105 protein-coding genes (2 of these 105 only partly in view) are annotated in these 115,343 nt (G+C 31.5%); 63 read left to right on the top strand and 42 right to left on the bottom strand.

Going from position 1 to position 115,343, the window contains the following annotated elements; genetic code table 11:
- The 4 genes in view from HB672_RS06625 to HB672_RS06640 are tightly spaced (at most 43 nt apart) and all read right to left on the bottom strand, a layout consistent with a single transcriptional unit that may run on beyond the window.
- Window positions 1-2,011: the 5' portion of a S41 family peptidase gene (locus tag HB672_RS06625; RefSeq protein WP_167609647.1), read on the bottom strand. The gene continues 1,223 nt to the left of window position 1, outside the view; the window shows 2,011 of its 3,234 coding nt (coding positions 1-2,011); it begins with the start codon at window positions 2,009-2,011; its stop codon lies off the left edge, out of view.
- A 26-nt stretch (window positions 2,012-2,037) separates the two neighbouring features.
- Window positions 2,038-2,349, bottom strand: coding sequence for an EthD family reductase (locus tag HB672_RS06630; RefSeq protein WP_167609650.1), 312 nt, complete (start codon window positions 2,347-2,349; stop codon window positions 2,038-2,040).
- A 43-nt stretch (window positions 2,350-2,392) separates the two neighbouring features.
- Window positions 2,393-5,542 (bottom strand): exo-alpha-sialidase, encoded by a 3,150-nt coding sequence (locus HB672_RS06635; RefSeq protein WP_167609653.1) that lies wholly within the window; start codon window positions 5,540-5,542, stop codon window positions 2,393-2,395.
- Window positions 5,543-5,563: 21 nt separating this feature from the next.
- Window positions 5,564-6,148, bottom strand: coding sequence for a peptidylprolyl isomerase (locus HB672_RS06640; RefSeq protein WP_167609656.1), 585 nt, complete (start codon window positions 6,146-6,148; stop codon window positions 5,564-5,566).
- Between the two features lie 230 nt (window positions 6,149-6,378).
- On the opposite strand from HB672_RS06640, the gene HB672_RS06645 reads away from it, so the two are divergent.
- A complete protein-coding gene (locus HB672_RS06645; protein WP_167609659.1) occupies window positions 6,379-10,086 on the top strand; it encodes a carboxypeptidase-like regulatory domain-containing protein in 3,708 nt (1,235 codons plus the stop codon).
- A gap of 79 nt (window positions 10,087-10,165) precedes the next feature.
- Window positions 10,166-10,594: a hypothetical protein gene (locus tag HB672_RS06650; RefSeq protein ID WP_167609662.1), complete on the top strand. Its 429-nt coding sequence runs from the start codon at window positions 10,166-10,168 to the stop codon at window positions 10,592-10,594.
- A 23-nt stretch (window positions 10,595-10,617) separates the two neighbouring features.
- Here HB672_RS06650 and lysA read toward each other — a convergent pair whose 3' ends face one another.
- Complete coding sequence (gene lysA, locus HB672_RS06655) at window positions 10,618-11,850, bottom strand: diaminopimelate decarboxylase (protein WP_167609665.1); 1,233 nt, start codon at window positions 11,848-11,850, stop codon at window positions 10,618-10,620.
- Window positions 11,851-12,057: 207 nt separating this feature from the next.
- On the opposite strand from lysA, the gene sucC reads away from it, so the two are divergent.
- The 3 genes from sucC to HB672_RS06670 all read left to right on the top strand — a co-directional run bounded on the left by sucC (window position 12,058) and on the right by HB672_RS06670 (window position 14,521).
- Window positions 12,058-13,248 (top strand): ADP-forming succinate--CoA ligase subunit beta, encoded by a 1,191-nt coding sequence (gene sucC, locus HB672_RS06660; RefSeq protein WP_167609668.1) that lies wholly within the window; start codon window positions 12,058-12,060, stop codon window positions 13,246-13,248.
- A 211-nt stretch (window positions 13,249-13,459) separates the two neighbouring features.
- Window positions 13,460-13,807: a hypothetical protein gene (locus HB672_RS06665; protein ID WP_167609671.1), complete on the top strand. Its 348-nt coding sequence runs from the start codon at window positions 13,460-13,462 to the stop codon at window positions 13,805-13,807.
- Between the two features lie 312 nt (window positions 13,808-14,119).
- Complete coding sequence (locus tag HB672_RS06670) at window positions 14,120-14,521, top strand: TerB family tellurite resistance protein (protein WP_136844794.1); 402 nt, start codon at window positions 14,120-14,122, stop codon at window positions 14,519-14,521.
- A 19-nt stretch (window positions 14,522-14,540) separates the two neighbouring features.
- On the opposite strand, the gene uvrB is transcribed toward HB672_RS06670, so the two are convergent.
- The 10 genes from uvrB to HB672_RS06720 form a co-directional block, all read right to left on the bottom strand.
- Window positions 14,541-16,544 carry an excinuclease ABC subunit UvrB gene (gene uvrB, locus HB672_RS06675; protein ID WP_167609674.1) on the bottom strand — a complete coding sequence of 668 codons (2,004 nt, stop codon included), beginning with the start codon at window positions 16,542-16,544 and terminating at the stop codon, window positions 14,541-14,543.
- A gap of 18 nt (window positions 16,545-16,562) precedes the next feature.
- Entirely contained in the window at window positions 16,563-18,881 is a 2,319-nt protein-coding gene (locus tag HB672_RS06680) for a choice-of-anchor L domain-containing protein (RefSeq protein ID WP_167609677.1), read from the bottom strand.
- Window positions 18,882-18,964: 83 nt separating this feature from the next.
- A complete protein-coding gene (locus tag HB672_RS06685; protein WP_167609680.1) occupies window positions 18,965-23,794 on the bottom strand; it encodes a choice-of-anchor L domain-containing protein in 4,830 nt (1,609 codons plus the stop codon).
- Between the two features lie 180 nt (window positions 23,795-23,974).
- Window positions 23,975-26,680, bottom strand: coding sequence for a T9SS type B sorting domain-containing protein (locus HB672_RS06690; RefSeq protein ID WP_167609683.1), 2,706 nt, complete (start codon window positions 26,678-26,680; stop codon window positions 23,975-23,977).
- 25 nt (window positions 26,681-26,705) lie between these two features.
- Window positions 26,706-27,530, bottom strand: coding sequence for an ABC transporter permease subunit (locus HB672_RS06695; RefSeq protein ID WP_167609685.1), 825 nt, complete (start codon window positions 27,528-27,530; stop codon window positions 26,706-26,708).
- Between the two features lie 14 nt (window positions 27,531-27,544).
- The gene (locus HB672_RS06700) at window positions 27,545-28,441 is read right to left on the bottom strand and encodes an ABC transporter ATP-binding protein (protein ID WP_167609688.1); all 897 of its coding nucleotides are present in this window, start codon (window positions 28,439-28,441) and stop codon (window positions 27,545-27,547) included.
- Window positions 28,442-28,532: 91 nt separating this feature from the next.
- On the bottom strand, window positions 28,533-29,039 hold the full coding sequence (locus HB672_RS06705) for a plasmid pRiA4b ORF-3 family protein (protein WP_167609691.1): 507 nt from the start codon (window positions 29,037-29,039) through the stop codon (window positions 28,533-28,535).
- 38 nt (window positions 29,040-29,077) lie between these two features.
- The gene (locus HB672_RS06710) at window positions 29,078-30,100 is read right to left on the bottom strand and encodes a COX15/CtaA family protein (RefSeq protein WP_167609694.1); all 1,023 of its coding nucleotides are present in this window, start codon (window positions 30,098-30,100) and stop codon (window positions 29,078-29,080) included.
- Complete coding sequence (locus HB672_RS06715; RefSeq protein WP_167609697.1) at window positions 30,087-31,511, bottom strand: HD domain-containing protein; 1,425 nt, start codon at window positions 31,509-31,511, stop codon at window positions 30,087-30,089. The genes HB672_RS06710 and HB672_RS06715 overlap by 14 nt, the downstream gene beginning before the upstream one ends.
- Window positions 31,512-31,584: 73 nt before the next feature.
- The gene (locus HB672_RS06720) at window positions 31,585-32,148 is read right to left on the bottom strand and encodes an L-threonylcarbamoyladenylate synthase (protein WP_167609700.1); all 564 of its coding nucleotides are present in this window, start codon (window positions 32,146-32,148) and stop codon (window positions 31,585-31,587) included.
- A 168-nt stretch (window positions 32,149-32,316) separates the two neighbouring features.
- Between HB672_RS06720 and HB672_RS06725 the strand changes: the two genes are divergently transcribed.
- On the top strand, window positions 32,317-33,075 hold the full coding sequence (locus HB672_RS06725; protein ID WP_167609703.1) for a lipopolysaccharide kinase InaA family protein: 759 nt from the start codon (window positions 32,317-32,319) through the stop codon (window positions 33,073-33,075).
- 3 nt (window positions 33,076-33,078) lie between these two features.
- Here HB672_RS06725 and HB672_RS06730 read toward each other — a convergent pair whose 3' ends face one another.
- Entirely contained in the window at window positions 33,079-33,834 is a 756-nt protein-coding gene (locus HB672_RS06730; RefSeq protein WP_167609706.1) for a glycosyltransferase family 2 protein, read from the bottom strand.
- A 54-nt stretch (window positions 33,835-33,888) separates the two neighbouring features.
- Between HB672_RS06730 and HB672_RS06735 the strand changes: the two genes are divergently transcribed.
- Window positions 33,889-34,710 carry a glycosyltransferase family 2 protein gene (locus HB672_RS06735; RefSeq protein WP_167610309.1) on the top strand — a complete coding sequence of 274 codons (822 nt, stop codon included), beginning with the start codon at window positions 33,889-33,891 and terminating at the stop codon, window positions 34,708-34,710.
- A gap of 9 nt (window positions 34,711-34,719) precedes the next feature.
- Here HB672_RS06735 and HB672_RS06740 read toward each other — a convergent pair whose 3' ends face one another.
- The 4 genes from HB672_RS06740 to HB672_RS06755 form a co-directional block, all read right to left on the bottom strand.
- Window positions 34,720-35,652: a hypothetical protein gene (locus HB672_RS06740; protein WP_167609709.1), complete on the bottom strand. Its 933-nt coding sequence runs from the start codon at window positions 35,650-35,652 to the stop codon at window positions 34,720-34,722.
- Window positions 35,653-35,666: 14 nt separating this feature from the next.
- Window positions 35,667-36,593, bottom strand: coding sequence for an ATP-grasp fold amidoligase family protein (locus HB672_RS06745; protein WP_244306581.1), 927 nt, complete (start codon window positions 36,591-36,593; stop codon window positions 35,667-35,669).
- Window positions 36,594-36,660: 67 nt separating this feature from the next.
- Complete coding sequence (locus tag HB672_RS06750) at window positions 36,661-37,341, bottom strand: 7-cyano-7-deazaguanine synthase (protein ID WP_167609712.1); 681 nt, start codon at window positions 37,339-37,341, stop codon at window positions 36,661-36,663.
- Between the two features lie 4 nt (window positions 37,342-37,345).
- On the bottom strand, window positions 37,346-38,161 hold the full coding sequence (locus HB672_RS06755) for a 2,3,4,5-tetrahydropyridine-2,6-dicarboxylate N-succinyltransferase (protein ID WP_167609715.1): 816 nt from the start codon (window positions 38,159-38,161) through the stop codon (window positions 37,346-37,348).
- A 273-nt stretch (window positions 38,162-38,434) separates the two neighbouring features.
- On the opposite strand from HB672_RS06755, the gene ruvX reads away from it, so the two are divergent.
- The 6 genes from ruvX (at window position 38,435) to HB672_RS06785 (ending at window position 42,447) form a co-directional block, all read left to right on the top strand.
- Window positions 38,435-38,845 (top strand): Holliday junction resolvase RuvX, encoded by a 411-nt coding sequence (gene ruvX, locus HB672_RS06760; RefSeq protein WP_167609718.1) that lies wholly within the window; start codon window positions 38,435-38,437, stop codon window positions 38,843-38,845.
- A gap of 77 nt (window positions 38,846-38,922) precedes the next feature.
- On the top strand, window positions 38,923-39,513 hold the full coding sequence (def, locus tag HB672_RS06765) for a peptide deformylase (protein ID WP_167609721.1): 591 nt from the start codon (window positions 38,923-38,925) through the stop codon (window positions 39,511-39,513).
- A gap of 59 nt (window positions 39,514-39,572) precedes the next feature.
- Window positions 39,573-39,989, top strand: coding sequence for a DUF5606 domain-containing protein (locus HB672_RS06770; RefSeq protein ID WP_167609724.1), 417 nt, complete (start codon window positions 39,573-39,575; stop codon window positions 39,987-39,989).
- A 330-nt stretch (window positions 39,990-40,319) separates the two neighbouring features.
- On the top strand, window positions 40,320-41,645 hold the full coding sequence (locus HB672_RS06775) for an MATE family efflux transporter (protein ID WP_167610315.1): 1,326 nt from the start codon (window positions 40,320-40,322) through the stop codon (window positions 41,643-41,645).
- 3 nt (window positions 41,646-41,648) lie between these two features.
- Window positions 41,649-41,876 (top strand): hypothetical protein, encoded by a 228-nt coding sequence (locus HB672_RS06780; RefSeq protein ID WP_167609727.1) that lies wholly within the window; start codon window positions 41,649-41,651, stop codon window positions 41,874-41,876.
- Window positions 41,877-41,880: 4 nt separating this feature from the next.
- Window positions 41,881-42,447, top strand: coding sequence for a phosphatase PAP2 family protein (locus HB672_RS06785; protein WP_167609730.1), 567 nt, complete (start codon window positions 41,881-41,883; stop codon window positions 42,445-42,447).
- Here the strand turns inward: HB672_RS06785 and HB672_RS06790 are convergent.
- From HB672_RS06790 to HB672_RS06800, 3 genes are read right to left on the bottom strand one after another with little or no spacing between them, the layout of a single operon-like run.
- Window positions 42,437-44,068 (bottom strand): glycosyltransferase family 39 protein, encoded by a 1,632-nt coding sequence (locus HB672_RS06790; protein ID WP_167609733.1) that lies wholly within the window; start codon window positions 44,066-44,068, stop codon window positions 42,437-42,439. The genes HB672_RS06785 and HB672_RS06790 overlap by 11 nt on opposite strands.
- A complete protein-coding gene (locus HB672_RS06795) occupies window positions 44,058-44,684 on the bottom strand; it encodes a lipid-A-disaccharide synthase N-terminal domain-containing protein (RefSeq protein WP_167609736.1) in 627 nt (208 codons plus the stop codon). Before HB672_RS06795 ends, HB672_RS06790 begins: the two co-directional genes overlap by 11 nt.
- Window positions 44,684-45,397, bottom strand: coding sequence for a glycosyltransferase family 2 protein (locus tag HB672_RS06800; protein WP_167609739.1), 714 nt, complete (start codon window positions 45,395-45,397; stop codon window positions 44,684-44,686). Before HB672_RS06800 ends, HB672_RS06795 begins: the two co-directional genes overlap by 1 nt.
- Window positions 45,398-45,549: 152 nt before the next feature.
- Here HB672_RS06800 and HB672_RS06805 point away from each other — a divergent pair, with 152 nt between their 5' ends.
- Window positions 45,550-46,488, top strand: a complete 939-nt coding sequence (locus HB672_RS06805; protein WP_167609742.1) for an NAD-dependent epimerase/dehydratase family protein — start codon at window positions 45,550-45,552, stop codon at window positions 46,486-46,488.
- Window positions 46,489-46,494: 6 nt separating this feature from the next.
- Here the strand turns inward: HB672_RS06805 and HB672_RS06810 are convergent, their stop codons facing one another.
- Genes HB672_RS06810 through HB672_RS06825 form a run of 4 tightly spaced genes read right to left on the bottom strand, consistent with a single transcriptional unit; the run spans window position 46,495 to window position 50,356 of the window.
- Window positions 46,495-47,910, bottom strand: a complete 1,416-nt coding sequence (locus HB672_RS06810; protein WP_167609745.1) for a glycosyltransferase family 39 protein — start codon at window positions 47,908-47,910, stop codon at window positions 46,495-46,497.
- A gap of 2 nt (window positions 47,911-47,912) precedes the next feature.
- Window positions 47,913-48,674, bottom strand: a complete 762-nt coding sequence (locus HB672_RS06815) for a glycosyltransferase (protein ID WP_167609747.1) — start codon at window positions 48,672-48,674, stop codon at window positions 47,913-47,915.
- A 43-nt stretch (window positions 48,675-48,717) separates the two neighbouring features.
- Entirely contained in the window at window positions 48,718-49,797 is a 1,080-nt protein-coding gene (gene meaB, locus HB672_RS06820; RefSeq protein WP_167609750.1) for a methylmalonyl Co-A mutase-associated GTPase MeaB, read from the bottom strand.
- Between the two features lies 1 nt (window position 49,798).
- Window positions 49,799-50,356 (bottom strand): DUF2911 domain-containing protein, encoded by a 558-nt coding sequence (locus HB672_RS06825; protein ID WP_167609753.1) that lies wholly within the window; start codon window positions 50,354-50,356, stop codon window positions 49,799-49,801.
- Between the two features lie 203 nt (window positions 50,357-50,559).
- Here HB672_RS06825 and HB672_RS06830 point away from each other — a divergent pair, with 203 nt between their 5' ends.
- The 3 genes from HB672_RS06830 (at window position 50,560) to HB672_RS06840 (ending at window position 53,284) form a co-directional block, all read left to right on the top strand.
- Entirely contained in the window at window positions 50,560-51,117 is a 558-nt protein-coding gene (locus HB672_RS06830) for an RNA polymerase sigma factor (protein ID WP_167609756.1), read from the top strand.
- Complete coding sequence (locus tag HB672_RS06835) at window positions 51,101-51,676, top strand: hypothetical protein (RefSeq protein ID WP_167609759.1); 576 nt, start codon at window positions 51,101-51,103, stop codon at window positions 51,674-51,676. Before HB672_RS06830 ends, HB672_RS06835 begins: the two co-directional genes overlap by 17 nt.
- Window positions 51,677-51,781: 105 nt before the next feature.
- Window positions 51,782-53,284: a hypothetical protein gene (locus HB672_RS06840; protein ID WP_167609762.1), complete on the top strand. Its 1,503-nt coding sequence runs from the start codon at window positions 51,782-51,784 to the stop codon at window positions 53,282-53,284.
- A 56-nt stretch (window positions 53,285-53,340) separates the two neighbouring features.
- Here HB672_RS06840 and secA read toward each other — a convergent pair whose 3' ends face one another.
- From secA to HB672_RS06870, 6 genes are all read right to left on the bottom strand, one after another.
- A complete protein-coding gene (secA, locus tag HB672_RS06845; protein WP_167609765.1) occupies window positions 53,341-56,694 on the bottom strand; it encodes a preprotein translocase subunit SecA in 3,354 nt (1,117 codons plus the stop codon).
- 130 nt (window positions 56,695-56,824) lie between these two features.
- The gene (locus HB672_RS06850) at window positions 56,825-57,046 is read right to left on the bottom strand and encodes a DUF2795 domain-containing protein (protein ID WP_136844726.1); all 222 of its coding nucleotides are present in this window, start codon (window positions 57,044-57,046) and stop codon (window positions 56,825-56,827) included.
- 160 nt (window positions 57,047-57,206) lie between these two features.
- Window positions 57,207-57,782: a cob(I)yrinic acid a,c-diamide adenosyltransferase gene (locus HB672_RS06855; protein WP_167609768.1), complete on the bottom strand. Its 576-nt coding sequence runs from the start codon at window positions 57,780-57,782 to the stop codon at window positions 57,207-57,209.
- Window positions 57,783-57,846: 64 nt separating this feature from the next.
- Window positions 57,847-58,512 (bottom strand): hypothetical protein, encoded by a 666-nt coding sequence (locus HB672_RS06860; protein ID WP_167609771.1) that lies wholly within the window; start codon window positions 58,510-58,512, stop codon window positions 57,847-57,849.
- A 31-nt stretch (window positions 58,513-58,543) separates the two neighbouring features.
- Window positions 58,544-59,317 (bottom strand): class I SAM-dependent methyltransferase, encoded by a 774-nt coding sequence (locus HB672_RS06865; protein ID WP_167609774.1) that lies wholly within the window; start codon window positions 59,315-59,317, stop codon window positions 58,544-58,546.
- A 1-nt stretch (window position 59,318) separates the two neighbouring features.
- The gene (locus HB672_RS06870; RefSeq protein ID WP_167609777.1) at window positions 59,319-61,175 is read right to left on the bottom strand and encodes an ABC-F family ATP-binding cassette domain-containing protein; all 1,857 of its coding nucleotides are present in this window, start codon (window positions 61,173-61,175) and stop codon (window positions 59,319-59,321) included.
- Window positions 61,176-61,279: 104 nt separating this feature from the next.
- On the opposite strand from HB672_RS06870, the gene HB672_RS06875 reads away from it, so the two are divergent.
- From HB672_RS06875 to HB672_RS07055, 37 genes are all read left to right on the top strand, one after another.
- On the top strand, window positions 61,280-62,071 hold the full coding sequence (locus HB672_RS06875) for a polysaccharide biosynthesis/export family protein (RefSeq protein ID WP_167609780.1): 792 nt from the start codon (window positions 61,280-61,282) through the stop codon (window positions 62,069-62,071).
- Window positions 62,072-62,078: 7 nt separating this feature from the next.
- A complete protein-coding gene (locus HB672_RS06880; protein WP_167609783.1) occupies window positions 62,079-64,514 on the top strand; it encodes a tyrosine-protein kinase in 2,436 nt (811 codons plus the stop codon).
- A 6-nt stretch (window positions 64,515-64,520) separates the two neighbouring features.
- Window positions 64,521-65,105: a sugar transferase gene (locus HB672_RS06885; RefSeq protein WP_208864184.1), complete on the top strand. Its 585-nt coding sequence runs from the start codon at window positions 64,521-64,523 to the stop codon at window positions 65,103-65,105.
- A 7-nt stretch (window positions 65,106-65,112) separates the two neighbouring features.
- A complete protein-coding gene (locus HB672_RS06890) occupies window positions 65,113-66,405 on the top strand; it encodes a nucleotide sugar dehydrogenase (RefSeq protein WP_167609786.1) in 1,293 nt (430 codons plus the stop codon).
- A complete protein-coding gene (locus HB672_RS06895) occupies window positions 66,405-67,382 on the top strand; it encodes an SDR family oxidoreductase (RefSeq protein ID WP_167609789.1) in 978 nt (325 codons plus the stop codon). The genes HB672_RS06890 and HB672_RS06895 overlap by 1 nt, the downstream gene beginning before the upstream one ends.
- A 153-nt stretch (window positions 67,383-67,535) precedes the next feature.
- A complete protein-coding gene (locus HB672_RS06900) occupies window positions 67,536-68,375 on the top strand; it encodes an ABC transporter permease (RefSeq protein ID WP_208864185.1) in 840 nt (279 codons plus the stop codon).
- Between the two features lies 1 nt (window position 68,376).
- Window positions 68,377-69,585 carry an ABC transporter ATP-binding protein gene (locus HB672_RS06905; RefSeq protein ID WP_167609793.1) on the top strand — a complete coding sequence of 403 codons (1,209 nt, stop codon included), beginning with the start codon at window positions 68,377-68,379 and terminating at the stop codon, window positions 69,583-69,585.
- Entirely contained in the window at window positions 69,586-70,371 is a 786-nt protein-coding gene (locus tag HB672_RS06910) for an FkbM family methyltransferase (protein WP_167609796.1), read from the top strand. It begins immediately after the preceding gene.
- The gene (locus tag HB672_RS06915) at window positions 70,368-71,441 is read left to right on the top strand and encodes a DegT/DnrJ/EryC1/StrS family aminotransferase (protein ID WP_167609799.1); all 1,074 of its coding nucleotides are present in this window, start codon (window positions 70,368-70,370) and stop codon (window positions 71,439-71,441) included. Before HB672_RS06910 ends, HB672_RS06915 begins: the two co-directional genes overlap by 4 nt.
- Window positions 71,441-72,151, top strand: a complete 711-nt coding sequence (locus HB672_RS06920; RefSeq protein ID WP_167609802.1) for a WbqC family protein — start codon at window positions 71,441-71,443, stop codon at window positions 72,149-72,151. Before HB672_RS06915 ends, HB672_RS06920 begins: the two co-directional genes overlap by 1 nt.
- A gap of 12 nt (window positions 72,152-72,163) precedes the next feature.
- Window positions 72,164-72,853 carry a class I SAM-dependent methyltransferase gene (locus HB672_RS06925; RefSeq protein ID WP_167609805.1) on the top strand — a complete coding sequence of 230 codons (690 nt, stop codon included), beginning with the start codon at window positions 72,164-72,166 and terminating at the stop codon, window positions 72,851-72,853.
- Between the two features lies 1 nt (window position 72,854).
- On the top strand, window positions 72,855-74,045 hold the full coding sequence (locus HB672_RS06930) for an aminotransferase class I/II-fold pyridoxal phosphate-dependent enzyme (RefSeq protein WP_167609808.1): 1,191 nt from the start codon (window positions 72,855-72,857) through the stop codon (window positions 74,043-74,045).
- Window positions 74,046-75,122: an aminotransferase class I/II-fold pyridoxal phosphate-dependent enzyme gene (locus HB672_RS06935; RefSeq protein ID WP_167609811.1), complete on the top strand. Its 1,077-nt coding sequence runs from the start codon at window positions 74,046-74,048 to the stop codon at window positions 75,120-75,122. It begins immediately after the preceding gene.
- Window positions 75,123-75,134: 12 nt separating this feature from the next.
- On the top strand, window positions 75,135-76,004 hold the full coding sequence (locus tag HB672_RS06940; RefSeq protein WP_167609814.1) for a glycosyltransferase: 870 nt from the start codon (window positions 75,135-75,137) through the stop codon (window positions 76,002-76,004).
- Between the two features lie 13 nt (window positions 76,005-76,017).
- A complete protein-coding gene (locus HB672_RS06945) occupies window positions 76,018-76,995 on the top strand; it encodes a glycosyltransferase family A protein (RefSeq protein WP_208864186.1) in 978 nt (325 codons plus the stop codon).
- A gap of 10 nt (window positions 76,996-77,005) precedes the next feature.
- The gene (locus tag HB672_RS06950; RefSeq protein WP_167609817.1) at window positions 77,006-77,860 is read left to right on the top strand and encodes a glycosyltransferase; all 855 of its coding nucleotides are present in this window, start codon (window positions 77,006-77,008) and stop codon (window positions 77,858-77,860) included.
- A complete protein-coding gene (locus HB672_RS06955) occupies window positions 77,830-78,768 on the top strand; it encodes a glycosyltransferase family 2 protein (RefSeq protein WP_244306582.1) in 939 nt (312 codons plus the stop codon). The genes HB672_RS06950 and HB672_RS06955 overlap by 31 nt, the downstream gene beginning before the upstream one ends.
- Window positions 78,758-79,591 carry a glycosyltransferase family A protein gene (locus HB672_RS06960; protein WP_167609820.1) on the top strand — a complete coding sequence of 278 codons (834 nt, stop codon included), beginning with the start codon at window positions 78,758-78,760 and terminating at the stop codon, window positions 79,589-79,591. The genes HB672_RS06955 and HB672_RS06960 overlap by 11 nt, the downstream gene beginning before the upstream one ends.
- Before the next feature lie 14 nt (window positions 79,592-79,605).
- The gene (locus tag HB672_RS06965) at window positions 79,606-80,733 is read left to right on the top strand and encodes a glycoside hydrolase family 99-like domain-containing protein (protein WP_167609823.1); all 1,128 of its coding nucleotides are present in this window, start codon (window positions 79,606-79,608) and stop codon (window positions 80,731-80,733) included.
- Between the two features lie 5 nt (window positions 80,734-80,738).
- Window positions 80,739-81,578, top strand: a complete 840-nt coding sequence (locus HB672_RS06970; protein WP_167609827.1) for a glycosyltransferase — start codon at window positions 80,739-80,741, stop codon at window positions 81,576-81,578.
- Window positions 81,575-82,513 carry a glycosyltransferase family 2 protein gene (locus HB672_RS06975; protein ID WP_167609830.1) on the top strand — a complete coding sequence of 313 codons (939 nt, stop codon included), beginning with the start codon at window positions 81,575-81,577 and terminating at the stop codon, window positions 82,511-82,513. The genes HB672_RS06970 and HB672_RS06975 overlap by 4 nt, the downstream gene beginning before the upstream one ends.
- A gap of 5 nt (window positions 82,514-82,518) precedes the next feature.
- A complete protein-coding gene (locus HB672_RS06980) occupies window positions 82,519-83,724 on the top strand; it encodes a glycosyltransferase family 4 protein (protein WP_167609834.1) in 1,206 nt (401 codons plus the stop codon).
- 5 nt (window positions 83,725-83,729) lie between these two features.
- The gene (locus HB672_RS06985; protein WP_167609837.1) at window positions 83,730-84,638 is read left to right on the top strand and encodes a glycosyltransferase family 2 protein; all 909 of its coding nucleotides are present in this window, start codon (window positions 83,730-83,732) and stop codon (window positions 84,636-84,638) included.
- A gap of 3 nt (window positions 84,639-84,641) precedes the next feature.
- Window positions 84,642-85,643, top strand: a complete 1,002-nt coding sequence (locus HB672_RS06990; protein ID WP_167609840.1) for an N-acetylneuraminate synthase family protein — start codon at window positions 84,642-84,644, stop codon at window positions 85,641-85,643.
- Entirely contained in the window at window positions 85,636-86,796 is a 1,161-nt protein-coding gene (gene neuC, locus HB672_RS06995) for a UDP-N-acetylglucosamine 2-epimerase (protein ID WP_167609843.1), read from the top strand. The genes HB672_RS06990 and neuC overlap by 8 nt, the downstream gene beginning before the upstream one ends.
- On the top strand, window positions 86,796-87,491 hold the full coding sequence (locus HB672_RS07000; RefSeq protein WP_167609846.1) for an acylneuraminate cytidylyltransferase family protein: 696 nt from the start codon (window positions 86,796-86,798) through the stop codon (window positions 87,489-87,491). Before neuC ends, HB672_RS07000 begins: the two co-directional genes overlap by 1 nt.
- 8 nt (window positions 87,492-87,499) lie before the next feature.
- Window positions 87,500-88,444, top strand: a complete 945-nt coding sequence (locus HB672_RS07005; RefSeq protein WP_167609849.1) for an NAD(P)-dependent oxidoreductase — start codon at window positions 87,500-87,502, stop codon at window positions 88,442-88,444.
- Complete coding sequence (locus HB672_RS07010; RefSeq protein WP_167609852.1) at window positions 88,437-89,846, top strand: hypothetical protein; 1,410 nt, start codon at window positions 88,437-88,439, stop codon at window positions 89,844-89,846. The genes HB672_RS07005 and HB672_RS07010 overlap by 8 nt, the downstream gene beginning before the upstream one ends.
- Complete coding sequence (locus HB672_RS07015) at window positions 89,825-90,916, top strand: glycosyltransferase family 4 protein (RefSeq protein ID WP_167609855.1); 1,092 nt, start codon at window positions 89,825-89,827, stop codon at window positions 90,914-90,916. The genes HB672_RS07010 and HB672_RS07015 overlap by 22 nt, the downstream gene beginning before the upstream one ends.
- Window positions 90,916-92,052, top strand: a complete 1,137-nt coding sequence (locus HB672_RS07020; protein WP_167609858.1) for a glycosyltransferase family 4 protein — start codon at window positions 90,916-90,918, stop codon at window positions 92,050-92,052. The genes HB672_RS07015 and HB672_RS07020 overlap by 1 nt, the downstream gene beginning before the upstream one ends.
- Window positions 92,052-93,599 (top strand): glycosyltransferase family A protein, encoded by a 1,548-nt coding sequence (locus HB672_RS07025; RefSeq protein WP_167609861.1) that lies wholly within the window; start codon window positions 92,052-92,054, stop codon window positions 93,597-93,599. Before HB672_RS07020 ends, HB672_RS07025 begins: the two co-directional genes overlap by 1 nt.
- Window positions 93,599-94,594, top strand: coding sequence for a glycosyltransferase (locus HB672_RS07030; protein WP_167609864.1), 996 nt, complete (start codon window positions 93,599-93,601; stop codon window positions 94,592-94,594). Before HB672_RS07025 ends, HB672_RS07030 begins: the two co-directional genes overlap by 1 nt.
- Entirely contained in the window at window positions 94,591-95,715 is a 1,125-nt protein-coding gene (locus HB672_RS07035; protein WP_167609867.1) for a glycosyltransferase family 4 protein, read from the top strand. The genes HB672_RS07030 and HB672_RS07035 overlap by 4 nt, the downstream gene beginning before the upstream one ends.
- A complete protein-coding gene (locus HB672_RS07040) occupies window positions 95,712-96,803 on the top strand; it encodes a glycosyltransferase (protein WP_167609869.1) in 1,092 nt (363 codons plus the stop codon). Before HB672_RS07035 ends, HB672_RS07040 begins: the two co-directional genes overlap by 4 nt.
- Entirely contained in the window at window positions 96,787-98,136 is a 1,350-nt protein-coding gene (locus tag HB672_RS07045) for an O-antigen ligase family protein (protein WP_167609872.1), read from the top strand. The genes HB672_RS07040 and HB672_RS07045 overlap by 17 nt, the downstream gene beginning before the upstream one ends.
- A 9-nt stretch (window positions 98,137-98,145) precedes the next feature.
- Window positions 98,146-99,159 (top strand): glycosyltransferase, encoded by a 1,014-nt coding sequence (locus HB672_RS07050; RefSeq protein ID WP_167609875.1) that lies wholly within the window; start codon window positions 98,146-98,148, stop codon window positions 99,157-99,159.
- Between the two features lie 45 nt (window positions 99,160-99,204).
- Complete coding sequence (locus tag HB672_RS07055; RefSeq protein WP_167609879.1) at window positions 99,205-100,599, top strand: exopolysaccharide biosynthesis polyprenyl glycosylphosphotransferase; 1,395 nt, start codon at window positions 99,205-99,207, stop codon at window positions 100,597-100,599.
- Window position 100,600: 1 nt separating this feature from the next.
- Here the strand turns inward: HB672_RS07055 and HB672_RS07060 are convergent, their stop codons facing one another.
- Both HB672_RS07060 and HB672_RS07065 read right to left on the bottom strand, forming a co-directional pair.
- A complete protein-coding gene (locus HB672_RS07060) occupies window positions 100,601-101,776 on the bottom strand; it encodes a DUF4105 domain-containing protein (protein ID WP_167609882.1) in 1,176 nt (391 codons plus the stop codon).
- Between the two features lie 3 nt (window positions 101,777-101,779).
- Entirely contained in the window at window positions 101,780-102,763 is a 984-nt protein-coding gene (locus tag HB672_RS07065) for a PorV/PorQ family protein (RefSeq protein WP_167610329.1), read from the bottom strand.
- 216 nt (window positions 102,764-102,979) lie between these two features.
- Between HB672_RS07065 and HB672_RS07070 the strand changes: the two genes are divergently transcribed.
- The 3 genes from HB672_RS07070 to HB672_RS07080 are packed head-to-tail and all read left to right on the top strand — an operon-like array spanning window position 102,980 to window position 105,227.
- Window positions 102,980-103,717: a CDP-alcohol phosphatidyltransferase family protein gene (locus HB672_RS07070; protein ID WP_167609885.1), complete on the top strand. Its 738-nt coding sequence runs from the start codon at window positions 102,980-102,982 to the stop codon at window positions 103,715-103,717.
- Between the two features lie 5 nt (window positions 103,718-103,722).
- Window positions 103,723-104,595, top strand: coding sequence for a DUF808 domain-containing protein (locus tag HB672_RS07075; RefSeq protein WP_167609888.1), 873 nt, complete (start codon window positions 103,723-103,725; stop codon window positions 104,593-104,595).
- Window positions 104,596-104,612: 17 nt separating this feature from the next.
- On the top strand, window positions 104,613-105,227 hold the full coding sequence (locus HB672_RS07080; protein WP_167609891.1) for a hypothetical protein: 615 nt from the start codon (window positions 104,613-104,615) through the stop codon (window positions 105,225-105,227).
- Here the strand turns inward: HB672_RS07080 and lptB are convergent.
- The 4 genes from lptB to HB672_RS07100 all read right to left on the bottom strand — a co-directional run bounded on the left by lptB (window position 105,224) and on the right by HB672_RS07100 (window position 108,155).
- Complete coding sequence (gene lptB / locus HB672_RS07085) at window positions 105,224-105,967, bottom strand: LPS export ABC transporter ATP-binding protein (protein ID WP_167609896.1); 744 nt, start codon at window positions 105,965-105,967, stop codon at window positions 105,224-105,226. The genes HB672_RS07080 and lptB overlap by 4 nt on opposite strands.
- 97 nt (window positions 105,968-106,064) lie before the next feature.
- On the bottom strand, window positions 106,065-106,421 hold the full coding sequence (locus HB672_RS07090) for a carboxymuconolactone decarboxylase family protein (RefSeq protein ID WP_167609899.1): 357 nt from the start codon (window positions 106,419-106,421) through the stop codon (window positions 106,065-106,067).
- Complete coding sequence (gene tatC, locus HB672_RS07095; protein ID WP_167609902.1) at window positions 106,405-107,238, bottom strand: twin-arginine translocase subunit TatC; 834 nt, start codon at window positions 107,236-107,238, stop codon at window positions 106,405-106,407. The genes HB672_RS07090 and tatC overlap by 17 nt, the downstream gene beginning before the upstream one ends.
- Entirely contained in the window at window positions 107,238-108,155 is a 918-nt protein-coding gene (locus HB672_RS07100) for a KpsF/GutQ family sugar-phosphate isomerase (RefSeq protein ID WP_167610332.1), read from the bottom strand. Before HB672_RS07100 ends, tatC begins: the two co-directional genes overlap by 1 nt.
- 253 nt (window positions 108,156-108,408) lie before the next feature.
- Here HB672_RS07100 and recQ point away from each other — a divergent pair, with 253 nt between their 5' ends.
- The gene (gene recQ / locus HB672_RS07105) at window positions 108,409-110,610 is read left to right on the top strand and encodes a DNA helicase RecQ (protein ID WP_167609905.1); all 2,202 of its coding nucleotides are present in this window, start codon (window positions 108,409-108,411) and stop codon (window positions 110,608-110,610) included.
- On the opposite strand, the gene HB672_RS07110 is transcribed toward recQ, so the two are convergent.
- Window positions 110,607-111,056: a hypothetical protein gene (locus tag HB672_RS07110; protein WP_167609908.1), complete on the bottom strand. Its 450-nt coding sequence runs from the start codon at window positions 111,054-111,056 to the stop codon at window positions 110,607-110,609. The two genes, recQ and HB672_RS07110, sit on opposite strands and share 4 nt — an antisense overlap.
- Before the next feature lie 121 nt (window positions 111,057-111,177).
- Between HB672_RS07110 and HB672_RS07115 the strand changes: the two genes are divergently transcribed.
- From HB672_RS07115 to HB672_RS07130, 4 genes are all read left to right on the top strand, one after another.
- Window positions 111,178-112,110 (top strand): peptidylprolyl isomerase, encoded by a 933-nt coding sequence (locus tag HB672_RS07115; protein ID WP_167609911.1) that lies wholly within the window; start codon window positions 111,178-111,180, stop codon window positions 112,108-112,110.
- A gap of 145 nt (window positions 112,111-112,255) precedes the next feature.
- Window positions 112,256-112,615: a hypothetical protein gene (locus HB672_RS07120; protein WP_167609914.1), complete on the top strand. Its 360-nt coding sequence runs from the start codon at window positions 112,256-112,258 to the stop codon at window positions 112,613-112,615.
- Window positions 112,616-112,779: 164 nt separating this feature from the next.
- Window positions 112,780-113,157 (top strand): hypothetical protein, encoded by a 378-nt coding sequence (locus HB672_RS07125; RefSeq protein ID WP_167609917.1) that lies wholly within the window; start codon window positions 112,780-112,782, stop codon window positions 113,155-113,157.
- A 23-nt stretch (window positions 113,158-113,180) separates the two neighbouring features.
- The gene (locus tag HB672_RS07130; RefSeq protein WP_167609920.1) at window positions 113,181-113,729 is read left to right on the top strand and encodes a YfiT family bacillithiol transferase; all 549 of its coding nucleotides are present in this window, start codon (window positions 113,181-113,183) and stop codon (window positions 113,727-113,729) included.
- Here the strand turns inward: HB672_RS07130 and HB672_RS07135 are convergent.
- Both HB672_RS07135 and HB672_RS07140 read right to left on the bottom strand, forming a co-directional pair.
- Window positions 113,721-114,173: a GNAT family N-acetyltransferase gene (locus HB672_RS07135; RefSeq protein ID WP_167609923.1), complete on the bottom strand. Its 453-nt coding sequence runs from the start codon at window positions 114,171-114,173 to the stop codon at window positions 113,721-113,723. The two genes, HB672_RS07130 and HB672_RS07135, sit on opposite strands and share 9 nt — an antisense overlap.
- Window positions 114,174-114,191: 18 nt before the next feature.
- On the bottom strand, window positions 114,192-114,749 hold the full coding sequence (locus tag HB672_RS07140) for a thioredoxin family protein (RefSeq protein WP_167609926.1): 558 nt from the start codon (window positions 114,747-114,749) through the stop codon (window positions 114,192-114,194).
- Between the two features lie 129 nt (window positions 114,750-114,878).
- On the opposite strand from HB672_RS07140, the gene HB672_RS07145 reads away from it, so the two are divergent.
- A protein-coding gene (locus HB672_RS07145; protein ID WP_167609929.1) for a hypothetical protein crosses the window boundary here: on the top strand, window positions 114,879-115,343 show its 5' portion. The gene runs 258 nt beyond the window's last position; 465 of the gene's 723 nt are visible here — the first part of the coding sequence; the start codon lies at window positions 114,879-114,881; its stop codon lies beyond the right edge, outside the window.

The raw sequence follows: 115,343 nt of genomic DNA on the forward strand, positions 1-115,343 counted from the left end.
TCATTTGAAGGTCAACTTTCACGTTTTTTCCTTTACCTGCTGATGCAGAAGCGTCAACAATTTGCCATCCTCCCATAACTTGTGCTAAAATCTTTTTCCTATCAGATGACATGGTAAATTGACCTACACCTGACATAAATTCTTCTGCTTTATTGTCATTAAGCTTGTATTTTTGTACAGTTAATCCTCTACTGTTTGCAGCACGTTCCATAATAAAAACAGAGCCTTTTGGTCCGCTAATCATATAGACATAATTTCTGACTTGAATGTCCAAAGCTAAGGTGCGTCTTTCAATATTATCAAAGTCAATTTTTATTGTTGTATCTTCTTTTTTCTCATCAGATTTACCCTTGTCATCTTCTTTTTTCTCTTCTTTCTTTTCGTCTTCTTCTTCATCACTCTTTGGTTTAAAAGGTGAAGCATCATCACTTTGTAAATTAATTACATAAGCAGCATATTCAGGATTCGCAGTCATCGCACTTGTATTTGCCCAACCTGAACCTAGAGCAACATCAGTACTTGCTAAAAAATAAAGATGTTCTTGGTCGGCATCCCAAGCTGGTGCAAATGCATCGGCAAAAGGATTTGTAATGGATTGTGTTTTTCCTGAATCTAACGACCAAAGGATGACTTGTCTAAAATTATTTGTACCTGCTTTTGAATAAGCTAACCATTTTGAATCTGGAGACCAACTTAAGCCTAAGCGACCACGCTCTAGATTATTACCACCAACATCAATGGTTTTTATGGTGCCATCTGAAACGCTAACAACTCTAATTCTAACGTCATCGTCAGTAAAAGCAATATGTGCTCCATCTGGTGACCAAGTAGGTTCCCAACCTAATTTTGATTCGCCAATAGAGATACTTCTCGGTGTTGACATACCATCTTGATTAGCAATTAGTAATTCGTATCCTCTACCACTTTTATCTGAAAACCATGCTACTTCATTGCCCTTTGGAGACCAAATTGGCGTTCTATCTGCAACGCCAGAACTCTCGGTCATATTTCTTGAATCACCATTTTCAATTGGGACTGTAAAAATTTCACCTCTAGATTCCATAATAGCTCTCTTTCCTGTTGGGGATAATGACACAGATCTAGCAGATCTACTAACATCTTCCCATTTGGTTGCAGCCCAAGGAAAATCACCAACAACATTAATGCTAAGTTGTTTAATTGTATTTGAGTTAATATCTAAAGTATGTAAATAACCATCGCGCTCAAACACAAGTGTATTATTATGGCCTGATAGTGATTTAATATCTGATCCTTTAAAAGTTGTAACTTGGTTTAATTGAGAGGTTTTTGTGTTAAATGACCAAATATTAGCCACGAAATCTCTATCTGAAAGGAAGTAGATGTTATCTCCCATCCAGATAGGTTTAATATCTGTTGTTTTGTTATTTGGTAATAGCGTTTCTTTAGAATTACTAAGATTTAAAATAACTAATGGTGTGTTTTGACCACCTCTATAAGCACGCCATTCCTCATCCCAGCGACTCATTCTATCAATAATCATTTGTTTTCCATCTTTTGAATAAGACCCACTTGTACTCCATTGTTTAGTAATTAGTGTTGAGGGACCACCTTTTACAGGAACTGTCCACAAGCGATCGAAGCTACTAGGAGCAACATCGCGACTAGAGGCATATAAAATATGTTTCCCATCATTAGTCCAACCTCTAACTTGGGCGCCGTTTGGATGCCAAGTCAATCTTGTAGCATCTCCCCCTTCTACTGAAACCACATACACAGCATTTGCCCCAAAACGATTTGAAGTAAACGCAATCCATTTTCCATCAGGCGAAAAATATGGATGTTGTTCTACTGCTGAAGTACTTGTTAACCTTTTTGCGTTACTTCCATTGATATTTGCTATCCAAACATCACTTCCGTAGCAGAATGTAATTTGTGAGTCGTTAATATCTGGTTGACGCAATAGTCTAGTGCCTTGTGAAAAACAAGATATGCTAAATAAGAGGATAAAAACCTTAATTAAATGCTTCATGATATTTATTTTAGTTATTTATAATATTATATGTCGTTTTCAATAAATCCGACAATTACACTTACACCACCAGTAGCAAAGTTCGATAGATCATCAACAGTTGCTTGTCCTTCAGGTGAACTCATAGTTTCTTGCATTTGTTCAACGCTTGAAAAATACAATTCTGCCATACGGTAGTAATCTGCCTTTTGACCATCTGGAGTCCCATGTAATTTTGTTATTTCAATTTTGGCTACTCCTTCCATGGTCGCAGCAAGTGGTAAGTGTTTCTCTTTGTAATACTTTTCAAAAGCTTCAGGGTTGGTTGGATGTTTGTATAGAACAGTTAATTTTTGCATTATGTATATTCTTTTAGTTATTCCAATTTGATTATTGATGAAGTTAATTCTTCATTATAATAGCTGGTAAGTTTAGCTCTTTAAATTGCTTATTATATGCTGCCATTTCTGAGTTAATAATGGCATCTCGTTCACTCTTAAAAGTGTTCCATTCATTCAACAAGTCTTGTAGTCTTTCTTTAGAGCCTTGTGTTACTTTAGGTTCGTCAACATCAATAAAGCCTTTAAGATGCATTAATTGAGAATTTAATTTATTGTTGAAATTAATAACATCCTGAAATGTTTTTTGCTTAGGCTGAATTAAGTTTTCTTCCCAAGTTGTAATACGCTCCATAAGAGTTTTACCTTTTTCTAGTAAGTCTTTTGCAGCATCATTATCTTTTAGAAGTTTTGCATACTTTTTAAGTTGAGATTTTGCAGAACGCATATTATTTACAGATTCATGAATATCTCGAATCGTATTTTCAATTTGCAATAAAACAGTTTGTTGCTCTCTAAAATCTGAAGGTGAAGATGCTACATTAGGATTTGGTAAAATAGTCACTTCAGTTTCAGACTGACCTCCATTTTCAAGAGCTAATCTGAGTGTATAATTTCCGGGTGCTACACTGGAACCTGAATAACCACCATGCACAAATACGTTTTCAACTCCTGGTAGTTGTTCTCTTTGAAAATTCCATGTAAAGCGATTATAGCCTTTTTTGGCAGGTAACACTTGAGGAGTTGAAGGACCACCTTCCCAAGATTTAAACTCTTTATCTTTTTTACTGGATATGGTTCTAATTACTTTGCCAGCTTCCAGGACTTCTAGTTTTAATTCTAAAGTATCAATGTCTTTTCCTATAAAATAATCAAACGTGACACCACTTTTGGGGTTTTGACCCACGCCAGGAACAAATCTACTTATGCTTCCTCCAAATATGCGATAAGTGTCTTTTGGTTTATAAATACGAAGATGTTTCTTTTCAATGCTAATATTTTGTAATGCTCCTAAATCATCTAAAATCCAGAAAGAACGTCCAGCTGTTGCTGCTACCAAGTCGTTATCTTGAATGACTAAATCGTTAATCGCAACTACAGGTAAGTTTAATTGGAATTGCTGCCAATGTGCACCATCCGTAAAAGAAATATATAAACCTGTTTCAGTGCCTGCGTAGAGCAATCCTCTTCTTTTTTTGTCCTCTCTAATAACACGAACAAATCCATGAGGATCATTAAAACCATTCACGATTTTTGTCCATGATTGTCCGTAATTATTTGTTTTAAAGACATAAGGTTTTAAGTCCATAGACTTATATCGCATAATAACAATATATGCAGTTGCAGGATCGTGTGGAGATACTTCAATACTGTTTATAATCCCATCAGAAATGTTTTTAGGTGTAATGTTTGTCCAGTTTTGACCTCCATCTTTTGTAATATGTAATAAACCGTCGTCACTTCCAGCGTATAATATACCTTGTTCGTGAGGAGATTCAACCAAAGACATTAAGGTATTATAGTTTTCGCCGCCAGCAGCTTCATTGGTGTATGGTCCACCACCAGGACCTTGTTTGTCTTTTTCGTTTTTAGTTAAATCAGGACTTACAACCTCCCAACTACTGCCTCCATCTTGTGTTTTGAAGACTACATTTCCTGCGTGGTAAATAGTGCTTCTATCATGAGACGAACTAATGATTGGTGCATTCCAATTGTAGCGATATTTAAAATCTTTTGGTTGAATACTTAAGCCTAATTCAGGATATTCTTTTATTGGTTTTGTTGTGTTAGCCGAAGTTACAAAGCGTTCAATAATCCCTTGGTAACAGCCACCATAAACATGTTCAGGATTATCAGGATCAAACGCTAGAAAAGCACTCTCACAACCTGCTACTGAATGCCAATCCTTCCAATCGATTCCACCATCATTAGTACGACTTTTAATAGATATTGCTGAATTGTCCTGTTGTCCACCATATACATTATAAGGCACAAGATTATCTGCAATGACACGATAGAATTGTGCTGTTGGTTGGTTTTGTTGAGTACTCCAACTTTTACCATCATTAAACGAAATATTTGCACCACCATCATTTGAGTTTATCATGTTGGTATTGTCGTTTGGATTTATCCATAAATGATGATTATCACCATGAGGAACAGATACACCACTAAAACTTTTTCCGCCATCAATAGATTTTAACACAGGCGCATTTAATACATACACCACATTTTCATTTTGAGGGTCGGCAAAAATCTCCATATAATACCAAGAACGAGTAATAGTAACTCTATCTGAATTGACTTGCTTCCAAGATTTCCCAGCATTATCTGAACGATAGACACCAGCTTTTTTGCCTTCAGCTTCTATAACTGCAAAAACCTTGTCAGGGTTTGCTCTAGAGACTGAAATTCCAGATTTACCAAAATCTTCTGGTAACCCTGCTTTCATTTGATTCCATGTTGTTCCTCCATCAGTCGACTTATATAATCCAGAATCTTTTCCTCCAGATTCCATGGTCCAAGGATAACGACGATGTTGCCACATGGCAGCATATAAAATTCGTGGATTGGTCATATCCATAGATAGGGAAGAAGCGCCTGTAGTTTCATTAACGTAAAGGATGCGTTCCCAATTGTTGCCACCATCAGTAGTGCGATAGACACCTCTTTCTTTAGAAGGCCCATATTGTGCACCTTGAGCGGTTATGTAAATAATATCTGGATTCGTTGGATGTATAATGACATCGGAAATATGTCTGGAATTATCCAATCCAATATGCGTCCATGTCTTTCCAGCATCAGTAGATTTATAAACGCCATCTCCCATTGAGGTCATGACGCCTCTGGCTGCGTGTTCACCCATTCCAGCTACAACCACATTTGGGTCGCTTTCAGACACAGCAATTGCTCCAACACTTCCTGTTTTTAAAAACCCATCGGAAACGTTTAACCATGTAACGCCACCATCAATGGTTTTCCAAATACCACCTCCAGTACCTCCCATGTAATAGACATTAGGTTGACCTACAACCCCAGTTGAGGTAACGCTTCGTCCACCACGAAAGGGTCCAATGTTTCGCCATTTTAAATGATGAAACTCTTTATCACTTACTAATTCTGTAGGTTCTTTTTCTTTTTTGTTTCTTCTTTGGGCTTCAGTATGTATAGGTAATAGCAAAAAACTCAGGGCAATGAGTTTTAAAGTTTTCATGTGGTTGGTTGGTTTGAAATGTTATATTCTTGTTATATTCTTAATAATTATTGGTTCTAATAGTCGTTGGTTTTTATTTTCTCCTGATTGAATTTTTAAGACAATATCCATGCCTTTGGTAACTTTGCCAAAAGCTGCAAAACCCAATCCGTCGTTATGGCGTTTGCCGCCAAAATCTAATTCAGGTTGGTCATTTATACAAATAAAAAAGCTGCTTGTTGCCGTATTGGCACTAGATCGTGCCATTGAAATTACACCATTTTTATGAAGAAGATTTGTATTATTTGTGGTTTCTAATACGATTGGCTCAAAAGATTTAGAATTATCTATAGAGCCACCTTGAATAACTTCAATTTTAATATCTCTTTCATCTTCATTTTCAGGAGTACAAACTCTAAAAAAAGTAGAGTTTTCGTAGAGGTTGTTGTTAACATACTTCATAAAATTTGTGACAGTAATAGGAGCTTTATCTGGATAAAGCTCAACGACTATATCACCCAATGTTGTTTCAATTTTACATTGAATGTTACTTTGGGAGTTTGCATAAAACGATACTAAAAATAGCAAGTATGCTATTTTAAAGAATCTTAATGGACTATTTTTCATGTTTTTGATTTCTATAAAGATAGAAAAAGCTTGAATGGAAATTCAATTATTGGTTTTAAAATTTTAGCAAAGCGCTTTAATATTTTATGTTTATAATTGAGATTCGACCAATTTTACGTAATTTTAAATGATAACATTTTTACTTCATTATGTGCTATAAATTCTTTCATTTTGTTAAAAAATATTTACTATCATTTTTTTGCTTAAACACTAATTTTATTGTTGTTGCATTGTTTTTTATTGTAACTAGCTCTAATGCGGATAATTTGTTTCAAGAAAGTGATAGCTTTCAAAGTATTGCTTTGTCAAATGATTTAGAAGCTCAGATTCGAGAGAAAATCTTTGGGAGCATAATAAATGCTGAAACTAGCGAAGTGATACCATATTGTAATATTGAAGTTGAAGGAGCACAAGTTGGAACTTCCAGTAACGAACTTGGAGAGTTTGTTTTAGAGGTAGATTCGTTGCCTGTTACCATCGTTTTTTCTCATTTAAACTATGAGAAGAAAGTAGTGGAATTAACAAATACAAGTAATCTAACCATTCAATTAACCCCTTTGGTAAATAGCTTGAATGAAGTTGTTATCTCAACAAAAAGAAAAAGTAATTATCCTTATGAATTAGCTTTAGAGGCATTTTCAAAGACGAGAAAATTAACAGATAAAAGCAGCTATGGTCAAGCGTTTTATAGACAAAAATCTAAAAATGATGATGAATACACAGAGTTTTCAGAGATTATTTATGATACAGAATATACAGTTGATGGTATAAATGATTGGGAAATTTCAGAGGGTAGATATGCCTTAAAACGAGAAAAAATTAATAATAGTAATTTTACACTTTTATCTCGTATTTTAAAGGCGATACAACCAGATACTGACGATATTATTTTTCCATTAAGCTATGATGTTAAAGAGTATTATGATGTAAAAATTGTGGATATATTATCCTCAGGAGATGAAGATATAGCCGTATTGAAATTTAGGCCCTTACCAGAAGTGAAAACACCAGCTTTTGAAGGAGAAGCCTATATAAACACTAAAACATACGAAATATTGAAAATTAGTGGTACAGTAATAAATGATAGACTAGATTTTATAAAGTTTAGAGAAAAAAAAACCTATACTAAAAACTACACATTATCTTATGAAATGGCCTTTAAAAAAGATATAAAAAACAATTTGTTAATTGATTACATAAAAGTAGATCATTCTTTTGATTATTATAGGAATGATAGTCTTTTAACTCATGTTTCTTCAACTTCAAATTTGACGTATTTTGAGTATTATGATACTGATAGCCCTAGACGATTTAGGAAAAACTTCAGGAACTCTAAAAGTGATTGGGAAACACTTAATAAAATTGGGTATAACGAAAAATTTTGGGAAAACAATCCAATAGTAAAACGGACACCAGTTGAAGATGAGGTAATTGCATCATTTGAAAAAGCTAATGCTTTTGAGTCTATATTTCTCAACACAAAAGAACAAATTGCATTTATGCAAAGTAATTTAAGAGGTGATGTGTTTATTAAGAATTTTGATACAATACTTAGAAATTACAATAATTATAATCCAATAGAAAAAGTATTTCTTCATACAGATAAGGAGATTTTTTTTGCAGGTGAAATGATTTGGTATAATGCTACTGTTGTTTTAGGTCCATTTCATCATTTATCAACTGGAAGTATGCAAATACATGTAGACTTAATTGATGAGTATAATAGCATAGTTGCGTCAAAAAACCATAAGTTAATTGAAGGAAAAGGTGAAGGAAATATTATAATTCCTGGCGATTTACCCGAAGGGAAATATCAATTAAGAGCCTACACCAATTGGATGCAAAATTTTGATAATGATTTCTTTTTTACAAAAACAATCCAACTTTTAAGCACCAATAAAAACAATGAAAGCCAATTAAATATAGATAATAAAATTGATTTGCAATTTTTTCCTGAGGGAGGCCATGCAGTTAATGGACTAAACGGAAAAGTTGCGTTTAAAGCAATAGGTAGCAATGGATATTCCAAAGAAGTTAAAGGCATTATAAAAAATTCTAAAGGAGAAATAGTAGTACCTATAAATACCATCTATCAAGGTATGGGTTTTTTTACTTTAAATCCTCAGCCTAATGAAACCTATACAGCCGTATTAGAAGATGGTTCTATGTATAAACTTCCAGAAACACAAAATGAAGGTTACTCAATGTTAATTGACAATTTAGATACCAATAATATTAAGATAAAAGTGCAGGCAAGTAATGCGCTTAGGTCAAAACCTTTCTATATTATTGGTACAATAAATAATGAGAAATATTATCAAGGAAAATTTGCTTTTAATGCTCAATCTGTATTAGATTTTGAAATACCAAAAAATAAGTTTCCAAGCGGTGTGATGACTATTACTCTTTTTGATGAACAAATGCGCCCTTGGGTAGAACGTCCAGTTTTTGTAAATAATAATGAAGAATTAATAATACAGGCAGAATTAGAAGATGCAAGCTTTGAAAGAAGAGAAAAAGTTAAGTTAAAAGTAAATGTGAAGGATGTTTATGGAACACCTTTATCCACAAATTTTTCTATTGCAATTACTGATGCAGAAAGCGTTAACAAAAATAATTTTGGTACAAATATTTTAACGCACCTTTTATTAGAATCTAATATTAAAGGACATATTGAAAACCCGGGATACTTTTTTAGTGATACTAAACGATCTACAAGAGCCAAGCTAGATTTAGTTATGTCAACTCATGGATGGCGAAAATTTAATTGGCAAGAAATGGATAAAACAAGTATTGTTTCACCTAAAGAGTTTTTATTCAAGAAAGGTTATTCGGTTTCAGGCATTGCTACCAATATGCAGGATGTTCCTTTAAAAAATAGAGAGCTGAAAATGATTGCCAAATCTAAATCTGATGAGTTAATGGATTTATATGTTACTAAAACAGATGAAGAAGGTAATTTTATAATTGAAAACGTTACTAATGCTGGAGATGTTGATTTGACCTTTAACGCTTACCAATCTGACGGTAATCCAATACAAACTAAAGTTGCCTTACTAGATAGTGATGATAAAAGTAATTTACCAAAACCAAACTTTAAAAGTAAATATAGAGGTGTACAAGGCGATATTTTAGATAACTACAACAAAAAACGACCAGCTTTTTTTATGTATGATGGTGCTGAAAAACTAGATGAAGTATTAGTAACTGCTGAAAAAAAATCAATTAGCGAACTTACAAAATATTCTGAGTCACTATATGGAGCAAAACCAGACCATACCATAATAAACGAAGATAAAACAGCTGGAAATATATTATATCACTTAGGTAATATTCCGGGAGTTGCTGTCGACTTATCTTTCAATTGGGTTAATTTTAGAGGTAATCAATATGGACCATTATGGATTGTAGATGGTATGAGGCTAGATGGTGAGATAGACCCTAGATTTGGTCGCGTAGAAAGAGATGAAGTAGAAGACTCTAAAACAAAAAGGCTTTATAATGATAAACCTAAGACTGATAATGTGCCATTAATGGTTCAAAACCTTGATTTTTCAAACGTAGAAAGAATTGAAATTTTAAAACGTGGCTCACAAACAGCCGTTTATGGGCCTGTTGGTAGATATGGCGTTATTATTGTTTATACAAAATCTGGAAGACCTAAGACTGACAAGGTATTTTCATCTAAACAAACTATTAAAGGATATTCTAAGTTAAAAGAGTTCTACTCGCCAAAGTATGATGTTGTTTTAGAGGAACATAAAAACCCAGATAATAGAACAACACTTTACTGGAATCCTTCAGTAAAAACAGATAAAAATGGTAATGCTGCCATTATTTTCTATAATTCAGATAGTGCTAAATCTTTTGAAGTAGATATTCAAGCATTATCACAATATGGAACTCCTGGTGTTTATTTGAATACTTTTAAAAATTAAACTTTCATATTAAAGGAGTTTTTTAGCAATTATTTTGATAATAATAATTGTTGTCCAATTACTAGTTTATAAATCTGAATTGAATTTTGTCTTTTCTGATGTTTTTAAAATTACCTTTATAAATTTAGTAGCCTTAATAGGGTTTGTTTTCTGGTATTCTAAAAAATCAAATCATCGAATACTATTGACTCTTGCAATAGTTGGAATCAGTTTTCTAATATTTTTCTTTGAATTTGTTAATGCTTTTTCAGGAACTGAGAAAAGATTTAATTCTTGGAAAATAAATGATTATGAAGTTATTTATGCAACTCAAGAATTCTTCGCTGGCCCTGGAAGTGAACCTTATTTAAAATTAAGAAAAGAATACTCTTTTGGACTATTTTATAAAGATATTGACAAAACCAAGACAAACATTTCTTTTCTTAAGCTTGGAAAGACAGATTGTTTTGTTGAATTTACAAAGTCTAGAACTAAATTTGACCTTTGCAAAAAAAAGCAATTGAAATAATTACTTCTTTTATATCAATTACTTTACTTCTTCACCGCAGATTTTTTCTTACTCAAATCAACTGTTACTTGATTTATTAATAAGTCATCAAACGTTTCATGTTTTCTAATTAAATGTGCTTTATTGTTATACCATAACACTTCCGCAGGTCTAAACCTTGAGTTGTAATTGCTTGCCATAGTAAAACAGTAAGCGCCTGCATTTTTAAACGCTAGTATATCACCTTCATTAATTTCGTTTATACGTCTATTATTTGCAAACGTGTCTGTTTCGCATATATATCCAACAACCGAGTAAAAACGCTCTCTCCCATCTGGATTAGAAATATTAATTATTTCGTGTTGAGAGCCATAAAGCATAGGCCTAATTAAATGGTTAAACCCAGAATCTACTTGTGCAAACACCGTAGAAGTTGTTTGTTTCACCACATTCACTTTTGCTAAAAAGAAACCAGCTTCGCTTACTAGAAATTTTCCAGGTTCAAAGGCAAGCGTTAATTCTTTACCATAACTTTCGCAAAATTCATTAAAACGAGTCGTTAGCTTTTTTCCAAGCTCTTCAATATTGGTTTCTATATCACCTTTTTTATAAGGGACTTTAAATCCTGAGCCAAAATCAATAAACTCTAAGCTTTTAAAGTTTTTAGCAGTTTCAAACAGTATTTCACTTGCATATAAAAACACATCAATATCTAATATATCGCTTCCAGTATGCATGTGGATACCATTAATATGCATATTAGTATTTTCTACAATTCTTAAAATATGTGGAATTTGGTGAATAGAAATCCCAAATTTTGAATCTATATGTCCAACAGAGATATTAGTGTTTCCACCAGCCATCACATGCGGATTAATTCTAATACACACAGGAATATCAGGATGCTTACTTCCAAACTGTTCTAGTATTGAGAGATTATCAATGTTAATCTGAACACCAAGTTTAGCAACTTCTTCAATTTCTTCTAAAGAAACACCGTTTGGAGTGAATATAATATTTTGCGCTTTAAAACCAGCAACCAAACCTAATTGAACTTCTTGAATAGAAACAGTATCTAAACCTGACCCTAAGTTTTTTAGAAATTTCAAAATAGAAATATTTGATAACGCTTTAGCAGCATAATTAATTTTTAAGTTTTTAACGTTACTAAACGCCGAGGTTAATCTTTTATATTGCGATTCTATTTTATGCGCATCATACACATATACTGGGCTTCCAAACTCTTGAGCGATGTTAAGTAGTTGCTCTTTTTTCATGGTATTGTATTTATTTATGCTTCAAATATATTTATTACTTTCAAATTATTACTAGAACTATCAAAAAATACTAACAATTAAACTATTTGTTAATTATTTAACAATGCTAAAAATTTCTTATTCACAATCCTACCATTACTAATTAAAATATTAGTGTAATTAATAGCTATTATTTACATTTGCGCATCTTAAATTATTAAGCAAGTTATGAATTTACACGAATATCAAGGAAAAGAATTATTAAACAGTTTTGGCGTACGTATTCAACGAGGTATTGTTGCCCAAAATGCCGATGAAGCAGTTGCTGCAGCTAAGAAATTAACTGAAGATACTGGAACTGGATGGCACGTTATTAAGGCACAAGTTCACGCAGGTGGTCGTGGAAAAGGTGGTGGTGTGAAATTAGCCAAAAGCCTTGATGATGTTAAAACAATAGCTGGTCAAATTATAGGAATGGATTTGGTAACACCACAAACCTCTGCCGAAGGAAAACGTGTGCACCAAGTTTTAGTGGCTGAAGATGTTTACTATCCTGGAGATTCTGAACCAGAAGAATATTATATGTCAGTATTATTGAATCGTAGTACAGGACGAAACATGATTATGTATTCTACCGAGGGTGGAATGGATATTGAAACTGTCGCTGAAGAAACACCACATTTAATTTTTACTGAAGAAATTGATCCAGCAACTGGAATTTTACCTTTTCAAGCACGTAAAGTAGCTTTTAACTTAGGACTTTCTGGTGCTGCTTTTAAAGACATGACAAAATTTGTTACAGCTTTATATACAGCTTATGTAAAGTCAGATTCGTCATTATTCGAAATAAATCCAGTATTAAAAACTAGTGATGATAAAATCATGGCAGTTGATGCTAAAGTATCTTTAGATGATAATGCTTTATTTAGACATAAAGACTTAGCTGAGTTACGCGACTTACGTGAAGAAAATCCAATAGAAGTTGAAGCAGGCGCATTAGGTCTTAATTATGTTGACCTTGATGGAAATGTTGGTTGTATGGTAAATGGTGCAGGCTTAGCGATGGCAACCATGGATTTAATTAAGCAGGCAGGAGGAGAGCCAGCTAACTTTTTAGATGTAGGTGGAACAGCAGATGCTGCTCGAGTAGAGGCAGCCTTTAGAATTATACTTAAAGACCCTAATGTAAAAGCTATTTTAATAAATATTTTTGGAGGAATTGTTCGTTGCGATCGTGTTGCTCAAGGAGTAATTGATGCTTATACAAACATGGGTAATATTGAAGTGCCAATTATTGTTAGACTACAAGGAACTAATGCTGATATAGCAAAAGAGCTAATTGATAGCTCTGGTTTGGATGTGCATAGTGCTGTGGAATTTCAAGAAGCTGCAGATAAAGTTCAAGCTGTTTTAGCTTAGTTAACATATACATAGTTATTTATTAAGAGTAGTGTAACACACTACTCTTTTTTGTTGCATAATTTTGAAGTGAATTAAACGCAGTATGTTAATTAGTATTAATTATAGTTAAACATAAGTTAATTGATAAATAATCTTGTAACAATTGTGTTTAAAGTATAGTCTATAAGACATCAATCAATTTTATTTAATCAATTTAAAACGAACAATTATGAAACAATTAAAAACATTACTGTTAGCCGTAACGTTAACGTTTAGCAGTGTACTTATGGCAAGTACAAACACAGAAAAACCTTCAACTACTGAATCTTCAAAAATTACAGTTAAAATAGAAAGGTTCCTCAAGAACCCAAGTTTTGACGTAGATTATGAAATGACTGCAAAAGTAACATTGACATTAAATAAGAACAATGAATTAGTTGTTTTGTCAGTAGACTCTGAGGATGATAAAATGGAAAGTTTTATCAAAAGTAGATTGAATTACAGAAAAGTGTCGGGATCTTATGAAACTTTAAACAAAGAGTTTGTTGTTCCCGTTAGAATTACATCTGGAGAATAAGAATCTTCATTTGATTTAGTCTAGAAAACTCCTAAGTAATCCTTAGGAGTTTTTTTATGTTTTATATTGTTTAATGATTAGCTAAAACTTGCAAAAAAGTGAAAACACTCAACGCGTAATAGATTAATTTAGTATATCAATTAAGTTATTTTAATTAATTGAAAAACAATTATTTACAATAATAAAGTATATAAAGTCAAAAAAAACACGATAAAAAGACGTCATTTTTTCGATGAGATACATTATATCCACGATTATAAAAGGGTAATTATACCTAATTTTATCTAATCAATAATTAATTCTCACTCAGCCATGATAAATCGTGTTGAAAAGTTAAGTTTGCTCTCAGAAATGATTGCATTCGCAAGAATTGATAATAGCTTAAAAGAAATAGAATATAATTTTTTACTTGGAGTTGCTAAGCAATTGGAAATTACGAGAGAAGATTTTGATTACCTATTAGATAATCCCGTTACACATATTCATTTAAAATCCCATAGTGAACGTATAGTTCAGTTTCACAGATTGGTGTTGTTAATGAATTTAGATGAAGAAGTTGCAGAGAAAGATCTCATAAGACTTCATAATTTTGGGTTAAGAATGGGATTAGGTCATGAAGCCATTAATAGGGTTTTGGATTTAATGGAAAGTTTTCCTCACAAAATTATTCCTCCAGATTTCTTAATAGACATATTTAAAACTCAGTATAATTAAACGAGACACTATAGAGTAACTATACTTTTAATTGATTCAGCTTGGTTTGATAAGCCTTAATTTCATCCCTTACTTTTGCAGCTAGCATAAAGTCTAATTCTTTTGCTGCCTGTTCCATAAGTTTGCGTTTTTCACGAATCTTTTTTTCTAGTTCCGGTTTTGTTAAGTACTCGCTTTCGGGTTCTGCTGCTTTTTGAGCTTCAAGTTCATAATAGTAAGAACTCACGGAGTTTTTAGTCAATGCATTATTTAAGCTTTTGTTTAAAGCTTTTGGTGTGATATTATGTGCAGTATTATAAGCAATTTGCTTTTCTCTGCGATAATTTGTCTCGTCCATAGTTTTTTGCATGCTCTTGGTAATTTTATCAGCATACATAATAGCTTTTCCATTAAGGTGTCTTGCTGCTCTACCAACAGTTTGCGTTAACGACCTTGCAGAGCGTAAGAACCCTTCTTTGTCAGCATCTAAAATTACAACTAGCGACACTTCTGGTAAATCTAATCCTTCACGTAAAAGATTGACACCAACTAGTACATCAAATAAACCTTTACGTAAATCTTGCATAATCTCGACACGTTCTAAAGTGTCCACATCACTGTGTATATAACGAACACGTATTTGAATTCTAGCTAAATATTTAGTCAATTCTTCTGCCATTCGTTTGGTAAGCGTTGTAACTAAAGTACGTTCGTCTTTTTCAACACGTTGTTGTATTTCTTCTATTAAATCATCTATTTGATTTAAGCTAGGGCGCACTTCAATAATAGGATCTAATAATCCTGTTGGACGAATTACTTGTTCCACATAAATACCATCTGATTTTTGCAATTCATAATCTGCAGGAGTGGCACTCACATATATTACCTGATTTTGTATGGCTTCAAATTCTTCAAATTTCAAAGGCCGATTATCCATAGCAGCAGGTAATCTAAAACCATATTCTACTAAGTTTTCTTTTCGGCTTCTATCTCCTCCATACATCGCATGTACTTGCGAAATGGTTACGTGACTTTCATCTACCACCATTAAGTAATCCTCTGGAAAATAGTCTAATAAGCAAAAAGGGCGTGTTCCTGGTTGTCTTCGATCTAAATAACGAGAATAGTTTTCGATACCAGAACAATAACCTAATTCACGAATCATTTCTAAATCGAATTCTGTACGTTCTTTTAATCGTTTAGCTTCCAGATGTTTGCCAATATCTTTAAAATAATCATACTGCTTAACCAGATCATCTTGAATTTCTTTTATGGCGTTTTGTAATACATCAGGAGAGGTAACAAACATATTTGCAGGATAGATTGTTAGAATATCATAATTTTCTATGATTTCGTTTGTTTGAATATTGAAAGCTTCAATATCTTCAATTTCGTCACCAAAAAAGTGAATTCTAAATGCATCATCGGCATAACTCGGGAAAATATCAACTGTGTCACCTTTAATTCTGAAGTTTCCATGATTAAAATCGGCTTCAGTTCTAGAATATAAACTTTGCACTAATTGGTGCAATAATTTTGTTCTTGAAATAACTTGATCTCTTTTAAGTGTAATAACGTTTTTTTGAAATTCTACAGGATTACCAATACCATAAATACAGGAAACAGACGCTACTACTAATACATCTCGACGACCAGATAATAATGAAGATGTTGCACTTAAGCGCATTTTTTCAATTTCTTCATTAATAGATAGATCTTTCTCTATATAAACTCCAGAAACAGGAATGTAAGCTTCTGGTTGATAATAATCATAATACGACACAAAATACTCGACCGCATTGTTCGGAAAGAATTGTTTAAATTCAGAATACAATTGTGCAGCTAAGGTTTTATTATGCGCTAAAACTAAAGTAGGTCGTTGAACCTCTTGAATGACATTTGCAACTGTAAATGTTTTACCAGACCCTGTTACACCAAGAAGTGTTTGGTATTTTTCGTTAGAATTAATACCATTCGATAATTGTTTTATAGCCTCAGGTTGATCCCCTGTTGGACTAAAATCTGATTCAATTTTAAAGCGCATATTGCAAATCTAAAGTAATTACCTAACAAGGGCAAAATGACCACGATATTCTTTTCCGTTAGTGAGTTTAGCGACAAACCAATAATCATTAGAAGGAAGCGATTTACCATTTAAAGTACCATCCCAACCCATACTATTGTTGTCAAACGAAGTGATAAGCTTGCCATAACGGTCAAAAATAGTAACGACAGTACCTTGATTAAATTGTGAGTTTACGCCATACAATTGCCAAGTATCATTGAAGCCATCATTATTTGGAGTAAAGAACTTAGGAAAACCTAATATTGAAATGACTTGCTCTACAATTCCACAGCCATTTTTATCGCGAACATACACCGTATGAAAACCTGGATTTACATTTTCAAAAAAGTTACTATCCTGATATGTCCCAAGATTAAGCGAATATTCATAATCGCCTTCACCAGAAGCTAACACCGTAATGGTATTGTTGTTTGAAGCCTCTTCAATAATAATATCTTCAATGGTCGCTATATTTGATGGCAATACAGTAATCGTTCTTGAGTTTGAGCAGTTATTTTGGTTAGTAACTGTTACTGTATATATTCCAACAGTATTTATATCAATTGTAGGAGTGGTTTCACCTGTACTCCATAAATAGTTGTAATTACTAAAAGGTGGAGAATTAATGACACCATTTGAAATTGTAATTGTTGCTGGATAATAGTTTAAACAATAATCAACACTTTCGTCTGGTAATAATTCAGGGATATCATATACTCTTAAAGGAATTTCAACAATAGCAGCACAATAATTATTTAGAATTACTTCGGCGTAAATAGTATCGTTATAAGCAGTTGTATTTTGATAATTGTTAGCTAATGGAGTTCCTAAATTAAATATGGCATTTAACGAATCATAAAAAGTAATCACGTCATTAGCTGGAACTAGTGCTTCAATTTGTTGCTGGATTTGTGTAAGACCGAATGTAGCAATACCATCATTAGACATGTCATCGCAAACTTCAATAGGTGTCAACACCATGTTTGAGTTTGATGCTTGTAAGGTGATTTCAGCAATGGTAAAACAGCCATATTGATTTTCAACTCGAGCAAAAATGATTTGGTTAGGAATGGTATTATTAAATGTTGAAGATGTGTTTATTGGATTATTGTTTTGATTGGCATCATTGCTTGACAAAAAGTAATTAGAAACAACTTGCGAGTTGTTGTTATTTGTGATAGCTGAGGTCACATAGTTTTCAGTTAGGTTATAGCTTGTTAATCCGTCAGTGTTTGGGTCACATTCTATAATTGTGGTATTTGAAGCGATGGGATTTGTTGTGTATTCAACAATGACTTTTCCATAAGAAATGCAGTTATTAGATAAAGTTATCTCCACATTATAAGTTCCAGCGTCATCAACCAATAGTGTTGGATTGGTTTCGGTAAATAGCTCAACACCATCCTTAAACCATTTATAATCGTTGTTTCCAGGTTGGGTGGCGTCTAGAGTTGTGGTTTCATTTTCGCAAAGCGGATTATTTGTCGCAATGAGTCTATCAGGACCTAAATTGGTATTGAGTTCAAAACTTCCAGCTTCTAAAAACACAGCCGAATCGTAACGGTAATTTTGTTCATCAGCTATTACCAGTTTTGCATGATAGGTTTCGTTAGGAATAACATCTGCAGTAGCAGTTAAGATGGCAGTTTGACCGTTAAAATTTATTGGAGCAGTAGTGTTGTTCCAACTTCCAAAATAGGTTTCGTTAGTTGCTGGACAACCGTTAGGAATTTCAGGATGTACTGTGGTTACTTTAACAGGCTCTCTGGTGTTTGGTACTACTGCAATGTTGGTGTATTGTTGTTGATTTGTAGGTCTAATTAAAAAGCCAAATAAATCAGAATATTGACAGGTATTAGGGTTGTTTTCTTGATATTCTTCTGAAGCAAAAATGTATCTAAAGCTAATTCTATCAGCTACTGCTGTAAATTCAAATTCTATAACAGTCGCGTTAAGTGTGTTTTGCTCTTGAAGTTCATACTCTAAATCGGCATCACCAATCCAATTGGGTGCATCATCATCGCTTAAAGACGTGTTGGGACCTTGTACATTTGCTAGTCTTCCTGTGCTTAATACCACACCACTTTGAAAAGGGAAACTAGTACCTGTAGCATCAAAATAGCCATAACTTTGGTCAGTATTATTGAAATCGCCACCAATCACATTGGTAACCATCACGTTCTCAATACAATTGCTATTTATTAAAATATCTTCAATGAGTTGTTGAGGAGTATAGGTTGTTGCATCTGTTTGGATATTTTGTCCAAAACAAAAGCTAGATATAATAAAAAAACCAAATACGCTTAAATACTTCATCAAAAAATAATGGGAAGTAAAGATAAACTTTACGACTTAAATTTATGATGAAAGTATATTATATAAGTTTTAAATTATGGAATTTATCGACGTAACGCAAAATGCCCTTTTACTTGAAACTCGACACCATTTTGTTTGACGTTAGCCACAAACCAATAATCGTTAGCTGGCATGTTTAAGCCATTGTAGGTACCATCCCAACCTTCTGTTTCGGAGGTTAAAAATGTCATTTGTTTACCATATCTATCAAAAATACTAATGGTAGTTCCTGAAAGATGTTCTACTCCAGAAATATGCCATGTATCAAAATAGCCATCGCCATTTGGTGTCATAAACTTTGGTGTGTCTATTACTACAACCTCTTTTGAAATAGAAGCACAACCATTTAAATCGATAATAGTTATAATGTGGTAACCAAGCGATACATTTTGAAATACATTAGAATCTTGAGGTTCGCCATCGTCTAATACATACATATAGTTGCCAATACCACTAATGGTTACTGTTATATTATTAGGGTCGCTAAAATCAACCGTTTCAGTTACTTCAATGGTAGCTTGTTCCGATTCTATCACATCAAAAGCAGTAGTTGTTGTACAACCATTTGGTGTGGTTACGGTTACCCAATACTGACCAATTTGATTAATATCGATTTCTGAAGTTGTTTCACCTGTTGACCATAAATATGTGTCTCCAGCTACAATATCACCAGCTATAACTGTTAAAGGGAAATTATCTAAACAGATAGTTTGTTGAGGAATTTCAACCACTGGTTTTCTGTGCACTATTGTAAAAAATGAGGTAGTATCAAAACACCCTGTTGTGTTGTTTTCAAGACGCACATGTATTTCTTGACCATCTACAGCTTCGTAATTAAGGTTCGAAATAGCATATTCTCCATTTTCTGCATCAAGATGTGTCTCGTGGTAGGTAACAGTATAATTTGATGGATTTTGACCTCCCAACACAATTGCTGTTTGTTGAGATAAATCGAAAAGCAATGCGAAATCGTAATCATCATCACAAGCTTGTAAATTAGGTGGCGTGTTTGCTATTGGATTTTGATATACAACTAAATCGAAAGATGAAATTGCAACACAGTTTGTGGCTGTATTTTCAGCTCTTACATATAATGTTTGATTTGCAGAGGTATAGTTATAGGTGTTTCCAATGTGATTTTGATTGCTTTGAGCGTCTGCTAAGTTCAAATGATAGGTTATTTGAGTATTAGTAGTATCAGAAAATAAGGTATGAGTTGCTTCATTTAAATCAAAAGTATCTGCATCATTATCACAAATTTCAATTGTTGGTATCGTATTAATAGTAGGAGGTAGGTTAACTTCCAATTCTAAAGGAATGGCAACATAGCAATTTGATAGTGTGTTTTCAACTTTTACATATACGGTTTGAGGATTACTAATATTACTATATGTTTCTGGATTGGTAATAGTATTTGTATTTGATTCCAAAGTTTCTGAAGATTCAAAATAAGTAATGGTGATACCACTATTTCTAACGTCTAAAATTTCAAATTCTGCCACAGTAAGGTCAAATGTAGAAATACCATCATAATCGATATCACAAGTTGTTAGAGTTGATGGTAAATTAACAGTTGGTACTTGAATTACGTTTAAACCAAATTCTGCAATGGCATGACAGTAAGTTCCGTTTTCAATTCTTGCATATATCTGTTGTGGATTGGTAATATTGGTATAATTGGTGTCTATTTCATTTTGCAGGTTTTCAGCATCTGCTAAAGATGTGTAATACGTAATACTTAAAGTTTCGGGACTACCTTGCGAAATTTCTATTGTTTTTTGGTTTAAGTCGAACGTTTCTAAGCCGTCATTTGAAATATCGTCACATACAATAAAGTTTGTTGGAGGATTGAATAATGGTACCGAGCCAACCTCAATTGTAAACGACGATGTACCATAACAACTTTGGTCTGTATTGTTTTCAACTCTTGCATAAATAGTCTGTGGACTTGAGGTGTTGGTGTAATTTGAGTTCTTGTCAATACTATTTGTTCTATTTATTGCATCTTGTTCAGTTTCAAAATATAATACTTGTTTGCCAGTTTGACCATTTAAAATTTCTGCATCTTTAGTGTTAAAAAGAAAATCAGCCGTTTGGTCACCATCTGTTTCACAGTTTTCATAGTTTGAAATGGCTGTAAAGACTGGAAGTGTATTAATAATGACTGGTATTTCTGCAATCGCATAACATCCAGTTATAGTGCTTTCAACACGAGTGTAAATTGTTTGATTTGTTGCATTGAAAGCCGATGTTGTTATAATTTGATTACTGTTATTATGTAAATCGTTTAAAGTTGTATGGAAACTTATTGTTAAATCGGTGGTACTTGATACGATACTAGGGATAAGAGCATCTAAATTAATAATTGAAAAGGCGTCTTGGTCGTCATCGCAAATAATAATTTCTATTGGACTATTAACTGTTGGTGCTGGTATCACATTAACATCAAATGGAATGGTGTTAAAGCAGCCAGTGATATTATCTGTAACTCTTGCATAAAATGTCTGAAGACTTGTTGTGTTTGTATAAAATGGAGTTAAAGCATTTGAATTATTATCTGCATCTGTTTGTGATAAGTAATATTGAACAGAAACTCCTGAATACCCATTATTTACTAAGCTATCTAAAGAACCTAAATCAATAGACACATAGCCATCATCGTCAGTATCACAATAATCTATTGTTGCAACAGGAACTAAAGTTATTGGTGGGTTTACAATTAAATTTATTTGAGATTGATAATCACAATTGTCGTTTTCAATTTTAATAAAAATTGGATGCGGACTATTGCTCACAATATAAGGAACATTTTGGTCGATAGGATTAACGTTATTATCCATATCGTCTTGAGTTTCATAAAATGCAATGTTTGTATCTGCAAGATTATTTACAATTGTTGAAGCAATATCCAATAAATCGAACGACTCTATACCATCGCCACTACTATCATCACAAGTTTCAAAGTCTTGTATTAAAGTTCCAGTATTAAGTAGATTAGTATGAAGAACTATTTGTACAATAGAAAAACAACCAGTCGTATCATCTTCAATTCTTATGTAAAGATTTTGAGTATTGGCAGTAATATTTTCATAGTTTGAAGCATCTGCTATTGGGTTTGTACCATTAGTAGCATCAGCATTAGTTGTATGAAATGTTACTGTAACACCAGTTAATCCTTGTAATAAATCAGGAATGACTTCAGTTAGATCAAAAAAGGCAAACCCATCATCATCGTTATCACAAGCATTTATAGGTGGTAAGTTGTGGTTTACCACTGGTCTGTCTTGCACAATAATAAAGATGTCTGTTGTGCTTACACATCCTGTATTGGTGTCAATAACTCTTACAAAAAGCTGTTCAGATTGTTGTGTGTTTACGTAAGGTGACGGAATGGCATTTATACCATTATCCGCATCATTCTGTGTAAAATGATAAGTAACATTTAAATTTGGATTTCCTTGGGTAATCTCGTTATCTGCTTGTGTTAAATCTATTTGTGTGGAACCATCGGCTATGGCATCATCACATAACCTAATTGGTGTTGGGTCTACAATATTTGGTAATGGGTTCACCACTAAATTGAAGTTAGTATATGCCATGCATCCACTATTTATGTCTTCAATCCTCACAAAAATTGGTTGTGGGTTTACGGTATTTTGAATTGGAACTAGAATTGCATTTACGTTATTTTGAGCATCAGCATTAGTTAAATGGTAGGATATACTGTAAGTTCCTGGTGCAACTGCATTAGTAATTTCATTATCCTTTGTTGAAAGGTTAAAAATTTCGATACCATCTTCATTTGCATCATCACATAATTCATAATTGGTTATTGGACTTACTGTTTGCTCGGAGCTTAAATTGATTACTACGGTATCTTCAATGACACAATTGGTAGCGTTTAAGGGTATGGTAATTTTAACTCTGTAACTTCCTGAAGTATTAACTGTAAGCGTGCTATTTGTTTCGATTGGTAGTAATACACCATTTGCATACCAAGAATAAGTAGCTAATGGATTTTGAATATCACCATTAATTGTATAATCTTCAGCACATGTACTGATGTCTGGGCCTAGATTTACAGTTGGGTTAAAACTGTTGGCCTCAATAAATACAGCCGAATCATAATTTTCATCATTTTGATCTGCAATGACCAACTTTATTCTATAAAGTACATTAGGGTTAATATTAGCCGTAGCTGTCAATACGGTTGTTCTACCATTAAAATTGGTGTCTCCCATACTGTAGCCATCAAAATATTGTTCGTTTTCAGCAGGACAAAATCCTACTATTTCATCATGAACAGTATTGGTGTTTACTGGTGTATTAGTTTCTGGTACTAAGGCAATGTTTGTATATGGGTTAGTTGTACCTGCTTCTTTAATTAAAAATGCAAAGCCATCAGAATATTCACATGGGAAGTTGCCAAAATATTCTTCGGATGCTAATATGTAATTAAATTGGATTAAATTAGAAATGGACACAAAGTCAAATTCTATAGAAGTGGCATTATGTGTGTCTGTAATACCTAAAGCTGTTTCTAAATCGGTATCTGTTCCCCAAGTTAATTCACCTTCATTTAGAATATTGATATTGGTTGTATTTCCAGCAGAATTTGCATTTCCTGTAGATAGCATAATGCCATTCTCAAAAGGAAAGTTCGTGTTAGCACGTTCAAAATACCCAAAACTTGAGAATCCATTAACACTTCCGTTTACTGATGATGAAATATTGGTTATTTCTACACAGCCTTCGGCTAAATTATTTTCAATTAATGTTTGTACGGATTGAGAATTATCAACTGAGATTTTTTGCGAATATGCAAAATTGCATAATAGCAAACATAGGAGGGAGGTTAAGTAGGTTATTCTCATTTCTAAGGTTTATATCATAGCTTAAAAAGTTTGGGTTTTAAAAGCTATAGATTGTGATTTGGATTTAGGTGGTGAAAATAGGAATTAAATAGATGAAATACCAAAAATAATCGATTAAATGCATTGTTATGATTGAAAAACCCTACAAAATGATTAATCAAGTAAAAAATAGAAATGTTTTTAACGTTTTAAAGTAAAGTGGCTTTTAAAAATGCGCCCATCTTGAAGTTTTACATGAAACCAATAGTCGCTAGAAGGTAGCATTTGACCATTAAAAGTACCATCCCACCCTTTATCTTGCGGACTTAATTCTTTTAAAAACTTACCATAGCGGTCAAAAATATAGATAACACTTTCAGCTTGAGAAGGATCGGTAATTCCATAGATTTGCCAAGTATCATTATAACCATCATTATTAGGTGTAAAGAATTTTGGGAATCCGATTACAGCAACATTATCTTCTACAATTCCACAGTTGTTTTTGTCTCTTATAAAAACTGTATGAAAACCAGGAGCCATATTTTGGAATAAGTTACTATCTTGGTATGGGCCATAAATATTATCAATGGCATATTCATAATCTCCTTCACCAGATACTAAAATAGTAATTGTGTTATTTGACCTAGCATCTTCAACTACAATATTTTCAATAGTCGCAATATTTGAAGGCAATACATTAATTGTTCTAACTTTATTACAGTTATTAGTGTTAGTTACTGTTACTGTATAGACTCCAGGAGCATTAATACTAATTTCTTGAGTGGTTTCGCCAGTAGACCATAGGTATGTAAAATCACTAGGCGAATTGTTTATTAATCCAGCATCTAAAGTTATGAGTTGCGGATAGAAGTTTAAACAATAGATAGTTTCTAATTCTACTTCTATATTTGGTAATTCAAGCACAACTAACTCTATTTCTGAAATTCCGAAACACGCATTATTATTTTCAACCCTTGCATAAATAGTTTGATTATATGGAGTAGTATTAGTAAAGGTATTTCCTAGTTCACTTCGTTCTAGAAGTGAGTCTTCATAAGAACGATAATATTTTACTGTTAAGGTGGGCGGTAATCCATTTAAAATCTCATTGTTTGTTTGAGTTAGATTAAAATTATAATAACCGTCTTCGTTTCCATCATCATCACATTGAATGAGTTTAGCGTTGTTTGCGTCTGTTGCGGTCACATCTAAGTAAAGTTCAGTTAGAGTACTGCATCCTGTGAGATTATCAAACACTTTTACATAAATTGTTTGCGGATTAGCGATGTTGTTATATGCTGCTCCATCAATATCATTTTGTTCATTTTGAGCATCTAATAAAGATTCATAAAATCTAGTAAATCTGTTAGGAACACCTCCAGTTAAATCATCATTTGCTTCATTAAGATTAAATAGTGTAAAACCATCAGGATTTCCATCTTCATCACATTGAAATAAACTCGTTGGGAATGCTTCAGGATTAGGTGAATATATTACGTAAGCCTCACCTTCAATAGCACAATCACCATTGTTTGGATCGATGTATAGCTGGTAATGTCCACCTTGATTAATATCTAGAAAGTAATTGGTATTGGGTAAGACCACACCATCTCTATACCAAGTATATGTTGCTCCTATCAAATCTTCGGCAGTTAATCTGTAATTATCACCTTCACATAAATTAAGATTAGTGGCACTCACATTATTTCTTATAATATCTATTTGTGTATTAAATAATGATTGGATAAAGGGAGGTAGTCCTTGTGACGAATTATTAGGAGCAAGACTCACTGCATTATGTTGATAGTTACAGGCTGCACCTATATTGTTTGGGCTGTTAATAACGCCTAAATATGGTAAACCTTGTGAATAAGTAGCCGATAAAGCTCTGTAGATTTTTCCATTAGGTCCCAATTGAAGCCCACCTCTGTAAAGTGCTCTATCATCTACTGTATATGCACTTGCTTGTATGTCTGGAGCTAGTAAATTAAACTGAGTTAATGTAGAACGATGATTAGCAGGATTATTACCTTCACCTTGATTATCTGGATCAAAAAAATCATTAGATGAATGTACATAAAGTAATTCACTGTTAGGTGAAAACTCTACACCATAAGCTAATGCACTGTTTGAATTTATATATAGTTGTTGTTGGTTACTTACAATTCCTGTTGCAGAATCAAAATCGTATAAATACAATCCGCTTTGCACATTGGCAGAAACCATTGTATTTCCGTCAGGAGATAATTTTAAATAACCTCGTTTATCAAAAACATTTAAATTATTAAAAGTAGAAGTTACTGGTGTTGTATTTACGCCACTGTTATTTACTTCAAAGGCATGATAAGAGTTTATTGGTCCCAAGCCACCATTTTCTGAAGCTAGTGTAATTACCCAAATAGATTTGGTTACACAATCTTTTATTACAGCTGAAATTTTTTCACTACAAAATTCAAGAAGGTTTACGTTCTTATTGGTAACACTTCCAAGGCCTCCTGCTAAAGTCATATCGACAACAGAGTAGTTTAAGCCAAAATCATTACCATCAAGTCTATTATCTACAGTAAACACATAATAAATATTTACATCATCAGGTTTTGGAACAATTAGAGCAGATTGTGTGCTTGATGAATCTCCAAATAATCCAGACCCATTTTGCATTACTTGATGGTTTCTATTATAAACTATAGAGCCATCTGTATAAAAAAGTAAATTACCATCTTCGTCAGAAATAGACGTCGAGCCTTCGTTTGTGCTTAAACTTCCATTATTAACCGAGTTAACGGTACCATTAGCAACATCAAATTTAATCCCAGCACCATAACCAAAATACCAATTTGCAGCTTGGTTTTGAGCCCATAATTGGGCACACAAAGTGAGGGAAAGGATTAAAAATATCTTTTTCATTTATAAGCAATTGCTTATAAAGATATTATAAATCTCGCTTTTTTAATAATCTATACGATAAAAATACAAATAAAGCTGTCCACCCAAGTACAATTACTATCTCGTACCAATGTACAGCGTAGTCATGAAGGAACTCTTCTTTGTCAGGTATTTTAGAGGCTGCAATTCTTAACCCAGGCTGATCTATCAATTTATACATTGATTTTAATGGAAAGAAATTTTGGACTTTAGTAGCAATATCATCATTGGTTTTCCAAAGCACAACCAAATATATAATCCACTCTAATATAAATTCAACAAATAAGAATGCCAAAGCAAAAGCTGATCTTTTGGCAAGTACAGCCAAGAATAGACACAAGGAGAAAAATCCAACCAATTTAATAAAATATGCTAGTAAAAATTCAGTTTCCGAAAGGACAATGCCAATCTCGGTATAGCTAGAATAAATAAAACCTAAGATTAAACCAATTATAAAAATTATTATGGTAGATACTAGAGAGATAAATATTATTGCATAAAATTTTGATAGGATAAATTCCTTTTTGCTTAAGCCATCAATTAAATTTTGCTTGATGGTTTTATTACTGTACTCATTACCTATCATACTCACTACAACAATAGCAAAGAAAAATTTAAAATTGGCAGCAAAATAAGTAGTTAAATGCCAAACAATAGGAAAATTGTAAATGCCTAATTCACCTAATTCTAAAGTGAAAAAGCCAAAGAAATTGATTTTTATTGCGGATAATAATATTACCAAAAGAGGTAAAACAAATGATATAAATATGAGAACCTTACTCGTTCTATTGAGTAATAATTTTTGTAATTCTAGTTGTAATAGACGTACCATGTGATTTTGATTGATTAGTTATTATCAGTTAATTGAAGGAATTGTTCTTCTAGGCTTTGTTTACGTTTCACTAAATGTGACAGTGTGATACCTTTGTCGAACATTAACTTGTTAAAAGCTGATGATTCCATTGGATTGTTTAAAAAAGCTGTGATTAATCCATCCTCTACCTTAATCTTTCCAAAGGACTCATCCTTTTCAAGAATTTTAATCAACTCATCGTGCTTGTCTGTTTTTAATTCAAAGAAACCATGACTTGAAATCATCTCATCAACTCTCCCTGAATAAAGCTTTTCACCTTTACGCAAAACAACCACATGTGTGCATACTTTTTCAACTTCGTCCAATAAGTGAGAAGCTAATAGTATAGTGGTACCATCATTTGCTATATCTTTAATAATTTGCCTAATTTGATGTATACCTTGAGGATCAAGCCCATTTGTTGGTTCGTCCAGAATTAAAATTTCTGGATCATTTAATAAGGCAGAGGCGATTGCTAAACGTTGTTTCATACCTAAAGAATAAGTTTTAAACTTACTCCCTTTACGATCGGTTAAACCAACAATTTCTAACTTTTCATCTATTTTACTAATATCAACTCCCTTTATCTTACATACCAATCTAAGATTATCATAACCAGACATGTATGGATAGAAGTTTGGATTTTCAATGATAGCGCCAACTTTTTTTAGTGCATCGTGAGTTGTTATGCTGCCATCAAACCAATGAAAGTCTCCTGATGTTTTATTTACAACATTTAACACGACTCCTAATGTTGTGGATTTCCCACTTCCGTTAGGACCAAGTATACCATAAACGTTGCCTTTATTAATTGTGAAAGAAAGATCTTTAACTGCAGTTAGGTAACCAAATTTCTTTGTAAGGTTATTAATTGTTAAAATAGATTCCAAAATGTAATGATTGATTAGTTATAAGAGTAAGACGATAAAACCCTAAAGTTGTTACAAAGCTATTTAAACAATAAATATTTTTAGAATAGGATTAATTCCAATTCTCATTAAAATCTAAGTCTTCGTAATCGTCAATATTTAGATGATTATCAAAATCATCCAACTCATCTGTTTCAAAAGATTTTTCTGGCGCTTCGTTTGGTATTTGACCATGAACATACATAAGGTTGGGATAATCCATACCTTCAGCAACTTCTACAATTTCGCCTAGTTCCACCAAAAATGTCCACATACTTAAGAAATCGTAAACATAAATGAGTTTTGTTTTCGTGTCGTCAACTACATCTTCCAACAAAGTTTCATTCATGAGCTTTACGGAGTTTATGCCTTCACTCATGTCAAAAAGTGAGATTTCTTCACCTTGATTCCATTCATCGTCACTTATGTAAAATGAAGCCATTTCGGTACCATCAAATCCAAAAGATTGCGTAATCGTATTATGCAAATCCTCTAAAGTATCTGTCTTTCTAATTTCAATATCTCTAAAAATATCGTCTTCAGTGTCATTGTCAAGTATGATTCTAAATCTATAAATCATGAATTATATTTCTTAATACAAATTTATCTAAAAATTTGTTATTTGCTAAATCGATGTAATACAAATGTCATTGCTGTTAACAGAAAAAATGCACCAATTTGATGGGAAACTCCAAGTAGAACTTTAGCCTTGTTTATTAATAAAATTGTAAGTACACCCAATAAAAATTGTAATCCAACTAGGAATATGAGAGTATTAGTGCCTTTTTGTTGCACATTATCCAATTGTAATTTTCTTGTCTTGTTCCAAACCATGACTACAAGTATTACTACAACATATGCTAACATACGATGTACAAACTGTACACCGCTTTTGCCTTCAATAAAGTTTTTAATAATTGGTGTTTGCTCAATATATACTGTTTTGTGCACGAATTTGCCCTCACTCATCATTGGCCAGTGGTTATGTATAAAACCAGCATCTAATCCTGCAACAAAGGCGCCATAAATAATTTGAAGAAGAAGTACAGCAAGAGTTACTCTAATAAAGTTTCTCAATCGTTTATCAACTTCTTTTTTATTAGGAAAGATTAAGTCAAGAGCTACCCAAAAAGTATAGGCAAAGGTTATGAAAGCAGTTGTTAAATGTGCTGCTAACCTATAATGGCTTACATCTGGCCTATCAACTAATCCGCTTTTTACCATATACCATCCTAAAAATCCTTGGAAACCACCAAGTATTAAGAGAATAATAGCTTTTTTAATTGTGGGTTTTGTAAGTTGTTTTCTTATTAAAAAATATAAAAATGGAATAACAAATACTAATCCAATAAAGCGACCAATTACGCGATGTAACCATTCCCAAAAATAAATATCTTTGAAATCCTGAAGCGTAAAGTGATTGTTGAGTTTTTGATATTCAGGATATTGCTTGTATAGATCAAAAGCTTCTTGCCATTCTACTTCGTTCATTGGCGGGATAGTACCAGAAATAAGCTTATAATTAGAAATGGATAATCCTGAATGAGTTAGCCTAGTAATACCACCAACGACTACCATTATAAAAATTAAAGCACAGCCAGTTAGTAACCAGTAGAATACTTTTTTATTATCTTTTTTCATGTTTTTTTAATCCTAGTTTTTCACCTTTTTCAATCATCAACTTATAAGCAGCATCAAATTCATTTGGAATATCACCTTCCAAAATAGCTTCTTTTATGGCTTCTTTAATAATTCCAATTTCTCTTGAAGGTTTTAAATTAAAAGTTTTCATTATTTCCTCACCTGAAACTGGAGGTTGAAAATTTCTAACGTGATCACGTTCTTCAACTTCAATTATTTTTTTTCTAACAATTTTAAAATTGTTATGGTATTTTTTAAATCTTTTAGGGTTTTTTGTAGTAATATCTGCTTCGCAAAGTGTCATTAAATCATCTACATAATCGCCAGCATCAAAAACCAAGCGTCGTACTGCTGAGTCCGTAATATCATCTTGAGCCAATACAATAGGGCGCGAACTCATAAACACCATTTTTTGAACAAACTTCATTTTGTCATTTAATGGCATTTTCAATCTTTTAAATAAATGGTATACCATTTTTGATCCTTCAAACTCGTGACCATGAAATGTCCAACCAACTTTTTTACTAAATTTTTTAGTAGGTGCTTTTCCAATATCATGTAGTAAGGCAGCCCAACGTAACCAAAGATTATCGGTGTGTTTTGAGATATTATCTACGACTTCTAGGGTGTGATAAAAATTGTCTTTATGACGTTGGCCTTCAACTTCATCAATACCTTTTAGAGCTATTAATTCTGGTAGAATATGCTTTAATAATCCTGTTTTTTCCAATAAGATAAAGCCAACAGATGGTTGCTCGCTTTCAAGTATTTTATTTAGTTCAGTAACAATGCGTTCCTTGGTGATTATTTTTATGCGTTCGTTATTTCGAGTAATAGCATTTAAGGATTCTTTTTCAATTTCAAAACCTAATTGAGTGGCAAATCTTATAGCACGTAACATTCGTAATGGATCATCACTATAGGTTATATCTGGATTTAAAGGTGTTCTAATTATCTTGTTTTTAAGATCAGCTACACCATTAAATGGATCTAATAATTCGCCAAAATCATTTTCACCTAAACTAAGTGCAAGTGCATTAATTGTAAAGTCACGACGGTTTTGGTCATCTTCTAACGAGCCATTTTCAACAATTGGGTTTCTACTATCTTCAGAATAGGATTCTTTCCTGGCTCCTACAAATTCAATCTCTAAATCTTCAAACTTTAGCATTGCTGTACCATAAGTTTTAAATACTTGAACTTTTGGATCGTTTGGAAGGTTTTTGGATACTTGTTTGGCCAGTTTAATGCCACTACCAATAGCCACAATATCAATGTCTTTATGAGTGCCTCTCTTTAAAATATAATCTCTTACAAAGCCACCAATAACATAGGTATCTAGTTGTAATTCTTTTGCAGATTTAGAGATGATTTTAAAGATAGTATGCTGTAAAGCTTCTTTGTAGCTCATGGATTAAATTTCAATAATCAAATTCTAAATTCCAAGATGATGTTTTTAGGAAGTTAGTGTTTGAAATTTGTTTTTATTTTCTAATAACTTTTACCGTTCCATCTCCGCTTAATTTTATTATTGCCGAGGCTTTGATGGATTTTTTTTTGCGATGCAAATTTACAACATAGTCCACACCTTTTAAAATCTCTTGACTTATTTCTGAATAAGATTTTGGTGAAGGTTCGTTACTAATATTGGCTGAGGTAGAAACAATAGGTTTCTTGAACTTTTTTATAAGTTGATTGCAAAAAGCATGATTAACTATCCTGATGGCTAACGTGTTATCATCTGCTACTATATTTTCTGCAACATGTAAGGGTTTGTCATAAATTATGCTTGTAGGTTTATTAGCATATTTCAGAATATCGTAAGCAACTTCTGGTACGTTTTCAACGTATTGATTTAGCATATTGAAATCGCTTACCAAACAAATCATAGATTTAGATTCTTCACGTTGTTTAAGTTCGTAAATGCGCTTAATGGCATCGTGATTTGTGGCATCACAACCAATTCCCCAAATAGTATCCGTTGGATAAACTATAGTGCCTCCTTGCTTTAAAACTTGTAGTGCTTTATTTAATTCTTCTTCAATCATAAACAAATAATCAAAAACTTAGATGGCAAAGTTAGCATTAGTTTTCTACTTTGTTTTAAAACTTTGTATTATTGCTACATGAAATGAGCCATAATAAGAATTTGATACCAATTAGTATGATTCTTGGCGAATTACATCTGACCGATAAAAAGTAATACATTTAAACAGATGAAAAAACATTTTCATAGTAAGTATCTAAACAAACAGGCAAGTATTGATATGTTTATTGATGATTTTTGCTCTTCAGGAATCTTGATGGGTGATGAGATACGTAATTCTATAAAGTTGTTTGAACTAGATGATCAAGTAGTTAATATTAAATCGTTTAAAATCCCTAATGTTTTTAATAAGATTGCCTACAAGTTTTTAAGAAAAAGCAAAGCGCAACGTTCTTTTGAATATGCCAAAAAGTTACTTGATTTTGGAATTGGGACACCACACCCAATTGCGTATTATGAAGATTCTAGTGCTTTGTTTTTTGGTAGAAGTTATTACGTAAGTGAACAAGTTGATTGCGATTTAACCTATCGTGAATTAATTAGAGACTTGAATTATCCTGACCATGAAAAAATTTTAAGAGAGTTTACAAAATTCACCTTTAAATTACATGAAAACAATGTGTATTTTTTAGATCATTCCCCTGGAAATACGCTTATTAAAAAAGAAAATGACACTTATAGATTCTATTTGGTAGATTTAAATAGAATGCAATTTAAGTCATTGTCTTTTGTAGAAAGAATCCGAAATTTTGAACGATTAACCATACACGAATCTATGGTTAAAATAATGAGCGAAGAATACTCAAAACTTATTGACAAACCTTATGAAGAGGTTTTTAATTTAATGTGGAAATCAACCCAAGAATACCAACAAAAATTTTACCGTAAAAGACAACTAAAAAAACGGTTGAAGTTTTGGAAAAAATAATCGTTACTGTCTGTTTCTTCGCAGTAGCCAAAGCTTTACATAACGCATAAATACTACGTAGCCTTGCAAATATCCGATGGTTAGTCCAACCACACCATCTCTAAAACCACTTTGAACAATGTAGTGTTTAAAAAATCCCCAAGAAGGTTTAATTACAAAGTGATAAGGTGTTAATTTGCCTGTTTTTTTATCGTAATCTTTTGCTTGCCATGAAGCATAGCGATTCATTTTTTCAACATAAGCATCAAAGGTTGTATATGTATTGTGATATAGCTTATTTTTAAGTGTACCAACCTTGCCCTTTGCAATGATTTCCGCATGAACTTGTTTGTCTTGATACTTGCATAAATCACGTTTAAAGAGCCTAATAACTTTGTCGTTTCGCCAACCACTAAACCTAACATGTTCGCCCATAAAATGGTTGCTTCTCCCTATCCAATAAGCAACGGTATCATTTTTTGATTCATTAAGAGTTTCTTTTATTTCCTGTTCAAGTTCTGGAGTCACACGTTCATCTGCATCAACCAATAAAATCCATTCGTGAGTTGCTTGTGGGATAGCCCAATTTTTTTGAGATGCGGAATATTGGTATTCACGTCTAATAACTTTAGTAGCTAATTCTTGAGCTTTTTCAAAAGTGCCATCTGTGCTAAAACTATCTACAACCAGTATTTCGTCAGCAAATTTTACTGAAGCAATCACAGCTTCAATATTATGAATTTCGTTTCCAGTAGGAATAATGGCAGTTAGCTTTTGCATAAAAGATAATTGTTGGCAAAAATAACTATTTTTGCATCTATCTTTAATTTTTCAATGGGAAAACCTAGTATTTCTGTAATAATTAGTACTTATAATTCTGAAGCATGGTTAGAAAAAGTGCTTTGGAGCTATGAAGCCCAAACCTTTAAAGACTTTGAAATAGTTATTGCCGATGATGGTTCAAAGCAACCTACTTTCGATTTAATTGAAAAAATGAAGGGTTTAGTGCATTATGATATCATTCATGTGTGGCACGAAGATAATGGATTTCAAAAAACCATCATTTTAAACAAAGCTATTTTAGCTTCTTCCGCTAATTATTTGGTGTTTACTGATGGCGATTGTATAGCCAGAAAGGATTTTCTTGAAACTCATGTTAAATACCGAAAAGCAAATCATTTTTTGTCAGGAGGCTATTTTAAATTACCAATGACTATTTCTAATCTTATTAAAAATGAAGATATTTTGAGTCAGAAATGTTTTAGTTTAAAATGGTTAAAACAGCACGGTATTAAATCATCTTTTAAAAATAACAAGCTCAATTCAGGACCTTTAAAGGCTAAGTTTTTAAACTTTATAACACCAACTAATGCTAGTTGGAATGGGCATAACTCTTCTGGTTGGAAAGAAGATATAGTAGTTGTAAATGGTTTTGATGAACGTATGCAATATGGCGGTGAAGACAGAGAACTTGGTGAGCGCTTAATTAACTATAGTGTTAAACCAATTAGAATTCGTTATAGTGCCATTTGCTTGCATTTAGACCATGCTAGAGGTTATGTAAACCCTGAAATGATTGAAAAAAACAAAAAGATAAGAGCAACCACAAAAAAAGAGAAAGTTACCAGAACGCTCTTTGGTATTGAAAAAATCTAAAAAGATAATTTAATTCACTCGATTTTTAAGCCATGGTAAGATAAACTCTAGAATGTTTGGCGGACAAAAATTTAAGTTTTGTAAACCTAAAAACAGTTTGTTTTTTGACAGAATGTTAAACTTAAATTTATACCAAAATATTGGCTTTTTGTAAGATCTAAAATAAAGCAATTGCAAATCTTTTTGAAGTTTACAAGTTTTGCTTTGTATTTCTAAATGATTGGCAAGTGCAATTGGTAAAAACTGTGTTTTGTTTCTAAATTTATGTTTAATATTCTCGATAAAAACATCTGGATTTTCATTGAAAAAATTAACTAATGTAGATTTTCTTATTGGATGAGGTGTATGTTTAAACCTATAGAGTTTTTTAAATCCAAGTAATTTGGCGGCCTTTTCTTGTGCTTTTTTGTGTTTAGCCTTTTCTGGTTTACTTTTTTTATAAATTTTAGATGTTTCAAGCGGTTGCCACAACCCTCTTAGAATTGGGAAGCCATTTTTAGTAAAAAAGTCTTTAATAGTAGTAGGGTTAATAATAAAAAAATCATCATTGAGATATAAAAAATGCTCAGATAACTCAGGGATTCTATGAATGCAACTTTCTATTGTTCTACTATTAAATGTTGGTAAGTTGGCTTCAAAACCTTTAAATATGACTGAATGATCTATAATTTTTACATTGGTGTATTTATCAGTTTGTTTTAAAAACTGTGGAGTTTGATTATCGGTAACAATAAATATAGTATTAACAAACGAGGCGTGTTTTAGAATAGAATTTACATTGTGCTCAATTTCATTGATTTGTACATACCTGTTTTTGAAATTTTCATTAGAGTTAGTGTCTTCTAAATAAGGAGATATTTTTGATTTATAACCTTCATCATTTCCATCTACCCATAGAATGACGGCATCTACCTTAATTTTTTTTGTTTGTGCAGTAGTCATTATAAAAAGTAAATTTAATACTTTATTGCTTCTAGGTTGGTAATAGTTTCTTTTTTAGAATTGAGCTTTGGTAATTGAAAGTAATCACCAATGATGGTATTATATTCTTCTGGGTAAAACTTATTTCTAGCATCTGATGGATAAAAGGTTAGTTCTCCAAATATAGTTTGTCCATTAACGGAGTAAAAGTCTACCCGAACAAAAGGAAAATTAGCAGCTAAGGTTTCAGAAAGTTGCACCATCTCTTCAAGATTAATGGGCTTTTCTATATCACTGGATATGCTTTTATAAGATTTACTTTTACCAAATGGTAATAAATTAAAATTCAAATCGAAACACCCTTGCTTGTGGTCATCTTCTCTGTCTATATGGACATTTATGAATTTTGCAACACCATTAAAACAATAAAATTTATAATCGGTAAGTGTACTTTTGTTTTCTTCTTTTAAAAACTTTTCGATTACTAATTTTGGTTTTACATCTTTATAAGCCCATTCTTGTCCTCTACGATAGTATTGATTTTTTCTTAACCATTTATTTAATAATTTAATAGACTTTTCCTTATCAAGATTTTTTTTGTCTTTAACAATCAAATTATGACCATTTGTATGATTAGCCTTAATCACGAAACTATTTGGTAAACTATCAAAATCTATGTCTTCGGCATTATCATAAACTGCATATAGTTCATTAAGATATTTTGCGCCAATTTTTTCTTCTACGTATGTTCTTACTTCATGTTTATCTACCAATTGGGTTAAAATGTTTGGACGATAGAAAACTTTATACCATTCTATCTTTGCATTGAAATCTTGTGGATTATTTAAGTCTAATTTTTTACCTGAAAAATATTCGTAATGTATTTTAACATAAACTTTAGGTGGCAAAAATCGCATTTTACGCAAATGCCTTAAAAAAAATCGCCTTATTTTTTTGAGCATGTAATGATATTTAGAAGTAAAGATAGTTGATTAAATTTATAGTATTTGTAAACAAATACTATAAATTTTACTGAGTTTGTTGTTCTAATCGAAAACCAAACCCATCTCTTACATATTGCTTACACGGATTACATTTACCACAAGGTTTATTGTTAGATTTATGGCAAAACCATGTTAGCTCCATTAAATCAATAAAATTGTGTTCCTCAGCAATGTTTTTCATTTCTGGTTTTGTAATAGTTACTAAAGGAAATGTCATGTTGGCAAAGAGATGTTTTCTTGAAAAACCAACTTTTTTTGGGTTTATCTTCCAGTTCAACCCTAATTTTCCATCTTTAAATTCAATGAGTTGGTTTAACATAAAAAATTTATCTAAATCTTCATTGTGTAACGACAATTCCAAATTTTCATATTTATATTTTTTTGCCAAACAAGCTAACCAGTAATATTGCTTACCTATTTTATTTTTGGTCTTAAGAGGCTTGTGTATTAATTTTAGAAATAAGTTGGTAGGAATATCTTGTCTATTAATAATCTTTAATGGAAGTATTTGTCCTTTAGACTTTGAAAATTTTGAAGGTATGCTATTGGAAAGTTCCTCCACAACACTTAGTTCCTTGCTCGAAGATATCCTATTATGATCAATTACATAAATTGGTTGAATTGTCGCTCCTAGACGATACAATTGAATAACTCTAAATGTAGAATCCCAACCTCCAGTCCATAGGACATTATTTGTTTTTACCATTTAATTAAACGGCTACATTATGAGTTCTTAATGCATCATTTAAAGATGTTTTTTTATTGGTGCTTTCTTTGCGTTTGCCAATAATTAATGCACAAGGAACATTATAATTTCCAGCTGGGAATGATTTAGTATAACTACCTGGAATAACCACTGATCTGGCAGGAACGCGACCTTTTAATTCTATTGGTTCATTACCAGTTACATCAATAATTTTGGTTGAACCTGTAAGTACAACATTAGCACCTAAAACTGCTTCTTTTTCTACATGGACACCTTCGACAACAATGCAACGCGACCCAATAAAGGCATTATCTTCAATAATTACTGGTGCAGCTTGTAAAGGCTCCAAAACACCTCCAATGCCAACACCTCCAGATAGATGAACATTTTTGCCAATTTGAGCGCAACTACCAACGGTCGCCCAAGTATCAACCATCGTTCCTTCATCTACATAAGCCCCAATATTAACATAACTAGGCATCAGTATGGTTCCGGCCGAAATATATGCGCCATGCCTTGCTACTGCATGAGGGACTACACGTATTCCTTTCTCGGCATAGCCAGTTTTTAAAGGTATTTTGTCATGAAACTCTAATGGACCAACTTCAATGGTTTCCATTTTTTGTATTGGGAAATATAAAACAACTGCTTTTTTAACCCATTCATTAACTTGCCATCCTTCATTTGTAGGTTCGGCTACACGTAATTTGCCTGAATCCAATAAGCTAATCACTTCTTTAATTGTAGAAATAGTTTTTTCTTGATTTAATAGTTCTCGGTTTTCCCAAGCAGCTTCTATGATTGTTTTGATTTCTTGCATATAGTATAAATTTCGATACAAATATAAAGGTATATATCCATTAAGACCAATAAGTATTGATATTGAACATTAGAATGTGACTTTGTTAAATAGATGGTGTCTTATAGATAGTATTGCAAAAGCATAAACCTAAAGCTAATTAGTTGCATACATTGTTTTGGTTGATATTTCTAGACTTTTTGTCAATTGCAAATCTAGGAAGCCTCAAATGTTTTAAAAACTCTCTAATTTTTTTGGAGAGTTTTTTATTTACCTTTGCAGCATAAATTATTTATGGGAAGAATACTAGCATTAGATTTTGGACAAAAGCGCACTGGAGTTGCCATTACAGATGAATTACAAATTATTGCATCAGGACTTACAACAGTTGCTACATCAGAGTTAATTTCTTTTTTAAAAGAGTATATTTTAAAAGAAAACGTGGAACTTTTTTTGGTTGGAGAACCAAAGCAAATGGATTACTCTGCTTCTCAAAGTGAAGCTTTTATTGTTCCATTTCTAAAAAAACTTGAAAAGAAATTTCCAAATATTCCAATAAAAAGAGTAGATGAACGCTTTACTTCAAAAATGGCTTTTCAAACCATGATTGATAGTGGATTGAAAAAAGGAAAACGTAAAAACAAAGCTTTGGTTGATGAAATAAGTGCAACTATAATTTTGCAAAGCTATTTGTATTCAAAATAAAGTATTAAAGTTTTTTAAATATTATAATTGATAAATTATAAGTATTGTATTTTTGCAAAACCTTATAAAAAGAGAAAATGATTTTACCCATTGTTGCTTATGGCGACCCTGTATTGAGAAAAAAAGCAAAAGCAATTTCGGCTGATTATCCTAACTTAGATGCGCTTATTGCAAATATGTATGAGACAATGTACAATGCTCTAGGTGTTGGTTTGGCAGCTCCTCAAATAGGATTACCTATTCGTGTTTTTTTAGTAGATGCCTCTCCTTTTGCCGAAGATGAGGATCTAAGTGACGATGAACGCAAACAATTAAAAGATTTTAAGCAAACCTTTATTAATGCAAAAATTTTAGAAGAAGAGGGCGATGAATGGGCTTTTAACGAAGGTTGTTTAAGTATTCCGCATATTAGAGAAGATGTTTTTAGAAAACCTAAAGTTAAAATAGAATTTCAAGATGAAAACTTTGAAACTCATATAAAAGAATTTGATGGACTTTTAGCAAGAGTGATTCAGCATGAGTACGACCATATTGAAGGGATTTTATTTACCGACAAAATATCTACTTTAAAGAAACGATTAATAAAAGGGAAACTTTCAAATATTTCCAAGGGAAAAATAAGCATTGATTATAAAATGCGTTTCCCAGACATGAAAAAAAAGCGATAATAATTCAATAAATATTTAAAACGAATGATATATTTGTCGCCTTTAAAAAACAATACATTATGGGTTTAGAAACTATTTTATCAATTGCGCAAAAACCAGGACTCTATAAACTAGTGACGCAAACAAGAGGAGGCTTTATTGCAGAATCTTTAGTGGATGGTAAAAGAATATCTGCTAACCTTAGAAGCAATGTGAGTTTACTAAGTGAAATAGCAGTATATACCTTAACAGAAGAAGTACCATTGAGAGAGGTTTTTAAAAAGATAAAAGAAAAAGAAAATGCTGCTCAGACGAGTGTATCACATAAAGACAGCAAAGATGCTTTAGAAGAATATTTTTTCAATGTATTACCAGATTATGATGAGGATAGAGTATACGTAAGCGATATTAAAAAAATAATCAAGTGGTATAACTTATTGCAGAAAAATGATTTGTTAAATAATCTGGAAGAAGAAACTACAGACGAAGAAGAATAAAAAAAGGGAAATGAAAATTTCCCTTTTTTGTTGAAACCTTTTAACGTAAGTATTAAAAATCCCTCTAAAATATATAGCTAAAAGTTTCTTATACTATTAAGTACTTTCATACTAAATAGTTAATAGCAGGGTAAATTTAAATTAAATTGCCTTTTATTACTAATTGATTAGTGATTTTTATTAACAATTTTTTTTATCCTCTTTAAAACTTTTTAGTCAACCTTAGAAAATCCGAAACCAAAAGTTACCTTTGTGCTTCTTAAAAATCACTAAGTGCTTTCAATTTATACCAAAGAATTTAAATACAATTTAAAGCTAGCAACTCCTGTTATGCTTGGTATGTTGGGACACACTTTTGTGAGTTTGGTTGATAATATCATGGTTGGTCAATTAGGTTCCGCCGAACTTGCTGCAGTATCGCTTGGTAATAGTTTTATATTTATAGCTATGTCTTTGGGTATTGGTTTTTCTACAGCCATTACGCCATTAATTGCTGAAGCAGATTCTGAAAAAAACTTCAAAAAAGGTAAATCGTCTTTTAAGCATGGTCTCTTTTTATGTACTGTTTTAAGTTTAGCGCTTTTTGGGTTGATACTTTTGGCTAAACCACTTATGTATTTAATGAAACAACCGGAAGAAGTGGTTGTTTTGGCAATGCCTTATTTAGATTTGGTGGCATTTTCACTAATTCCTTTAATTATTTTTCAAGGATTTAAGCAATTTAGTGATGGATTGTCGTTGACAAAATACCCAATGTATGCAACCATTTTAGCGAATGTTGTAAATGTAGCTTTGAATTATGTTTTGATTTTTGGAAAACTTGGATTTCCACAAATGGGAATTGTTGGTGCAGCCATTGGGACGTTGGTTTCAAGAATTATCATGCTTTTCTTTTTATGGTATTTACTTAAAAATAAGGAGAAATCTAAAGCCTATGTCACCAATATTAAATTATTCGTACTAAACAATAGCATGATTAAAAAAATTCTTAACCTAGGATTTCCAAGTGCTATGCAAATGTTTTTTGAGGTGGCTATTTTCACAGCTGCTATTTGGCTAAGTGGACTTTTAGGTAAAAATCCTCAAGCTGCGAATCAAATTGCACTTAATTTATCTTCTATGACTTTTATGGTTGCTATGGGATTAAGTGTGGCAGCAATGGTAAGGGTTGGTAACCAAAAAGGATTAAGAGACTTTAAGGAGCTTAGAAGAATTGCATTTTCCATTTTCTTATTAGGAATGGGATTGGCTTTTATTTTTGCAATTCTATTCTTGCTATTCCATAAAATGTTACCAACAATATATGTAGATTTAAACGATGCTTCTAATTTTATTGATAATACCGAAGTGGTCTCAATTGCCGCAAAATTATTGATAGCTTCAGCAATTTTTCAATTAAGCGATAGTGCTCAAGTGATTATTTTAGGTGCATTAAGAGGTCTTCAAGATGTAAAAATACCAACACTTATTACCTTTGTGTCTTATTGGGTTATTGGTTTTCCAATTAGTTACTTTTTGGGTAAGGAAGATACCTATGGAAGTTTTGGAATTTGGCTTGGTCTTTTGGTAGGTTTAACATCAGCTGCAATTTTATTGTATCTTAGGTTTAATTATCTAACAAAACGTTTAATTTCGCAAGAAGAAAACAATATGTAATATATGGAACTTCCTAAATTTATTCTTGGAGATAACACAGATTTGCCAAACGCTATTTTTGTAATTCATACCGAATTCCCGCGGTTTATAATTAATCTTGAAAATGATGACGTAGAGTGGTTGGAAGATTTTGACCAACACGATGAAAAAGAATTACTAACTGAAATGGAAAATTTAATTGAAGAAGCGTCTCAGTTTTACGATAGGGAAGTGAGTAGATATGATGATTAATTAGATGATTGACCAGTTATTACAATACGATACCGAACTTTTTATATTTCTTAATAGCTTAGGCAGTTCAACCTGGGATGGACTTTGGTTAGTGATAACCAATAAACTAACATTTATTCCGCTGTATACTATTTTACTCTATTTGATTTATAAGCGTTTAGGTTGGAAAACATTTTTGCTTTTGGTATTTGTAATAGCTGCAATGATTACGTTTACAGATCAAATAACTAATTTATTTAAAGATGGTTTTCAGCGCCCAAGACCTTGTAGAGAAAGTGAGCTTGAAGGATTAATTAGGTATGTAGCACCAAGATGCGGTAAATATGGTTTCTTTTCTGGTCATTCATCAAACTCAATGGCAGCAGCAGTTTTTGCAGGATTATTGTTGAAACCGTATTATAAAAATCTTATTTTTATACTCTTATTCTGGAGTGCGATTGTTGCCTACAGTAGAATCTATGTTGGTGTCCATTATCCATTAGATATTGTTTGCGGACTCGCTTTTGGAGCTATTGCTGGCTTTATTTTTTATAAACTACAAGTTAATCTTAGAAAGCGTTTTATTTCTTAGTAAAAATGTAAAGATGGCTTACCAATCTTTTTTTGTGGCCTCTTTCCCCATCAGCTTTTCTGTTAAGGTCAAAGACTTCTTTTTTTTCAATGTTGAAAGACTTTTGAAAGAATTCTAACTCCTCACTTTGTAATTCGTTAGATAAAATAGCAAATTTAGATTCCTTTGGAAGATTGTATGTTGAACCAGATTTTATTTGAGGAATTTTAGCACCATATTGCCAAATCATTTCTGGTGCAACCCCATTAAGTGAGTAAATTGATAGGTTTTCTTTGTCTAGTTCCAATTGTAAATTCGATATTGGGTTAAAATCTGTTTGATTCTGAATTTTAGATAAAGGCAATACTGAAATTAGGGCAGTGACCATAAAAGCAATACTTAAATAGAAAACATTTTTTATTCGTTTCCTTTTTAAGTTTACAATCATAAGGATACCAATAGAAGCTAGAAGCACAGAAGCTAACAAAAACCACCATAATATGGTTCCAGTTAAAAATGTACCAATTGCAAACCCAATAAGCGGAAATAGAATACCAATACATGCAATCAATCCGAAATTAAAATAAACTGGAACCGTTTCTTTTTTGTCTTTTAAGTCCTTGAAATGTTTGATAAGATATTCAATATAAAAACCTGTATTAATAGCCATTGGAATTAAAACAGGCATTAAATATCTAGACTTTTTTTCAGGAATTATTGATAAAAGAATTACTGCAAAAATGGTCCAGTAAAAGCTAAACCTGTAGGCTTTTAAATTACTTACTCTAGATTTCATATAAGGGTATAGTAAAGCAATAAACGCAGGAATTGTCCACAAGCCACTTTGTGTAAAGAAACTCCAATAGTAATAAAATGGGCGTACATTATAACTTCCCCAATTTCCTGTCTCTTTAGAGGTTATTTCAGTAAATGTGATTGGGTCTTCCAATCGCACGTATAAATACCAACAACCACCAATAATTAAAGCTATAATTATAAACGAGAAAATAGAAAATGTCTTTGCTTTTAAATTTTTGAATTTATAACTGAATCCATACCCTAATAGAAAAGGCAGTAATAAAGCGTACAATGAAATAGGTCCTTTGCTTAAAATGGATAAGCCAAAAAAGACACCAGCTATAATTGTATGCTTCCAATAGTTTGTCTTTTTTTCGAATAGTTGAAACAAATGTAAAATGGCAACAAGCATAAATCCGTGGGTGAATATATCCCATGGAGCTTCAATAACTATTCCTATAACGTAAAATGAAGTAATGGTTATAAATGCATTTATTAATGCATGTGTTTTGTTGTTTAATAGTTTTAAGCTCAATAAATAAGATGCAATTCCTGTAACCCCTACCATGAGTATTCCAGGAAGTCTTAAAGCAAAAATATTTTTTATTCCAAAAAGCAAACCAGATAAAGCAGCTAACCAACTTGGTAGTGGTGGCTTTTGGTAACGTGGTTCACCATTCATAGTGGTTAATAACCAATTACCATCATCAATCATTTCACGAGCTGTAATAAAATTACGAGCTTCCATGATGGTTACATCAATCACATCGATATTAATGCAAAGCATCAATAAAACGATTACTATAATTGAAATAATTGGATGTTGCTCAATTTTATTTAGCATCTTGTTTATGTAAAAGAATTAAGTTTCTAACGTAAATAATAGAGCCTAATAAATGACCTATAAACAGTACAGGGTCTTCTCGGATAATAGCATAGGTCAAAATTAATATAGAGCCTACTAAGCTTAATAGCCAAAACCCTAAAGGTAGCGAAGACGATTTTTTATATTCGGAATACAACCATTGATAGACAAAGCGCAATGTAAAAACAACTTGCGAAATAATTCCAAGCCAAAGTAACCATAATGGAATAGCTTCATTTCTAAAAAGTACATCTCTATCAATTACATTGTTATTAAAATAATAAATGGCAATTAGTATGGGGAAACCATATAAAAACCACCGTAGTGACCAATGAAATTTTTGCCACTCGTTCTGTAATTGTAAGTTTCGTATATATATAAAATAAGTAAGGGTTTGACCAAGCATAATGGCAAAATCATCTCTTAGATATCCGTAAAGAAATAATAAAAATGACGCAATTAAACTCAAGGTCCAAAACAGAGTTGGTGTAATTACTTTTCGTTGCTTTTCCGAAGCAATCCACTGCACTACTAATCTAGAAGAAAATAAGATTTGGGCAATAAACCCAATAGTATATATTAGCCAATCACTCATTAACCTTTTTTGTTAACATCATAGTTAATGTACTTTCGTTTCATCCATAAATAAGCAAAACAATCGCTTAAAGGTCCTAATAGTCTGTTCCATAAACCAAATTTTGCTTCTCCAGCAATACGCGGAAAATGCTGCACTGGAATTTGAATTATTTTCCCATTCTGCAACAAAATCATTGCAGGTAAAAAACGATGCAAGCCTTTAAACATTGGGATGCGTTTAGCATAAGTAGTTTTAATCACTTTTAAAGGACAACCAGTGTCATCCATCCCATCATGTGTAAATGCACGCCTAATACCATTGGCAATTTTAGACGACATATTTTTCACGAAAGAATCTTTGCGATTTGCTCTAACGCCTGTCACTAAATCGTATTCTCCAATATGTTCTAGTAGTAAATTAAAGTCTTCTGGAGCCGTTTGTAAATCGGAATCTATATAACCTACCAATTCCGTTTCTGTATAGTCAAAACCAGCTTTAATCGCAGAGCTTAAACCTCTATTCTCTTTAAAACTTATGTAGTTGAAATTAGGATTTCTATTGCAAATGGCTTCAATAAGTTCTTGACTCTTGTCCTTAGAACCATCATTAACAAACAAAATACATGTTGCAACTGATGCTTTCTTAGAATATTCAAGTAGTTCACTTTCTACACGCTCTAGATTATCTTCTTCATTATAAACAGGAACAACGATAGTAAATTTGTAATCCATTCAAATTAGTTTTCTGCTACAAAAGTATTCTTTTTTTAAGGGATTACAACATATCGATTATGTGTAATATTACGTATAGATTCTAAAACAAATTAAAACTATCGTTATCAAAAATTAAAAAAGGTAGTAAATTGCAGCATCAAAATGTATTAATGAAAATTCTTGTTACTGGAGCAGCAGGTTTTATAGGCTCTCACACAGCCGAAAGGTTGAGTGAATTAGGACACGACGTAGTTGGTGTGGATAATTTTAACGATTATTATGACCTTGAATTGAAGCAAATGAATGCAAATTCAATCAAGGAAAAAGGCGTTGAAATAATCAATTTAGATTTAAGAGACGAAAATCTTTCTGATACTATGCCTTTAGATATAGACTATATTTTTCATTTTGCTGCGCAACCTGGAATTTCTGCAACTTCTACTTTTGAAGATTACTTTACCAACAATATTATTGCTACAAAGCATTTAATAGATTATGCACAACAGTGTGAAAATTTTAAAATGTTTGTAAATATTGGCACCTCTTCAATTTATGGTTTGGAAGCCACTTTTACCGAAGATGTTGCGCCAAAACCAGCATCTCATTATGGTGTTACAAAATTAGCAGCTGAACAATTGGTACTTCAAAAGAGTAGAGAAAACATATTTAAAGCATGTTCATTAAGGTTGTACTCTGTCATTGGGCCAAGAGAAAGACCTGAAAAAATGTACACCAAATTGATTGCTTGTGGAATTAATAATCAAGCATTTACTTTATATGAAGGTAGCGACAAACATTTGCGAAGCTTTACATATGTAGGCGATATTGTGGATGGTGTTGTTAGTGTAATAGGTAACGAAGTCATAGTAAATGGTGAGATTATTAATTTAGGAACCGAGGTAGAACACACCACACAAGAAGGTATTGAAGCTGTAGAAAAAGTTCTTGAAAAATCCATTCAAATTGAAATTGTTAAGAAAAGGGCAGGAGACCAATCTCGCACAAAAGCTAATATTGATAAGGCTAGAAAGCTGCTAAACTATAATCCGCAAACGACATTATTGGAAAGTGTGACACATCAAGTTAATTGGTATAAAGCTAATTTTTAGAACGCTTTATTTTTCAAACTTAAATGCCGAAGTCCTTTTAATAGAATCTATTCTTACCATTTTTTCTAGAAACTCCTCAGGGACGTTTTTAATTTTATTATGCCTAATAAGCATAATAAAATTATCATTAGAGTTTGAGATAGAATCTATTGATGCTTCCTTTATTATTTTTATATCACCACTTGAATAAAACCTACTGGAATAAGATTTTTTCCCCCAATAATAAATAGGTGTGTTCGGTTCGTTTTCTATTAATTTTTCAACAATATATTTGTCGGTGTTTAAATCTTCTAACAATTTGTCATCACCAAACGCCACAACACAAGTCGCTATTATCACTAAAAACGGAAAAATTGAACCTAGAATAAATAGCAACTTTTTGTTTTTAAACTCATGCCAATAATGCACCATTAATAAGGCAACTGGTATGGTAACAGGTAAAGTGTAAGTATGTAGTATGTTTTTTGAAATAGTAAAGAATATTGGTGTCCATAACAACCATAAAACCAAAAAGGAAACCCATTTGTTTTTCAAAATAGTTTTACGCTCTTTCCATAATCTAATAAGGACAAATTGTATCCAAGGAAAAGAAAAAACCAATAAAAACACCCAAATCATTCCTAAAGGTTGCTTATGACCACTGCCATATAAATCTCCTTCCCAGCCAGATACTACAAAGCGTTTAAAATGTTCGCCTACAATAAAGTAATCTAAAAACCCAGGAGACCTATTTTCAGCAAGTAAGTACCAAGGCAAAGCAATAGCAATTGTAATTAGTATTCCAGTTAACCAAGGTATTTTGTTCCAAACGTCTTTGATAGATATTTTTTGAATAATGAGCCAAATAAAAAGAGGAGGCGCTGTTAATACTAAAACTATAGGCCCTTTAGATAATAATCCTAAAGCTATCGCAATAAAGAATAAATAATTCCAAAAGCTACGCTTTTCGTTTTCGATAGATTTCCAAAACGAAATCATTATTAGGGTGATAGAAAGGCATAATACTGCATCTGTAGAAACAACACCTGCATGTAATAAAAACTCAGGTGTGGTTAACAGGATAAATGCAGGCAGATAAAAGCTTTTTCCAGCTTGCTTTACAAATTTCCCTAGTATGAAGACCAATATTAAACAAACTAAAAAATAGGGTAATCTTGCAGCAATTTCATTCACTCCAAACATACTAAAACTATTCGCCGATAACCAAGTTGACAAAGGTGGTTTCGCCCAGAATGGTACACCATAATCTATTTGTAATACTACCCAATCTTGAGTCTCGTACATTAGGCGAGCTATTTCAGAATATCTTGATTCGGTTTTATCTAACAGCGGAATAAGTCCAGTTAAGATAAATCGTAATACGATAATAACGATTATCGAATAAAAAATATAGGCTGTTTGTTGTTTTGTATTATTGAGCATTATTATTTTCTTGAAGCTTTACATACTTTGTTAATCTTGTATAAATCTATCCAAAGTTTAAAAAAATAGGTGAATTTAACTTTAGAATCTCCTTGATCTATCCATCTTTTTAAAGGAACTTCCAGCATGTGGTTAGTGGCTTGGTCAACTCCAAAATGCACCATTAATCTATTAAAAATTTCAACATCAAATAACCATTTTGAAATAAAAGGGTCTTTAAAAGCGACTTCAGAAAGTTTTTTAGTAAACAGTTTACAACCACATTGCGTATCGTAAACTTTCAAATCTAAAATATTGGAGATGGCAGTAGCAATAATTCTACCAATTAAAAATCGTGATTGACTACGTTTAATAGTTGAACCAACTTTCATAATTCTTGAACCAAAAACAAAATGGATGGAGTCGTTAAAATATGAAGTTAAGGACACGCATTCTTCCAGTGATGTGGCCAAATCTGCATCTAAGTAGGCAATGTATTTATAATTATATTTGTTGTTACATTCAGCAAAAGCAGCTCTAATTGCTTCGGCTTTTCCAACATTTGTTTTGCAGTTTAATACAGCAATATTTTCTGGATAAGTTTCTTTGAAATTTGCTAGAATATTTGCTGTATCATCAGTTGAGCCATCATTTACAAAGCATAGTAAAACGTTAGAGTGATTATTTATAAAATTGAAATAGGCTTTTCTGTCGAGCCCTTTTTCTTCATTATAACAAGGGATTACAATGCAAGTTTCAAATGAAGTATCAGCCAAATTGCTCATAAATAATAGCAAAAATTTAAAGGCGCAAGGTAATCAAAAAACGTTAGATTAATTTTAATAAATATTCAGCAGCAGCAAAAGGAGTTGTTTTATTATCCTCTATAAGTTTAAGCTGTTTTTGTAATTCTGGTTTAATTATTTTGTTGTTAAAAAAATCAAACTTCAATTGTCCTTCAATAGTTTGAAGTAGCCAAAACTTATTTTGTTCTTGTCGTTTTTTAGTGAAAAAATTATTATTCTTAGTCATAATAAGGTACTCCATTATCATATGCCACACATCTTCAATTCCTTCATTATTTAAAGCACTGCAAAGTGAAACTGGAGGCGACCACGACGATTCTTTTTCTGGATATAAGTGCAATGCTCTTGCAAACTCAACTTTGGCTAGTTTTGCACGCTTTACATTATCACCATCTGCTTTATTTATAACAATGGCATCAGCCATTTCAATAATACCACGTTTAATGCCTTGAAGTTCGTCACCAGCACCTGAGAGTTTTAAAAGCAAAAAGAAATCGACCATACTATGTACAGTAGTTTCACTTTGACCAACACCAACAGTTTCAATGATAATTGTATCAAACCCAGCAGCTTCACAAAGTATAATAGTCTCTCTAGTTTTTCTAGCAACACCTCCAAGTGAGTCACCAGAAGCCGAAGGTCTTATATAGGCGTTAGGCTCTTTTACAAGATCAGCCATTCGTGTTTTGTCTCCCAAAATACTGCCTTTGGTAATTGAGCTACTTGGGTCTACAGCAAGTACTGCAATTTTTTTATTTAATGAAATCAGGTGTTTTCCTAAAGCTTCAATAAACGTACTTTTGCCAACTCCTGGAACACCAGTAACTCCTATTCTAACAGAGTTATTGGCATAAGGCAAACACCCTTTAATAATAGTGTTAGCTTTTTCAAGATGTTTTGGGTTTTTGCTCTCAACCAAAGTAATGGCTCTACTTAAAGAAGTAATATTACCATCTAAAATACCTTTGATTAAGTCTCGTGCACTTGGTTGCTTTTTTCGTTTAGAAACAACTTTAGAAATAGCACTGTCATCAGTAATTTCTGGTGAAGGAATGCCTTTTTTTTCCTCTAGTGCTGAGTTGTATTTTTGTTTTTTTTGCAAACTATTGATTTAACGGAACTGCAATTTTTACATCGTCCCAAGCCATAGTTAAAGATAGGTTATCTGTAGAATTATCAAAAGCAATTGTGAATTGTTCTACAAAGCTTGGTATTTTTTGTACTGGAACATCAATACTAACGGCGTCAAAATTTGGATCACGCATAGGTTCCATGGAATCATTAACTCCCCAAGGATATTGCTTCGCATTAAAAATAACTTTCCAAGTTGTTTCATCTGGAATTGTCCAAAGTGTGTATTTTCCAGCTGCCAAATAATCTTTTCCAATTTTTAATGGTTGATTCGTTTCAAAAGTGGTTGCTTCGTTGGCTCCTGTACGCCAAACCTTATTAAACGCTACCAATCCGCCAAAAATATTACGATCTCTTTTGGAGGGTCTGTTATAAAATACTTCTAATTCTAAATCGTTAAGCTTAAACTCAACTGTATCTTTGGGACTTAAAGGTTTCTTCAAAATATCACCATTTATATAGGCATATAAAAATATACCTACAGCAATTAGAAGTAACACAAAAATAAGACCCTTTAAAAATTTATTCATTTTGAAATAATATTTGAAATTAGTTAGAAGTAGTTTTAACTTGAACGCTAAGTTATTACACTTTGTTTTAATTTCTAAAAAATAATCGGCTTTTTGCAACATCTATAATTTTATGTCGTCTTTAAGTTGAATTCGAATTTATTTAATCAAAAAATAATACCTAATATTAGTATTATGAAACGACCTAACCAAAACATCAATTAGTGAATACATTAACAATAGATATTATTGAGCGATGTATGCACAACGACCGTAAAGCGCAATTAAAACTGTACAATCAGTATTGCGATGGTATGTATATAGTGGCTAAAAGATTTTTAAAAGATTCTTTTGAAGCCGAAGATGTAGTACAAGAAGCGTTTATAAAAGCATTTACAAAACTACATCAGTACAAAGCTGAAGTCACTTTTGGTGCTTGGTTAAAACGAATCGTCATTAATAAGAGTATCGACTTAATAAAATCTAAAAAGCAACAAATGTTGGAATTAGATGAGGTGCACCTAAAAGTAGTCGACTCTGGTTATGAAGACGAATGGTTGGTAGACGATACCATTACTTTAGATGAGGTAAAAGAAGCAATAAACCAATTACCCGATAAGTATAAATATGTAGTGATGCTGTTTTTAATTGAAGGTTATGACCACCAAGAAATATCAGAAATTTTAAACATTACCGAAGTAGCATCACGAACACAATTATCAAGAGGTAAGGCAAAATTAAGGGAATTATTAAAAGTAACACAAAATGGCACAAGACATTAGAAAATTGTTCGAGAACGAACAAAAAATAAGCAAGGATAAAATGCCAAAAGGTCACGAAGCAAGGTTTTTAGAAAGACTTGATAATGAACTTCCTTCGTCACAAAAGCAAAGCATATTTACATTTTTAAATATTGCTGCAAGTGTGGTAATTTTAATAGGATTAAGTTTTGGAGCATTTAAAGCTTTTAACTCAAATCCAGATAATCCAAAAGGAACAGAAATTGTAGAAACCGAAAAAGAATCGCCTTTAGGAAAATTATCGCCACAGTTAAAAAAAGTCGAGGACTATTATTTAGCAAACATCAATTTAGAGTTATCTAAGATGAAAGTGACTCCAGAAAATCAAGAGTTATTTAATGGTTATTTAGAGCGATTAGAAGAGCTTAATAACGAATACGCTAAACTAGCCGATGAGTTAACACATTCTGGCCCTACTGAGCGAACTGTTAATGCGCTAATAGATAATTTAAAGTTGCGATTAAATCTATTGTATCGTCTTAAGGAAAAATTAAACGAATTAAACAACGACACTAATCAGCTTGAACAAGTTCAAGCTTAATAAAACATATCAAAAAATGAAATCGACTGTATTAAAGTAATTTTTAAAATTAATTTGATACCCTAAGATTACATTTGACTGATGTAACAATTAAAAAACGAACAAATGAAACAGTATAAATTTATAGCACTAGTAATAGTTTTTTTAAGTGTATTTAGCTTAAATGCACAACAAAAGCTAGAAAAGTTGTCTAAAACAGTAAAAGCTAACAAAGATGTTATTTTGCGTTTAGACACTAATCAAACCAATATTGAAATAGATACTTGGGATAAGAATGAAATTCAAGTAGAAGCCTTTATTGAAAGTGATGAATTGTCTAAAGAGGATTTGAAAGAAGTATTAGAATCATGGGATATGCAAGTAGAGGGATCTGGAGCTAATGTATCAATTGAATCTAGAGGTGGTTATGGAGGTTCTTGGGATTTTAACTTTAGTGGTTTAGAAGCATTAGATGTATTAAAAGATATTGACATCATTATTCCTCAGATACCAGAAATGCCTGAGTTGCCTAAAATGCCAGAGATGCCAGAAATGAATATTGAGCTTCCAGAAATGCCAGAGATTCCTGAGTTGCCAGAATTACCAGAGGGTGTTCATAATGTTCAATTTGATGTCGAAAAATATAAAAAAGAAGGAGAACCTTATTTAGATAGATGGAGCCAAGAGTTTGAAGATAAATATGGCAAAGGTTACAAAGAAGCCATGAAAAAATGGGCAAGAGAATTTTCAAAAGTCGACTGGGATTCCTATTCTGTACGAATGGAAAAATGGGGCGAGAAATTTGGCGAGAAATTTGGAGACAAATTTGGTAAAAGCATGGAAAAATGGGGAGAAGAGTTTAGTAAAAAATTTGATGGAAAATGGGCAGAAGACATGGAAAAATGGGGAGAGGAGTTTGGCGAAAAATTTGGTAAAGAATGGGAAGAAAAAGGTAAAGAGATTGAAGAGCGTATGAAAGAATTCGAAGAAGAGTGGGAGGTGAAAGGTGAGGCTATGGAAAAACGCTTTGAAGATTTAGAAAAGAAGAACAATAAAGTTAAAATAACGATTAGGATAAAAATGCCTAAGGATACGAAGCTAAAGGTAAATGTACGTCATGGAGAGCTTAAATTTGCCTCAGTGATTCATAACCTAAAAGCAGATTTATCTCACTCAAGTTTATTAGCTGAACGCATTGATGGAAGTACTACTTCCATCAATGCATCTTATTCTCCAATATTAGTTAATAATTGGGATGAAGGAGAATTAACACTCAAATACGTTGATGATGTTTTGTTAAAAAACGTAAAAACCTTAGTGTTGTTTTCTAATTCATCAAATATTAATATTGATTACTTATCCGGAAACTCTATTATTGATGGTAGCTTTGGAGAATTAACTATACATAACATTTTAGATTCATTTAGCAACTTAAATGTGGTTTTAGAAAATAGCGATGCACATATTAAATTACCAAAATCTGACTTTGATTTAGTGTTTAAGGGAGATCGCTCAAAATTTAATGGTGAACGTACCGATAAAAAAGTGATTAAAAACTACCCAAATAATATAACCTCGAACAAAACCATTCTTGTAAATGCTAAATACAGCAACATCGTTATGCAATAAAAAAATCTGAACTCATTGAAGTCCAGATTTTCTTGTAAATATATTTGTCTTAATATTTAATCTTCAGTCAAAACCCAATCACCTTTTGAAATTAAAGGTTCAGCTTGTTTATATTTAAGGGTTTTACTTTCGCCACTCATTACATTTTTAATCGTTACACGATCGTTACGTCCAATTTTTGGTCGTTCTCGTACAATAGTTTCAACTACTTGTTGTTGACGTTGCGTGTTTCCAGCAGCTCTAGATTCAGCTGAACGTTCGTCTAAGTTTTGTATCTCTTCTTTAGTTGTTTGTGTTTTTTCTCGTTTTCTTGCTTTAGCTTCTTGAATTGTATTAGCAGTTTCTTGAGGTATTTCACCTTTAAACAAGAAAGAAATTACATCTTTATTTACTTGATCTATCATTGCTTTAAACAGCTCAAACGACTCAAATTTATAAATCAATAAAGGGTCTTTTTGTTCGTGAACCGCTAACTGTACAGATTGCTTTAACTCATCCATTTTACGAAGATGTGTTTTCCAGGCATCATCAATAATAGCCAACGAAATGTTCTTTTCAAAATCGGTAATTAGTTGTTTACCGTTAGTATTATATGCCTTTTCAAGGTCTGTAATTACTTGTAAATTCTTAATACCATCAGTAAAAGGAACTACAATTCGCTTAAATCTATCGCGTTGGGTTTTATATACATTTTCTATAACTGGAAATGCCAAATCTGCATTACGTTCCATTTTCTCTTTATAATGAGCAAAAGCTGCTTTATAAATAGTCGATGAAATTTCTTGGGTAGAAAGTTTCTCAAATTCTTCTTTTGAAATAGGAGAACTCATAGAGAAATAACGAATTAATTCAAATTCAAAATTCTTATAATCGTTAGCTTCCTTATTAGTTTCGGCAATAATTTCAGAGGTGTCAAAAATCATATTTGCTAAATCCACACGTAAACGCTCACCAAATAAGGCATGGAAACGACGTTTGTAAACCACTTCACGTTGTGCATTCATTACATCATCATACTCTAATAATCGCTTACGAACACCAAATTGATTTTCCTCTACTTTTTTCTGTGCACGCTCTATAGATTTTGAAATCATAGAATGTTGAATTACTTCACCTTCTTGTAATCCCATTCTATCCATCATTTTGGCTATACGTTCACTACCAAAAAGACGCATTAAGTTATCTTCTAGCGATACATAAAATTGTGAACTACCTGGATCTCCTTGTCGTCCAGCACGACCACGTAACTGTCTGTCTACACGACGCGAATCATGACGCTCTGTACCAACAATGGCTAAACCTCCAGCTTTTTTAACTTCATCGCTAAGTTTAATATCTGTACCACGACCAGCCATGTTAGTTGCAATAGTTACTTGTCCTGCATTTCCAGCTTCGGCAACAATTTCTGCTTCTTTTTTATGCTGTTTTGCATTAAGTACATTGTGAGGTATTTTTCTAATACTTAACATTTTACCAAGCAACTCACTAATTTCAACCGATGTTGTACCAATTAGCACAGGACGACCAGCTTGAGATAGTTTGGTAACTTCTTCAATTACTGCGTTGTATTTTTCTCGTTTTGTTTTATAGACTAAATCCTCTTTATCATCACGAGCAATTGGACGATTGGTTGGAATTTCAACAACATCCAATTTGTAAATCTCCCAAAATTCACCAGCTTCTGTCACTGCAGTACCTGTCATACCAGATAGTTTGCGATACATACGGAAATAATTCTGTAACGTAACAGTCGCAAATGTTTGTGTGGCAGCTTCAATTTTTACATTTTCCTTAGCTTCAATCGCTTGGTGTAGGCCATCACTATAACGACGACCATCCATTATACGACCAGTTTGTTCATCGACAATCATTACTTTATTCTCCATGACAACATATTGTGTGTCTTTTTCAAATAAAGCGTATGCTTTTAAAAGTTGATTTAGTGTATGAATTCGTTCAGATTTTACACCAAAATCTCTGAATAACTCTTCTTTTAAATTAGCTTCTTCTTCAGATGAAAGACCTTGAGATTCAATTTTAGCAATTTCAGTACCCATTTCAGGCATTACGAAAAAATCTGGATCATCCTTACCTGAAAGATACTCTACACCTTTATCAGACAGCTCAATTTGGTTATTCTTTTCATCAATTACATAGTACAATTCGGCATCTACCTTTGGCATTTCACGGTTATTGTCCTGCATGTAAAAGTTCTCAGTTTTTTGAAGTAATTGTTTTACACCTTCTTCACTTAAAAACTTTATAAGCGCTTTATTTTTTGGAATACCTCTATACACTCGAAGTAACTGAAAACCACCTTCTTTAGTGTCTCCAGCAGCAATTAATTTTTTAGCTTCAGCTAGAACTCCTGTTAAATATTTGCGTTGTACGCTAACAATATCGTCTACTTTTGGCTTTAATTCGTTGAATTCATGTCTGTCTCCTTGTGGAATAGGACCAGATATAATTAAAGGTGTTCTTGCATCATCTACTAATACCGAATCTACCTCATCGACAATGGCGTAATGATGTGGACGCTGTACTAAATCGTCAGGCGAATGGGCCATATTATCACGCAAATAATCGAAACCAAATTCGTTATTAGTTCCGTATGTGATATCGGCATTGTAAGCTTTTTTACGAGAGGCAGAATTTGGCTGATGATAATCTATACAGTCAATGCTTAAACCATGAAATTGAAAAATTGGTGCCATCCACGCACTATCACGTTTTGCTAAGTAATCATTTACAGTTACTAAGTGAACTCCTTTTCCAGTTAAGGCATTTAAGTAAACAGGAAGCGTTGCTACAAGAGTTTTACCTTCACCAGTTTGCATTTCGGCAATTTTACCTTGATGCATAGCAATACCACCAATTAATTGAACATCGTAATGCACCATATCCCAAGTAATTGGTTTTCCAGCAGCGTCCCAAGAGTTAGACCAAATGGCATGTTCACCATCAAGGTTTACATAGTCATTTTCACCAGATACTTCTCTATCAAAAGCATTAGCAGTAACCTTGATTTCGGTATTGTTTACAAAACGTTTCGCTGTTTCTTTTACTACTGCAAAGGCTTCAGGGAGAATCTCGTTTAGGGTTTCTTCAGTAATATTATAAGAGTCGTCTTTAAGTTTATCTATTTCTTGGTAGATGTCTTCTTTTCTATCAATGTCTTCGGCTGTGTCTGCTTCTTCTTGAAGTTTTATTATTTCATCTTCAATGCTTTTTCGAGCATCTGCTATTTTAGATTTAAACTCTAAAGTTTTTGCTCTTAGCTCATCATGCGATAAACTTTCTAGTTGTGACTCAAAGGATTTAATTTGATTGACAATAGGCATAATTGCCTTGACATCTTGTTTGGATTTGTCTCCAACAAATACTTTAAGTACTGAATTTAAAATACTCATTTATATAGGTTTGTTTTTAGTCTTTGATTAATAGGTAGTCAAAGATACTACTTGTTGTTATGTTTAATGAAAAAATAGTGTACAAAAAAAGCCTCCAGAGAGACTTTTTAACTATTTTTTATGGTTTGGTTTAATATTCATCCTCATTCCAAAGATAATCTTCGTCTGTTGGATAATCTGGCCAAATTTCTTGAATAGAATCATAAGAATCACCTTCGTCCTCAATAGATTGCAAGTTCTCAACTACTTCTAGTGGAGCTCCTGTTCTAATAGAGTAATCGATTAATTCATCTTTTGTTGCTGGCCAAGGTGCATCACTTAAATACGATGCTAGTTCTAATGTCCAATACATTTCTTACAAATTTAATTTTTTGCAAAAATAAATTTTTAACTGAATAAGACAAGAAAAAATCGAATTATTTAATCATTAAATTTTAAGAACGTTCAATTTTCACTGTAAAGCATCAGTTTAAAACTAGTTTTACAGATTAATACTATTGCTAAATTTTAGTTTATGAATCCTTTTGAGGTATCCATTTTACTTCATCAGCTTGTAAGTCTTTGGACAATTTCCGTGCCAATACAAAAAGATAGTCAGATAGACGGTTCAAGTACATTAATGTTTCAGGTTGAAAAGGGTCTAAATCGTTTAAAGCAGCTGCTAAACGTTCCGCTCTACGGCAAACACAGCGCGCTATGTGACAGAATGACACAGTTTGATGGCCTCCTGGAAGAATAAAATGCGTCATTGGTGGTAATGCTTCATTCATGTTATCCATTTCTTTTTCTAGAAGCTCGATATCTTCATTGGATATTTTAGGAATGTTTAAACGCTCTTTACCACTTTTAAGCATTGCTTTTTCAGGGTCTGTTGCTAAAATAGCACCAACTGTAAATAGTTTGTTTTGTATGGTCGCTAGAATTTCTTTTGAATGCTTATCAATATCTTGATCTCTAACTAAACCTAGGTGCGAGTTTAACTCATCAACGGTGCCATAACTTTCAATACGAATATGATGTTTAGGTACTTTTGTGCCTCCAAATAATGCGGTTTTACCTTTGTCGCCTGTTTTTGTGTATATTTTCATATTACGAAGTTAAAAGTTAAAAAGTGAATAGGCAAAAGGATTTTACGAAAGATGTAAATACTTTTTACAACTCAACTAATCGTTTTTCTATTTTAGAAAATAAATCTTTCTCTAGATTTAATCTTTCATTTTGTATTTCTTTTAGGAAAGCAAGCCCTTTTTCTTTATGGCCTTTTTTTGCATACAGAAAAGCAGCAATATATTTTGGATTTGGCCAATGCAAGTTGTAGTCTTCACTTAAAATTTGTTGATTGGATATAATTAGAGAACCCTCTATAGTTGAGGCTTGATCTAACCAATCATAAATATCATCTTTCGTTTTAGATATTAATAACTTAATTGATTTTTCACATTGCTTTTTCCCCCAAGTTGTACTTATTCCATTTTCAATATCTGATTTATCATTTTGAAAGTCATTTGTAGCTACAGAGTTTTCAAATAATTGAAGTCTTGCAGATTTAAAAGTTCTATGTGTAATAATTCTCTTTCCGCTTAACATTGGCAAAAATTCATAACATATTCCCCAAATGAATATACCCATCAAACCTTTGCCTACTTGATAACAAACAACTTTTCTCATACCATTTTCTAATGGGCCAATCCATTGATAATTATTATTCCATTCAAGATTTATTTCTTTCATGATAGGAGAAACTACATTATTGAGAATGGATTTTAATGTTTCAGCATTAACGGGGTCAGGATATGATTTAATAAAAATGTTAAACATTTTTGAAAGATAATTAATGTAATTCACTTTTTTATATTCTAATCGTAAAGTGTTCTTTTTCTTGTTCTTTTCTAAAAAACACAAATCCCCAGAAAAAAGTGTCGATAGTTACAGTTACTTTAGGATGTAGTTTTATGGTTTCCCAAGCTTCAGTCATACCTTTGGACCAATAAATATCGTCAAAAATAAATACAGAATTATTAGATGCTGTAGGTAGTAACATTTCAAAATAATTTAAAGTGGCTTCTTTTTGATGATTGCCGTCAAAAAAGATTAAGTCGTAATTATTCTTAGAAAGTTCAGGCAGGAATTCTTTAAAGTCACCAGTTAGTTGGTTGATATTATCTAACCATTGCATGTTAAAGTTAATTTCTGTGTATTTTGAAATTTCTTGGCAACCTTCAATAGTTGTAATTTTGGCTTTTGGATTTCCTAAACTCATTGCTTGTGTGCCAATACCTAAAGATGTTCCTAATTCCAGAATATTGTTACAGTCGAAATATTTAACAAGTTTATAAAGTAGTATTGCTCTTTTTAGTTTTGTTCCTGAGTTTTTTGCGATGCTTGATATACTTCTTTTATTACTTTTTGTAACTCTTGAACCAGCGCCGAAGTCTGTAATATCAATTTTATGGCTAATTCTTTTTAATCGTCTATTAAATTCCTTAATTTTTCTATATTCTTTAATCTTTTTTTTATCGTAAAAGCATTTGGTAACTAAATCGTACACAAAAGGCGAGTGGACACCATGTTGGTTGGTGGAACGTAAAAGAAATTTTAAATATGCTTTTACTTGATACCACATGCTAATTTTCTAGTTTTTCGAGTAATTCTAACCAACGAAATTCTTTTTCTTCAATGGTGTTGATAATTTGTTGTAATTCTGCGGATAGCTCGTTTATTTTTTCGGTAGAAAGTGTTTCGTCATTAAACTTTGCTTCCAGTTCTTTTTTATCAAATTCTAAGGTTTTGAGTTTACTTTCAATATTTTTCAACTCCTTTTGTTCATTGTACGATAATTGGCTATTGCTGTCTTTTTTCCATTGCTTCTTTTCTATTTTCTTTTCAGTTGACTCTTTAGGTACACTATCTTCGTAAGTTCTAAAATCGGTATAGTTCCCAGGAAAATCATCAATAATACCTTGACCTCTAAATACAAATAAGTGATCTACTATTTTATCCATGAAATAACGATCGTGAGTCACAACAATTAGGCAACCTGGAAAATCCAGTAAGAAGTTTTCCAAAACGTTTAATGTTACAATGTCCAAATCGTTTGTTGGTTCATCCAGAATTAAAAAATTAGGATTCTGGATAAGAACTGTACATAAATACAATCGTTTACGTTCGCCACCACTTAGTTTTTCAACAAAGTCATATTGTTTTTTACGGTTAAATAAAAAGCGTTCTAATAATTGTTGTGCACTAATTTGTCGTCCTTTTTTTAAAGGAATATAATCGCCATAATCTCTTACGACATCTATAACCTTTTGATCTGGTTTAACATTAATTCCCTTTTGAGTGTAATAACCGAATTTTACAGTTTCGCCTAGTATAATTTTACCTGAATCTGGTTTTAAAGTATTGGTAATAAGGTTTAGAAATGTAGATTTTCCAGTCCCATTTTTGCCAATAATACCAATGCGTTCGCCTTTTTGAAACATATAATCAAACTTATTGAGCATGATATTATCGCCAAAGGCTTTAGATACATTATGAAACTCTACAATTTTGCTTCCTAAGCGTTCCATGTTAATTTCTAGTTGTACTACATTGTCTTTTCTACGTTTGTGAGCACGCTCTTTTATTTCAAAGAAATCATCTATTCTCGATTTGGATTTTGTGGTTCGTGCTTTAGGCTGCCTACGCATCCAATCCAGTTCCTTTTTAAAGAGTTGTTTAGATTTGTTGGTTTCAACCGCTTCACGTTCAATACGAGCTTCCTTTTTCTCTAGGTAGTAAGAGTAACTACCTTTGTAATTAAATATTTCGCCTTGGTCTAATTCAATTATTTCATTACAGACACGTTCCAAAAAATAACGATCGTGAGTAATCATAAATAATGTAATGTTTTCTTTTGCAAAAAAAGCTTCCAACCACTCAATCATTTCTAAATCCAGATGGTTGGTTGGCTCATCTAAAATGAGTAAATCTGGCTTGTTTATTAAGGCATTCGCTAAAGCTAAACGCTTTTTTTGACCACCAGATAATTGTGCAACTTTTTGATCTAAATCTTCAAGATTTAACTTAAACAATATTTGTGTGTACTGTGTTTCAAAATCCCATGCATTAAAACGCTCCATGGCTTCGAAGGCTTTTTGGTATACCTCTTCATCTTCTGGGTTTTTTAAGGCTTTGTGATATGAATTAATAACTTCCAAAATGGCATTGTCTGAATCGAAAATAGATTCTTCTATTGTTAAATCATCATTAAGTTCTGGTTCTTGAGCTAAAAAAGAAACTTTCAGTCCCTTTCTGTAAGTTACTTTTCCAGAGTCTGCTTCATCTTTTCCAGATAAAATATTTAGAATGGTAGTTTTACCCGAACCATTTTTAGCAACAAAAGCTATTTTTTGATCTTTATGTATGCTAAACGATACATTTTCAAAAAGTGTAAGTTCACCATAAGATTTTGATATGTTCTCTACTGTTAGATAATTCAAGTTGCTTTTTTCTGCAAATAAAGCATAAAAAACCAAAAAACACGTTAGCTGTTTTTATTTTGCTTTCTAAAAGCTATATTTGTGATTAAACAATACGCCTCAATATGAAGAAAATATTAGCTATTACTGTACTTGTTTTAAGTGTTTTAGCGTCTTCGTGTGTTCCTCAGAAAGATATACTGTATTTGCAAAATAAAGATAATGCATCAGACACAACTCATATAATTTCTGAAGTTCAAAAACCTTATAGAGTTCAAATACACGATATGCTTAATATTCGTGTTAAGGCTTTAGATCAAGATATTGTGAAAATGTTTAATCCAGTAGGAGAAGCTAACTTAAATGCAGGTAGTGCTGAGCGTGCTTATTTTGATGGATTTACCGTGGATCTTCATGGGGATATTCGAATACCAACGCTTGGTAAGGTAAGCGTTTTAGGATATACTACCGAGGAGATTGAAAAAATTATTGAAAAGAAATTGTTGGAAGAACAATTTAAAGAAACAGCCAATATTTTTGTAACTGTAAAGCTAACAGGTTTGCGTTTTACTGCCAATGGTGAAGTTGGTAGCCCAGGAACAATTACTTTGTATCAAGAACGTGTTAATATTTTTGAGGCTATTGCTAATGTTGGAGAAATACCAGTCACTGGTGATAAAAAGGATATATTAATTATCAGACAATACCCACAGGGACAGCAAATACACCACTTAGATTTAACAGATATTAGTGTAATGCAGTCACCATATTATTACATACAACCCAATGATATAATTTATGTAAAACCTATTAAACAAAAAACTTGGGGAACAGGTACTACAGGTGTTCAATCTTTTACAACGATTGTGTCTATTTTATCATTACTTACAACAACTATTATATTAATATCAAGATAAGGTGTCTATGAATGAAGATTTTAATATTAATGAGTTGCCTTCTAATTTCGATATTAAAAGCTTTTTATTTAAAGTTTTAAATTATTGGTATTTATTTGTATTAGCTCTTATAATTGGGTTTACCATTGCGTATTTTAAAAATGCCAGAATGCAAAATGAGTATGTTTTGGATTCTTTAATATCTGTAGAAAACGACCAAAACCCTTTTTTTACATCCAACACCAGTATTTCTTTTAATTATGGAGGTATTACTGATAAAGTTCAAACCGTAATTACCACTTTAAAAACAAGAAATCATAATGAAAAGGTGGTAGATTCTTTACAATACTACCTACAGTATTTAACACAAGGAAAATATTGGATGGATGAGGTTTATAAAAGTGCACCTTTTAAACTTGAGTTAGATACATCTAAACCACAAATTCTTAACAAACTAATTTCTATAAAATTTACGAGTAATGATACTTTTGAGGTTTCGGTAAATTTTGAGTCAGAGAGTGGCACAGGACAAGTCTATGCAACTAAAGAATATCTAGGGTTATTACTTCCTCAAGGTCAATTTGTTAAAACTTATAAAGTTGGAGAAGCAATAGAGGCTCCTTTTTTTAACGGTAAAATTGTTTTGAGGAATGAAAATCCTATGCAAATTGGTAAAGAGTATTTCATCAATTTCCTCAATTTCGATAGTATTGTTAATCAGTATAAAAGCTGGTTAAATGTAGCTTCAAGGCCAGTGGGCTCATCAATCTTAAGCCTTAGTTTGAGGGGTACAAACAAATCTAAAATTGTAGATTATTTAAATGCAACAGTTGCAATTTTGCAAAAAAGCCAACTAGAACGCAAAAACCTCTATGCTACCAACACTATTAAATTTATAGAAGATAGGATGAGTGTTGTTGGTGACTCACTAAAGAATGTGGAGGATGAATTAAATAAATTTAGAAGTAAGAATAAAATTTTTAATGTAGACCAAGAGAGCGGAAGGGTTTCAGACAAATTAAGAGACTATGAGGCGATGGAGAACGATCTAAACATTAAAATATCCTACTTGAATTCTCTTCAAACTTATTTAGAAACGCAAACAGATTATACTAAAATTACTGCGCCAACAAGTGTTGGAATTCAAGAAGCTAATATTGTAGGTAGTGCACGGAGAATAATAGATTTGGCTATAGTACGTCAAAAGTTAGAATATACAACTCGAGAAAGCTCAGAACAGTTTAGGAATATTGATAGACAAATTGATGCCGAAAAAAACGTATTATTAGAAACACTTAAAGAGACAAAAAAGACTTTTGGTATTCAATTAAATCAGATTAATAGATCTATGGCTAGTTTACAATCTACGTTAAGTAAACTGCCAATAGATCAACAAGAGTATTTAAAAATACAGCGACGATTTAATATAAGTGAAAATGTTTACAACGTATTTCAAACTAAACGTAGTGAAGCATCAGTAGTTAAAGCAGCCAATATCTCTGATATTAATGTGATAGATGAAGCTAAAGATATTGGAGTAGGTCCAATTGGACCAAATAAACGATTAAATTATCTTATTGCACTATTTGTAGGATTTTCAATTCCATTTGTAATTATTGTTTTTATAGCCTTTTTTGATAATAGTTTTCATAGCGTTTCAGATATTGAGAGACTGTCTAAAATTCCTGTTTTAGGTATTATTGGTAAATATAGAAGGGAAGGGAGTTTAGCAGTGTATGATAGTCCAAAATCAGCAATTTCAGAAGCTTTTAGAGCTATTAGGTCTAGTTTAAAATTTATTTATAAAAACCAAAAAGGAGAAGGTTCCAAAACGGTTTTGGTTACTTCTTCTGTTAGTGGTGAAGGGAAAACGTTTTGCGCCATAAACATAGCAACTGTTTTTGCATTATCAAACAAGAAGACTGTTTTAGTTGGACTTGATTTGCGAAAGCCTAAAATATCTAAAGATTTTAATCTTAAAAACGATTTAGGTGTTGTAGATTATTTGATAGATTCTAAAAATTTAGAAGATGTCATTCAACCTACTCATATTGATAATTTAGATATCATTTTATCAGGATCTATTCCTCCAAATCCATCAGAATTATTGATGAGTGATGAAATGGATGTGTTTATTGAGAAATTAAAAGAAACCTATGATATTATAGTTTTAGACACGCCTCCTTTAGGTTTAGTGACCGATGCTATTGAGTTAGTTGATTATGCAGATGCGACACTATATCTTGTAAGGCAAAATTATACTAAGAAAGACATGTTGACTGTTATTAACGACAAGTATAAAAAAGGAGAGATTAAAAATATAAGCTTCGTTCTTAACTATTACAAACATAAAAAGCGACAAGGCTATGGTTATGGCTACGGTTATGGCTATGGTTATCACGATAATGAAGAAGATAAAAATATCTTAAGTAAAATAAGTTCTATATTTAAACGTAAATCCTAAATCTTTTTGATTACTAAGTCCCAAATAAAGTTAAAAAGAGTTTTCGATATTTTATTAGCACTTGTTTTAATTCCAATTATTATTATTCCGCTAATAATATTCTTAATTCTTGCTGCTTTAGAAACTAGATTATCTGGTTTGTTTAAGCAGGATCGTGTTGGTCAGTACGGAAAAATCTTTAAAATATATAAAATAAGAACCTTGAAAAAAGGTAATCATGAGTTAGGTCAATTGGATACGTATGCAGCCCCTTTTGGGAAATTTTTGAGACACTATAAATTAGACGAATTACCACAATTATTCAATGTACTTTTTGGTGATATGAGTTTTGTTGGACCTAGACCAGATATTGTTGGTTTTGCAGATAAATTACAAGGAGAAGACCGAATTATTTTGAAGATAAAACCAGGGGTAACTGGGCCAGCAACTTTAAAATATAAAGACGAAGAAGCCATATTAGCCTTACAAGACGACCCAGAAAATTACAATAGAACGATTATTTGGGTAGATAAGGTTGAAATCAATAAAAAGTACGTGAAAAATTGGAGTTTTTACTTAGATTTGAAGTATATAGTGCAATCAATTTTTTAGTTAGCTAATGAATTCAAAAGATAAAATTACCATTATTGGTTTGGGATACGTCGGACTTCCTTTGGCGGTAGAATTTGCCAAAAAGTATCACGTTATAGGGTTTGATATTAATGAAACTCGAATTGCTGAGTTAAGGCAAGGAAAAGATAAAACCCTAGAGGTTGAAGATGAAGATTTAAAATCAGTATTGATCAATAATATCGATGAGGATAAAGGGCTATATATTACATCAAATCCAGCAGATTTAGAGTCTTCTAACATTTATATTGTTACTGTGCCAACACCAACAGATGATTTACATAAACCAATTTTGACACCATTGGTAAAGGCTAGTGAAGCAATTGGGAAAGTACTGAATTCTGGAGATATAGTTATCTACGAGTCTACCGTATACCCTGGATTAACCGAAGATGTTTGCGTACCCATATTAGCAAAGGAATCCGGATTACTATTCAACAAAGACTTTTTTGCAGGATATTCGCCAGAACGAATTAACCCAGGAGATAAAAAACATACCGTTACTAAAATATTAAAAGTCACCTCTGGATCAACACCAGAGATTGCAAAGCGAGTTGACGATTTATACAAATCGGTTATTACTGCAGGAACACATTTAGCGCCTTCAATAAAAGTTGCTGAAGCTGCAAAAGTTATCGAAAACTCTCAAAGAGATATCAATATCGCCTTTGTAAATGAGTTGTCAAAGATTTTTAGATTATTAGATATAGATACTAAAGCAGTACTAGAAGCCGCAGGCACTAAATGGAATTTTATAAAATTCACACCTGGTTTGGTTGGTGGACACTGTATAGGTGTCGATCCTTATTATTTAGCTCAAAAAGCCATAGAGTCTGGGTATGACCCTGAAATTATTTTGGCTGGAAGAAAAATGAACGACAGTATGGGAAGTTATGTTGCTCAAGAAACTGTGAAGATGATGATTAAGAAAGGCGCAACCATTAAAGGTGCTAACACTCTAGTTTTAGGAATCACATTTAAAGAGAATTGTCCAGACATTCGTAACTCAAGAGTTATTGATATTATTCGTGAGTTTGAAACCTATCATGTAAATGTAGATGTATATGATCCTTGGGCTTCAAAAGAAGAAGTAAAGCACGAGTATAATTTAGATTTAATGACTTCAACTAATGAATTAAGAGATAATTATGATGCTATTATTTTAGCAGTATCACATAACGAATTTTTAGAGTTGGATATACCTTCATTAAAATCAGATATAGGAGTGATTTTTGATGTAAAATCACTATTACCAAAACAAATTGTAGACGCAAGATTATAATGTACACACATAAATACCATAACGAAGACTTAAGTAACTACTCTTTTTTAATTACAGGAGGAGCAGGTTTTATAGGCTCAAACATTCTTGAATATCTATTAAAAAATAATGCAAAACTTGTAAGAGTATTGGATAATTTTTCTAATGGATTTAGAGAAAATCTTGAAGAGTTTCAAAGCAATCCAGCATTTGAGCTTCTAGAAGGTGATATACGCGATTTACAAACTTGTAAAGATGCCATGAAAGGTATCGATTATGTATCGCATCAAGCTGCATTAGGTTCTGTACCACGATCTATTAACGATCCAAACACGACCAACGATGTAAATATCACTGGGTTTTTAAATATGATGGTTGCCTTAAAGGATAGTGACACGGTAAAACGTATGGTCTATGCAGCATCCAGTTCGACCTATGGAGATAGTTTAACCTTACCTAAGGTAGAAGAGAATATTGGTAAACCTTTATCACCTTATGCGGTAACAAAGTATGTCAATGAGTTATATGCCGATGTATTTGGAAAAACCTATAATACAGATGTTATTGGGTTGCGTTACTTCAATATTTTTGGACCAAAACAAAGTCCAAAAGGCGCTTACGCTGCGGTAATTCCGTTATTCATGGAAGCTATTAAAAACGATGATTCAGCAACCATTAACGGTGATGGTGAACAAACAAGAGATTTTACTTTTGTAGAAAATGCAGTTCAAGCCAATATAAAAGGCTTTTTTGCACCAAAAGAAGCAGCCAACGAAGTGTTTAATATTGCCTGTGGCGAACGTATAAGTGTCAATTATTTATGGGAACATATCAACAATGCAGCATCTAAAAACGTTAAAGTTATATATGGACCATCAAGACAAGGCGATGTTAGAGATTCTTTAGCAGATATTTCTAAAGCAGAAAAATTAATGGGCTATAAGCCTGAGTTTACAGTTAGAGACGGTTTAAAAATTACTTGGGATTGTTTTAAGTAAATTTCTTAATATAATCTTCAATAGAATAAAGATTCTTATTTATTATCTTAGCCTTTTAAAACTTAATTTCTTTACTTCATAAAGAAAACCAGCATTTATTTACTGTTTTCACAAGTGGAATTTTATTAAATTTAAATAACTAATATTTAAATATTGAAAACTAGAATTTATAAAAAGGAGAACAGACTAAGTATTTTACAACTTTTTAAAGATAGTTTAAAAGATATTTATAACTCTAGATTTCTAGCTAGGCAGCTAGCCGAAAGAGACATTAAGGCACAATACAGGCAATCTTATTTAGGGATTTTATGGGCTTTTATACAACCATTGGCAACTGCATTTGTCTGGATATTTTTAACTAGTAGTGGTACCATAAATTTATCTGATACAGGAATACCTTACCCTTTATATGCATTTTCTGGTACACTAATATGGTCTATAATAATAGCATCCATAAATTCGCCAATGCAGAGTACAAATGCTGCTAGAGGCATATTAACTAAAATCAATTTTCCTAAGGAAGCATTAATTGTTTCTGGTATTTATAAATTATTATTTAACAGCTCAATTAAAGTCATACTCTTAGTATTATTTGTATTTATATATGGCGTTGGTTTTCATTGGAGTTTATTAGCATTGCCATTAGTAATTTTTGGTGCAATTCTTTTTGGTACAACTTTAGGTTTGTTTATCACGCCAATTGGACTTCTATATAAAGATGTAAGCAAGCTTATATCATTTGGAATGCAATTTTTAATGTATGTAACACCAGTAGTATATGCCATTCCTAAAGACGGATTAATGAACACCATAATGAACTGGAACCCCATTACACCTATTGTGTTAACTGCTCGTGATATGGTAGTTGGTTCTTCTCCAGATTATTTGTTTTATTTTTTAATGGTTTTAGTAGTATGTATTCCTTTTTTATTAATCGGATTAGCACTATATCGTATTTCTATTCCTATTATTGTTGAACGATTAAGCGCTTAGTATGAAAGAGAAGGAAGTTTTAGTAAAAGTAGAAGGCTTAAGTAAAAAATTCTGTAAAGATCTTAAAACCAGTTTGTGGTATGGTGTTAAAGATTTAGTTAGTGGTATTCGCGGAAACTCATTAGAAAGAACACTGCGACCTAAAGAGTTCTGGGCTATACAAGATATTAATTTTGAGTTAAGAAGGGGTGAGTGTTTAGGGCTTATAGGTCATAATGGAGCGGGGAAATCTACACTTTTAAAAATACTTAATGGCTTGATAAATCCTGATGCTGGAAGCGTTACTATCAAGGGTCGAGTAGGTGCTTTAATAGAATTAGGAGCAGGTTTTAACCCTATTTTAAGCGGACGCGAAAACATTTATAATAATGGAGCAGTTTTAGGTTTTACACGAAAAGAAATAGATGAAAAATTAAACGCCATAATTGAATTTGCAGAATTAGAAGAATTTATAGATATGCCAGTGCAGCATTATAGTTCTGGTATGAACGTTCGTTTAGGTTTTGCAGTGGCAGCACAAATGGAACCTGATGTGCTAATAGTTGATGAGGTTCTGGCAGTAGGCGATTTAGGATTTATTTTAAAATGTTTTAAAGCTATAGATACTATTTTGCCCAAAACAGCAGTTATTTTCGTGTCTCATAATATGCCAATGATATCTAGGATTTGTAATCAAGTTATTTTATTGAGTAAAGGTAAAGCTGAATTCCAAGGAGAAAATGTATCTAAAGGTATAGATTTATACTATAATTCTTTTTTAACAAATGAAGACTCAGATGTTGTATTCACAGATAATTCTTTGGAATTAGTAAATGCTAGTTTAGAAAATGTAAAAAAAGAAAATGGGATTTATAAAATTAATTGGGGAGATACTATAGATTTAAAGTTTACTATTAAAAACTTTAGCTTAAAAAAGATGCCTTTTATAAGTTTTGCTATTTATGATAAGGAGCAAAGAGGAATAGCTGAGGTATTTCCAGAAAATCAAATTTTAAAGGATATTGAACCAAATAGTGAAATTGATTTTCATTTTGTATTTAGAAATTTAAACCTGTCAAAAGGCATTTATAATATTACTTTTAGTGCATCAGAAGCTTATTCTAAAAACAGCTATTATAAGATTCATAAAGCTATTACAATACAAGTGGAACATGATAAACAAATTTGGACTTCATTTTTAATTGATTCTGAATTAAAACAAGTTATTTAAATGAAGATAAAACTTTTAAAAAAAGCAATTAATAGTATACTAAGAAAATTTGGATTCACTATTGTGAATGTTAACAGATTTGAAGTTCAGGATGCAACACCAAAAACTTTTTTTGAAAAGGCTAATTTGCTTGATGGTTTTTATAACTTCTTAAAAAATCAACAATACGAGCCAATAACTATTTACGATATTGGGGCAAACAAAGGCTCTTGGACAGCTGGTTGCTTAGAGTTTTTCCCTGATACGACTTACTATTTGTTTGAACCTCAAATAAATTTAAAGAAAGATATAGACACACTTTTTTTAAATAAAAAAAACATTCAATTGTTCTCAGTTGGTGTAGGAAATGCCAACGGAGAACTTTTATTCACAATTCGTGAAAGGGATGATAGTTGTACATTTATACTTTCTGAATCTGAAGCTAAGCAGCAAGGTTTGAAGCAGATAAAAGTGCCAATAGTTCAATTGGATAGTTTTGTAGTTGAAAATAAATTAATGCCTCCATCAATACTAAAAATTGATGCAGAAGGATTTGATATAGAAGTATTACAAGGAGCAAAAAAACTGATGCAGAATGCTGAAATAATTATGATTGAAGTTGGAGTTGTAAACAAAATATTCAAAAATTCTGCTTTAAATGTAATGAAATATTTAGATGAAGCAGGTTTTAGGTTTTTTGATATAACAGATTTAAATAGGCCTTTTGAAAATAAGGCGTTATGGCTTTGCGAGTTTGTGTTTATAAAGAAAAACGGTGTTCTTGATAAAGATTACTTAAATAAATGATAAGAGTTACTAAAACATTTTTGCCACCACAAGAAGAGTATCAGGCTATTTTAAAAAAAGCTTGGGATTCAGGCTGGATAACCAATAGAGGTGTTTTAATAAAAGAATTAGAAGAAAAGTTAAAAAACTATTTACAAGTCCCAAATATTATTGCAACTACAAATGGAACATTACCACTTCAAATTGCCATTAAAGCTTTAGGGCTAAAAGGCGAAATAATAACAACACCATTTAGTTATGTAGCTACAACATCTAGTATTGTTTGGGAGGGCTGCTCACCAGTTTTTGTAGATATTCATCCTGAATATTTAACTATTGATGAGACAAAAATTGAAGCAGCAATTACTTCAAAAACAACAGCAATATTAGCCACTCATGTATTTGGAAATCCATGTGATGTGGAAACAATTCAAACCATTGCTAAAAAGCACAATTTAAAAGTGATTTATGATGCTGCACATTGTTTTGGAGTTACTTATAAGAATCAATCCATATTTAAATTTGGTGATATAAGCACCTGTAGTTTTCACGCAACTAAATTATTTCACACAGGAGAAGGAGGGGCAATGTTTACCAATTCTGAGGAAATTCATGACATTTTGTTTTATCAGCACAATTTTGGACATCAAGGTCCAGAAAGCATCCAAGGCATAGGTATTAATGCTAAAATGAGTGAGTTACAAGCTGCTTTGGGCTTGTCAGTGTTACCTTATTTGGACATTATTATGAATGAAAGAAGAAGTGTTGTAAATCAATATAATGAAACTATAGATTTCTCAAAAATTACTACCTTTAAATTAAGGGGTAATACCAATTGGAATTATAGTTATTATCCAATTCTATTTAAGGATGAAACAGTGTTGTTAAAAGTTCAGGCGAAACTGATTGAAAACAATATTATACCGAGACGTTATTTTTATCCCTCACTAAACACTCTTGATTATATAAATAGTAAGACTATAAATATTTCAGAATCTATTGCTTCTAGAGTATTATGCTTGCCTTTATATGTTGGTCTTAAAAAAGAAGAAACAGATAAAATCGTAGAAATAATCAACATAAATGTATAATGAAAATAGCGATTATGCAGCCTTATTTGTTCCCGTATATAGGTTATTTCAGCCTTATTAAGGCAACAGACTTTTGGGTGGTTTTTGATAATGTTCAGTTTATAAGACATGGATGGATTGAGCGCAATAAGGTTTTAAATTCAAATGGAGGTTGTCAATATATAAAAGTTCCTTTAGTAAAGGCATCTCGTCAAAACTTAATAAAAGACACTTATATTAGATTTGACGAAAATTGGGAAAGTAAAATTTTGGCTCAATTAACATGTTACAAAAAGAAAGCACCTTTTTATACTGAGGTGATTAATTTGTTAGAACAGATTTTTCAAAAAAAAACTAAGGATATTACGTCATTAAATATTTTGGCTCTAAAAAAGGTTTCTGAATACATTGGTATTCCGTTTAATTATGAAGTTTTATCACAAACTGAAATGGATTTTTCTAATACTATAAAAGAAGCAGGAGATTGGGCTTTACAAATTTCTAAATATTATAAGGCAGATATGTATATAAATCCTTATGGAGGAAAAGATATTTTTAACATAGAAAATTTTAAAAATGAAGGGATTGATATAAAGTTTTTAAAAAATAATTTAGATACTTATAATCAAAATAATGACAAATTTAAACCTGGACTCTCAATTATTGATGTTTTAATGTTCAATTCACCAATTGAAACAAAAAAGTTAATTGATTCATATATTTTTTGCTAAATACATTTTGCTATGAAAGATTATATACATAAAGAATTTCCAAAATCTTGTGACCCTAATGACTTTTTTGGTCAAGTAAAGAGAACCGTTAATGGAAAACCTGTTGGTAAAGAACAAATTAACATTATAATCGATTCAATATGTAAAGGTTTAGATTTAAATAAACAAGATGTTTTATTTGATTTAGGTTGTGGAAATGGAGCGCTTTCAGTTTTAATATTTCACAAAATAAAAGCATATTTTGGTATAGATTTTTCAGAATACTTGATTGAAATTGCTAAGAAAAACTTTGAAAAAGGTAATTATACTTTCCAATGTGCCGAAGCAAATGAGTTTTTAAGTAAGGAAGCGTTAAATAAGAAATATACTAAAGGACTTTGTTATGGTGTTTTTTCTTATTTTGAAAAAGAGTCAGCAGAAAGGATTTTAAGGAATATTCATGATAAATATGAAAATATTAATAAATTCTACATAGGAAATATCCCTGATAGAGAAAGAGCTTCTAACTTTTTTTATAAAGATATAGAGTATGCTAATTTGTTGGATGATAACCAGAGTTCACTAGGTATTTGGTGGTCTCAAAAAGACTTTGAAAATTTGGCAAATAAAACAGGTTGGAAAGTTGAATTTCTGAATATGCAAGATGATTTTTACTCAGCTCATTATAGATTTGATGTTGTGTTAACCAAAAAAGTTAACTAAAATGAAAGAAAAGTTAGCCATTTTAGGCAATCCACCAGCTTTCGAAAAACCACGCTCTACTTCTAATTTAATAAAACCAAATATTGATTCCTTTTTAAACTATATTAAGCCTAGTTATAGTAAAGGAAATTTAGTAGAGGATAATTCGTTAATTCAAGAATTAGAGAATAGACTAGCGCTGGTTCATGGATCTAAGTATTGTATAGCTGTTTGTAATGGTCTATGGGGTTTAGTTTTAGCAATTAATGAGTTGAAATTAAATAATAAAACTGAAATCATAATGCCTTCTTTAACCTATAGAAGGATGGCAGATATTGCAGCTTGGTTAAAAATGACCCCACATTATTGCGATGTGGAAATTAAGACTCTAGGAATTTCTGCTAAATCTGTTGAAAATAGTATTAATGAGAAAACTGCCCTAATTTTAGCACCACACCCAATTGTAAACCTCTGTGATGTTGATGGGTTATTAAATATTTCGAAAAAGTATAAATTGCCTATTCTTTTTGATTCTGTTGAAGCATCTTATGCTTGTTATAATGGTAAATCAATAGGAACTTTTGGTGATGCCGAAGTTTTTTCTGTTCATGCAAGTAAATTTTTAAACGGATTTGAAGGAGGTTATATTACTACTAACAATTTCGATTTAGCAAGGAAACTAAAAGCTGCTAGAAACTTTGGTATTGAAAATAATCAAGATTTAATTACACTTGGTATTAACGGCAAAATGATTCTACCTCATGCAGCGATGACTATGTCTTCTTTAGATTTGTTAGAAACTCAAATTAAAAAGAATAAATTACGTTTTTATAAGTATAAAGAACTACTAGAAAAAGTAGAAGGTATAGATTTAATTGAGTATGATTCTGTAGAACGAAGAAGCTTTAAAAATATATTGGTAAAATTAAATAGCCAATGGCCATATAGTAGAGAAGTAACACTAAAGATATTACAAAAGGAGAATATGGTGGTTAGACCATATTATTTTCCGCCTCTACATAAAAAAGAGGCTGTATATCCAACAATTATTGGTAATCTTCCAAATACGGAATTGTTAATGAATGATTATATGTTGCTACCTTGTGGAGAGTTTGTTGATTCTGATGATATTGAAATTATAGTCGACTTTTTGGTTTATATAGAGAGTAACTCTAAAGAAATAAAAATTGAGTTAGCCAAAAATAATAATTAAATGAAGCCAAATAATTCTATAAAGACTAATAATTTACCTCCTTGGGACGAATTTCAAAAAATGGTTCAGGGTATATGGGAAAGAGAGTATTATACAAATCACGGACCTTTAGTTGTTGATTTAGAAAACAGGATTGAAAATTTACTAGGTGTTAAGAATGCTGTTTGCATGACTAATAGTAGTATAGCTCTTATGATAGCTATAAAAGCACTTGATATAAATAAAAAAGTATTAATTCCCTCTTTTTCTCATTTAAACATTGCTCAATCTGTTGAATGGGCAGGAGTTGAAGCCGAATTCGGTAGTATAAAAAATGATTCTTTTGTTATTGATCCTAAAGGAATTCAAGCAGAAACTAATGAAAACATTGAATTGGTAATAGCAGTTAATGATTTTGGAATGGTTAGTGAAATTGATGAGTTAGAAGAATTAGCAAGACAAAAAAACTTTAGACTAATATTTGTTTCCGATTCATTTTTTGGAGAAAATTATAAAGAAAAAAAATTCGGTCATTTTGGAGATATAGAAATATTTTCATTTAATGAAAGCCAATTGATTAATGGAGCGGATGGAGCTTGTATTTGTACTTCTGATAATTTATTGGCAGATAAATTAAGAAATATTCGTAGTAGCTATGGAGCGGTAAAAAAGGTACCTATACCTTATACAGGAAATGGTAGGATGTCGGAAATCCAAGCAGGATTAAGTTTATTGTCTCTAGATAATTTTGAAAATAAAAGAAATGAAGTATTAAAAAGAAAAAATGAGTTTAACACTATTGTTGAAAAAACAGAAGGTGTTTCAATTTATAATTCAATTAATGTTTGCTGTAATTTTATTCTTGTTTTAAATTGTGTTAAACTAGGAATTAACTTGAAAGATGTAACGCATAAATTAAAACTAATTAATAAACATATTGAATTATTTAAGTTTTATGGGGTAGAAATTTATTCACCTTATAAAAGAAAGAGTTTTCCAAAAAACAGCCTTATAGATAGCTCTATTGGTTTGCCTAGTAATATTACTTCAGAGGAGTTTAATGAAGTTGTTTCAATTTTGACTCAAAACATAAAGTAAATTAAGCTGCATATGAATTCGGAGCGTAAACAAAGTTTAGTTAGTGTCTTAGTAATGGCTTATAATCATGAGGCGTATATAGCCCAATGTTTGAATTCAATATTAAATCAAAAAACTAACTTTCTATTTGAAATTATTCTTGGAGAAGATTTTAGCAGTGATACTACAAGAGATATTTGTTTTGACTTTGCTGAAAAATATCCAGAAAAAATAAAACTTTTTTTACGTTTGCGAAAAGATGTCATTTATATTAATGGAAGTCCCACTGGACGATTTAATTTTATTGAAAGTTTAAAATCTTGTACTGGAAAATATGTAGCACTCTGCGATGGAGATGACTATTGGACAGATCCTTTAAAACTTCAAAAGCAAGTTGGTTTTTTAGAAACAAACCCAGATTATAATATTTGTTTTCATGAAGTGGGTATTTTTAATCAAAGCGAAAATAAAATCATTAATAATACAATAACGCGCAAGGTGTTAGAGACAACAGATATTAATGAGTTGGCTAAAGGGAATTATATACATACTCCTTCAGTGGTTTTTAGAAATAATTTTGCGCTTCCAGATTGGTTTTCAAATTCTTCAATTGGTGATTGGAGCCTTTACATGATATTAGTAAAGGATAAAAAAATAAAAAAATTTGAAGATGTCATGGCTGTTTATCGAGTTCATGGTGATAGTCTTTGGTCATTAAAATCAGAAGAAACACGTATTTTAAATACAATTAATGGTTATAAATCATTTTTAAATTCTAATAACTGTACTAATTCTGAAACCAAAAAAATTTTAAAAGCAAGTATTAAGGATTTGGAAAGACATCTACCAAAAAAATCAACTTTTATAGAAAAGATCTTCAATAAAATAAAAAAACGTATTTAGTATTTAAACTATTTTGAATATAAACAATCCATTAATATCAGTTATAGTCCCAAATTATAACCATGCACCATACTTAAAGCAGCGGTTAGACAGTATTTTCAATCAAACCTATGCTAATTTTGAAGTTATTTTACTAGACGACAGTAGTACAGATAGCAGTAGAGAAATATTATCTGCCTATTCCAAAAAGCCAAATGTAAGTCATTGTATATTTAATAAAGTTAATTCTGGGAGTACATTTGCACAATGGAACAAGGGTGTTTCCTTGGCAAAAGGGGATTACATTTGGATTGCAGAATCTGACGATTTTTGTGAGTCTAATTTTTTAGAAATAGTAATACAACTCTTATTGCAAAATAAGGATGTTGCTTTGGCTTATTGTCAATCTCAAAGAGTAAATAGTGATGGTGTTGTAACTGGGAATTGGATAACACATACTTCAATGTTTCAACCTAACCCATTAGAAGAAGATTTTATAATGGATGGTAATATGTTTATTGAAAATTATTTAATTCATAAGAACGTTATTCCTAATGCAAGTGCTGTGCTTTTCAATAAAGTTTATTTGGAAAAAATAATGCCTTTGGTTTTTAAACCTTTTATGAAATATAATGCCGATTGGTTTTATTATGTGCAGTTAATATGTAATAAAAAACTAGCCTTTGTTGCAGAATCTCTTAATCATTTTAGGTATCATGAAACTAGTGTTATAGCTAGAGCCGATGGAGAGAGTGGTATGATTAGAATAAAAACCAAAGAGATTAAATTAATTGCTTTTATGTTTAGTTTTTTAAAATCATGTACCCCTAAAAATATAAATGCCATAGAAAAACAATATAGAATTGTAAAGAAAAAATTATTAGATGAAAGAGCTACTATTTATATTCAAAAAAAGCAGTATTTTAAGGCTATTACTAGTGTGTTTAGTAATTTGACATTATTAACAAAGATTAGTAAAAAAATTTTAGTAAAAATGCGTTCAAGCTTATAAAAATAGTTAAGTGAATAAAATTTCAATCATTATATGCTCACGTACTAAAACAATTACTCCTGTTTTTTTAAAAAACATAGAGAACACAGTTGGTGTTAACTATGAGCTAATTGTTATTGATAATTCTGAAAACAATTATTCAATTTTTGAAGCTTACAATTTAGGGATAAAAAAAAGTGAGGGTGAGTTATTGTGTTTTATGCATGATGATGTGCTACTTCATACCAATAATTGGGGAACAATTTTAATAGATATCTTTAATAATAACAAGAATGTAGGTTTGTTGGGAGTTGCTGGCGCAAAGGTTAAGACCAAAATGCCATCTCCTTGGTGGAATTGCCACTACAATCAACAAGTAATCAATATAATTCAGCATAATGGTTCAGGTGTTCCTAAAAACACAGAAGATGGTTTTGGTGAGAATTCAGAATCAGAAGTAGTAGTTATTGATGGTGTTTTTATGGTGCTTAAAAAAAGTATTGACATCATGTTTAATGAAAACATGAAAGGATACCATAATTACGATTTAAATATTTCTTTTGAATGCAAAAAGAAGGGTTATCAAGTTTTGGTAACTAATCAAATTTTAATCGAGCATTTTTCATCTGGAAGCTTAAATAAGGACTGGGTAGAATCATCGCACAAATTACATAACATATATAAGTCTGTTTTGCCATTACAAGTCGAGTTGAATAGTTTAAAAAAAGGAGATGAAATAAGAAATGCTGTTAGTTATATGGAGCAATGTTTAACATTTAATAAACATAAAATATGTAATGCTGTTTGGAAAAATCTTTTCCTGCTCCATCCTATCTTAAGCTACCATTTTAAATTATGGAAACGTTTAAAAGAAATGAGATCATGATAGCTATTGTTATTCCATATTATAAAATCATATATTTTGAAGATACTCTAAAGTCTCTTGCTAATCAAACCAGTAAAAAATTTCATGTGTATATTGGAGACGATGCTAGTCCCGAAGCCCCATCAAAATTATTAGATAAATACAAAGGTCAGTTTGATTTTTCATACCATCGTTTTGATGAAAATTTAGGTGGTAAATCTTTAACAAAACAATGGGAGCGATGTATTGATTTAACCAAAGATGAAATGTGGATTATGATATTGGGAGATGACGATTATTTAGAAGAAACTGTTTTTGAATCATGGTATGAAAATTATGATGCCTTTGCTTCTAAAACAAATTTGGTTCGATTTGCAACTAAAATGGTCAATGAAAAAGATGATACTATTTCAGAAGTATATCAGCACCCTGTTTGGGAAATAGCAACAGATGCTTATTTAAGAAAGTTCAATTATTCAACCAGAAGTTCATTATCTGAATATATTTTTAAAAAAGCATCCTATGTCAAGTATGGTTTTTATAATTACCCATTGGCTTGGAACAGTGACGACCATGCTTGGCTAGAATTTTCAGATGGCAAACCAATTTATACTATTAATAAAAGTTTAATTTATTTCAGACTCTCTAATTCTAATATTTCAGGAAAAGAAGATAATGTTTTAAAAAAAAGTGTTTCGCAAAATAAGTTTTATAAGTTCCTAATTAATCAAAAATTGAGGTTCTACAATAATGAAGATCGTATTAGAATTTTAAGAAGATATGAAAGCCATATTTTTAAAACTCGAAAACCTACCCTTGGAGAATGGTTATATTTGATGTTTAGACACATACAACAATTCAACTTTATAGAAATAAAAAAAGTGATAAAAAGATTTTTAAATACCATTTTAAGAAGACATGAGCATTAATGTATCTATAATAGTACCATGCTATAACCAAGCACAATATCTTGATGAGTGCTTAAATTCTGTATTCGATCAAGTATATTCTAATTGGGAGTGTATAATTGTTAATGATGGCTCAACAGATAATACTGAGGCTGTTGCTAAAAAGTGGCAAGACAAAGACAATCGAATTAAATATTTAAGTAAAAAGAATGGCGGACTTAGCGCGGCGCGAAATTCTGGAATATCAATCGCTAAAGGACAATTCATATTACCACTAGACTCTGATGATAAAATAAGCAACAATTACATTGCACAAGCGGTAAATACTTTTGAGGAAGATAGTACTTTAAAACTTGTGTATTGTAATGCAGAAAAATTTGGAGATGAATCTGGTTTGTGGAATTTACCTCCATTCTCACTTTATAATTTAAGTCAAAATAATTTGATTTTCCCATGTGCTATGTACAAAAAGAAAGATTGGGAAATAATTGGGGGCTACGATGTAAACATGATTTATGGATGGGAAGATTGGGAATTTTGGATTTCGTTATTAAAAAATGGAGGTGGTGTTAAAAAACTCGATTTGGTTGGCTTTTATTACCGAATAAAAGCTGTTTCAATGTTAAAAAATATTGATGAAGAAAAAGGAATTTTTTTGTTAAATTATTTAAGTGTTAAGCATGCTGATTTTTTTGTGAAACATTATGGTTCGTTTAAATTTTTAGCACAAGAAACAGAACGAATAAAAAACAGCTACGAAGAGAAGCTTAAAAGTGAAAAATTTGTTATCAATGCGTTTTTAAAAAAGTTTTTTGGCTTTACTATTTTTAAAAAATCTAAGTGAGCCACACCTACTAAATGAACAATACTGAAATAAAATTTTTAGCCTATTACCTTCCACAGTTTCATCCTATTCCAGAGAATGATAAATGGTGGGGAGAAGGGTTTACTGAGTGGACTAATGTAAAAAAAGCAAAGCCATTATTTAAGAATCATTATCAACCAATAATTCCAGGAGAATTAGGCTATTATGATTTACTTAAACAACCTAAAATTCAAGAAAAACAATCAGAATTAGCACTGGCAAATGGTGTTGATGGTTTTATTTATTATCAATATTGGTTTGGTGAAGGAAAAATGCTTTTAGAAAAGCCAGCAGAAAAAATGCTAGAAAATAAAAGCATTGATATTCCCTTCTGTTTTTGTTGGGCAAATGAAACTTGGAAAGGTATTTGGCATGGTTTAGACAATCCTGAAGTATTGATTGAACAAACATATAATGGCGAAAAAGATTACGAAGCATATTTTAATTATTTACTGCCATTTTTTAAAGATTCTAGGTACATAGTTTTAGATAATAAACCTATGTTTCATGTTTATAAACTAAACGACATTCCAGATTTAAATATATTTATTGAAGTATTTAATAGATTAGCAATTGAGGCAGGTTTTGATGGAATATACTTGGTGTCTACTGCAACATCTAGTCATGATTTAAAGCTAAATAATTCAAATATTGATGGTCAAGTTGGTTTAGACGTGTTTTTTAAAATGAGATATAAGAAACCATCATTTTTTCCTAATAAAAGTTTTTTTGGTAAAGTTGAATCTAAATTGAAAAGTTTACTTTGGCCATCGCGTAGTATAGGTGAACGAAAAAAACCACTTATTTTTGATTATGCTAAAGGTGTGTCAAACTTCAATGTAAAGTTTCTCAATGAAAAGTATATATCTTGTGTATTTCCAAACTGGGATAATTCGCCAAGAAGCGGTAAGAAATCATTAATATTTAAAAATGCGACACCAATTGCTTGGAAAACACATCTTGAAGCTGCTGTAAAGGAATTACAAAATAATCCAGAAAACCCTCAATTCGTAGTTATTAAATCATGGAACGAATGGGCAGAAGGAAATTATTTAGAACCCGATGAGAAATTTGGCTCACAATGGTTAAAAGTGATAAAAGAGATTAAAGAAAAATTATAAACTAATTGAAACATAACAATTTAATATCAATAGTTATTCCTTGTTACAATGATGCAAAATTCATTGAGCAGGCTATTGACTCTGCTATAAATCAAACACACACAAATAAAGAAATAATTGTAGTAGATGATGGTTCTAATGAAGGCACAAAAATTGTTTTAAAAAGTTTAGAACATAAAATAGACAAGCTAATTGCACAAAAGAATTTAGGGCAAAGTACAGCAAGAAATAATGGCATAAAACAAGCTAAGGGGAGTTTTATATTAGTGCTAGATAGTGATGATTATTTTGAGAATACGTTTTGTAGTAAGGCCTTGAGTTTATTCAATAACAACACAGATATAAAATTGGTTACCTGTTATACCAATTTAGTTTTTGAAAAAGCTTCTAATAATTATGTTTATAAGCCAAAAGGAGGTACAATAGAGAGTTTTTTAACTTCAAACAGTGCATTGGGATCAGCTATGTTTAAAAAGGAAGATTGGAATAGCTGTGGAGGTTATGATGAAACCATGCGAAATGGTTTTGAAGATTGGGAGTTTTACATTCGTTTGCTTAGTCATGGAGGAAGAGCAGAAGTCATTAAAGAACCTTTATACAACTACCGAAAAAGAGAAAACACAACGACATCAAAAGCTAACCAAGCTAAGTACGATTTATTTAAATATATTTTTACCAAGCATAAAGATTTAAATATTCGTTATTATGATAGTTTTATGACGCAATTAGTGTCTAAAATAGAAAAAGAGGAAAAGGAAAAGTTTAAAAATAGAGAGCGAATAGAGTTTAAAATTGGTAAATTAATTTTAAAGCCATTTAGATGGATAAAAGCAATTTTCAAATGAGTCTTACCCCAAAAGTTTCCATAATAATGGCTACTTATAATAGGGCGCAATACATTGTGGAATCTATAAAATCTATTCAGGATCAAACCCTAGAAGATTGGGAATGCCTTATTGTTGATGATGGAGGAACAGATAATACTGAAGATGTATTAAAACCACTTTTAAATAAAGATAAAAGATTCAAGTATTTAAAAAGAACGTCAAAGTATCAAAAAGGATTACCAGGAAGTAGAAACTATGGTTTAGACGAGGCAAAAGGAGACTATATTATATTTTTTGATGACGACGATATTGCACATCCACAAAATTTAGAAATCTGTGTGCATGAATTATCAACTAAGAATATTTCTTTTTGTAGATATATAAGAAAAACATTTGTTGGAGATTTTTATTATAATTTTGATTACTCAAAAGAGTATACATCCTTTTATATTGATAAGCGAGATATAAATAAGATACTAAAAAACGAACTTCAATTTAATTCGTGCGCAGTCATGTGGACTAAGGAATGTTATAGTAATCATAGATATACAGAGCATTTAAAATACGCTGAAGAGTGGGAAGTGTATGCACGTATTTTAACTTCTGTAAATAAAGGTATTTCTATAAATAAAGATCTTTATTACGGAAGAAAACATGAGGTTTCTGTAACAGGAGATTTTGGGAATAGAAAAGAAAGTAGTTTAGCGTCTTATGCTGATGCAATAGATTTAGTGATTCAAAACTTAAAGCAAAAAGACTTAATAACAGATGAAATATTGCGCTATTTTATTCAAATCTCTTTAGATTATAAAAAGTATAATTTATACGAAAGAATCATTGCTACACTTGATTTAACAGTATTAGAAAAACTTAAATGGAAGGTGTTTTATACCCAATTACCATTACGCTTATTTTTTTATAGGATTTATAAACATAAACTAAAGAAGGCCTAGAATTAATGAATTTTTTAGTAATAGCACAAGATTTAAGAGTTTCGGGCACTAGTGAAGGAGTGGTGTCTCGTTCTTTTTTAGCTAAGCTAAGAATGGCTTATCCAAGTGCCATTATTGATGTACTATATTTAAAAATTCATACTGGTGAAGACGAATTAAATTTACTTCCAGTAGATTCAATTAACTCTCATGTAATTAATTTAAAAGCACCTTTTTTTATAAAATGGTTGAACAGAATTTCAACTAGATTGTTTAATGTGTCGAGTTATGATAATTATATCCATAAATTATTTTCTAAGCCTATAACAAAAGTTGATTGTAAAGAGTATAATCATGTTTTTGTAAGAAGTTCAGGTGTTAATCATGAAACTATTTTAGCTTTAAAGGGTTTGCCAATTCTAGAGAAGGCAATCTTAAATTTTCACGACCCTTACCCTTTTTTTTGGTACCCTGGTTCGAATAGAAAATTAACTCGAGTGGAAATTTCAAGACTTAAAAAAATAAAGTCAATTGTGCAATTGTCTAAGTCATGCATTAGTCCTTCAAAATTATTATCCAATGATTTAGATTTATTATATGAGTCCAAAAACAAATTCCATGTTTTGCCGCATCAATATGATACTTCTGTTTTTAATTTAAAAGAAAAAAAAGAAAAACATAAAAGCAATAAGAGATTAAGTATTTCCTATCACGGTTCTGTGCAATTTGGTAGAAATCTTGATGTTTTGTTAGATTCCTATAATGAATTAGTTAATGAAGTAACTGAAATTAAGGCTCATACTGATGTTAGTATTAGATTAAAAACAAATGAGTTTGAAAGATTTAAAAAGAAGTATTTAAATCACGAAAACATTCATATTCTAGAAAAAGCCGATTTTTTAACATCCTCTTACGAGCAAATGTTTGAATCGGATATTATACTAATTTTAGAAAACGGACCTGAAATATCAAATATTTTGGTTGGAAAAGCTCCATTTGTGGATGCTTTAAAAAAACCAGTTTTAATTTTGGCACCAGAAGTAAGCGAGTTAAGGAGTATTGTAAAGGATGAAAAATATATCGCTACATATTCCAATAAAACTGAGATTAAGGAAAAACTTAAAAATTTGATATTGGATAGGTTAAATTCTAATGAAGAAGTATCAGTTTTTGGAAATTACTTTAGTGACGATAATTTTAAAAACCAACTTGAACGAATTCTAGAAAATTAGATGTTTTGATTTTTTCAATTTTAATTACTACATATAATCGCCTTAACGAGCTGAAGCATACATTACATGCTTTAGAGGAATTTTATTTAAGAGATGATATTGAATTTTTAATTTGTGTTGATGGTTCTACCGATGGAACTTATACTTTTTTAAAAGAACATTATCCTAAAATTTCGTTGATTAATCATGAAACATCCAAGGGACTTATTGCCAGTAGAAACGAATTGTTAAGTTTAACAAAAGCTCAATATGCAATATCATTAGATGATGATGCAAATTTCCTCTCAGATAATGTTTTAGAGAATATAGAAACAGTTTTCAAAAAATATCCAAAATGTGGACTGCAAGCATTTAGTATTTACTGGGATTTAGAAAAACCCATTAATACTCTTAAGTATGAGGAAATAGAGCGAGTTAAAGGGTTTGTAGGTTGTGGTCATGTATGGAATATGAAAGCTTGGAATTCTATACCAAATTACCCAGCTTGGTTTATTTTTTATGGAGAAGAAGATTATGCAGCATTTCAATTATTTAAAAAAGATTGGCATATATATTATAATCCAGAAGTTTTAGTACATCATCGTGTAAATATTAAGCAGCGGTCAAAACAAAAAGATTATGCAACCAGACTTCGTAGGTCGTTAAGATCAGGCTGGTATTTGTATTTTTTATTCTATCCAATAAAATTAATACCAAGAAGAATTTTATATACTTTATGGGTTCAATTAAAAACCAGAGTATTTAAAGGAGATATTAGAGCAACTTCAGCAATAATTAAAGCCCTTTTCGATGTGTTTTTGCATATACCCAAGTTAATAAAAAATAGTAATCGATTATCTTCTAAAGAGTTTCAGGAATTCAGTAAATTGCCAAGTGTAAAAATTTACTGGAAACCAAACAACTCCAATTATTAACAAATGAGTTTTATAATTGCTGAAATAGCACAAGCGCACGATGGTAGTTTAGGAACTGCACATGCATATATAGATGCATTGGCTAAAACAGGCATACATGCTATTAAATTCCAAACGCATATAGCTGATGCAGAAAGTAGTATTTATGAGCCTTTTAGAGTAAAATTTTCAAAGCAAGATGCTACACGTTTTGATTATTGGAAGCGTATGGAATTTACACTCGAACAATGGAAAGAGTTAAAACAGCATTGTGATGAAGTAGGTTTAGAATTTATGAGTTCACCTTTTAGTAATGCTGCTGTAGATTTACTTGAAGAAGTTGGAGTAAGTCGTTACAAAATAGGCTCTGGAGAAGTGACAAATTTTCTATTGTTAGAAAAGATAGCTCAAACAAAAAAACCTGTTATTCTTTCTTCAGGAATGAGCTCTTATAAAGAGTTAGATGAAGCTGTGGAATTTTTGAAGTCTAAGAATGTGAGGTATTCCATTTTACAATGCACTACCTCTTATCCTACAAAACCTGAGCAATATGGCCTTAATGTTATTAAAGAACTTAAGGAGCGTTATCAAGTTCCTGTGGGTTTTTCAGATCATTCAGCTAAAATAGAAACTTGTATCGCTGCTGCAGCTTTAGGGGCTGAAATATTTGAATTTCATGCGGTATTTAATAGAGAGCAATTTGGTCCAGATACAATAGCATCCTTAACTATCGACGAAATTAAGTTGGTTTCTAAATCTATAAAAAGCGTAGAAAAAGCGTTACAGCATCCCGTTTCAAAAAATAATAACGACTCTTTTAAAGGTTTAAAAAGCATTTTCGAAAAAACCTTAGCTGTTAATAAAAAATTAGATAAAGGACATGTATTAAGCTTTTCAGATTTAGAGGCAAAAAAGCCAGCACATAAGGGTATAGCTGCTAAATTTTTTAATGATGTAATAGGAAAATCTATTAATAAGGATATGCAACAATGGCAATTTTTAACCGAAGAGGATATCAATGAGTAAAAGAAAAATATGTGCGGTAATTACCGCAAGACCATCATATAGTAGGATTAAAACAGCTTTAAAAGCCATTCAAGCACATCCTAAATTGGAGTTGCAGCTTGTAGTTGCAGCCTCTGCCTTATTAGGGCGTTATGGTAATGCAATTAATTATATAGAAGAAGATGGTTTTAAGATTGACGAAAAAGTATTTATTGTATTAGAAGGAGAAAATAAAACATCAATGGCTAAAACCACTGGGTTAGGCGTCATGGAGCTGGCTAATACATTTTATAATTTAAAACCAGACGCAGTAATAACTATTGCTGATCGTTTTGAAACTATAGCAACATCAATTGCGGCATCCTATCAAAACATACCTTTAGTTCATATACAAGGAGGAGAAGTTACTGGGAATATTGATGAAAAAGTACGTCATGCAAACACCAAATTAGCCGATATACATTTTGTTGCTTCTGAGGATGCAAAAGCACGTGTATTAAAAATGGGAGAGGATGAAAATTTTGTGTTTAATACAGGGTGTCCTTCTATTGATATAGCCTATGAGGTTAGTAAAAATAGCAAGTTAAATTTCAATCCAATTGAAAAATATGGTGGTGTTGGTAATAAAATTGATTGGGAAAAGGAATACTTAGTAGTAATGCAACATCCAGTAACTACCGAGTATAAAGAAAGTAGAGAAAATGTTTACAAAACTCTAAAAGCGGTACATGAATTAGGAATACCAACATTTTGGTTTTGGCCAAATGTGGATTCTGGAGCCGATGGAACATCAAAAGGAATAAGATCTTATAGGGAAGAACATCAACCTAATAACATTCATTTTTTTAAAAATATGAAGCCTGAAGATTTTTTACGCTTGTTATGCAATAGTAAATGCTTAGTTGGAAACTCAAGTGTTGGAATTAGAGAATGCGCTTTTTTAGGTGTGCCAGTTGTAAATATTGGTACGAGGCAACATGGTAGACAACGTGGCAATAATGTTTTAGATGTTGCTTATGACGAGATAGCTATTAAAAAGGGTATTTTAAATAGGTTAGAAACACAAAATGAGGTTACTCAAAACAACATTTATGGAAATGGTAAGTCTGGAGAAAAAATGGCAGACATTTTGGCTAATATTGAATTAAGGTATCATAAAACCATTATGTATTAATGAATGTTTTAGGCATCATACCAGCAAGAGGTGGCTCTAAGGGAGTAAAAAATAAAAACATAAGGCTTGTTGATGGGGAACCTTTAGTAACCTATGCTATTAATACAGCAAAAGAAAGTAAACTACTAACAGATTTTATAGTAACCTCTGATGATGAAGCCATATTAAATATTGCAAAATCTAATGAATCGGCATATTATAAAAGAGATTTAAAAAACGCTCAAGATGATTCGCCAATTGAGTTGGTAATATTTGAAGTATTACAATTTTTAAAAGAAAAACAATATGATTTAATTGTGCTATTACAGCCAACAGCTCCAATAAGAACAGGAGAAGATGTTGATAATGTTATTTCAATGTTTCTAAAAGATGAAACGTTAAATAATGTGGTATCTGTTGTTGAATTAGAAGATATTCACCCAGCAAGAATGTATGAAGTTGATGATTCGTTTAACTTAAAGCCATTAAATTCAGATAAAGAAAAGGAGCAAAGACAAAAATTGAGTCCTGTTTACTTGAGAAATGGCTGCATTTATGCAACGACTACCAAAGCTTTTTTAGAAGAGAAGACCTTAATTTTAAGTAATAAAAAAGCATATGTAATGCCTCACTCAACTTGGGTTAATATTGATACTGAAAGAGATTTGATGGTTGCAGAAACTTTAGTTAAACTTTGGAAGACTAAAAAAATATAGTTGTTAAGGTGAATAAATTAAAAATACATGTCTCAGGTATAGATGAAATAACAAAAAAGGCTTCTGCTATATTAACAAAGAGGTTTGATGTCGAGTATGTTTTTTTAGATTCTCAAGATGATATTCATACAGCCTTAAACAACTGTGATGTATTTTGGTTTAGATTAAACCACAAACTAACAAGAGATGTTCTAAAAGATGTTAATTGTAAGTACATTCTTTGCGCAGTAACTGGCTTGGACCATATTGATATTGAGGCTTGCAATGACTTTGGAATTACTATCGTCAGCCTAAAAAATGAATCAGAATTTTTAAAAGAAGTTAGAGCAACTGCTGAACACACTTTTGGTCTTATGTTAGCATTAATTAGAAGAACAAAATTTTCTTTTAATCATGTTGAATCTGGATTATGGAATAGAAATTTATTTCAAGGCACAGAATTATATAAGAAAAAGATAGGTATACTAGGATTAGGTAGATTAGGAGAGATTGTTGCAAAATATGCAGATGCTTTTGGAATGGAAGTTTATTACTATGATATTGAGCCAAAACAAACAAATACTAATTTTATTTGCTGTGATTCTGCTGAGGAACTTTGCTCAAAAGTAGATATATTATCAATCCATTTGCCATATGATAGTAGCACACATTTTTTGATAAATAAAAAGCTGCTTGATAATGCTAGCAAGCCAATTTATTTAATAAATACTTCAAGAGGAGGCTTAGTTAATGAAAAGGACCTATTGGAAAAATTAACTGCAAATAAAATTGCTGGTTACGCTACCGATGTGCTATTTGGTGAACCAGATATAGCTAATAATGCGTTGGTTAACTACGCATCTAAAAATGAAAATGTAATTATTACACCACATATAGGTGGCTATACTTTTGAGTCTATTGAAAAAACCGAGTATTTTATTGCAAAAAAATTAGTTGATTTAATAAATGAGTAAACTAGGGTTAGTTATAACAGATGGAGTAGGCTTTAGAAATTATATTTTGAGTGACTTTTTAAAAGAAGCCCAAAATCAATTTGAAGAAATAATTATTTTTTCAGGCTTGCCTAAATCGTATTTTGATAATATTAATACAGATAAATGTGTTATGGAAAACCTTGAAGATTACCGCGAATCTTCCAAAACTTGGATGTATAGGAAATTAAAAGAAGTAGCACATCTTCAAAACCATAAAAAAGGCAATTTTGGTATTCTTACTAATTTGAAAAAAAACTATCCTACTTCAAAAAGTAAAAGAGCCTTTTTAATAAAACTGATTTTTGCATGGACTAACTTTTTTAACTCTGAAAAGTGGATAAACAGGTACTATAAATCTCAACAAAAAAGCTTTAAAAATAATGCAACAACGCTTCGTTACATTTCATTGTTAAAAAAGCATAAACCAGATTTTATATATTTTACACATCAACGTCCACCATACATTGCGCCTTTAATTTATGCTTCTAACGTAGTCAAAATAAAAACGGCAACTTTCATATTTAGTTGGGATAACATCCCTTCAAAAGGGAGAATGAGTGGTGATTTTGATTACTATTTTGTGTGGAGTCATTTAATGAAAGAAGAGCTGTTAAGTTTTTATGTAAAAATTAAGCCTGAACAAGTTAAAGTGGTTGGTACACCTCAATTTGAACCCTATGTTTTAGATAAGTATAAGATTGAGATAAATGATTTTATGAGCAAATTTGATTTGGATGCAGCCAAAAAAACAATTTGTTATAGTTGCGGAGATGTTTCTACAAGTAAAAATGATGCGTTATATATACAAACTATCGCAGAAGCTATATCTAAAAATGAAATTATTGAGCCTGTTAATTTGCTAGTTAGAACTTCACCTGCTGAAGATGCCACTCGTTTTTTGAGTTTAAAAGATGAGTATTCTTTTATTAAATGGAATTATCCAAAATGGATATTATCTAGAGAAAACCATCAGGAAACATGGTCGCAACGTATTCCTACAACAGAAGACATAGTCGATTTAAAAGGCTTATTAGCTTTTACTGATGTTGCTATTAATATGTGTTCTACAATGAGTTTAGATGCTATGTTTTTTGATAAACCTGTTATAAACCCAGTATTTGGAAACGAAAAAAACGGTTTGTATAATGATCAAAAATATTTAAAATACCAACATTATGCACGTGTTGTTGAGAGCAATGCGGTAGCAGTTGTGAAAACAGCAGAGGAGTTAATTAATGAAATTAATTTGTCATTAAAAAATCCAGAAGCAAGATTAGAAGCGCAAAAAGAATTGCGTAAATTACAAATTAGCTATCCATTACAGGATACAGGAAAACGAATTGCTACTAAAATAAACGAATGCATAAAGGAAACCATATAGCTGTTGTTTGTAACTATCAATTAAAAAATAACAGAATTGGTAGTATGGATAGGTTTTTTATAGCCTTTAATAAAGTATGCATAGATAAAGGGTATATAGTAGATTGGTTTTTTCCTAAATCAAAAGCAATTGAGCTGTATAGTGGTATCAATTTTTACAGCGATAGTGACTCAAATATTGAGACTCTTTTTTTGAATCATATTAACACAGCTAAGCCTAATTATAAGTACGTATTTACTCATTTTATAGAATTGTTTACACCATTTTACAAAATGGTAAAAAACCAAATGGATTGTAAAATATTTGCTGTTGATCATATGTCTAGACCAGTTGATGGCTTTTCATTAAAAAAGAAAATAAAACGAAAACTCAAGTATGTTATCTACAAAGAGTACATTGACAAAGTTATTGCTGTAAGCCAGTATATTAAAACAGAAAATGTTAGTGATTACGGTTCTAGTTTAAAAAGAAAAACAGAGGTAATTTACAATGGCATAGATGCAAAACTTTATCATAACTCTAGCAAATCTAAATCAAAAGAGTCATCAAAATTTAAATTTATTGTGGTATCGCACTTGGTTTATGAAAAAGGAATTCAGGACTTGATACTTGCAATGAGTAAAGTAGAAGAAAAAACACAAAAGAATATTACTATTGATATCTATGGCGAAGGCATTTATAAGTCTGAATTGATAGATTTAGTAACTGCTTTAAAATTAGAAGATGTTTTCAGTTTTAAGGGTAGTGTGGATAATTTATATGAATTGTATGATAAATATGATTTTATGATTCAACCTACATATATGGAAGCTTTTAGTTTATCTATTTTAGAAAGTTTATTTAGTAATGTGCCTGTTATTACAACCACTGTGGGTGGAAATGTAGAAATTATTGAAAATGGTATTAATGGATTTTTATTTGAGCCTAAAAATATTGAAGAGCTTAAAGAGATTCTTATTGGTGTTTGTAACAATAAGTTAGCATTGAAAGAGTCTAACACCTATGAAGAAACTAGAAGCAAATATACCTTAGATAAAATGGTAAATAATTATTTAAAACTTTTACAATAATGCACGTAGGTTTTTTAACACCTGAATATCCACACCCAAGTTTATCTCCATCAGGAGGTTTAGGTACAAGTATAAAAAACTTAGCTGTTAGGTTAGCTGCTTCAGGAGTTAAAGTAACCGTTTTTGTTGTATTTCAAAATCAAGATGAAACATTTGAAGACCATTCTGTAAAAATTAAAAGTATTAAACTTAAAAAGCATAGGTTTTTTGGGTGGTATAAAGAGCGCAAACGTATTCAGCACATTATTCAAAAAGAAATTAATAAGGAATCAATAGATGTTCTTGAAGCACCAGATTGGACAGGGATTTCAGCATTTATGAAGTTTTCCGTACCATTAGTTATAAGATTAAATGGAAGTGATGGGTATTTCTGTAAATTGGATAAGAGAAAACAAAAGTTTAAAAATTTTGTATTCGAAAAAACAGCATTGAAAAATGCAGATAAAATTGTTTCTGTGAGTACATTTACAGGAACGATGACAAAGAAAATTTTCGGATTAAAAAATAGCATTCAAACCATTCATAATAGTATTGATGTTGACCAATTTTCACCCAATAATTCAAAAATTAATAATGGACAAATACTGTATTTTGGAACTATTATTAGAAAAAAAGGCGTTTTAGAACTTGCTAAGGCATTTAATTTGGTTATAGAAAAAAACAGCAATGCCAATTTGTTGTTAGTAGGTAAAGACGCTATTGATGTATTTACAAAAACAACAACCATTCAATTGTTCTATGATTTATTATCACCTGAGGCTAGAGCCTCAGTAACGCATTTACAAGAAGTGCCTTATAATGAAATTAAAAACTATATCCACGAAGCTAATGTAGTGGTTTTACCAAGTTTTGCTGAAGCCTTTCCAATGACTTGGCTAGAAACTTTAGCATTGGAAAAACCATTGGTTTCTTCTAATATAGGTTGGGCAAACGAATTAATGGTAAATAATTTAACTGGATTTACAGTAGACCCAAGAAATCATGAAGAGTTTGCTTTAAAAATTATTGAGTTATTAGAGAGCCCAAAGCTATGTGAGGCATATGGTAAAGCAGGTAGATTGAGAGTTATTGAAAATTTTTCTGCTCAAAAAATAACAAATCAAAATATTGAATTTTATAAATCGGTAATTAATTAATGATTGTAATATTACATAAAGATGATAAGGTTATTAATATTCTTAATCACAGTTCAAAAGAGGAGATACAAACTGTAAATAAGAATTTAGTTAACGTTTTTTTTGACCTTGTAGAGCGGTTTAGAGACACGCTCATAGTTTGGTGTGATGATGATTTAAAAGAATTTATGAACCTAACTGAATTCAATGCTATATTTCATCATAAGTTAATAATGGCTTCCTTTAATACAAGAGAATTTTATTATATAGACAAACGAATTGGTTATGTAGAATCATCTCCTTTTATAAACGTTAATAAAAAAGTTACTTACCCAACATGGTTAATGAGCAGTTGTATTGGTGGAGTAAATTCTGATGTTTTGTCTTGTTACAATCAAAGAGATTATAAAAATGAAACATTTAATTATGTTTTAAATTCAATAGCCAAAAGAGGGATTGCAAATGGTTTGTTTTGTTATTCTGCCCCAAAGCTCTTAACTAACAACAGTATAGCTTCAAAAGTTTTTAAACTATCAAGATTTGTGCTTTTTAAGTTTATTAAAGAACACTACAAAGGAAGATGGGCTTTCTTGACCTTATTTAATTGCTTGGTCTACGAAAAACGAGCAGTAGTACTACCATTTTTAAGGTCTATTTTTACTTCAAGAAAATTTGACAAACCCAATTTTGAAGATTTAAAAATAGTTGCAAATAAAAATGTTAGTACCAGCAAAAGTAGTATCGATGTGATAATACCAACAATAGGTAGAAAAGACTATTTATACGATGTTTTAAAAGATTTAGGAAATCAAACGTTGTTGCCAAAAAATGTCATAATCATTGAGCAAAACCCAGACATGGGAAGTAAATCAGATTTGGACTATTTGCAAAATCAATCATGGCCTTTCCACATAAAACATACGTTTATTAATAAAACTGGAGCTTGTAATGCTAGAAATATGGCATTAAAGCAAATAGAATCAGATTGGGTTTTTATGGCTGATGATGATATAAGATTTAAAAAAGACATTTTGGAAACAGCCTTAAATGAGATGTTCAATTATAAGTTAAATGCTGCTACTTTAAGTTGTTTAAGAAAAGGGGATGAAAATATTGTGCGGCCTATGTTGCAATGGAATACGTTTGGTTCTGGATGTAGTATTGTTTCTAAAAATATTGCTCAACAAATAGCTTTTGATATTGCTTTTGAACATGGTTTTGGTGAAGATGGAGATTATGGAATGCAAATTAGAAATTTAGGAGAAGATATTGGGTACATCAGTAAATGTAACTTAGAGCATTTAAAAGCGCCAATAGGAGGTTTTAGGACAAAAATCACTCAGTCATGGCAGGATGATAAAATTCAACCTAAACCTTCGCCAACCATTACGTTGTTTAATTTAAAAAATCAAACAAAAGAGCAAATATTAGGCTATAAAACACTTTTGTTTATCAAGTTTTTCAGTAATCAAAAAAACAAGAATATTTTCTCGTACTTTATAAATATGAGAAAAAGATGGAAAAGAAGTGTGTATTGGGCTAATAAACTTAAAAACGCTACTAGTTAATGAACTTTTCTTTAGTGATATGTACTTATATGCGACCGCAACCTTTGTTGAGGTTGTTAAACTCTGTCCAAACGCAAACGGTATATCCAAGTGAAGTTTTAATTATCGATGGTTCAACCAATGATGAAACAAAGAAAATTTTAGATGTAAACCCTTTCAAAAGTCTTAAATATTTCAAAGTAGAAGACATCCAAAGAGGATTAACAAAACAGCGAAACTTTGGAATACAAAAAGTGTCTAATGAATCTGAAATCATCTGTTTTTTAGATGATGATACGGTTTTAGAAAATGATTATTTTGAGCAATTACTTAGCACTTATACATCATTTCCCAATGCGTTGGGAGTAGGAGGTTATATAACAAACGAAGTAGTTTGGACAAAGTCAAAAACACTAACTTCGAAAAAGAAATTCTTTTACGATGGTTTTGAACGTAGCGAACCTTTACGTTTTAGAGTAAGACTTTTTTTTGGCTTACAACCTAACACAAAACCATGTGTCTTGCCAAAATTTTCTCATGGTAGAAGCGTTAGTTTTTTACCACCTTCTGGTAAAATTTATAAAGTGGAACAATTTATGGGAGGCGTATCGTCTTTCAAAAAAGAAGTTTTCGATACAATGATTTTTTCAACCTATTTTGAAGGATATGGCTTGTATGAAGATGCTGATTTTACTTTAAGGCTTTCAAATTTAGGTGAATTATATGTCAACACCTCTGCACGATTAAGACATTATCATGATGCTTCAGGAAGACCAAATAAATTCAAATACGGAAAAATGGTGGCTAGAAATGGTTGGTATGTTTGGCGTGTTAAACACCCTAATCCTAGCTTAAAAAATAGATTGAAATGGAATTTTACATTTATACTGCTTATGAAGCTAAGGTTTATAAATGTATTTACTTCAAAAAATAAAATAGAAGCTTTAACTGAAGGCTTTGGTCGATTTTTTGGATGGTTATCGTTAATTTTTTATAAGCCTAAAATTGAAAGATGAATTTTGTAATCATTTCTCACGCTTTGCATAAAACTCATAATGGGAGTTTATATGCCTATGCGCCATATGTGCAGGAAATGAACTTATGGTTAAAGTATGTTGATAGTGTTGAGATTGTTGCGCCTTTAGCAAAAAATAAAGAGGTAACTCCTATTGATATAGCTTATCAACATGATAATATTAATATAAATACGATTCCTCAAATTAAGTTCACCTCTATTAAAACATCAATTGTATCTCTATTCAAGCTACCAACAATTTTATTTGCCATTTTTAAAGCCTGTAAAAAAGCAGACCACATACATTTGCGTTGTCCAGGAAATATTGGCTTATTAGGGTGTTTGGTTCAAATATGTTTTCCAAAAAAACTAAAAACAGCTAAGTATGCAGGTAACTGGGATCCAAATTCCAAACAACCAAAATCGTATAGATTTCAAAAATGGCTTTTAAAAAATGAATTTCTAACTAAAAACATGAAAGTCTTAGTTTATGGTAATTGGAAAGATTCTTCGAAAAATATAGTTCCCTTTTTTACAGCTTCGTATAATGAAAATGAAAAAGCGGATGTTTCTACAAAAACCTTAGATGGAAGAATTAATATTTTATTTGTTGGAACTTTGAGTCATGGAAAGCAACCGTTGCTGACAGTAAAAGGGGTTAATGAGTTAATTAAGTTAGGTTATAATGTGCATTTAGATATTTATGGTGAAGGACAGCAACGCAGCATAATTGAGGAATATATTTCTAAAAACAATCTATCAAAACATGTTACTTTACACGGTAACAAAGACAAGTCGACTCTTAAAAATGCGTATCGAAAAGCTCACTTTTTAGTATTTATGTCAAAATCTGAAGGTTGGCCAAAAGCCATAGCTGAAGCCATGTTTTGGAAATGTTTACCTATTAGTACTGAGGTTTCCTGTGTACCTCAAATGTTAGGTTTTGGAGAACGAGGTAGTATTATTAAACCGAATCAAGAAAGCATAATAAATGAGTTTAAAGTCTATTTTAATGATAAAGAGCTATATCAAGATAAAGTGGAGAAAGCGTATCTTTGGTCTAGAGTTTATACTTTAGATAAATTTGAAGCCGAAATCCCCAAACTTTTAAGCAACCCATGAGAGTACTGCAATTAATAGATTCTTTAGACGCTGGAGGCGCTGAGCGAGTAGCTGTTAATATTGCCAATGCATTATCTTTAAATGAAGGTTCTAATTCATGCTTATGTGCCACTAGAAAAGAAGGCTTGCTGAAAAGTAGTTTAGATAAAAATGTTGCCTATCTGTTTCTGAGCAAAAAATCAACTTTTGATATTTCAGCTATAAAAAGGCTAAATAAGTTTGTGAAAAATAAAAAGATCGATATTATTCATGCACATTCAACATCATTTTTTTTAGCAACTTTAGTTAGATTTTTGCATCCAAAGGTTAAAATTGTTTGGCATGATCATTATGGTAATAGTGAGTTTTTAGAAAAACGAAAATCTAAAACACTTCAATTTTGCTCTAAATACTTTTCATATAGTATTTGTGTCAATAATACTTTAAAAGATTGGTCAATAACACACTTAAAATCTGCTAATGTTGCTTATTTGCCAAATTTTGCGGTTAAAGATGATTATAAACCGTTAACCTTTTTAAAAGGAGTAGATGGAAAACGCTTTTTGCATTTAGCAAATTTGAGACCTCAAAAAGATCATATTACATTGTTAAAAGCATTTAAGGAAGTAGTTAATGAGTGTCCTGAATGTACATTGCATTGTGTTGGGAAGAATTTTGATGATGACTATTCCAAATTAATTATCAAAAATATTAATGAGCTTGGATTGACTGATAAAGTTTTTCTTTATGGAAGTAAAAAAGATATATCAAATATTTTAAATCAAAGTGATATTTGTGTATTATCTTCAAAATCTGAAGGGTTGCCTATAGCTTTATTAGAATATGGTCTTGCTGGAAAACCTGTAGTAACTACAAATGTTGGAAATTGCAATCAAGTGATAGAAAACGGAGTTAATGGTGTAATTGTAGATAAAGAAGTTCCTGAATTATTAGCAGTGGGCTTATTACATGTTTTAAAGAATGAAGATAAAGCAAGGATTTATGGGCAACAGTTACAAGAAAAGGTAAAAAAACTTTATTCCCAAGAAACATATTTAACTAAATTAAAGGCGATTTATAATACGGTTATAGATGCAGAGTTTAAGTAAAAAAAATAGTGAACTGATTTTTATCCTTTTGCATATAGCATTAGGTTTAGTCATTTATTATATACCATTTAGCTCAAAACTGGTTAGTCTTTTAGTTGTGTTCTTATCTATTTTTCTTGTTTTACTATCAAAAAATAAAGTACTGGCTGTACTAATTGCTTGTGCCTATGTAGCGACAAGTGATGTGTTTTTTAGAATGACTGGTGGCTTATTTTTTTACGAATTGCATAAATATTTGTTGATTGTTTTAGTTTTTATTGGATTCATTTTTGATCAAGTAAGAGTCAAAGGGCAAGTATATTTAATGTATGTCGCTTTATTATTACTCACTATTGTTTTTACGGCCTATGACTATACCGATGAGGTTAGAAAAATGATAGCATTTAATTTAGCTGGTCCAGTCTCTTTGGGTTTTGTGGCATTTTATTTTTACAAGAAGAAAATAACAATGCAGCAATTAAGTAAAGTGCTGTTTTTTGCACTATTACCAATAATTTCATTAGTAGTGTATTTGTTTTTATATACACCTAGTATTAAGGATTCTGTTACAGGTACAGCATCAAACTTTGCGACATCGGGAGGGTTTGGACCAAATCAAGTGGCTACTATTTTAGGAGTAGGTATGTTTATTTTATTTTCAAGATTGTTGTTTAACAAGTTTAGAGGCATTCAATCTATTTTAGAGCTATTACTTTTTGGATATATTAGTTTTAGAGGCTTAGTAACATTTTCTAGAGGTGGAATAATCACAGCTATTGTTGCAATAATATTTCTAATAGCTTTAACGTATTTAAGAGGACATAGAAAGTTCCGAAGTAAAGTATTGATGGTTATATTTTGGTCTATTATTTTAGGAGTATCAGTTTGGTTCTATGCATCTAATAGAACGTCTGGGCTAATTGAAAATAGGTATGCTAACCAAAATGCTGTTGGAGTTGAAAAGCAAGATGTTTCAACTGGTAGAAAAGATTTGTTTTTAACAGAGGTTGAAGCATTTGTTGAGAGCCCAATTATTGGTATTGGTGTTGGGAAAAATAAAGGATATCGTTTTGACAAAACAGGAAAGGTTGCTGCTTCGCATAACGAAATAAGTCGTTTGTTAGCAGAACACGGTTCTCTTGGGATTATAGCGCTAAGTATATTATTATTGGTGCCACTTTTGCTTAGAATTGAAAATAACAGAAATATCTACTTCTACTCATTTTTCATTATGTGGTTACTAACAATAAATCATTCAGCTATGAGAATTGCTTTCCCATCGTTTATTTATGGTTTATGTTTGTTAGATGTTACTTTTCCAAAGAAAACCAGTTTAAAAAAGCAAGTAGCTTAAAATTTATTTATGATACTTTATCTTGGAAATAACTTAAAGTCAAAAAATACTAACTTGACAACTTTAGCACAATTAAGTAGCCTGCTAAAAAGTGAAGGATATTCTATAAAGACTGCCTCTTCATTACGCAATCAGTTTCTAAGATTATTATCTATGCTCTGGGCTATTATCAAGTATAGCAGTAGAATTAATTATGTATTGATAGACACATATAGCACTAAAAACTTCTACTATGCGCTAGCAACAAGTCAGTTATGTAGGTTTTTAAAACTAAAATACATTCCTATTCTTCATGGTGGTGATTTGCCATCTAGATTAGATAAATCTGCAAAGTTTAGTACATTGATTTTTTCTAATTCGTACAAAAATGTAGCGGTTTCAAATTATTTAAAATATGAGTTTGATACAAGAGGGTTTGAGTCTATTTTTATTCCAAATGTTTTAGAATTAGAAAAGTATAACTTCTTTAAAAGGGGATTTTCCAATCCAAAGCTGTTATATGTACGAGCGTTTGCTAATATTTATAACCCAGAAATGGCTGTTAAAGTGCTAAATGAAATTAAAAAGGAATATCCTGAAGCCATGTTATGTATGGTTGGACCAGAAAAAGACAGCTCTTTTAAAAATTGTAAAGCTTTAGCAAAAAAGCTTGAATTGGAAAATAGTATTGAATTTACAGGAATGTTATCTAAAAATGAATGGCATAAAAAATCAGAACAGTATAATATTTTTATTAATACAACAAATATCGATAACGCACCTGTGAGTGTTATGGAGGCTATGGCTTTAGGATTACCTATCGTATCAACTAATGTTGGAGGTATGCCGTTTTTAATTGAAAACAATAAAACAGGAATTCTTGTAAAGAAAAACGATATAAACGCTATGGTAAACGCCATATCTTCTATTTGTAAGAATGAAAGAATTACTAATCAATTAGTAATTAATGCTAGGAAGCTGGTAGAAAGTCATGACTGGAACAAAGTTAAATTTCTGTGGTGCAATATATTACATAGTAAGTAGCACAAAGTTGTTTTACTTAGTATCTTTAACACATTAAATAATACAATGTCAAACAAGAAAGGAATCCATTTTGAAATTTCTGAACGCAAAATACTTTTGCGTGTTTTTGATATACTAAGTGCGTTATTGGCACTTGAATTAGTAGGTTACTATTTTCAGTTTGATTATTTTTTAGTTACTAAAGAACAATGGATTTGGTCACTCGTTTTAGCGTTTTATTTAACTGCTTTTGGGACTGTTTTTGAGTTATACGATTTAAAGCAATCCAGTAAACTTGATACAACATTCAAAAACATTGTAATTACAGTGTCTGTTACTGTACTTTTCTACTTATTCACACCTATTGTAACGCCAGTTTTACCAAATCACAGGTTAGAAATTGTATATTTCTTTTTATCTATAATAGCTGCCATTTTTGCTTGGAGATATGCCTATGTTACATTTATTGCATCCCCAAGATTTTATAAAAAAGTAATTGTATTAGGGGAGGTTTCAAATATTGAAAACCTTGTAAATGCCTTTAGTACTTCAGATCCTAATTATAAGATTGTTGGATATATAAATAGTAATGTGTCAAGCAATGAAAATGTAAAATTTAAAGGTCTAAAAGAGTTTAGTGCAGGTAACCTACAAAAAACTATTAGAGAAGAAGGTATATCTGAAATTGTGATTGCTATAAATGATTCCGAAACAATTACACCATACCTATATAATGAATTAACACATCTTATTGAAAAAGGATTCACTATTAGAGAATATACGCAAGTCTTTGAAGAAATAACAAAGCGTGTGCCTGTGCAATTTGTAGGTAAAGATTTCTACAAATACTTTCCGTTTAGTAGAAGTAATCAAAACAAATTATACATGTTTTACCATCGTTTGATGGATTTAATTTGCTCTATCTTAGGTATTATTATCGGAATAATTCTATTGCCCTTTGTGTTGATGGGTAATTTATTTGGCAACAAAGGCAAATTGTTTTACGCACAAACACGTATTGGAAAAAATGGTAAACCATTTAAAATTTACAAGTTTAGAACCATGGTTCAGGATGCCGAAAAAGATGGTATGAAATGGGCAGATAAAAATGATGCAAGAGTTACAATATTTGGTCGTTTTTTAAGACGTTCACGTCTTGACGAAATCCCACAATTTATTAATGTTTTTAAGGGCGATATGAGTATCATTGGTCCACGACCAGAACGACCATTTTTTGTAAAAGAATTGTCTAAAGTTATTCCGTTTTATGAAACAAGACATACTATTAAACCTGGATTATCAGGTTGGGCACAAGTAAATAGCCGTTATGGTGCTTCTATTGAAGATAGTTTGGTGAAATTACAATACGATTTATATTATATTAAACACCGAAGCTTCTTTTTAGACATAAATATTATTGTGAAAACCTTAAGCACTATGGTATATTATAGAGGGCAATAGTTTAGTCGTTTTGGCTGTAGAACTTCACCAAATACACATATCTTATCAACAAAGCTAGAAATAGCGGAATTAACCCAATAGCAAATACTTGTACACCAATTATCCAATGTAGCGTTAAAAGGCATAACATGATTATTAAAAACTTTAAATACTTTATAAACCATTTTTTAGGTAAGGGTTGAAGTAGTTGTTTTATAATAAATATGTTAATTGGAAAAGCCCACAGCAAATTGTAATTGTTGGCAGTAGCTGTATGGTCTGTAGCAAACCATAGTAATAATAAACACACACCTATTAAGCCAGTAATCGAGAACAAACCAATATCTAGCCATTTGCTACGTCGATTGCTTTTATAATCCCGATAGGTAAACCATAAAATTAGTAGTCCTAATAACCCAAATATCATTAGTGGGCTCAAGAGAAATATATTTGAAATAGATTTCTCTCTCTTTTTATAAAGCGAACGAGATTGTTTTATAAGCAATTTATTAGAGTTGGTAAAGGCTGCTTTTTCAAAAAAAACATGAATATACTTTGGCAAGAACATGTGTTCTTCTGCTGTTGCCTTTTTATCTATTACTGAGCCTAAGGCTATATCTATACCTAAACTTCCCCAAGAATTTCTATTTACATGCTCGTGAATAAGAGCTCTAAACGTTTTAGGATTAAAGTCATCAGGTTGTTTAAACGTTAGTTTTTCGTTTAAAGACACCTTTAAAACATCCTTCATCTTTGTTGCACAATTGTCATAAAAGAAATCATAGAGATAGTATTTGTTTTCAGGTTTTGCATTATTCAGTAGAAAATCAAAAATCTGTTGTTTTTGTGTTCTTGTTAAGTCTAAAATTTGTTCGTCGATAGATCTGTTCTGTGCGATATAAGATTGAAAAAAATCATCATAGCTATTATGAGAAAGCTTATAATTAAGCTTTCCTTGAGCAAATTTCAAGTAGAAATTAGGTGTGTCAAAATCAAAAGTCCCATAGTTAAACACCACGTCTAACATTCGTTCTCTATCACGAACTCTAAATCCATTATGCCCAAATGCATCCATTAATAAAGTACCAGGACCAATAGTAAGTACACTTATTTCTGCTTGATCGGAAAGTTTAAGTTGTTGTGCGTTTGTGAAAAACGAGAAAGCAAAGAGTAATGGTAAGAGTAGTTTTAATTTCATAGATTATCTAAAAATACTAAAATCTAATTTTACTGAAAATACATTGGAGTATAATGCAGCACTTTGGTCACCAATATCTGTAAAAGCATAATCAATTTGGATACCTCTATACTTAAAACCAACACCAAAATTTGGCTGAAAACTTAATCGTTCGGTGTTATCTATTTGTAATTCATTTTGAAAGTTGCCAAGTCCAGCACGTAAAAACACCATATCTGTATAGCCAAATTCAAATCCTAAGGCTGGATTAATACTCGCAAACGATGTTGAGATGATGTCATTATTTTGTGCAAATCGAATGTTTAAATCAAGTTCAGTTCTAAGTGTGTAATCATAATTAAATTCAAATAGTTTAGACATACCAATTTGCATTTTAGGCAAGGTGATTTCAGTGCCTTCTGGTGCTTCTTGGTTTTCTCCTGGAATGGCGTTTTGAATATCTGCTAATTTTTCTTCGTTAATTGCCCATGCATTAAAAGTGGTGGTAATATCTCTTAACATCACACCAAATTGCCAATCATTACGCTCAAATTGTATACCTAAATCCAAACCAAATCCCCAAGAAGAAGCAAAATCGCCAATTACTCGGCGTATCACTTTAGCATTAATACCATAATTCAAACCTTCAACTGGTAATTTTCGAGCATAAGAAAATGTGAATCCATAATCAGCAGCCGAAAACAAATTTATATTATCGTAATTCACATTGCCTTGTTCGTCAATAAGTTGGGTGGTATCCAAAATATCATCTACACCAAAACGAATAATAGAAATACCTACAGCACTTCTATCATCCAATGGTTTTGCAAAAGCTATATAATTATAATTTGCAATATTGGCAAAGTAACTAGAGTGCATCAACGCTATTTGGTTGTCTTCTAAATGCACTAAACCAGCTGGATTCCAATAACCAGAATTAACATCGTTAGTAGTTGCTACCACAGCATTACTCATACCAAGGGCTGCAGCATCCACACCAATATTCATAAACTCGTTAGAATATTTTCTTGTAGTTTGTGCAGAAACTAAGGTAATACATAAAATAAGTAGCGAAGCTAAATACGTTTTCAAAAGGCAATTTCTTTTATGCAAAGATGCATAATATTTTCCAACCTTTTAAACTCAATTTTGTAATAGATATTGTACTTTTTTAGAGTTGAACCCAAATAGTTTATTATTTTTACTTCACTAAATATTTTAAGTTTGATTAGACATATTCCTAATTTTGTAACACTTTTAAATCTTTTCTGCGGAAGTATTGCTGTCATTTTTGCCGTAAATGGCTCTTTGGTCATAGCATCATTTTTTGCTTTTCTCGGTATTTTCTTTGATTTTTTTGATGGACTCCTAGCAAGAAAGCTCAATGCGCAAAGTGATTTGGGTTTACAATTAGATTCTTTGGCAGATATGGTCACAAGCGGATTAGTACCAGGGATTGTGATGTTTCAATTGTTTAATTTACAAGGTACAGATTGGTTTAGCTTTGGGGTAAATGAAGCAGTTGGATTTAATGGTTCTTTGGAGGAACAAACATATTTACCTTTAATGGGGTTACTAATAACACTAGCATCTGCCTATCGTTTGGCAAAGTTTAATATAGACGATAACCAAACCGATAGCTTTATAGGTTTGCCAACACCAGCAAACACATTACTCATTCTATCTTTTCCGTTAATTATGGAATTTCAGAATAACGATATCATGAATTCCATAATCATAAATAAATGGTTTTTAATTGCTATTACACTCGTAAGTTGCTATTTATTAAATGCTAATATTAAACTGTTAGCTTTAAAATTTAAGACTTGGAATTTTCAAGATAATGCTGCTAGATATTTACTCATTGTGTTAGCAGCTGTTTTGTTAATTGTTTTTCAGTTTGCTGCTATACCACTAATTATTTTAGCTTATATTATTATTTCTGTTTTAAATAAAAAATAACCTTAATGGCATCAGGATTTTTTGCATTACTTGACGATATTTCAGTGCTTATGGATGACGTAGTAGCCATGAGTAAAATCAGTACTAAAAAAACAGCTGGAATTTTAGGGGATGATTTAGCAGTAAATGCTGAAAAAGCTTCTGGATTTGTGTCGTCTAGAGAATTGCCTGTGCTTTGGGCAATTACCAAAGGTTCTTTTTTAAATAAGCTAATTATACTCCCGATAGCATTTTTATTGAGTGCTTTTTTACCTTGGGCAGTAACTGTTATTTTGCTTTTAGGGGCAGTGTATTTAGCGTTTGAAGGAGCAGAAAAAATTTATGAATATTTTGTACCACATACTCACGAAAAGCATATTGTAAGAACGGATAATGTATCAAAAGATGCTATTCTAGAGACAGAAAAAAAGAAAATTAAATCGGCAATTATAACCGATTTTATCTTGTCTGTTGAAATTGTCATCATTGCTTTAGGAACTGTAATTAATGAACCATTATTAACTCAAATATTAGTAGTTACGGTAGTAGCTATCATTGCTACAGTTGGTGTGTATGGTATTGTGGCTCTAATTGTGAGGATGGATGATTTAGGTTTGCGATTAGTACAAATGAGTAATGGTAAAAAAAACTTTTTAAGATTTATTGGTAAGCTATTAGTTAATGCTTTACCATTAATTATTAAATCATTGTCCGTTATTGGTACCATTGCGCTATTGTTAGTAGCTGGTGGAATTTTTGTGCATAATATTGAGTACTTGCATCACTTTTTAGAAACTTGGCCTAGTGTTTTAAGAGATTTTGTTATTGGTTTAGGAGTTGGGATTTTGGCTCTTTTAGGGTTTAAGTTGGTTAAAGGGCTTTTTAAATTAGTGCGTTGAATGTTTAAAAAATAGAAATGAAGTTTAAAGTTGCTTTTGTGTTTATTTTAATCGTATTTGTATTCCAGAATTCGCATGGACAAAAGGCTGATGATTATTTTATTGTAACAATTGAAGATGAATATAAACCATCTTATCATGGTATAGCCACTTACTATTTTATTATACCAGTTGATTCAATTGATAGTGACTGGTATAAGTTTAAGATATTTCCTTTTTATAGTGATTGGGCAAGTAATGATAAATTAAAAAGATGTATAGATAATTTGCCAATAGCAATTTTTACAGCTACCACGCAATCTAATTATGATTACCCTAAATCTTATTTAGAAGAAATTGATAAATTAGAAAAATTAATCAAATCTGGAAGAAAGTTAGCTCAAAAAGTAATTAAGAAACATCCTAAAAATGAATCTAGGAAAATTAAAATATTTTTAACACCAATAAGTGGAAAATTCTGTAATTGTAAAGTGTTAAAAGGTAGTGTTTTAGATAAGAATTTTAATTATCTTTCAGAAATTTACCTCCCAGTTTCTAACTTCAAAATAAATAAAAGTTTGTGGCAAACCAAGGAAGGAAAATCAATACTTAAGGTGGATATAGAAAAGAAAGTATTTCCTAATATTATTTAGAATTCCAACTTCTTTTTACGAAGCTCAAAATTCTGACCTAAATACACTTTACGTACCATTTCATCAGCAGCCAATTCTTCAGGTTTTCCAGCTTTAAGGATGCTGCCTTCAAACATTAAATAAGTTCTATCGGTAATGGCAAGTGTTTCTTGTACGTTATGGTCGGTAATTAATATACCAATATTCTTTTTGGTAAGTTTAGCTACAATACGTTGTATGTCTTCAACAGCTACAGGGTCAACACCTGCAAAAGGTTCATCCAATAAAATAAAATTTGGATCTGTTGCTAGAGCACGTGCAATTTCGGTACGACGACGTTCACCACCAGACAATAAATCACCGCGACTTTTACGTATGTGTCCAAGTCCAAATTCTTCAATTAGTGATTCCATTTTATCATGTTGCTCTTTTTTAGACAACTTGGTAAGTTGTAATACACTTAAAATATTGTCCTCAATACTCAATTTTCGGAAAACTGAAGCTTCTTGTGCTAAATAACCAATACCATTTTGAGCACGTTTATACATTGGGTAGTTGGTAATTTCGGTAGAATCTAAAAAGATTTTTCCGCCGTTAGGCTTTATTAAACCAACAATCATGTAAAAACAAGTAGTTTTACCAGCTCCATTGGGTCCAAGTAGTCCAACAATTTCACCTTGATTGACTTCAAGTGAAACGTCTTTTACGACTTTTCGTCCGCTGTAGGACTTCATTAAATTATCGGCTCTTAGTTTCTTCATGGTTGCTAAAATAGTAAATTCAAAATGACTTACATTTTAGTTTATTAAAAGTTTAACGAGACAGCTCGCTTAAGAATAAAACGAATGTAAATGATTTTTATGTTGTTTCGGAATTTGTTTCGAGAGCATCCCAATATTCATATGCACGACGTAAATGCGGAATGACGATAGTGCCTCCAACCAAAGTAGCAATACTTAGGGCTTCCACAACTTCTTCTTTTTTTAACCCTTCTTTGAAACTACTTTCTAAATGATATTTCACACAATCATCACAACGTAAAACGGTTGATGCTACCAAGCCTAGTAATTCTTTGGTTTTAACATCTAAAGCACCTTCCTGAAAAGCATTGGTGTCAAGATTAAAAATACGTTTTATTATTTTGTTGTTATCAGCTAAAATCTTGTCATTCATTTTAGCACGATACTCATTAAATTCATTAACTGGATTTGACATGTTTCGCTTCTTTTTTCTTTTGATTTCTTATTACAACTTTAGATATGTAGATACTGACTTGATATAAAATGATAATTGGAATAGCTACAATAATTTGACTCGCAATATCTGGAGGCGTTATAATTGCAGATAAAATAAGTACAATCACTAACGCATATTTGCGGTATTTTTTTAAGAATTCTGGTGTTACTAAACCTATTTTAGTTAAAAAATAGATAATTATGGGTAACTCAAACACCAAACCAGATGCTAAAGCAGCAGAACGTACTAAGGCAATGTATGAGCCAATATCTATCTGGTTATCCACAATATCGGAGATACTATAATTTGCTAAGAAATTAATTGATAAAGGTGTTACAATATAATAGCCAAATAAAACACCTATAAAAAATAAAAAGGAACAAATAATAATAAAGCCTTTTGAGTGTTTTTGCTCATTTGGGTGCATTCCAGGGCTTATAAACTTCCATAATTGATAAATAACATAAGGGAATGCAATAATAAAACCAGCCAAAATAGAGGTCCAAATATCTGCCGAAAACTGTCCAGCCATTGTTCTGTTTTGAATCATCATTGGTAATTCTTCAGCACAAAAGGTGGTCTCAACATTTATAAACTGAGCCGCTTTGCATAATAGACGATAGGTTGGAAAACTCATCTCTGTAGGAGCGAAAATAATAAGCTTAAAAATTGAACGACTAAAAATAAAGGCTAGAGTTCCTACAATTATAATGGCGGAAGTAGCACGAATTAAATGCCATCTTAAATCTTCCAAGTGGTCTAAAAAAGACATTTCGTTTACATTTTTCTTAGCCATTATAGTATTCCTTCTTTAATGAGATCGTGTAAATGTACAATACCAGCATACTCACCATTTTCTTCAACCAATAACTGTGATATATCATTTGTTTCCATGAGCTCCATAGCGTCTACTGCCATTGCATGATTATCTATACATTTTGGGTTAGAACCCATAATGTCTTTTGCTGTAAGGTTAGAAAAGTTTTCAGTTTTACTAAGCATACGTCTTAAATCTCCATCTGTAATAATACCAATAACCTTATTATTTTCTACAACAGCAGTCACACCTAGCATTTTTTCAGATATTTCAATAATGACATCCTTGATTTTTGTGTCTTTAGTTACAACTGGTTTTTGATTTACCGAAGAAATATCGCTTACACGCAAGTATAGTTTTTTCCCTAATGCTCCTCCAGGATGGTATTTTGCAAAGTCTTTACTTGAAAATCCGCGTAATTCTAATAAGCAAACAGCCAATGCATCACCCATAACCAATTGCGCTGTAGTACTTGTTGTTGGTGCTAAATTATTAGGGCAAGCTTCTTTTTCTACAAAAGTATTTAAAACAAAATCGGCATTTTGACCTAAAAACGATTCTGTATTTCCAGTAATGGCAATCATTTTATTTGGACCATTTTTTATAAGAGGGACTAATACTTTAATTTCTGGAGTATTACCACTTTTTGAAATACAAACTACTACATCGTCTTCCAATATTAACCCAAGGTCGCCATGGATAGCATCTGCAGCATGCATAAAAACGGCTGGAGTTCCAGTAGAATTAAGTGTTGCAACAATTTTATTAGCGATAATAGCACTTTTACCAATTCCGGTGATAATAACTCTTCCTTTCGATTTATAAATAAGTTCTACCGATTTTGAAAAGTTGTCATCCAATAAATTAGAAAGATTTGCAATAGCATTACTTTCCATGTTTATAGTGTCTTTGGCAATCTTTAAAATAGATTTTGAAGTGTTCAAAATTTATATTTTTTGAGTTTGATGTATTTTAAAGATTTTACTATCTTTAAAAGTCATTTAAAATGTATTACTTTTAAGTAAATAAAATAATAGTACAAAAAAACGAAAAAAAATAATGAGAGTTCTCTAAATATGATAGAATTTACTATTTAGCAATTCTTTTTTTAAATTCGATTTAATAAAAAATAAAGAAACTGAGGGATTAATGAGTTTTGATGAAAACGATCTACACCAAGCCTTAAAAAAATATTTTGGGTTTGATAAATTTAAAGGACTCCAAGAAGAAGTAATAGAAAGCGTCGTAGCAGGTAACAATACTTTTGTTATTATGCCAACAGGTGGCGGAAAATCACTATGCTACCAACTTCCAGCATTAATGAAAGAAGGTACTGCTATTGTAGTATCTCCTTTAATTGCTTTAATGAAGAATCAGGTAGATGCCATTAGAGGTATTTCCAACGAAGAAGGTGTTGCGCACGTATTAAATTCTTCCTTAAATAAAACTGAAGTTAAATGTGTTAAGGCCGATATTGAAAATGGTATTACCAAACTTTTGTATGTAGCTCCAGAATCTTTGACCAAAGAAGAGCATGTTGAGTTTTTAAAAACTCAAACAATTTCTTTTATGGCTATCGATGAAGCACATTGTATAAGTGAGTGGGGACATGATTTTAGACCAGAATATCGAAACTTAAGGCACATTATTAAGCGTATTGGCGATAATATACCAATGGTAGGTTTAACCGCTACGGCTACTCCTAAAGTTCAAGAAGATATTTTAAAAAACTTAGGTATTACTGATGCAACAACTTTTAAAGCATCATTTAACAGACCAAACTTATTTTATGAAGTACGTCCAAAAACCAAATCAGTAGATGCTGATATCATTCGTTTTATTAAGCAAAACCAAGGGAAATCTGGAATTGTTTACTGTTTGAGTAGAAAGCGCGTAGAAGAATTAGCCCAGGTTTTGCAAGTTAATGGTATAAATGCTGTGCCATATCATGCAGGATTAGATGCAAAAACTAGAGTAAAACATCAAGATATGTTCTTAATGGAAGATGCCGATGTTGTTGTTGCAACTATTGCTTTTGGAATGGGAATCGATAAACCAGACGTACGTTTTGTAATTCATCATGATATTCCTAAAAGTATCGAGAGTTATTACCAAGAAACTGGTCGAGCAGGACGAGATGGAGGCGAAGGACATTGTTTGGCATACTACGCGTACAAGGATATTGAAAAACTTGAAAAGTTTATGTCTGGAAAACCTGTTGCAGAACAAGAAATTGGTCATGCATTATTGCAAGAAGTGGTCGCTTTTGCTGAAACTTCTGTGTCTAGACGTAAATTTATCTTACATTATTTTGGTGAAGAATTCGACAATGAAACTGGTGAAGGTGGTGATATGGATGATAATGTTAGAAATCCTAAAAAGAAAAGTGAAGCTAAAGATGAGGTTGCCACATTAATAGATATAGTTGCAAAAACCAATGAGACATATAAAAGTAAGGATTTAGTGAATGTGATTGTTGGAAAAGAGAATGCTTTAATAAAATCACATAAAACAGATTCTCAGCCATTTTTTGGAATTGGAAAAAACAATGATGGCAAATTTTGGATGGCATTGATACGTCAAGTATTGGTTGCTGGATATTTAAGAAAGGATATTGAAACTTATGGTGTTTTAAAGGTAACTGATTTAGGAAGGAAATTTTTGAGCAACCCAACCTCTTTTATGATGACAGAGGACCATGTTTTTGATGAAGGGGACGACACAGGGATTATTACTGCTGCAAAAGGAGGAGGTGCTTCAGTAGATGAAAAACTTATGTCAATGCTAAAGGATTTACGCAAGCGAAACGCTAAAAAAATTGGTGTCCCTCCATTTGTTATTTTTCAAGACCCTTCACTGGAGGATATGGCTCTTAAATATCCAATTTCAATGGAAGAACTGTCTAATGTTCATGGTGTTGGTGAAGGTAAAGCTAAAAAGTATGGAAGAGATTTTATCGATTTAATTTCTACTTATGTAGAAGAGAATGACATTATTAGGCCAGAAGATATGGTTGTTAAATCCACTGGTTCAAATTCTGCTTTAAAGCTATATATTATTCAGAATATAGATAGAAAATTACCGTTAGATGACATAGCATCAGCAAAAGGTATGCAAATGCAAGATTTTGTAAAGGAAATGGAAGCTATTGTCTATTCTGGGACGAAGCTTAATATTAATTATTGGTTAGATGATATTCTTGATGAAGATCAGCAAGAGGAAATACATGATTATTTTATGGAATCGGAAACCGATAAAATAGATGATGCTATTGAAGAGTTTGATGGCGATTATGATGATGAAGAATTACGCTTATATCGAATCAAGTTTATTAGTGAAGTCGCTAATTAACTTTCACTTTCAGCAGTTTTAAAGGTAACGTCTTGTCTTTTAGATATTACACGTAGACTTTGAATTTTAGATTTATTAAGTTTTTCAATTTGTTTTTTTTCAATATCAAAGTCTATAGCTGTGATAAAACTGTTTGGAACTTCGCCAAAATCAGAATTTAATTCATCCATATTAGACTTTAGTGTCATTTCGAAATTCTTGCATTTAATAATAATTTCTGCACCTTTAAATGTTTTAACCTTAAACTTTCCAACAATAACAGCTCTAAAATAGTAATACCCTGCAAGTTCATTCATTCCTGCAAACATGATGTTATTATTAGAAACGGCAAATGGCTTATCCTCAATGGGTGCCATTAGTTTCTCTAAATATTCTGCATCTTGAGATTCATTGCTTGCATTATTTTTATTAAAGGCAGTTCGTATATTATTTAAAGAAAACTTCATTGGTTCTAATTTTTCACAAACATAATAAAGAAATTATGAAATGATTAACTCAAAAACTCCAAATTCATAATTCATAAATCATAAATCCTTGTATCTTTGCACTTTCTTAAAAATTAGAACAATGCAAGACGGTTTATACGCAAAATTTAATACAAGTAAAGGCGAAATATTAGTCGCTTTAGAATACAAAAAAACTCCAGGAACGGTTGGGAATTTTGTTGCTTTAGCTGAAGGGGATTTAGAAAACTCAGTAAAGCCTCAAGGAACACCTTATTACGATGGATTAAAATTTCATAGAGTCATTCCAGATTTTATGATTCAAGGAGGTTGTCCACTTGGAAGCGGAACAGGAAACCCAGGATATCAATTTGATGACGAGATTCATCCAGGTCTTAAACACGATGCTCCAGGAGTGTTGTCTATGGCAAATGCTGGCCCTGGAACAAATGGAAGTCAATTCTTTATCACTCATATTGAAACTGCTTGGTTAGATGGAAAGCATACAGTTTTTGGTAAAGTAACTAAAGGTCAAGATGTTGTTGATGCTATTGCACAAGGAGACGCTATAGATAGTTTAGAGATTGTAAGAATTGGTGCAGATGCAGAGGCTTACAATGCTGTAGAAGCGTTTAGAACTTTTGAAGGCTCTAGAGAGAAAAGATTAGCTGAAGCGAAAGCTAAAGCCGAAGCTGAAATGGAAAAATTGGCAGCAGGATTTAGTAAAACAGATAGCGGATTACGTTATCAAGTATTACAAGAAGGTACTGGTGATAAAGCTGAAAAAGGCAAAACAGTATCTGTACACTATAAAGGTCAACTAAGTGATGGAACTGTGTTTGATTCGTCATACAAACGTAATCAACCCATAGATTTTGTTTTAGGTGTTGGTCAAGTAATTCCAGGTTGGGATGAAGGGATTCAATTGCTTAAAGTTGGTGATAAGGCACGTTTTGTAATACCTAGCGATTTAGCGTATGGTAGTGCAGGAGCAGGTGGTGTAATTCCTCCAGATGCCACATTGATTTTCGATGTTGAATTAATGAATGTAAAATAATAGAAAATTATTCTTATTAAAAAAAGCTGCCTTTGGCAGCTTTTTTTTGTTTTTGGATTTAACATAAGCAAAAAAACTAATCGTATAGATACTTTTGTTTTTAAAACCTCGTTTAGTAATTTTATAGCAATTAATCCTAAGAACAATGAACCTCAAAAAATATTTACTAACAGTAAGTATAATGCTCCTTTCTACCATTGGAGTATTTGCTCAAGAAGAAGGGCTTATTTCATCCATAGATGACTTCTCAATAGATAACATTGAGTTTAATAGAAATGGTATAAAAATATTAGCTTTTGATAATACGCTAGCCATAGAGTTTAGAGATGCAGTTTCTAGTTTAAGGTATGAGATTATTAATAGAAAAGGAGATATATTAATAAGTAAGAAAGAGGATACAGCAAAAAAAACGTTAATTAATATAGCGAAACTTAAAAAAGGCACTTACTATGTTAGAGTTTTTTCTGATGAGGTAAAAGACTTTTTAAAGTTTGTTAAAACATAAATAACTGCACTACTTTTTAAAATAGTTGAAGAATAAAAAAGCTGCCATTTGGCGGTTTTTTTTGTATTTACCTTTTTTTTATGGATTAAAACTGACCACTCATCTCTAATTTTTGTGATTTAAATCGTTGTTATTTAAGTTCATAGCAGTTAATCCAAAGAACTATGAAACCAAAAACCCTCGCATTGGCCCTATGGCTTGTGCTATTTTCGACCTTTGCAATTAATGCTCAAGAGAGTAGTGAAATTGCATCCTTAGAAGGAGTTAATGAAACTACTTCAACTTCAAGAATTAAGTATAACCCAAGTGGCGTAAATTTAGAAATTGTCGATGACAAGTTATTACTGTATTTTAAAAATAGAATGTCTAATTTAAGATGTGAAGTCATTAATAAAAAAGGCGAATTGCTATTAGTTACTAGAGCCAAAAGCTCACAGTATTCGACATTAGATATCTCTGGTTTAAAAAGTGGAACATACTTTGTAAGAGTTAGATTCTATGATGGTACTTTAAAAGAATTTTTAAAATTTTCTAAAAAGTAAAATTACCAGCGTACATTTGTTAAATGTCTAAGCAAGTACTCGAACAGTTAAAATACCCTATTGGGCAATTTAAATGCCCTGAGATAATAACATCATATCATTTAAAGAGTTGGATTGATGTTTTAGAACAATTTCCTTCCAAGTTAAAGGATTTAGTAAAGCATCTAGATGATGAGCAATTAGATAGAGCCTATCGTCCGGGAGGTTGGACGGTGAGACAAGTTGTACATCATGTTTCCGATAGTCATCACCATAGTTATATACGTTTTAAATGGGCTCTAACCGAAGATAAACCAATCATTAAATATTACTACGAACAACTTTGGGCAGAATTACCAGATGCTAAATATGCGCCAATACAAATGTCATTAGATCATTTAGCAGCTATACATTATAAATTAGTGTATTTGTTGAAAAGCTTGAGTGAAGATGATTTAAACAAAAGTTTTATTCACCCAGAACATAATGAAGAAGTTATTTTAAAAAAGAATATTGGTATTTACGCATGGCATTGTAATCATCATTATGCACATATAGAGAATTTACTAAAAAGAAAAGACTGGCTAAGTTAATAGTTTTTCAAAGCAAACACTGTTTTCAATGCCTTTGTACTGAGCATAATTTGAAATAACTCTATAGCCTGCTTTTTTGTAAAGCGAAATAGCTTTAGGCTGTTTTTTGCCAGTTTCGAGAATACAGCGTTTATAGCCTAATTGAGCTGCCCAGTTTTCTAATTCGTCTAGAATTTTTGTTGCAATACCTTTTCCTCTTGATTCTGGTAATGTGTACATTCGTTTTATTTCAACTGTAGAGGCATCATATCCTTTTATAGCACCACAAGCCACAGGAATATTGTCTTGATAGGCGACTACAGCGTACTTTATTGTTTCAATACCGTTAAATTGATGGTAAAACCCATGTTCTTCACCATCAGATATCGCGAGGTCTTTATCAAGCAGCGTTACTAACTCTATGAAACCGATGTTTTTAGAATCTGTTCTTTTAAGTTGAATCATATAGCTTTTAAAAAAAAATTATTCTTTCCATTTAATATTGCAACCAATACTAGGTTTTTGGGGCTTTGTGTTTTCTGTATGGTTTAATAGGCACTCTAAGGCATGTCGTAAATCGTTTCCAGTAACTGGAATACTGTTTCCGGGTCTCGAATCGTCTAATTGTCCTCTATATACAAGCTGTAAATCATCATCAAACACATAAATGTCTGGTGTGCAAGCCGCATCATAAGCCTTGGCAACTTCTTGATTTTCATCATACAAATAGAGGAAAGGGTAGTTGTTTTCTTTAGCATGAATCTTCATTCTTTCAGGAGAATCTTGAGGGTAATTAACAACATCATTACTCGAAATAGCTATAAAATTAATACCTAAATCCATATAATGTTTTGAAATGGCAACCAAAGCTTCGTTTACATGAATTACAAAAGGGCAATGATTACAAATAAACATGACGACTGTGCCTTTATTGCCTTTAAGTTCGTTTAAGCTTTTGTTTATTCCTGATGTAACATCAGGAAGTACAAAATTTGGCGCTTTTGTTTCTAAAGCAAGCATATTTGATGGAGTTCTAGCCATAATTTAATTTTGGTATTTACCAAAAGTAAAGAAACAATGAAACTTAACATAATTGTAATTAAAAATTTAATTCGTAAACGAATTAGTTATATATTTAGCTACAATTAATGGAGCTAAATTGTTACTGTTATGAAGAAGTATATTGGCGTAATTAGGGTTGCATGTCTTGTAATCCCTTTTTTTGTTTTTGGACAGAAACAAGATGATAAGAAGGATATTTATGCTCTATTTGATAATGTTGTAGGTCTTGATAATACTAGCATTTACAACGGAAATGAATATAGAGAAGAGTTTAGAACGCTAGATAATAATTACCCTTACTTTGACTCACCAGATTTTATAACGGGAACTATTGAGTACAATGGTGAATTGTACTTTAATATTAGTATAAAGTATAATCTCTATAATCAGGAGATTATTGCTAAGCTGAAAAGTAAAAACGCTTCAGAAACTGTTATTAAACTTTATAATAGTAGAATAGGAAGTTTTGTAATTAATAATCGAAAATTTGTAAATATATCTCCAAACAACAGCGGTATAAATGGGTTCTTTGAAGAAGTTTTTATTGATGCTCAACACAAACTTTTAATAAAG

The sequence above is a fragment of the Gaetbulibacter sp. S0825 genome (genome assembly GCF_011777505.1).
Classification (GTDB): Bacteria; Bacteroidota; Bacteroidia; order Flavobacteriales; family Flavobacteriaceae; genus Pontimicrobium.

What these genes read in the sequence shown, in the direction of transcription:
- HB672_RS06635 (WP_167609653.1), bottom strand. Translation starts at nt 5,542, where the DNA reads ATGAAAACTTTAAAACTCATTGCCCTGAGTTTTTTGCTATTACCTATA.
- HB672_RS06745 (WP_244306581.1), bottom strand. Translation starts at nt 36,593, where the DNA reads ATGCTCAAAAAAATAAGGCGATTTTTTTTAAGGCATTTGCGTAAAATG.
- HB672_RS06960 (WP_167609820.1), top strand. Translation starts at nt 78,758, where the DNA reads ATGAGCATTAATGTATCTATAATAGTACCATGCTATAACCAAGCACAA.
- HB672_RS06815 (WP_167609747.1), bottom strand. Translation starts at nt 48,674, where the DNA reads ATGAGCAATTTGGCTGATACTTCATTTGAAACTTGCATTGTAATCCCT.
- HB672_RS06630 (WP_167609650.1), bottom strand. Translation starts at nt 2,349, where the DNA reads ATGCAAAAATTAACTGTTCTATACAAACATCCAACCAACCCTGAAGCT.
- HB672_RS07065 (WP_167610329.1), bottom strand. Translation starts at nt 102,763, where the DNA reads ATGAATATTGGTGTGGATGCTGCAGCCCTTGGTATGAGTAATGCTGTG.
- HB672_RS06880 (WP_167609783.1), top strand. Translation starts at nt 62,079, where the DNA reads ATGAATGAAGATTTTAATATTAATGAGTTGCCTTCTAATTTCGATATT.
- HB672_RS06695 (WP_167609685.1), bottom strand. Translation starts at nt 27,530, where the DNA reads ATGGTACGTCTATTACAACTAGAATTACAAAAATTATTACTCAATAGA.
- HB672_RS06735 (WP_167610309.1), top strand. Translation starts at nt 33,889, where the DNA reads ATGGGAAAACCTAGTATTTCTGTAATAATTAGTACTTATAATTCTGAA.
- HB672_RS06910 (WP_167609796.1), top strand. Translation starts at nt 69,586, where the DNA reads ATGAAGATAAAACTTTTAAAAAAAGCAATTAATAGTATACTAAGAAAA.
- HB672_RS07020 (WP_167609858.1), top strand. Translation starts at nt 90,916, where the DNA reads ATGCACGTAGGTTTTTTAACACCTGAATATCCACACCCAAGTTTATCT.
- HB672_RS07080 (WP_167609891.1), top strand. Translation starts at nt 104,613, where the DNA reads ATGAAGTTTAAAGTTGCTTTTGTGTTTATTTTAATCGTATTTGTATTC.
- HB672_RS07090 (WP_167609899.1), bottom strand. Translation starts at nt 106,421, where the DNA reads ATGTCAAATCCAGTTAATGAATTTAATGAGTATCGTGCTAAAATGAAT.
- HB672_RS06740 (WP_167609709.1), bottom strand. Translation starts at nt 35,652, where the DNA reads ATGACTACTGCACAAACAAAAAAAATTAAGGTAGATGCCGTCATTCTA.
- HB672_RS06825 (WP_167609753.1), bottom strand. Translation starts at nt 50,356, where the DNA reads ATGAATAAATTTTTAAAGGGTCTTATTTTTGTGTTACTTCTAATTGCT.
- HB672_RS06725 (WP_167609703.1), top strand. Translation starts at nt 32,317, where the DNA reads ATGAAAAAACATTTTCATAGTAAGTATCTAAACAAACAGGCAAGTATT.
- HB672_RS06980 (WP_167609834.1), top strand. Translation starts at nt 82,519, where the DNA reads ATGAATTTTTTAGTAATAGCACAAGATTTAAGAGTTTCGGGCACTAGT.
- HB672_RS06755 (WP_167609715.1), bottom strand. Translation starts at nt 38,161, where the DNA reads ATGCAAGAAATCAAAACAATCATAGAAGCTGCTTGGGAAAACCGAGAA.
- HB672_RS06850 (WP_136844726.1), bottom strand. Translation starts at nt 57,046, where the DNA reads ATGTATTGGACATTAGAACTAGCATCGTATTTAAGTGATGCACCTTGG.
- HB672_RS07015 (WP_167609855.1), top strand. Translation starts at nt 89,825, where the DNA reads ATGCATAAAGGAAACCATATAGCTGTTGTTTGTAACTATCAATTAAAA.
- HB672_RS06925 (WP_167609805.1), top strand. Translation starts at nt 72,164, where the DNA reads ATGAAAGATTATATACATAAAGAATTTCCAAAATCTTGTGACCCTAAT.
- neuC (WP_167609843.1), top strand. Translation starts at nt 85,636, where the DNA reads ATGAGTAAAAGAAAAATATGTGCGGTAATTACCGCAAGACCATCATAT.
- HB672_RS06715 (WP_167609697.1), bottom strand. Translation starts at nt 31,511, where the DNA reads ATGAGCTACAAAGAAGCTTTACAGCATACTATCTTTAAAATCATCTCT.
- lysA (WP_167609665.1), bottom strand. Translation starts at nt 11,850, where the DNA reads ATGAAAAAAGAGCAACTACTTAACATCGCTCAAGAGTTTGGAAGCCCA.
- HB672_RS06855 (WP_167609768.1), bottom strand. Translation starts at nt 57,782, where the DNA reads ATGAAAATATACACAAAAACAGGCGACAAAGGTAAAACCGCATTATTT.
- HB672_RS06780 (WP_167609727.1), top strand. Translation starts at nt 41,649, where the DNA reads ATGGAACTTCCTAAATTTATTCTTGGAGATAACACAGATTTGCCAAAC.
- HB672_RS06890 (WP_167609786.1), top strand. Translation starts at nt 65,113, where the DNA reads ATGAATTCAAAAGATAAAATTACCATTATTGGTTTGGGATACGTCGGA.
- sucC (WP_167609668.1), top strand. Translation starts at nt 12,058, where the DNA reads ATGAATTTACACGAATATCAAGGAAAAGAATTATTAAACAGTTTTGGC.
- HB672_RS07025 (WP_167609861.1), top strand. Translation starts at nt 92,052, where the DNA reads ATGATTGTAATATTACATAAAGATGATAAGGTTATTAATATTCTTAAT.
- HB672_RS07045 (WP_167609872.1), top strand. Translation starts at nt 96,787, where the DNA reads ATGCAGAGTTTAAGTAAAAAAAATAGTGAACTGATTTTTATCCTTTTG.
- HB672_RS07060 (WP_167609882.1), bottom strand. Translation starts at nt 101,776, where the DNA reads ATGAAATTAAAACTACTCTTACCATTACTCTTTGCTTTCTCGTTTTTC.
- HB672_RS07135 (WP_167609923.1), bottom strand. Translation starts at nt 114,173, where the DNA reads ATGATTCAACTTAAAAGAACAGATTCTAAAAACATCGGTTTCATAGAG.
- HB672_RS06800 (WP_167609739.1), bottom strand. Translation starts at nt 45,397, where the DNA reads ATGGATTACAAATTTACTATCGTTGTTCCTGTTTATAATGAAGAAGAT.
- HB672_RS06785 (WP_167609730.1), top strand. Translation starts at nt 41,881, where the DNA reads ATGATTGACCAGTTATTACAATACGATACCGAACTTTTTATATTTCTT.
- HB672_RS06730 (WP_167609706.1), bottom strand. Translation starts at nt 33,834, where the DNA reads ATGCAAAAGCTAACTGCCATTATTCCTACTGGAAACGAAATTCATAAT.
- HB672_RS07100 (WP_167610332.1), bottom strand. Translation starts at nt 108,155, where the DNA reads ATGGAAAGTAATGCTATTGCAAATCTTTCTAATTTATTGGATGACAAC.
- ruvX (WP_167609718.1), top strand. Translation starts at nt 38,435, where the DNA reads ATGGGAAGAATACTAGCATTAGATTTTGGACAAAAGCGCACTGGAGTT.
- HB672_RS06935 (WP_167609811.1), top strand. Translation starts at nt 74,046, where the DNA reads ATGAAGCCAAATAATTCTATAAAGACTAATAATTTACCTCCTTGGGAC.
- HB672_RS07140 (WP_167609926.1), bottom strand. Translation starts at nt 114,749, where the DNA reads ATGGCTAGAACTCCATCAAATATGCTTGCTTTAGAAACAAAAGCGCCA.
- HB672_RS06905 (WP_167609793.1), top strand. Translation starts at nt 68,377, where the DNA reads ATGAAAGAGAAGGAAGTTTTAGTAAAAGTAGAAGGCTTAAGTAAAAAA.
- HB672_RS06895 (WP_167609789.1), top strand. Translation starts at nt 66,405, where the DNA reads ATGTACACACATAAATACCATAACGAAGACTTAAGTAACTACTCTTTT.
- HB672_RS07040 (WP_167609869.1), top strand. Translation starts at nt 95,712, where the DNA reads ATGAGAGTACTGCAATTAATAGATTCTTTAGACGCTGGAGGCGCTGAG.
- HB672_RS06640 (WP_167609656.1), bottom strand. Translation starts at nt 6,148, where the DNA reads ATGAAAAATAGTCCATTAAGATTCTTTAAAATAGCATACTTGCTATTT.
- tatC (WP_167609902.1), bottom strand. Translation starts at nt 107,238, where the DNA reads ATGGCTAAGAAAAATGTAAACGAAATGTCTTTTTTAGACCACTTGGAA.
- HB672_RS06940 (WP_167609814.1), top strand. Translation starts at nt 75,135, where the DNA reads ATGAATTCGGAGCGTAAACAAAGTTTAGTTAGTGTCTTAGTAATGGCT.
- HB672_RS06965 (WP_167609823.1), top strand. Translation starts at nt 79,606, where the DNA reads ATGAACAATACTGAAATAAAATTTTTAGCCTATTACCTTCCACAGTTT.
- HB672_RS06795 (WP_167609736.1), bottom strand. Translation starts at nt 44,684, where the DNA reads ATGAGTGATTGGCTAATATATACTATTGGGTTTATTGCCCAAATCTTA.
- HB672_RS06955 (WP_244306582.1), top strand. Translation starts at nt 77,830, where the DNA reads ATGGAAACGTTTAAAAGAAATGAGATCATGATAGCTATTGTTATTCCA.
- HB672_RS06710 (WP_167609694.1), bottom strand. Translation starts at nt 30,100, where the DNA reads ATGAAAAAAGATAATAAAAAAGTATTCTACTGGTTACTAACTGGCTGT.
- HB672_RS07055 (WP_167609879.1), top strand. Translation starts at nt 99,205, where the DNA reads ATGTCAAACAAGAAAGGAATCCATTTTGAAATTTCTGAACGCAAAATA.
- HB672_RS06790 (WP_167609733.1), bottom strand. Translation starts at nt 44,068, where the DNA reads ATGCTAAATAAAATTGAGCAACATCCAATTATTTCAATTATAGTAATC.
- HB672_RS07030 (WP_167609864.1), top strand. Translation starts at nt 93,599, where the DNA reads ATGAACTTTTCTTTAGTGATATGTACTTATATGCGACCGCAACCTTTG.
- recQ (WP_167609905.1), top strand. Translation starts at nt 108,409, where the DNA reads ATGAGTTTTGATGAAAACGATCTACACCAAGCCTTAAAAAAATATTTT.
- HB672_RS06865 (WP_167609774.1), bottom strand. Translation starts at nt 59,317, where the DNA reads ATGTGGTATCAAGTAAAAGCATATTTAAAATTTCTTTTACGTTCCACC.
- HB672_RS06975 (WP_167609830.1), top strand. Translation starts at nt 81,575, where the DNA reads ATGAGTCTTACCCCAAAAGTTTCCATAATAATGGCTACTTATAATAGG.
- HB672_RS06665 (WP_167609671.1), top strand. Translation starts at nt 13,460, where the DNA reads ATGAAACAATTAAAAACATTACTGTTAGCCGTAACGTTAACGTTTAGC.
- HB672_RS07000 (WP_167609846.1), top strand. Translation starts at nt 86,796, where the DNA reads ATGAATGTTTTAGGCATCATACCAGCAAGAGGTGGCTCTAAGGGAGTA.
- HB672_RS06915 (WP_167609799.1), top strand. Translation starts at nt 70,368, where the DNA reads ATGATAAGAGTTACTAAAACATTTTTGCCACCACAAGAAGAGTATCAG.
- HB672_RS07010 (WP_167609852.1), top strand. Translation starts at nt 88,437, where the DNA reads ATGAGTAAACTAGGGTTAGTTATAACAGATGGAGTAGGCTTTAGAAAT.
- HB672_RS07125 (WP_167609917.1), top strand. Translation starts at nt 112,780, where the DNA reads ATGAAACCAAAAACCCTCGCATTGGCCCTATGGCTTGTGCTATTTTCG.
- secA (WP_167609765.1), bottom strand. Translation starts at nt 56,694, where the DNA reads ATGAGTATTTTAAATTCAGTACTTAAAGTATTTGTTGGAGACAAATCC.
- HB672_RS07075 (WP_167609888.1), top strand. Translation starts at nt 103,723, where the DNA reads ATGGCATCAGGATTTTTTGCATTACTTGACGATATTTCAGTGCTTATG.
- HB672_RS07050 (WP_167609875.1), top strand. Translation starts at nt 98,146, where the DNA reads ATGATACTTTATCTTGGAAATAACTTAAAGTCAAAAAATACTAACTTG.
- HB672_RS07110 (WP_167609908.1), bottom strand. Translation starts at nt 111,056, where the DNA reads ATGAAGTTTTCTTTAAATAATATACGAACTGCCTTTAATAAAAATAAT.
- HB672_RS06840 (WP_167609762.1), top strand. Translation starts at nt 51,782, where the DNA reads ATGAAACAGTATAAATTTATAGCACTAGTAATAGTTTTTTTAAGTGTA.
- HB672_RS06770 (WP_167609724.1), top strand. Translation starts at nt 39,573, where the DNA reads ATGGGTTTAGAAACTATTTTATCAATTGCGCAAAAACCAGGACTCTAT.
- HB672_RS06835 (WP_167609759.1), top strand. Translation starts at nt 51,101, where the DNA reads ATGGCACAAGACATTAGAAAATTGTTCGAGAACGAACAAAAAATAAGC.
- HB672_RS06930 (WP_167609808.1), top strand. Translation starts at nt 72,855, where the DNA reads ATGAAAGAAAAGTTAGCCATTTTAGGCAATCCACCAGCTTTCGAAAAA.
- HB672_RS07130 (WP_167609920.1), top strand. Translation starts at nt 113,181, where the DNA reads ATGTCTAAGCAAGTACTCGAACAGTTAAAATACCCTATTGGGCAATTT.
- HB672_RS06750 (WP_167609712.1), bottom strand. Translation starts at nt 37,341, where the DNA reads ATGGTAAAAACAAATAATGTCCTATGGACTGGAGGTTGGGATTCTACA.
- HB672_RS06775 (WP_167610315.1), top strand. Translation starts at nt 40,320, where the DNA reads ATGCTTGGTATGTTGGGACACACTTTTGTGAGTTTGGTTGATAATATC.
- HB672_RS06860 (WP_167609771.1), bottom strand. Translation starts at nt 58,512, where the DNA reads ATGTTTAACATTTTTATTAAATCATATCCTGACCCCGTTAATGCTGAA.
- HB672_RS07035 (WP_167609867.1), top strand. Translation starts at nt 94,591, where the DNA reads ATGAATTTTGTAATCATTTCTCACGCTTTGCATAAAACTCATAATGGG.
- HB672_RS06805 (WP_167609742.1), top strand. Translation starts at nt 45,550, where the DNA reads ATGAAAATTCTTGTTACTGGAGCAGCAGGTTTTATAGGCTCTCACACA.
- HB672_RS06685 (WP_167609680.1), bottom strand. Translation starts at nt 23,794, where the DNA reads ATGAGAATAACCTACTTAACCTCCCTCCTATGTTTGCTATTATGCAAT.
- HB672_RS06920 (WP_167609802.1), top strand. Translation starts at nt 71,441, where the DNA reads ATGAAAATAGCGATTATGCAGCCTTATTTGTTCCCGTATATAGGTTAT.
- uvrB (WP_167609674.1), bottom strand. Translation starts at nt 16,544, where the DNA reads ATGCGCTTTAAAATTGAATCAGATTTTAGTCCAACAGGGGATCAACCT.
- HB672_RS06680 (WP_167609677.1), bottom strand. Translation starts at nt 18,881, where the DNA reads ATGAAGTATTTAAGCGTATTTGGTTTTTTTATTATATCTAGCTTTTGT.
- HB672_RS07115 (WP_167609911.1), top strand. Translation starts at nt 111,178, where the DNA reads ATGCAAGACGGTTTATACGCAAAATTTAATACAAGTAAAGGCGAAATA.
- HB672_RS06705 (WP_167609691.1), bottom strand. Translation starts at nt 29,039, where the DNA reads ATGATTTATAGATTTAGAATCATACTTGACAATGACACTGAAGACGAT.
- HB672_RS07120 (WP_167609914.1), top strand. Translation starts at nt 112,256, where the DNA reads ATGAACCTCAAAAAATATTTACTAACAGTAAGTATAATGCTCCTTTCT.
- HB672_RS06990 (WP_167609840.1), top strand. Translation starts at nt 84,642, where the DNA reads ATGAGTTTTATAATTGCTGAAATAGCACAAGCGCACGATGGTAGTTTA.
- HB672_RS06875 (WP_167609780.1), top strand. Translation starts at nt 61,280, where the DNA reads ATGAAGAAAATATTAGCTATTACTGTACTTGTTTTAAGTGTTTTAGCG.
- def (WP_167609721.1), top strand. Translation starts at nt 38,923, where the DNA reads ATGATTTTACCCATTGTTGCTTATGGCGACCCTGTATTGAGAAAAAAA.
- HB672_RS06670 (WP_136844794.1), top strand. Translation starts at nt 14,120, where the DNA reads ATGATAAATCGTGTTGAAAAGTTAAGTTTGCTCTCAGAAATGATTGCA.
- lptB (WP_167609896.1), bottom strand. Translation starts at nt 105,967, where the DNA reads ATGAAGAAACTAAGAGCCGATAATTTAATGAAGTCCTACAGCGGACGA.
- HB672_RS06810 (WP_167609745.1), bottom strand. Translation starts at nt 47,910, where the DNA reads ATGCTCAATAATACAAAACAACAAACAGCCTATATTTTTTATTCGATA.
- HB672_RS06690 (WP_167609683.1), bottom strand. Translation starts at nt 26,680, where the DNA reads ATGAAAAAGATATTTTTAATCCTTTCCCTCACTTTGTGTGCCCAATTA.
- HB672_RS06720 (WP_167609700.1), bottom strand. Translation starts at nt 32,148, where the DNA reads ATGATTGAAGAAGAATTAAATAAAGCACTACAAGTTTTAAAGCAAGGA.